This is a genomic window from Cryobacterium glaciale (genome assembly GCF_004402535.1).
Classification (GTDB): Bacteria; Actinomycetota; Actinomycetes; order Actinomycetales; family Microbacteriaceae; genus Cryobacterium; species Cryobacterium glaciale.
In genome coordinates this window covers 1-112,720 of sequence record NZ_SOEY01000029.1, presented here as the reverse complement: position 1 = coordinate 112,720, position 112,720 = coordinate 1, and the positions used below count along the sequence as shown (strand labels likewise).

Below are 112,720 nucleotides of genomic sequence, written 5' to 3'. Positions count from 1 at the left end.
GTTGCATGCGGTCGTAGTCGCTCGTGCCGTGCCTCGAGCGGGCAAACCAGAGGGCGTGGTAGCCGTCCATGTGCTGCATGCCCGGCTCAAACCAGAACAACACTTCGCTGAATGTCTCGTCGGTGTGCACCGGAACCCGGTTCTGCACGTCGATGTCGACTCCGCCGAGCGCGTCGATGAGGTCGGAGAAGCCCTGCATGTCGATGAGCACGAAATACTGAATCGTCAGTCCGGTGATGCCCTGCGCCGCCTCGAGCGTGGCCTGAATACCCGGGGAGCTGCCCTCGGCCACCGCGTTGGGATAGTACTCGGGGCGTTTCAACTCGGCCTCGGTGAAGATGGAGTTGAGCATGCAGGCCGAGACGTCGCATCCGTCGATGGAGCCGTAGCCCTCGGGGTAGAGCGCTCCGAGCGAGGAGCCGGCCGAGAACGGCGCGTCCTCCAGGTTGCGCGGCAGGCTGATGGTCGTGGCCTGGCCGGTCGTGGCGTCGATGCTGACCACCGAGAGGCTGTCGGGGCGCAGGCCGTCACGGTCGGCGCCGGCGTCTCCGCCGAGCAGCAAAATGTTGTAGCGGCCGTCGACCGGCGGTTCGCTCGGTCCGGCGACAAAGACAGAGGAGAGGAATCCGCTCGCCGAGGTGGCGACGAAGGCACCGTAGCCGGCGGTGCCGCAGACCACGACCATGAGCGCTGCGGAGAACGCTGCGATGATCGGGCGGGCGCCGGGCGCGGCCTTCACCAGGTTGATCAGGCTGAGGGTGTTGACGGTGAGTACGAGCCAGGTGAGCGCATAGAACGCGAGTACCGCGGCGGCGGCCCACAGGCCGATGGTGCTCGTGAAGACGGTGAGCAGCACTTCGGGCCAGAGCAGGTAGACGGCACCGGCGATGATCGCGATGGTAACCAGGGTGAGTGTGGCGCGCAGGCCGAACCGGCCGAGCCGACGGTTGCCGGCGAGCACCTGCGCCGACCCGGGAAGCATGAAATTGAGTACGACAAGCCACCACGCACGCGTCGTCATGATGCGCGTGGAGCCGGAATTCGGGAAGCGGATCGGGTCCGAAACACTACTCGGTGTCGTCAAACTACTCATAATCGCGTTTGGAGGTCCCTGTTCTTCTGCTCGACCATTTCTGCGAGCTGAACGGAATAGTCTTCGAGCTTCAGGCGCAGGCCGTCATCACTCGTGGCGAGAATCTTGATGGCGATGAGCGCGGCGTTCTTCGCCCCGCCGATCGACACGGTCGCCACGGGCACGCCGGCCGGCATCTGCACGATGGACAGCAGCGAGTCGAGTCCGTCGAGCAGCCCGAGCGGAACGGGCACCCCCACCACGGGCAGTGTCGTCATCGCGGCGAGCATGCCGGGCAGGTGCGCGGCTCCCCCGGCTCCGGCGATGATCACCTTGAGGCCGCGGGCCTGCGCGCTGCGGCCGTAATCGAGCATCTTCTCGGGGGTGCGGTGCGCCGAAACGACCTGCACCTCGTGCGCCACCCCGAAATCCTTCAGGGTTTGCGCGGCGGCGCTCATGACGGTGAAGTCGGAGTCGCTGCCCATGACCAGGCCGACGAGCGGCGCGCTGGGCACAGTGGATGTCTCGATGTTCTCTGGCACGCAGATGATCCTATTACGCTTCTATTGGTGCAGTGTCCTGAAAGATTTGTGCAGTGGCACGCGCCTGGTAGGCAACTTCGTCGAGATCGTCACCGCCCGCGGTGACGTGGCCCACCTTGCGGCCGGGCCGTGAGGCCTTGCCATAGTTGTGCACCTTCACGAGCGGATGCTGCGCCAGCGCCGCCTGATACCGGTCACCGAGCGAGCCTGACGCCGGTCCGCCGAAGATGTTTACCATGACCGTCCACGGGTCCCTGGCACCGGTCGCACCGAGCGGCAGGTCAAGCACCGCCCGCAGGTGCTGCTCGAACTGGCTGGTCGTGGACCCGTCGATGGACCAGTGACCGCTGTTGTGCGGGCGCATCGCCAACTCGTTGATGAGGAGGCGCTCATCCGTTGTCTGAAACAGTTCGACGGCGAGCACCCCGGTGACGCCGATGCCCTCGGCCACGGCCACGGCGATGTCGGTGGCGACATCCGCGAGACGCCCCATGGACTGGGGGGCCGGAGCGATGACCTCGGCGCAGACGCCGCCCTTCTGCACGGTCTCCACGACCGGCCAGACGGCGATTTCACCGCTCGGACGGCGGGCGACCACTTGGGCCAGCTCGCGGCTGAAGTGCACGAGCTCCTCGACCAGCAGGGCGCCGTCGTTGCCGTCTTCGGCGAGCGCCTGAAACCAGTCGTCGACGTCGTGTTCGTGGCTGACCACCCGCACACCCTTGCCGTCGTAACCGCCGCGGGCAGTCTTCACGACCGCGTGGCCGCCGTGCTGCTGCAGGAATTCGGCGAGGCCAGTGGCATCCGTTATGCGCGCCCAGTCGGGTACCGGCAGGCCGAGTTCGGCGAGTTTCTCGCGCATGAGCAACTTGTCTTGCGCGTAGAGCAGGGCGTCGGGGCCGGGATGCACGGTGACGCCCTCGCGCACGAGCTCGCGCAGAATCTCCTGCGGCACGTGTTCGTGGTCGAAGGTGATCACGTCGACGGTCTTCGCGAAGGCGAGCACCGTGGGCAGGTCGCGGTAATCGCCGACACTGACGGCGGCAAGCTCGGCGGACATACCGTCGGCTTCAGCGAGAACCTTCAGTTCGATGCCGAGGTTCACGGCCGCGGGAATCATCATGCGGGCCAGCTGGCCTGCGCCAATCACACCGACGGTCAAAGCCATCTGTTCACCATTTTCTATGCCAGCGTTCAGCTAAACGCGCGTGGATACCCAGCCCGGCGGTTTTGAACCGCCGTAGACTGCGAGACTTCAGTGCTTTTCTACTTTACCGAACCTCCGGACGGACGCATGTCGATCACCCTGAAGCAGCGCCTGCTCAGCTTTTTGAGCCAGGGCCTCAAGTTCGGCGCCGTCGGTGCGCTCGGCTTCGTGGTGGACTTCACCGTCTTCAACCTGCTGCGCACGACCGTGCTGGATTCGGACCTAGTGCACGCCGGCCCGATCTACGCCAAGGTCATCTCGACCGTGCTGGCCATCCTGGTGAACTGGCTCGGCAACCGTTACTGGACTTTCAGCAAGAACCGGCAGAACCACACCATGCGCGAGGGCCTGGAGTTTCTCGCCGTGAGCCTGGTGGGGATGGGCATCGGCATCGCCTGCCTCTGGTTCAGCCACTACGTGCTCGGCTACACGAGCGTTCTCGCCGACAACATCGCCGGCAACGTCGTTGGACTGCTGCTCGGCGCGGTGTTCCGCTTCACGCTCTACCGCTACTGGGTGTTTGCGCCGAGCCGGAGCGGCGCGCCGGCTCGGGGCGCGGCATCCGCTGGTATCGCATCTGTCAGCACGCGCACCGGGGCGATTCGCCTAACGGCGACCCCAGAACGCTGACTCGGCGGCGAGGGCCGACTGCTCTTGCCGGCGGGATCCCATGACGGTGCTCGCCTGTTCCATGAGGTCGTGCAGGGTGCTCTGCACGAGGTCGACGTTGGGAACGTCTTTCAGAATAAGCGGATGCTCCAACCCCGAATTGATCAGCACAGTACCCGAGTGGAACCCGGCCTGCACCCAGTTCTGCCGCACGCTCACGTCGTAGCCGCGGCTGTGCAGCAGTTCTTGCCGGGTGCGCACGAAGAATCCGTGCCGAAAGATGATGCGGCGGGTGGTGATCGTGTAGCGCTTGGTGAGCCAGGCGGCGAGCGGCAGCAGCCAGCCGAGAACGGCGAGCACGATGGCGCCGGCGAGCAGCGCCGCGTTCTGCCAGGGCTCGGGCAGGTTGCCGAAGTAGTAGCCGGTGGCGCCGGCCAGAGCGAACAAAAGCAGGGTGGGCCAGGCGAGCACCCGGGCGTGCGGGCGCAGGCGGGCGACGACCTTCTCAGGCCGGCTTTCGCGGGCGTAGCCGGAGGGTTCGGTCTCGTTCGTCTCTTCGAGCGCCTTCTTTTTCATTACCTCTATTAATACCTCAGGTGGGTGACATCGCCGGCGGCGACAGACCGTTCTTCGCCGTCGTCCTGGTTCACGACGTTCAGTCGCCCCTGCGCGTCGATGCTCGTGGCGGTGCCGACCAGATCGGTGCCGCCGGGCAGTTCCACCCGCACGACGCTGCCGAGGGTGCCGCAGAGTGCGGTGACGTCGGCGTGCAGGCTTTGAAGTGCGTCACCTTCGGCCTGCAGGAACGCCCGGTAGAGCGTGACAAGTTCGTGCAGGTAGGCGGCGAGCACCGCATCGGGGTCGGGCGCCGTGCGGGTGACCAGCAGCAGCGACGTGGAGGTGAGGGTGGGCAGGTCGTGTTCGTCGAGCGAGAGGTTGAGGCCGGCGCCGATGATGATGCCTTTGCCGTCGGGCAGCAGCTCGCACAGGATGCCGCACACCTTGTAGCCGTCGATGAGCACGTCGTTGGGCCATTTCAGGGTCACGTCGTGGCGGGGATCCTCGGCCTCATTCACGCCTTCGACCGGCTGCATACTTTGTGCGACCACTGTTGTGACGGCCCGGGTCATCGCGGCGCCGGCCAGCAGGGGGAACCAGCCGAGAGCGTGCGGCGGTAACTGCGGGCGCACGAGCACGGAGATGGCCAGGGCTTTGCCGGTCGGGGCCAGCCAGACGCGACCGAGCCGGCCACGCCCCTGGGTCTGGTTGTCGGTGACGACCACCGAGAGGTCGGGCCAGGCGGCGGCATCCGCTGTGGCAAGTTCTTTGAGCACATCGTTGGTCGAGGCGGCCTCGGACCGGTACTCGAACCGGGTCACCTCGGTGCGGCTGAGCGAAAACTCCATGGTGGCGACCCTCTCGTGTGCATAACTCCTGCAATTCTCCCGAATAAGGCCTCAAAACACCTATTTTTGGCGATTTCTGAGCAAATTGCAGGAGTTATGAACGGGGACGCTTGGATTCGGCCGGCTGATGGAGGCCGGAAGGGGGAAACGTGCAGGTTTGGCCGCAAAAGTTGTGGAACATCGTCAACGGGGCGCGGTCGGGGGGTGCCGGTAGAGTGAAACGGTGACTGACAAGACGCCCGCCGCGGCACCCGACCTGTATACGACGGCGGGAAAACTCGCCGACCTCAAGCTGCGTTATCACGAGGCCGTGACCGCCAGCGGGGCTACCGCAACCTCGAAGCAGCACGCCAAGGGCAAGATGACCGCCCGCGAGCGCGTCGACCTGCTGCTCGACCAGGGTTCCTTCGTGGAGCTGGACGAGTTCGTGCGGCACCGCACCGTGGCGTTCGGCATGGAGAAGAAGCGGCCGTACGGCGACGCTGTCGTCACCGGCACCGGCACCATCCACGGCCGCCAGGTGGCCGTGTACTCGCAGGACTTCACCATCTTCGGCGGTTCGCTCGGTGAGGTCGCCGGCGAGAAGATCATCAAGGTGATGGATCTGGCGCTGAAGACCGGCGTTCCGATCATCGGCATTCTCGACTCCGGCGGAGCGCGCATTCAGGAGGGCGTCGTAGCCCTCGGCAAGTACGGCGAGATCTTTCGCCGCAACACGGCCGCATCCGGCGTCATCCCGCAGATCTCGATCATCTGCGGCCCGGCCGCCGGCGGCGCGGTCTACTCCCCCGCACTGACCGACTTCGTGATCATGGTCGACAAGACCAGCCAGATGTTCGTCACCGGCCCCGACGTGATCAAGACCGTCACCGGCGAAGACGTCGGCATGGAAGAGCTCGGCGGTGCCCTCACCCACAACAAGATCTCCGGTGTCTCGCACTACCTCGCGAGCGATGAACCCGACGCGCTCGACTTCGCCCGCGCCCTGCTCAGCTACCTGCCCGACAACAACCTGGCCGAACTGCCGGTGTTCGACAGCGAGGTAGAACTCGAAACAACGGATGCCGACCGTCGCCTCAACACGATCATCCCCGATTCGCCCAACCAGCCCTATGACGTGAAAACGGTCATCGAGCACATCGTCGATCACGGCGAGTTCCTCGAGACGCAGCCGTTGTACGCGCCGAACATCGTCGTCGGGTTCGCCCGGGTCGAGGGTCGCTCGATCGGGATCGTCGCCAACCAGCCCAACGCCATGGCCGGCACGCTCAACATCGAGGCCGGCGAGAAGGCCTCACGGTTCGTGCGGTTCTGCGACGCGTTCTCCATTCCTATTCTCACCCTGGTCGACGTGCCCGGCTTTCTGCCCGGCACCGACCAGGAATGGACCGGCATCATCCGTCGTGGCGCCAAGCTGCTCTACGCCTACGCCGAAGCGACCGTGCCGCTCGTCACGGTCATTCTGCGCAAGGCCTACGGCGGCGCGTACATCGTGATGGGATCCAAGCAGCTCGGCGCCGACACCAACCTGGCCTGGCCGACCGCGGAGATCGCCGTCATGGGCGGCCAGGGCGCCGTGAACATTCTCTACCGCGCCGAGATCAAGGCGGCCGAGCTGGCCGGCGAAGACGTCGCCGCCGTGCGCACCCGCCTCGCCAACGAGTACACCTACAACGTGGCGAGCCCCTTTCTCGCTGCGGAACGCGGGGAGCTCGACGGCATCATCGAACCGGCAGCCACGCGGGTGTCGGTTGTCAAGGCGCTGCGGGCGCTGCGCACCAAGCGGGCTTCGCTGCCCGCCAAGAAGCACGGGAACATCCCGCTCTAATGTCGAAGAGCTCAGAATTCGATCCGTCCGAGCTGGTTTTCGTGACCACTCAGGTGAGTGACACCGAAGTGTCGGCGGTGAGCGCTGTCATCCGTGGTCTGTTGCGGGAGGAATCCGACGAGCGTCGGGCCGCGCCGGAACTGGGCCAGAGCGCCTGGCAGCAGAACCAGCGCCCGATTCGGAGGCCGGTGCACCCCGGCGCCGGCCGCTGGCGCGGCTTCACCGGCTAGCGCCCCCCTGCTTTTTGAACCGGGCCCGGGCCCGGAAACTGGGCCCATGATCTATCGTGGTCCCAGTTCTCCAAGGTGGGCCCGGAACAGACGAAGACGACGTAAGGTGGGCCCAGGTTCATAAGGTGGACCTGCTTTCCGGGCCCGGGCCCGGTCAAGTATGAACGGGCGCAACCACCGGCATGTCTGTCCTCCTAAATGCCGACTGTGCGGGCCATTGCGGTGGTACAGACTTGAAGTGCTCGGTGACGCTCCTTGAGTTTCACCACCAATCATTCGCTGACTAGGGTAAGCGAGCGAATGTGTTGGGGGCGAGAACGGATGGCATTCGGGTTGTCGTCCTTTCTCGAATAGTCGTTAGGGGATCAGCTTCGGCTGGTCCCCTTTCGCGTTGGTCCCGGCGCGTCACGCAAACCTCGAGGGGCACGCAACTTTAGGCACGCATCGTTGGCCACGCGCATCGCAGTGCACGCGCACCCCTAGACGGAGACGGCGGGCACGACCTGCCGGGGAATTTCCATCCACAGGTCGACTTCTTCCTCGCCGGAGGAGTCCGGCCCCAGAGCGCTCACCGCCGGGTCGGGACTGCTCAGGCCCACCACGGTCACCGCGATGGTCGCGCTATCGGCCGACGTGCGGGCGATGATCTTGTCGGCGCTCGTGCGACCGATGGCGGTCGCGAGGGCGTTCAGTACGATCTCCAGGTCGGAGCCGCTGAGGTCGTCGATGCCGCCTTCGTCGAGCAGGGTGACACTGGCACCGCGCCGTCTGGCGGCCATGACCTGCTCACGCACCGCGTGGTTGAGCAGTCGCCGCCCGCGAATCTCATCGCGGATGGCCGCTTCGAGCAACCGGCACTCCTGGCGGTCCAGCGCACTGAGATCGCCGTTGCTGTCACTGATCCGTCGCAGCATGGGCATGGCCAGGCGCATGGTCTGGGTCAGCCGCACCTGGCGCTCGTAGAGGTGGGCTTCCTGGGCGGCGTGCCATCCGCTCGCCTCACGCTCGGCCTGCGCAAACTGGCGGGCATCCCGGCTGGCCTTCACGAGCGCCCGCGACAGCAGCGCGGCGGCCACCACCCAGACAACGCTGCCGATCACGCCCATGTGCCCGAGCTCGCCGACCCCGGCCCAGATCACGCTGTGCGCCACGAGGGCCCCGACTCCCAGCAGAGCCAACTGCGGGCGCTTGCGGGTGGCCGTGATCGTCATGAGCGTGCCGACGGCGGCGACGTACCAGGTGGCGTAGCCGAGATCGCCGGATGAGCCGTCGAGCTGGCTGCCCACGATCAGCGGAATCGCCACCGAGACCGCCACGTTGAACAGGGCCAGCGGCAGCGACATGCGCATTGGGCCGTCGGGCCACAGGCTCGCGACCGTCGCCACCACGTACAGCCCCATGGCTACCAGGATCGGCATCGAAGAGGCCGTTTCGTTGATGGAATACAGGCCGAGCAGCACGTGGTAGCCCGAGAAGCAGGCCGCCACGATGAGAGTCAGGGTACGGGAGACGACCACGACACCGGTCATGATCGGGCACCCCCGTCGAGGTGGGCGAGCGCAGCCGCCTCGTCATCGCTCTCGGGCCGCGGCCAGGAGAGGGTGATGGTCGTGCCGTGGCCGGGGCTCGTGCGCAGCTCGGCCACGCCGCCAGCGGTGGCGACCCGGTCCTGAATGGAGACCCGCAAGCCCAGACGGGCACTGGCGACGCTGGAAACGTCGAAGCCGCGGCCGCTGTCGCTGACGCAGATGGTGCATCCGTTCTGGTCGTTGCCGTCGATGGTGACGCGGCGCGATGGGGCTGGGCCGGCGTGCTGCACGCTGTTGACCATGGCCTGCACGCTGGCCGAGTACAGCGCCTCGGCGGCGTGCTCCGGGATGCTGAGGCCGTCGATGTTCAGCTCCGTCACGGTGAACAGGCCGGTCTCGGTCGCCGCGGCGCGCAGGCGCGCGGCGAGCTTGCTGACGGCGACCGATGCATCGTCGAGGCTGCGTTCCCCGCTGGCCTCCTGCAAGCGGATGATGGCGCTGCGAGCCATCGCCGCCGCCAGTTCCGCGCCCTTGGCGCTGTGCACGCCCGCGGCGGAGAGGAGCGTCGCGAGCACACTGTCGTGCACGATGGAGTCGACTTCGACCCGTTCCACTTCCGTGGCGTGGTGCCGCACCGCCACGGAGTATTTGGCGAGCGCGTTGGACTGGGCGGTGTCGACCGTGGCCGTGGCCGCGCGCAGCACGTAGATGATGATGAGCACGACACCGCCGAGCAGCATGGCGTAGCAGGTGTCGAGTACGGCGAGCAGGTTCTCGGCCTCACCGCCGGAGGGCAGCACCCGCACCAGCCCGAAGGCGATCGGCGCGACCACGGTGTAGGCGGCCGCCCAGAACAGGGGCAGGGCGATAGCAGCACAGGAGGTGGCGACCGTGCACAGGTACCACAGCCACGGCTTGCTCGAGAGCACGAGGGTGGGATCGATCATGACCAGCGGCCAGATCAGGAGTGCGATCAGGTAGATGACGCTCACCACGGCGGCTGAGCTGCGAATGCCGCGGCGCAGGAAAGTCGCGACGACGAACACCAGGATCGACAGGCCGAGCAGCCCGGCGAGAGGGATGGCCGCCTCGGTCTTGCGGCTGGAGAGCTGTTCGAGCATGAGCGGCAGGGTCTGCACGGCGAAGATCACCGCGACGCCGGCCACCGATCGGGACAGCACGATTTCGATCTGTGCGTGGCTGATCGGGTTGCGCGGCTGCCGGGCGCGACCGAACAGGCTGCTCTGAACGTCGAGGTCCTCGGTGACCACGGCGTTGAACGGCTGCGTTCGGGTCGAGACCAGGGTGCTCGTGGAGTGTCGGTCGCCCACCCGGGCGGCCCGTTTAGACACCGCGGTCGGCTTCGGTGGCGTCGAGCCCTGGCAGGATTCCGTCTTCGACGGCACGACGCAGCAGGTCTACCTTGGTCGGCGCCGGGCGCCCGACCTCGACGTACTTCACCCGAATACGATCAAGGTATTCCCGGGCAGTGGAGTGCGCGATACCGAGCTGCATGGCGACCATCTTCAGCGGCAAGCCCGAGGCGTAGAGGTGCAGCACGTCGCGTTCGCGGCGGCCGAGCTGCGCCTTGGCGAAGTCCCGGTCGGCGTCGATAGCGGTGGCCCACTCGAGATTGTTGAGCACGTCGCCGCGGGCGACCGAGGCGACGGCGGCCATCACCGTGGTGGTCGGTGACGATTTGGGGATGACGCCGGCCGCTCCGGCGGCAAGCGCCTCACGCACCGAGGCGACCCGGTCGGCGATGCTGTGCACGAGCACGGCGGAACCGGTGCTCGCCACCAGGTGCACGTTGTCGGTCACGAGTGACCCGTCACCGAGCGACAGGTCGAGCACGATCACGTCGCACTGGCGCCCGGCGAGGCCGTCGACCAGGGCCTGCGCGGTGGCCGCCGCGAACAGCACCTCGTAGCCGGCGTTCTCGCAGGCGGCCTGCAAGCCCAGCCGCACCGACTCGTGGTCGTCGACGATGCCGACGCGAACAGGAATCCGGTTGGCGGTGGATGGTGCGGGATCGGTTAGTTCGTGACTCACGGTATGGCTGCCTTCGGTTGTCTAATCTCAACGATAGCTATTTGCAGAGCAGTGCGACGGCTTCGACGTGGTGCGTATTGGGGAACAGGTCGAAGGCGCGCAGGGTCTTCAGCTCGTAGCCCTGCTTCGCAAACAACGCGACATCGCGGGCGAGCGCCACCGGGTCGCAGGCCACGTAGACGATTTGCTTCGGTGCGAGGGCGACCAGCTGGTCGACGACGGCTTTGCCGGCGCCGGAGCGCGGCGGGTCGAGCACGACGGTCGCTGCGGCGAGGCGGGCGCGCTCCGCGGCATCCGCTTCGCGCAGCAGACGCTGCAGAAAGCGGTCGACGCGGTCGGCTTCGGCGGTGGCGCCGGCCCATTCCTTGAGGTTGCGGGCGGCGAAGGCGACCGCTTCCGGGTCGCTCTCCACCGAGGTGATGCGGGTGGACTGGCCGAATTTGTCGCCGACGGCCGCCGCGAGCAGACCGACGCCGCCGTAGAGGTCGAGGTTGGAGGCGCGCGGGTCGAAGGTGGCCGGATCGATGATGTTCTGCACGGCGTGGTACAGCGTGTCGGCGGCCATCGAGTGCACCTGCCAGAATCCGGAGCGGTCGAGTTCGAACTCGCGGTCGGCGACGATCTCGTGGATCAGGCCGTGCGGCACCCGTTTGGGCTTGCCGTTGGCATCCTTGGCCGAGACGAGCACCTGCACGTCGCCCTTGCTCGGCGCGACCAGATCGATTTTCGCCGCATTGTGAAACAGGGTATCGAGAGGGGCGCGCAGTTCGAGCTCGTGCTCGGCGAGCGGCAGGTCGTCGACGGGAATGACCCGGTGGCTGCGCGCGGCGTACGGGCCGATGGTTCCGTCAGCTGCCACGTGCAGGCTCACCCTGGTGCGCCATCCGGTGCCGTCCATCGCGTCGCCGGGGCTGGCCTTGGCGCTGACCGCGACCGGCTCCACCACGACATCACTGTCGATCCCGGCCATGCGTGCCAGCGCGTCGGCGAGAACCTGGCGCTTGAGTTCGCGCTGGAAGCCGAGCTCGATGTGGCCGAATTCGGCACCGCCGGCGCGGTCTTCGGGGGCGCGTTCAACGGATGCCGCGCTCCAGATATGCGGCTGGCGTTCGGTTGCGGCGTCGAGCACGGCGACGGTTTCGGCGCGCCAGAAGCTCTTGTGGTTGGCCTCGGTGAGGCGGGCACGCACTCGCTCACCCGGCAGGGTGTCGCTGACGAAGATGACGCGGCCCTCGTGGCGGGCGACGAAGATTCCGCCGTGGGCGACGTTGGTGATGTCCAGCTCAAGCTCGTCGCCGACCGTCGCAGACGAGGTCGGGGCGGGGGTAGCGGGCTGGTGACTCGTGTTGCTCATCTAACGATGATCCCACACCCCCTCGCCGGTCGTTGTTACGCACCCGAATGGCCCAGTCGGCCTGCTTGAATGGATGCTCCCCCTCAACTTGAAAGGACCGCATGCGTCTCTATCTGGCTTCCACGTCTCCGGCCCGCCTCGCCCTGCTGCGCGCAGCCGGCATCGAGCCGGTGCTGATCAACCCCGACGTCGACGAGGCGCGGGTCGTCACCGAGACCGAGACGGCCCGCGGCGCTGCACTCGAGCCGCGGGTTCTCGTGGAGCTGCTGGCGCGTGCGAAAGCGGAGGCGGCGGCATCCGCTCGGCTGGACGCGCCTGTGAACGGTCTGCTGCTCGGCGGCGACTCGGTGTTCGTGCTGGACGGCGTGATCTACGGCAAGCCGCACACAGCGGATGCCGCGCGCGAGCGCTGGGAGCGCCAACGTGGGCGCACCGGCACGCTGTACTCGGGGCACTGGCTGATCGAGATCGCCGACGGCGTGCCCGGGCGGTCGATCGGCGCGGTCGCGGTGGCCGAGGTGACCTTTGCCGACGACCTCGACGACGCCGAACTCGACGCCTATATAGCAACCGGTGAGCCGCTGTTCGTGGCGGGCGCCTTCACGATCGACAGCCTCGGCGCTCCCTTTATCACGAGCATCGTCGGTGACCCCTCGACCGTGGTGGGGCTGTCGCTGCCGACGCTGCGGCGGCTGGTGCGCACCCTCGGACACGAGTGGCCGACCCTGTGGAATCGCCCGGGAGCGCTGTAATTGTAGGCATCCGCAAGAATCTGCCGGGTCTTTTTGTCGGAGAGAACCAAAAGGGATGTGGCGGTGGGCAATAGGCTAAGTGATTGTGTCACTCATAACGAAGGTCCTCATCGCCAACCGAGGCGAGATCGCCGTTCGGGTCATCCGTGCCGCGAAAGACAGTGGAATTCTCTCTGTCGCCGTCTACGCCGACCAGGATCGCGACTCTCTGCACGCCCGTCTCGCTGACGAGGCGTACGGCCTCGACGGCACCAGCGGCGCCGAAACCTACCTCGTCATCGACAAGATCCTGTCGATCGCCAGGCGAAGCGGCGCTGACGCCGTGCACCCCGGCTACGGCTTTCTGGCCGAGAACGCCGACTTCGCCCGCGCCGTGATCGACGCAGGCCTCATCTGGATCGGGCCGTCGCCCGAAGCGATCGAGCAGCTCGGCGACAAGGTCTCCGCCCGTAAAATCGCCGAAAAGGTCAACGCCCCGATGGCGCCGGGCACCCTGAACCCCTGCACCGACGCAGCCGAGGTGCTCGCCTTCGTCGACGTGCACGGCCTGCCCGTGGCCATCAAAGCCGCCTTCGGTGGCGGCGGACGCGGCCTCAAGGTTGCTCGCACCCGCGACGAGGTCGCCGAGATGTTCGATTCCGCCACTCGCGAGGCCATCACCGCCTTCGGTCGCGGCGAATGCTTCGTCGAAAAATACCTCGACTCCCCCCGCCACGTCGAAACCCAGTGCCTCGCCGACAAGTTCGGCAACGTCGTCGTCGTGTCGACCCGCGACTGTTCGCTGCAGCGCCGACACCAGAAGCTCGTCGAAGAAGCACCGGCTCCCTTTCTCACCGAAGCGCAGACGACCGAGATGTATCGCGCCTCCAAGGCCATTCTGAAAGAGGTCGGCTACCTCGGCGCCGGCACCTGCGAATTTCTCATCGGCCAGGACGGAACCGTCTCGTTCCTCGAGGTCAACACCCGCCTGCAGGTCGAGCACACCGTCTCCGAAGAGGTCACCGGCATCGACCTGGTGCGCGAACAGTTCCGCCTCGCCGAGGGTGGCGAGCTGACCTACGGTGACCCCGTCGCATCCGCTCACTCCTTTGAATTTCGCATCAACGGAGAGGATGCCGGCCGTGGCTTCCTGCCCGCGCCCGGCCCGGTACACGTGTTCAAGCCCGCGGGCGGCCCCGGCGTGCGCGTCGACACCGGTGTGCAGTCCGGCGATGTGATCAGCGGATCGTTCGACTCGCTCATCGCCAAGCTCATCGTCACCGGCGCGACCCGCGAAGAGGCCCTCGAGCGTTCGCGCCGCGCCCTCGACGAATTCGAGGTCGCTGGCCTGCCGACCGTGCTGCCCTTCCACCGCAAGGTCGTGCGCGACCCCGCCTTCGCACCGACCGACGGCAAGCCCTTCACCGTCTTCACCCGCTGGATCGAGACCGAGTTCGAGAACGACATCGAACCGTGGAGCGGCAGCATGGAAGACGCCGCCGGCCCGCAGAAACGCCACAGCATCGTCGTCGAGGTAGAAGGACGTCGCATCGAAGTGACCCTGCCCACCCGGCTGCTGCCCGGCGGCGCGAGCGCCCGCTCGGTCGGCCCGGCCCCCAAGCGTCGCGGCGGGCTGCACGCCGTCGACACTGCCACCGGAGACGCCATCAAGGCGCCCATGCAGGCGACCATCGTGAAGCTGCTCGTCGCCGAGGGGGACACGGTTGTCAAGGGTGATCTGCTGCTCGTGCTCGAGGCCATGAAGATGGAGCAGCCGCTCGTCGCTCACCGCGACGGCACGGTCGGCAACGTAGCGGCCGTCGTCGGCGAGACGGTCTCCTCCGGCAGCGTGCTGTTGACGGTCTCCGACGCCGCCTAGCTCTCCGGTAGGCCGCTGGCTTTCGAGGTAGGCCCGGGAACTGGAAGCGGGAATTACGGGACTAGAGGACGACGTGCATGGCGCGCGCGGCATCCGTTATGGAGCCGGTGAGCGAGGGGTAGACCGGGAAGGTACGGGCGACCTCGTCGACCGTGAGCCGGTGTTCGACCGCCAGGGCGAGCGGGAAGATGAGCTCGCTGGCCTTCGGGGCCACGATGACGCCGCCGATGACCGTGCCGCTGCCGGTGCGGGCGAACAGCTTGACGAAGCCGTCCTTGATTCCCATCATCTTGGCCCGCGGGTTTTGCGACAGGGGCAGCTTGTAGATCTCGCCCTGGGCGAGTCCGTCTTCGATCTGCTTCTGGGTGTACCCGACGGTCGCGATCTCGGGCTGAGTGAAAATGTTCGCGGCCACGTTGCGAATCTCGATCGGGTTGACGGTGTCGCCCATCGCGTGGAAGACCGCGGTGCGTCCCATCATGGAGGCCACGGATGCCAGCGGAATCTCGGTCGTGCAGTCGCCGGCCGCGTAGATGTTCGGAATCGAGGTGCGGGCGACCCGGTTGACCTGGATGTGTCCGGAGTCGGTGATCTGCACGCCGGCCTGCTCGAGCCCGATGTTGGCGGTGTTCGGAATGGAACCGACGGCGATGAGGCAGTGGCTGCCCTCGACCGTGCGTCCGTCTGCGAGGGTTGCCACCACGCCGGTCTTGGTGCGTTCGACCGAGGAGGCCCGCGATTTGGAGAGCACGGTCATGCCGTTGCGCTTGAAGACGTTCTCGATCACGTTGGCGGCGTCGGCGTCTTCACCGGGCAGAACCTGGTCCCGGCTGGAGATGAGGGTGACCTTCGCGCCGAGGGCGCGGTAGGCCGAGGCGAACTCGGCGCCGGTGACACCAGAACCGACCACGATGAGGTGCTCGGGAATAGCCTTGAGGTTGTAGAGCTGGGTCCAGGTGAGGATGCGCTCGCCGTCGGGCATCGCCGACGCCAGCACGCGCGGGCTGGCTCCCACCGAGACGACGAGGGTGTCGGCGTCGATGCGGTCGAAGTCGGTGGCCGTCGCGTCGCCCGAGGTCGCAACGATGATGCCGGTGGTGCCGTCGAGACGTCCGTGGCCCTGCACGAAGCGCACACCGGCGCGAATGAGAGTGGCCTTCATATCTTCGGACTGCTGGCGGGCGAGAGCGAGCAGGCGCTTGTTCACGGCGGCCAGGTTGATGGCGACCTCCGGGCGCAGCGGCTTACCGGTCTCGCCGCGCACGAAGAACTGCACACCCAGATCGGTGGCCTCGCCGATCGAGTTCGAGGCTTCGGCCGTGGCGATGAGGGATTTGGAGGGGACGACATCCGTTATCACGGCGGAACCGCCGACCCCGACGCTTTCGATGAGGGTGACATCGGCACCCTGTTGTGCTCCGGCGATGGCCGCTTCGTATCCGCCAGGCCCACCGCCTAATACTGCAATGCGCTGCTTGCGTTCGAACTCATAGGCCATGTAGTCCATTCTCGTGGCCCGCGCAGCTCCCGCAAAACCGCGCGAGTTCCCGTTCGGCCCGTGTTGGGCGTCGAAAAGGGCGAAAACGCACCGAATGGGCGTCCCGGCGCCCGTTCGGCGCGCCGATGAGCAGAATGCGCGCAGAATCTCCATGCCCTCGGCCGGGGTTCTAGAGTAGTGAAATGTTCACGAACGAGATCAACCCGTTAGACGTGCCCGAAACTGATCCGTTCGAGGCGGCACGGTCGGCCGCCGCGGAGATCGCCGGCATCACGGGCGTGCCCCGGCACGACGTCGCCCTCACGCTCGGCAGCGGCTGGGCCAAGGCCGCGGACCTGATCGGCGAGACCACCCACACCGTGAACGCCGCGGACATCACCGGGTTCAGCGCCCCGGCGCTGGCCGGTCACGCGGGCACGCTGCGCTCCATCCTGCTGCCGGGCGGCAAGCGCGCGCTCGTGATCGGCGCCCGCACGCACTACTACGAAGGCCACGGCGTACGCCGGGTCGTGCACAGTGTGCGCACGGCGGCGGCGACCGGAGCGACGACGATGATCCTGACCAACGGGGCCGGCGGCATCCGGGAATCGTGGTCGCCGGGAACCCCGGTGCTGATCAGTGACCACATCAACCTGACTTTTGATTCACCGCTCGAGGGCGCAACCTTCGTCGACCTGACCGACCTGTACTCGCAGCGGCTGCGCGACCTGGCACGCGGCATCGACCCAACCCTCGACGAGGGTGTGTACTGCCAGTTTCGCGGGCCGCAGTACGAGACGCCCGCCGAGGTGCAGATGGCCAAGGCCATCGGCGGCCACATCGTGGGCATGTCGACCGCGCTCGAGGCCATCGCGGCGCGGCAGGCCGGCATGGAGGTGCTGGGCCTGTCGCTCATCACCAACCTCGCCGCCGGCATCCAGAAAACTCCGCTCAGCCACGGCGAAGTCATCGAGGCCGGCGCGCTCGCCGAACCGGTGATCAGCGCCCTCCTCGCCCGGATCGTGGCCGCACTGTGACCGGCCGGGGCGAGCCCGGTTCGGAAGGCGAGCGTCCGGCCGAACGCACCGGCGGCCGCCACTCCGGCCCGCCGGCTTCAGCGCCCGACAGCACAGCGGATGCCGTACCGCGCGTCACCGAATCCGAGGACGCCGACGAGGCCCAGACGCCGACCCGCGCCCTGCCGATCGTTCCGGACAACGCCTCCGACCCCGGTCAGCCCCTCGCACAGAACAACGATGACGACTTCGAACCGACCGTCGCCATTCAGACGATCACGCCCGACAGCGCCGGGGATGACGACCTCGCCACCGCTCCGGTCGCCCAGGAGACCCCGCTCGTTTCGACCGACCGCACCACGACGCTGTTACAGGCAGCCAGGGCCTGGCTCAACCAGGATCCCGACCCGGAGACTCAGGCGCAGCTGCGCACTCTCATCAATGCCGTCGAGGACGGCGACACCGTGGCCCTGTCGAACCTGCACTCGCGCTTCGACACCCGGCTAGCCTTCGGCACGGCCGGGCTGCGCGGCGAAATCTCCGCCGGACCGAACCGCATGAACCGGGTGCTCGTCTCGCAGGCGGCGGCCGGCCTCGCCACCTACCTGCGGCGACGCGCCGCCCCCGGGGTGACACCGTCGGTCGTGATCGGCTACGACGGACGCAAGAATTCCCACGTTTTCGCGACCGACACGGCGGCGATCATGGCGGGCGCGGGGGTGCGCGCCATCCTCTTGCCGCGGTTGCTGCCGACGCCGGTGCTGGCCTTCGCGGTGCGACACCTCGACGCGAGCTGCGGTGTGATGGTGACCGCCTCGCACAACCCGCCGAACGACAACGGCTACAAGGTTTATCTGGGCGGCGTGAATAGCGGAGCCCAGATCGTCTCCCCCGACGACAAGGCCATCTCGGACGAGATTCTGCGCGTCGCCGCCGACGAACACGTGCCGCACCTGCCGCGCGGCAGTTACGAGACCGCCGAGGAGGACGTCGTGCTCGCGTATATCGCTGCGACCGCCAGCCTCGCGCACACGCCGCGGGCGCAGGTGAACGCGGTGTACACCGCCATGCACGGCGTCGGCTGGGACACCACCCGCCGGGTGCTCGAGAAGGCCGGATTCGACCTGCCGACCCTGGTCGACGCGCAGATCGCACCCGACGCTGCTTTCCCCACGGTGGCGTTTCCGAACCCGGAAGAGCCCGGCGCCATGGACCTGGCCTACGAGACCGCGCGTGAGGTGGGCGCTGAGCTCATCATCGCCAATGATCCGGATGCCGACCGCCTCGCCGTGGCCATCCCCGACCTGTCCAGCGCGACCGGTTACCGCCGCCTCAGCGGCAACGAGGTCGGCGCTATTCTCGGCTGGCGGGCCGCCGCGCTGGCCGCTTCGCCCGATCTCGACGCCGTTCCCACCGCTGACACCGGCGCGCTCGCGTGTTCGATCGTGTCGTCGCCGGCGCTGCACGCGGTAGCGGATGCCTACGGCCTGCGTTTCACAGAGACCCTCACCGGCTTCAAATGGGTGTCGCGGGTACCCAACCTGATCTACGGCTTCGAAGAGGCGCTGGGCTACCTGGTGAACCCGGAAACCGTGCGCGACAAGGACGGCATCTCGGCCGCCGTCGCGCTGCTCTCGCTCGTGAGCGACCTCAAGTCGGAGGGCACGACCCTCGCCGGCTATCTCGACCGCTTCAGTGAGAAATTCGGACACTACGCCTCGGGCCAGATCTCGGTGCGGGTCAGCGAGCTGTCGACCATTGCGCTCGTGATGACGCGGCTGCGGGAGTCCCCGCCGACCCACGTCGGCCGCATTCGCGTCGACGAGATCGATGACTTTCGCTGGGGGTTCGGCGACCTGCCGCCGAGTGACGTGCTGCGCATCCGCTTGACGGACGGGTCACGCGTCATGGTGCGCCCAAGCGGGACCGAGCCGAAGCTCAAGGTCTACATCGACACCCGCAGCAAGGTCGGCACCCTGGTGGAACGTCGGGCGGCTGCCCAGGCCGCGCTCGACGAGCTCGATCGAGGGATGCGGGCGCTGATCGCGTAGACGGCTGCAGCCGCTTGCTCAGTTCTGGGGGCAACTGTGGACGGGGCCCGGGCCCCGTCCACAGGCCCAGGTTATAAACCGGGCCCACGGCTCGGGCCCGGGCCCCGTCCGCGTCAGTGGCTGCCGCCCGGCTAACCGAGCAGGGAAACCGCCCGGGCGATGACGAGGGCCAGCAGTACGAAACCGCCGAAGGATTCGAGCGCCATGAGTGCCTTGGCCCGCAGCGAGAGCGGCATCGTGTCGGTCGGACTGAACGCCATGGAGTTCGACAGCGAGAAATACACGTAGTCGAAGAACGAGGCGACCCAGCCGATGCGCAGGGAGGAGCGGGCGGCGACCTCCTCGATGGCATCGTGGTCTTCGTCCTGCGGAAAGCGAAAATCAGCCGGGGGAAAGTCCTTGCGGTCGGCATGCCGGCGCGAGACCGGTCCGCCGCGGTCGAGTTCCCAGTAGACGAGGGCGAAGGCGATGACGTTGGTCACCCAGACCTGCAGGGCCGCGAGCAGCAGGGTCGGTCCGTCATCCTTGCCGCCCGAGGTGAGCTGGATCACCAGCTGCACGAGCGCGACCTCGTTGGCCACGACCAGCAGCAGGGCCTGGCCCGTGGCGAGGTACTTCGACCAGCGGGTCTCGCGGTGCAGCCGGTGCGGATTCAGGGCGATGAGTGGAATCAGCAGGGCCAGTCCGATGGCGACGACCGTGTAGCGAAGGCCGGGCAGGAACGTGCTCGGCAGCGTCGCATACAGCGCGAGGGCCACCAGCAGCCCGAGCACGGCCGGCCAGCGATGTTCGGCCCGGGCGCCCTGCTTGACGGTGTCGTTGGGGTCGGCTCTGTCGCTCATGCGCTGAGCATAGGCCCGTGGCGCCGGCGTTCCTGGCTCCCGCGCGCATTGGCGGAGAGTGTGGCGAGCGGATACGGCGACCTACCGATCGCGGCGAGACGCGGCGCAGCGGCCCACCAGGGGAGGCTGCTACCGATCGAGGTGGGGCACGACCACAGCGCGGCCGGTGAGCTCGCCGGCTTCGAGCTTGCGGTACGCCTCGAGGGCGTCTTCCATGGCGAAGAGCTCCACGTCGGGCGTGATCTGCCCGGCTTTGTACATGGCTACGACCTCGTACAGATCCTCGATGGTGCCCCAGTAGGTATTCGTCAGGGTCGACTCGTACGGCGTGGTAAAGAAGGACCACTCGTACTTCCCCCCGGCGATTCCGACGACGGTCAGGCGTGACTTCGTGGCCATGACAGCTGAGGCGAGGGCGATGGTCGGCGCGATCCCCACGAAATCGAAGGCGGCGTCGACGCCGCGGCCGCCGGTGATTTCCCGGATCTGCGCGGCCTGGTCAGGGCCGCTCGGCACCGTAATGGCACCGTTGGCCTGCGCGCGGGTCATGGCATCCGCTTTGGAATCGGTGGCGATGACGGTGGCACCGGTGAGCGCAGTGAGGATCTGCACGGCAATCTGGCCGAGCCCGCCGAGCCCTACGACGAGGGCGAACTTTCCGCCGCCAGTGAGGTTGGGCAGGGAATTCTTGATCGCGTGATAGGGCGTGAGGCCGGCGTCTGACAGGGGCGCGGCCTTGATTGGGTCGGCATCGCCGAGCGGCACCAGATTGCGGGCCGGCACCACAATGTACTCGGCCATGCCGCCATCGCGACCCAGCCCAGACGCCATGTACGGCATCGTGGCAGCATTCGTGCAGTACGTGTCTTCGCCCCGGGAACAGGCCACGCAATGGCCGCAGCCGATCGGCCCGTACACGAGGAAGGCGTCGCCGAGCGCGATGCCCTCGACTCCCGCTCCGAGCTCTTCAGCCCAGCCGGAGTTTTCGTGACCGAGCACATAGCTGGGCGCGAGTTGTGGGGGCGCCGTGGCCGCTTCGAAATCCTTGTACACGGCAACATCTGAGTGGCAAGCGCCCGCACCGGCCACTTTCAGGAGCACTTCACCCGGGCCGGGAGTCGGCTTCTCAATGTCCTTCAGGGTTGGGAAGGTCTTCCAGGCTTCAAATACGACGGCGCGCATGCTCTCTTCTCTCCAGTACCTCAGCCACACGAGTCAGTACGGGTGTGTGCATTTAACCGTACCTCCCGGCGGCTGGACGTCGGCGCTGCGCGCACGGGGCCGCATCCGCTTGCCGGGCCCACCTTATGAACGTGGGCCCATGATCTAGCATGGGCCCGGTTTCCGGGCCCGGGCCCGGAAAGGGTAGGAGCTAGGAACCCAGCGCGATCTCGAGCTTGGCGACGAGTTCGTCGACGTCGAAGTAGTTGTTGATGACGATGACGTCGGCGTTGGTCTGGCCGATCGCCTCAACGAGCTCGGATGAGGTCAGGATGATCTGGGCGTCGGCCGCGGCGGCCCGCACGCCGGCGACATCCGTGGCCTGCACGCTCGCCTCGATGTCGAGGCGGTCCAGGGCGCGCTCGGCGTTGACCTTGAGGATGGCCGAGGTGCCGAGCCCGATGCCGCACATCACGACGATCTTCATGCGCGTACCATCAGCACGGTCATGACAGCTCTTCGGTCTGCCCGAACACGCGCTGCACGAATTCGGCGGTGCTCGCGCCGGCGAGGGCCGGAATCACCGTCGGGTCGTTGAACACGTTGGCGAGTTCGGCGACGAACTGCAGGTGATCGTCGGCGCCGCTTACGGCCAGGCCCACGATCACGCTGACCGGGTCGTTGTGCGGGTGTCCGAAGACGACCGGCTCGGCGAGGGTGACGACGCAGAGTCCGTCGGTGAGAACATCCGCTCCCGGGCGGGCATGCGCGAGCGCCAGGCCGGGAGCGATCACGATGTAGGCGCCGAATTCACGAATCACCTCGATCATACGGTCGGTGTAAGCGGATGTCGCGGCACCGGAACGCACGAGGGCGTCACCGGCCGCCGTGATGGCGGCCGGCCAGTCGGCAGCGTGCGCGCCGATCGTGATGGCGTCGAGCGGAAGATGCGGGAGAGGCATTTTTTCTTTCGGTTGAGCGGGTGGTGCGGGCGATCCGGTCGCGCTCAGGCGTCGCCGAAGCCGGATTCGATGGCTTCGACGAGTTCTTCACGGTCTTCGAGCGGCAGGAACGCGGCGTGGGCGGCGTTGAGCTGGAAGGTCTCGAGGTCGCCGAGGTCGTAGCCGAACGCGTCGGAGAGCAGGGCGAGTTCCTGGGTCAGGGTAGTGTCGCTCATCAGGCGGTTGTCGGTGTTGACGGTGACCTTGAAACCGAGCTGGTAGAGCAGGTCGAACGGGTGGTCGAACAGTTCCTCGCCCCAGGCGGCGACCGCTCCGGTCTGCAGGTTCGAGGACGGGCTCAGTTCGAGCGTGATCTCGCGGTCGCGCACCCACTGGGCGACCGGGCCGAGGGTGACGAAGGTGTTGTCGTCGTCCTGGCGTTCGATGGTGACGTCCTCGGCGAGGCGCACGCCGTGGCCGAGGCGCAGCGCGCGGCCGTCGAACAGGGCGCCGCGAATGCTGTCGAGCCCGTCGGCCTCGCCGGCGTGCACGGTGACCGGCATGAATTCGCGGGCCAGCAGGTCAAAGGCGCCGCGGTGGTTGCCAGCCGGGAAGCCGGCCTCGGCGCCGGCGATGTCGAAGCCGACGACGCCGTCGAAACGGTAGCGCACGGCGAGTTCGGCGATCTCAAGGCTGCGGTTCGCGTGGCGCATCGCGGTGATGAGCTGGCCGATGCGGATGCTGCGGCCGGACTCCTCGACGTTTTCAATGCCGGCTTCGATGCCGTCCTGCACGGCTTCGACGACCTCGTTGAGGGTGAGCCCGCGGGCGAGGTGCTGTTCGGGAGCCCAGCGAATCTCACCGTAGATGACGCCGTCGGCGGCGAGGTCCTCGACGAATTCACGGGCGACCCGGCTGAGGCCCTCGCGGGTCTGCATGACGGCGGTTGTGACGTCAAAGGTCTTGAGATATTCCACGAGCGAACCCGCATTGGACTGGTCGGAGAACCATTCGCCGAGCGCGTCGGCATCCGTTGTGGGAAGCACGAATCCGATGGAGTCGGCCAGTTCGATGATGGACTGCGGGCGCAGGCCGCCGTCGAGGTGGTCGTGCAGCGAAATCTTGGGCAGGGTGTTGATGCTCGTGCCGCCGCCGGGCATGAGGAATTCCTCGATCAAAGTCATACGAACAAGCTCCTCGGTACGGGGGCGGATGTGAACTACAACCGCGCGCCCAGCCTATCGGAGCGGCTCTGGACGGACCATGAGAAACCGCAGGAAGCGGATGCCGCTGCCTCGCGCGCTGCTGCTGCCCGCCCGCGCGCCGGGCCCACCTTCGGCAACGGGGCCCATGATCTATCATGGGCCCGGTTTCCGGGCCCGGGCCCGGAAAGGGGAAGACCACGTACCCTGAACTGTGCCCACCAAAATCATTCTCGACTGTGACCCCGGCCACGACGATGCGATCGCGCTGCTGCTCGCCCATGGCAACCCGAACATCGACCTCGTGGCGGTGACCACCGTGGTGGGCAACCAGACCCTCGCCAAGGTCACCCGCAACGCACTGTCCGTCGCCCGGGTGGCCGGCATCACCGGGGTTCCGTTCGCAGCGGGATGCGCGCGCCCGCTGGTGAGGCCGATCGAGACGGCGCCGTCGATCCACGGCGAGTCCGGGCTCGACGGCCCGGTATTGCCCGAACCGACGCTTCAGCTCGACGAACGGCACGCCGTCGACCTCATCATCGACACGATCATGGCGCACGAGCCGGGCCAGATCACGCTGGTACCGACCGGAGCCCTGACCAACATCGCCCTCGCCGCCCGCAAGGAGCCGCGCATCGTCGATCGGGTCAAGCAGGTCGTGCTGATGGGCGGCGGCTACCACGTGGGAAACTGGTCGGCCACGGCCGAGTTCAACATCGTGATCGACCCCGAAGCGGCGCACATCGTGTTCAACGAGAAGTGGCCGCTGACCATGATCGGCTTGGATCTGACCCACCAGGCCCTCGCCACCCCCGACATTGCCCGGCGCATCGCGGCCGTCGGCACGGCGCCGGCCCGGTTCGTCGGCGAGCTGCTGGCGTTCTTCACCGAGACCTACAAGGATGCCCAGGGGTTCGACTATCCGCCGGTGCACGACCCGTGCGCGGTCGCCTACGTGATCGATCCGAGCGTGATCACCGTGCGCAAGGCGCCGCTCGACGTGGAACTGGCCGGAACCCTCACCCTCGGCATGACCGTCGCCGACTTTCGCGCGCCCGCCCCGGCCGACTGCACCACCCAGGTGGCCGTCGACCTCGACCACGAGAAATTCTGGGCGCTCATCGTCGACGCCCTCGAACGCATCGGCGACCCGCCGCCGGACTAGACGTCCAGGCCAGCACCGGATGCCCACCGCCTCTTCCCGAGATGGCCGGGGCCCCGGCCGCGGGCCCAGTTATAACCTGGGCCCGGGTTCCGGGCCCGGGCCCCGTCCACGGTGGTGGGCGCGCGGGTGCTCCACCGTCAGGCCAGCAGCGGAGCCAGCTCCTCGGCGCCCCGGCGCAACACGGCGACCAGATCGTCGGGGTGTTCGATGCGCTCACGCGGTGCGCACAGGCACAGTCCGGCCACAAGCTGCCCGGCCCGGTCGCGAATCGGTATGGCGATGCAGCCGTAGCCGGCAGTGATTTCGTCGACCTGGCTGGCGTATCCGCTCGCGTGAATCTGCCCGAGCACAGCGGATGCCGCCCCGCGGCTCCGCTCGTTGACCAGCAGCCGTCCCATAGCTGAGGCATCCAGCCGGGCGAGGATCACGGCCCGGTCGCTCGGCGGAAAATCCGGGTCGGGGTCGATCACGCGGAGCCCGTCGTGCTCGTACCGCACCAGATGGATCCCGCCGCGGATCCCGCCTCGCAACCGATCGAGAATGGCCCGCACGGCCTCGGGCGGGCGTGCTGTCGGTGGTGTGACGAGGTTGGCCAACTCGACGACCTTGCGCCCGAGCGCGAAGCCGGAGAGGTCGGGGGTGCGCACGAGATATTCGTCCTGCACGAGCACGTTGAGCAGGCGGTACGCCGTCGCCCGCGGCAGCCCGAGGTTGTCGGAGATCTGCCGGGCGGTGATTCCGGCACCGCACCTGGCGACCTCTTCGAGCACGGTGAGGGCGCTGTGGATCGCCTTGGGCTGCCGGGCATGCAGGCCGGCCGCAGACCCGGCCGCGCTCACGACTCGGCCGCCGGCCGCCCGAGGCGAGGCGGAACATCCGCTTGACGCGACGGGGCGGTGTCGAAGGCATCGACCGCGCCGAGCACGTCCGCGCCGACCGGCACGTCGTAGATGCCCACCATGTGCCGCAGCCACGGGCGTCGCAGGTGCCGCACGAGGTACAGCGTGATTCCCAGGAGCATCACCGCGAGGAATACCCAGACTCCCGGATACCGGTCGGTCGTGCTCTCCGAGACCAGGTAGACCACGAGCACGACGCTCAGCAGCACGGCCGCTGCCCCGGCGCGCATGAGAGGCCAGACGGTGAGTTCGCCGATCCGCTGCAGAAAGACCGGCGCCGCGAGGCAGGCCAGCATGTAGGCGGTGAGGTAGCCGCCGGCGGCGCCGACGATGAGAATTTCCATCGCCCGCCACACACCGCCGCTGATGGCGATCGTGACGATGAGCGCCGCGGTGAGCACGGGAACGGCCACGACCACGGCCACGAACGGCGTGCGGTACCGGGCGTGGGTGCGGCCGAACGCGCTCGGCAGCAGCCCTTCGCGGCCCATCGAGAACAGCACGCGCACGAGCGCGGTGATCGACGCGATGGCGCAGGCCAGAAAGGATGCCGCGATGCTCACGTCGAGCAGGTGGCCGAGCCCACCGATGCCGTAAGCGGCGGCGAGGTCGTTGACCGGCGAGGTGCTCGATGAGATGCCCCGGCCGAGCCCGGCGAATCCGACGACCTGGCTGAACGACGCCACGAGGTAGAGCAGCCCGGCCATGATGACCGTGCGAAAGATCGCCCGCGGGATGGTCGCGAAGGGGCGGCGGGCCTCGACGCCGAGGGTGGACGCGCTTTCAAAACCCACGTAGGCCGTGAGCGCGAGCGCGGCCCCGACCGCGAACGTTGCCGGCGTCGATCCCGCGAGCGACAGCACCGACCAGTCGACGGTCGAGCCGTTCTGATAGAGCAGAGTGCCCACGAGCACCAGGATGATCAGCACCGACACGGATTCGACGAGCAGGGTCACCCGCGTCGACACCCGGATGCCGCGGGCCAGCACGAGCACGCACAGCACCGCCATCGCCACGATCAGCACGCCGGCAGCCAGCGGAGTGCTCAGCGCCGGCCAGCGGTCACCGAGCAGAATCTGCAGGTAGTAGCCGGCCCCGGCGAGCGCGAACATGGAAATGAAGCCGTATCCGACCAGCAGGGCGACGCCCGTGACGAAGGATGCCGTGCGACCGAGTCCCCGAGAGACAAAGGTATACAGCGAGCCGGTCGCGGCGATGCGCTTGGTGAACTGGTTCACGGTCGACGCGACGAGCAGGGCGATCAGCATGCCGCTCGCGAGCGCCCAGACCGGGGCTCCCCCGGCCGAGGCGATCAGCAGCGGAATCGTGGTCGCCGCCGCCGACGGGGCCACCGCCGACACGGATTGCGCGAGCACGTCCAGAAACCCGAGGCTGCGCCGGTCGAGGCCGTCGACCGGCGAACGGTCGGCGAATCCCCACACCGGTTCCGGATGCCGAATCGCTCGCTGCAGTGCGGTCATGCGGCCTCCAGGTAAACGCAGTTAAACGCGCGGCGTCTGCGTTTGCCGAGGCTACCGAGCGTTCGTTGCCGTCCTGATTCGGCAATGTTTCCGGCTCGTGCCGCGCAAATGAGACGAACACGCCACCTGTCTCAGTTGGGCGCGCGCGGCCTTTACCGCACAGAGACGCTCCCGCAACAGGGCCTCGGCAGGATGAGCACACCAGCACCACCTCGACCTACCACCCTGGAGATGCCATGACCGTTACAGAACAACCCGCGACCCGCGCGGGGACCGTCCCGACCGCCCGGTCGTTGACCGGCACTCTCGGCACCACCGCGATCGTGATGATGGTCGTCGCCGCGGCCGCACCGCTCACCGTCGTCGGCGGCGCCGCACCGCTCGGCATCCTTCTCGGCGACGGGGTCGGCTTTCCGGCCATGTACGCCATCTCCGGACTCGTGCTCTTCCTGTTCGCCGTCGGCCTGTCGGCCATGACCCGGCACGTTCCGAAGCCGGGCGCTTTCTTCACCTTCGTCGGCTACGGCCTCGGCAAACCGGCCGGCCTCGCGACCGCCTTTCTGGCCCTGCTCACCTACACGGCCATCCAGGTATCGGTGCACGGCTACGTCGGCTACATCCTCAGCGTCACCGTGGCCGGACTCGGCGGGCCCGACCTACCCTGGTTTCTCTACTCCCTGCTGACCATCGCGCTCGTCGGTTTTCTCGGCTACCGCCACATCGACCTCAGCTCCAAGGTGCTCGGAGTGTTGCTGGTCGCCGAGGTAGCGATCGTGCTCGCGCTCGTCGCGGCCGTCGTGATCAGCGGAGGCCCGGAGGGTCTCTCGCTCGCGCCCTTCGAACCGAACAATGTGCTCTCCGGCTCCCCCGGCATCGGCCTCATGTTCGCCATCGCCGCCTTCATCGGCTTCGAAGCGACCGCGATCTTCCGCGACGAAGCCAAGGACCCGAGCCGCACCATTCCGCGGGCCACCTACATCGCGGTCATCGGCATCGGCGTGTTCTACACCCTGGCCTCCTGGGCGCTCGTCATGGCCTGGGGCCCCGGCGGCGTCCTCGCGCAGGCCGCCAAGGATCCCGGCGCGATGATCCTCATCACCACCCTGACGTACCTCGGACCAATCGGCGAGGTCATCATGAACGTGCTGCTGATCACGAGCATGTTCGCCTGCGTGCTCTCCTTCCACAACGTCATCACCCGGTACCAGCACTCCATGAGCAACGCGAAGGTGCTGCCGAACGTGCTCGGCTCTGTGCACCACAAGCACTTCGCCCCGCACGTCTCCTCGGTCGTGCAGACCGCGACGGCGGCCGTGCTCATCGTGATCTTCGCCGTGCTCGGCCTCGACCCGGTACTCGAAGTCTTCACCTGGTTCGCCGGCGTCGCGACCCTCGCCATCGCCGTTCTGATGGCCATCACGAGCGTGGCGGTCATCGTGTTCTTCGCCCGCACCGGCGCCGACCGCCGCCTCTGGCACACCAAAATCGCCCCCGGACTCGGCCTGATCGGGCTCGCCGGTTCGGCCATCGTCATCGCCGCGAACTTTCCCATGCTCGTCGGCGACGTCAACGAGCAGGGCCTGCCGGTCTTCGGCACGGTCAGCGCCGTGCTGCTCGGCCTCATCGTGCTCTTTCCGGTGGGCGGACTCGTGCAGGCCGCCGTACTCAAGCGCACGGACCGCGCCGCCTACGACAACATGACGGATGCCATCAGCGGCTGACCTTGCTCACTCACCCCCGACAGACCCCCCGTTCACAGATTTCAGGAGACACCATGACCATCATCGACCTCGACCTGCTGACCGCCGCGCCCACACCGGGCGAGCCGGCGCATCCGCTGTCAAGTTTGAACGCCGCTGAATTCAACGCGGTGCGGGACATAGTCACGGCGTCGTCGACCTTCACCGACACCACCCGATTCGTCTACGTCGGGCTCGAGGAACCGCACAAGCGCGGCGTGCTGGCCTGGCAGGCCGGCACCGGCCCGCTGCCTGAGCGCCGGGTTCGGGTGATGCTGCTCGACATGAGCACCGGGCTCTCGACCGATAATGTCGTGTCACTCGTGACTGGCGAGATCGTGAAGACGGTCGTGCTCGACGGGTCGACCGGCCAGCTGCCCGTGCTGCTCGCCGAATTCGACGCCATCGCCGGCATCGTCGCTGAGGACCCGCGCTGGGTCGCCGCCCTCGAAGCCCGCGGCACGAGCGTCGATGAGGTCGTCGTCGTGCCGCTCTCGGCCGGCTTCTACGACTATCCCGAAGAGGTCGGCCGCCGCATCGTGCGGGTGCTCGCCTTTCGCCAGGGCTACCCGGAAGACCACCCGTGGGCGCACCCGGTCGACGGCCTGAGCGCCTACGTCGACACGGCCAGCCGCACCATCACGCGCCTGATCGACTCGGCCGTGCTCGCCATTCCGGCCGAGAGCGGCAACTTCGACGACCCCGCCGTGCAGGGCGCACCGCTGACGACGCTCAAGCCGATCGTGATCAGCCAGCCGGAAGGCCCGAGCTTCGCGGTCGACGGCGAATGGGTCACCTGGGCGAACTGGAAGTTCCAGGTGGGCTTCGACACCCGGGAGGGCCTGGTGCTGCGCCAGTTGTCGTTCTCGGACGACGGCGAGGAACGCCCGATCATCTACCGCGCCTCGATCAACGAAATGCTCGTGCCCTACGGCGACCCCTCGCCGGTACGGTTCTGGCAGAACTACTTCGACACCGGCGAATACCTCTACGGCCGGTTCACCAACTCCCTCGCCCTCGGCTGCGACTGCGTCGGCGAGATCAAGTACTTCGACGCGGTGCTGGCCGATGAGCTGGGCAATCCGTTCACCATCAAGAACGGCATCTGCATGCACGAGGAAGACGTGGGCACCCTGTGGAAGCACGGCGACATGTTCACCGGCAGCAACGAGGTGCGCCGCCAGCGCCGCCTGGTGATCAGCTTCTTCACCACCGTCGGCAACTACGACTACGGCTTCTACTGGTACCTCTCCCTCGACGGCACCATCGAGTGCGAGGCGAAACTCACCGGAATTCTGTTCACCTCGGCCTATCCGGGTGTCGCGAGCCCCACCGCGATCGAAACGGATGCTGCCGGCGCCGACTACCCATACGCCAGCGAAGTCGCCCCGGGCCTCGGCGCCCCGTACCACCAGCACCTGTTCAGCGCGCGGCTGGACATGATGGTCGACGGGGTGTCGAACGCGGTCGACGAGGTCGAAGCACAGCGACTGCCGATGGGGCCGGGTAACGAGCACGGCAACGCGTTCACCAAGAAATCGACCCGGCTGACCACCGAGCTGTCGTCGGGGCGGCTCGCCGACGCATCCGTTGCCCGGGCCTGGCACATCGTCAACACCGAGAAGACCAACCGCATGGGTCGGCCGACCGGCTATGTGCTGCTGCCGGAGGCGAACCCGACGCTCATGGCCGACGCCGGCTCTGGCATCGCGAAGCGGGCCGAATTCGCCACCAAGCACCTGTTCGTCACGCAGTACGACCCGGCGGAGCAGTATGCCGCCGGCGACTTCGTGCACCAGAATCCGGGTGGAGACGGCGTGACAAAGTACATCGCCGGAGACCGTTCCATCGACGGTGAGGACATCGTGCTCTGGCACACCTTCGGGCCGACGCACTTCCCGCGGGTGGAGGACTGGCCGGTCATGCCCGTGGACTACGCCAAGTTCACGCTCAAGCCCTACGGCTTCTTTGGTAAGAACCCGGCGATGAACGTGCCGGCGAACGAGCCGACCGCGCACTGCTCCCACGGCGGCGCAGCGCACACGGCGGCGGCCGGTGCTGCTTCGCCGGCCGATCACTGCGCCTGCTGAGCGACTGGTCATGACGATCGAGCTGCTGCACGGAGTGATGCTCGCCGGAGTGGGCGTGAACGCCTGCTGCGTCGTCGGCAGCCGGCGCTCGCGCAGCGCGGTGACGATCGTTTCGACCCTGCTGATGGCGGTGGCCATGCTCGATGCCAGCTTCGGCTGGCTCGGCGTGGCCCCGCTGGCCTGGACCGCTCTGCTGCTGGCCTGGGCGATGGTGAGCGCGGTGTTGCTGCGGCCGAGGCCTGGCGGCGCTGTCGCTCGCGGCGCTGTGCGGGGCGGCACGGTGCTGGGCGGCACGGTGCTGGCTTCTGCGGCGAGCACCTCGACGCTGCACGGGGCGGTGCTCGGAGCGGCGGTGGGCCGGATCGTGCCGGGGAACGCCCTGCACCTGTTCCACACGCTCGGGCTGGTGGTGCTCGCCGCGCAGCTCACGGCCCACAGTATGGCCGGGCGAGCGGATGCGGCGGGTACGGCAACGGCATCCGCTCATGATCACGCGCTGTCGCTGTTGCCGGTGGTCGTGGCCGGCGCCGGCCTGCTCTTCGTCGGGTATGCCCTCGTACTGCTGCTGGCTACCCGCTGCAGCAGCGTCGAGCGCGGAACCCTGGCCAGCATGGGCGCCATGACCCTGGCGATGGGTCTGATGCCCCTGCTTTGACCCCGTGTTGGGTTCTGCACTGTGCCGCGGCGCGCGGGGGCTGCGCCAGTACGCAGGAGTTGCGCCAGTACGCGGGAGTGCCGACGGCAGCCAGCCGTGCGGCCGTGACACGCTGCGCGGGACTTGCGCCAGTAAGCGGGAGTTCGGGCATCGGGGCGGTGCTGGGTGAGCACGCTGCGCGGGGGTTGCGCCAGTGCGCGGGGGTTCGGGCCTGGCCAGTACTCCCGCGCTGCGCGTGGGGCTAGACCTGCGCCAGTGCGCGGGAGTTGCGCCTCCCGCGCACTGGCGGAGGTCCCGCGCAAAGTGAAATCGCAGCTCTCGCCAGCGTCGGGCCAGCCGTGAATCCGCCCGGCGCCGGAGCCCGCACGTGACTTCCCCCGGCCGAACCGGTTGGATGAAGAACCACGACAAAACGGGAGCCCCATGACCACGAGCAAACTCCTCCCCGATATCGATGTTCCCGACCTGCACGGCACGCTCGCCGTTGTTACCGGCGCCAACAGCGGCCTCGGCTTCGGCCTCACCGGCCGCCTCGCCCAGGCCGGCGCCGAGGTCATCCTCGCCGTGCGCAACGAACAGAAGGGTGCCGCCGCCGTCAAACTCCTGAAGGAGCAGGCCCCGGAAGCGACCCTCAGTATCCGTCATCTCGATCTGGCCTCGCTCTCGAGCATTGCCGGATTCGGTGAGGAGCTCACGAAAGAAGGGCGACCGATCGACATTCTGCTCAACAACGCCGGTCTGATGATGCCGCCGGTGCGCGACGAGACCGAAGACGGCTTCGAGCTGCAGTTCGGCACCAACCACCTCGGCCACTTCGCGCTCACCGCGCACCTGCTGCCGCTGCTGCGCGCCGCAACGACGAGCCGGGTCGTGAGCCTCTCGAGCCTCATCGCCCGCACCGGGCGCCTCGATTTCGACGACCTGCAAAGTCTGCGCTACCGGCCGCACCGCGCCTACGCCCTCTCCAAACTGGCCACGCTCATGTTCGCGCGCGAACTCAACCGGCGGAGCGTCGTCGGCGGCTGGGAGGTGCGCAGCGTCGCCGCGCACCCGGGCGCGACCGTCACGAACCTGCAGATCACCGGCCCCACCCACAAGGGAGCGTCGGCGCGGGCCTTCCTCGCCGTGAACGAGGCCTCGCACCGCATCGGCTGGATGTGGCAGCAGATCGACCAGGGCATCCTGCCCGCGCTGTACGCGGCGACGAGCCCCTCGGCGGCCGGCGGCGGCTACTACGGCCCCGGCGGGTTCGGCGAACTCACCGGCGCCCCCGCGCCAGCCAAGCTGCCCCCGCGCTCACTCAACGAAGCGGATGCCCGCCGCCTCTGGTCGCTGTCCGAGGAGCTCACCGGGGTCACCTTCCCCAACGCCTAGCTGTCGATGACCTTCACGAGCACCCGCGCCAGGCGCTTCCGAATGATGTGATCGTTGGCCTCGACGCGGTGCATCGTGACGTGGCGCATCCGCTCGATGATGGTCAGGCTGCCCTGCGCGATGAACGCGTCGAGCGCGCCGTAGATCACGTCGACCGGCACTGTGAGGCTCGCCACGTCGCTCACCACGGTCTGCGATTCGATGCAGTGTTCCATCGACTTGATGAACGGCGTCCAGGTCTTCTCGGTCAGCTCAAAAATGCCCTTGGGCAGCAGCCGCGACATGAGGGCGGCATTCGCGAGCGTGAAATCCTTGTTCGCGCGCAGAAAATCGTAGGCCCGCAGGTAGGCGCTCACCCGCGCCTTGACCCGGGGGTCACCGATATCGCTCGGCGAGACGTAGACCGGCGGACCCACGAGCACCATGCGCGACACCGTGCCGCGACCGGTCAGCCGGCGCCAGGCGGCCCAGACCCGGCCGTGCCGTTCCATCGCGGCGTAGCGCGTGCTGATCAGGCTGCCGAGCGAATGCCCGACCAGAACGAACGGCTCCCGCAGCTTTAACGAGCGGATGGTCGCGGCCAAGGCCCCGACGTGATCCTCCAGCCGGTATTCACATCCGTCCGGCGCCGGCGACTGCCCGAACCCGAGGATGTCGACGGCGATCACCCGGTGGTTCGGGGTCAGCAGGGGGATCACTTCGTAGAAGGTGACCGAGGACGACGCGATGCCGTGCACGAGGATCACGACCGGGCCGGTGCCGGCATCCGTTGCCACGTGCAACAGCGGTGGGCGAGGCCGACGCATGATGCGCATCCGCCTCGCCCACCAGGTCATACCCTAATTATCGTCGCGCAGGGTGGCCTTGAAGTCATTCTTGGCCTCGGTGGCATTGCGCTCGGCTTCGGCATGCTTGACCTCGCCCTCGGCCTTCTTCACCTTGGCGTCGGCCTTGGCCTCGTCGACCCGGTCTTCGACGCGGTCCTTGGCGTCATCTACCGCCCGGCCGATCTTCTTGCCGGTGGCGTTGAGTGCATCCTTGGCATCGTCTACGAATCCCATGTTGTCCTCCTGATCGTTTGCAGTCGGGTTGAACCGCCGACTCCCTGACCTTACTTCGGGGGGTAGTCGCCGAGTCCCAATTGTGATCCGACTCCCAGACTGCCTCCAGACAGTGGCCCCACCCGGCTCGGTACGGTGAGTCATGCGACGAACCTGGGGTGTGATCGCGGTGCTGCTGACGGCCGTGCTGCTGGCTGGCTGTACGGCGAACAGCGGCGGCTCGGTGAGCACGGACCCGTCCGGAAGCGTGTCCGACGGCGTCCCCGAGGGAAGCTTCAACAGCGGGGCCGGCGACAAGGCGGCCGATGGCGACCTCGTCACCGGCACCACCGGCGACGTCAACACGTCCAACCGCGATGTCATCACCACCGGATCCATGTCGATCACCGCCACCGACCCGGTCGAGGCGAGCGAATCGGCAGTCACCATCACCGAACAGGCCGGCGGCCGGGTCGACAGCCGCAGCGAAAACCCGGCGACCGATATCCAGCCGGCGAGCGCGACCCTCACCCTGCGCATTCCGTCCGACGAACTCGACCGCACCCTCGCCGAACTCAAGAAACTCGGCCGGCTCAACTTCGTCTCACTCAACGCCCAGGACGTCACACAGCAGAGCCAGGACCTCGACGCTCGCATCACCGCGCTGACCACCTCGGTCGACCGGTTGCTGGCCCTGATGGCCTCGGCCACGAGCACGACCGACCTGATCAGCATCGAAAGTGCCCTGTCGAGCCGGCAGGGCGAGCTGGAAAGCCTGAAGTCCCAGCGCGACTTTCTCGCCGACCAGATCGACTACTCCACCGTGCAGCTCGAACTGGTCTCGGAGGGCACCGTCGCCGCCGGTGGCCCCGACAACTTCTGGACCGGCATCATCGCCGGTTGGACCGCCCTCGTCGCCGCCTTCGGCGGCTTGCTGATCGGCCTCGGAGTGGCCCTGCCGTGGCTGGTCGTCCTGGCGATTTTCGGGGCAATTGTGCTTCTGATCGTGCGGCTGTTCGCGCGGCGTCGTAAGGCTGCATAGGCTTGTCTGTGTGACCGAGTTCCTCCCTGCTCTAGCCCTGCCCGAAACAAGTCCGGCAGCGCCCGATTTCGTACCCGCCACCGACCGAAACGAGCCGCTGCTTTCTGCGCAGCTGCTGGCCGGCATCCGCTCCAGAGCGGCCGAATATGACCGGGCCAACGCGTTCTTCACCGAAGATTTGGCCGAGCTCGTCACGGCCGGCTACCTGCGGGCCCTCGTGCCGACCCGGTTCGGCGGACTCGGCCGCACGCTGGCGCAGACCGTTGGCGACCAGACCCGACTCGCCGCGCACGCCCCGGCCACCGCGCTCGCCGTGAACATGCACCTGATCTGGACCGCCGTCGCCGCAAGCCTGCACGCGCAGGGCGACCACTCGCTCGATTTTCTGCTCGAGGAGGCCGGCCGCGGCGAAATCTTCGCCTTCGGTGTGAGCGAACCCGGCAACGACCTGGTGCTGTTCGGCTCGCAAACGGATGCCCACCCCCAGCCCGATGGCGGCTACCGGTTCACCGGCACCAAGGTTTTCACCTCGCTCTCCCCCGCCTGGACCCGGCTCGGCACCCTGGGCCTTGATTCGTCGAACCCGGACGACCCGGCGATCGTCTGGGCGTTCCTCGAGAAAGCGGATGCCGGCATCCGCTCCACAGACGACTGGAACACCCTCGGCATGCGCGCCAGCCAGAGCCAGAGCACCGTGCTCGAGCGCGCGCTGGCCCGCCCCGACCGGGTGGTGCGGCGCCTGCCGGTCGGCCCGAACGGCGACCCGCTCGTGGCCGGCGTCTTCGCCAACTTTGAGATTCTGCTCAGCGCCGTGTACACCGGCATCGGAGCGCGCGCGCTCGAACTCGCCGTGGAGGGCGCGCAGCGGCGCACCTCGCTCAAGAACGACGGGCGAACGCACGCGCAGGATCCGGTGGCGCGTTGGCGGGTCGGCGACCTCGTTATCGCGATGGACGGCATCTACCCGCAGATCGACGCCCTCGCCCGCGCGGTCGACGAGCGTTCATTCCTGCTCGGACCGGCCTGGTTCGCCCAGCTGTCCGGGCTCAAATACCGGGCCACGCAGAACGCCAAGTTCGTCGTCGACACCGCCGTGCAGGTCGCCGGCGGTTCCGCGTACAGCGCGACGTCCGAACTCGCGCGGCTCTACCGCGATGTGCTCGCGGGTTTCTTCCACCCCTCCGACGCGGATTCCGCTCACGCGACCGCCGCAGCATCCGTTTTGGGCCCCCTGGATGTGCCCACCTCATGAGTTTCAGCAAGACCACCGCCATCACCCTCGACCACTCCGGCTACACCCGCGCCGTGCTCGACCTCACCATGCGCCTCGCCGAGGTCATCTTCACCGCCGGCGCCGGCGCCGAAGACGCGACCGCCGCGATGATCGCGCTCACCCGCGCCTACGGGCTCAAGGGCACCGACGCGAACATCACCCACACGATCATCACGCTCACGCAGGAAGACCCGTCGACGCACGAGTCGATCACCCGCAGCCGCAACGTGAAGTACCGCACCCTGGACTACTCCAAGCTCACCGCCACCTCGGAGCTGATCGCGGACATCATCGAGAAGCCGATCGACGTGGCCGAGGCCCGCAAGATCCTCGCGACCATCGTCAGCTCCAAGCCGCAGGTGCCCAAGCAGTGGCGGCGCGTCGGCTGGAGCCTGGTCGGAACGGGCGCCGCCGTGTTGATCGGTGCCGGACCGACGGTGATCATCGCCGCGTTCATCGCGACCTGGATCATCGACTGGATCACCTCGGTGCTCGACCACCGTCAGGTTCCGCTGTTCTACCAGACCGTCGTCGGCGGCGCGATCGGCCCGATCGTCGCCGCGATCGTCGGGGTGATCGACCCCACAGCGAGCCCCTCGCTCGTGGTCGTCGCGACCATCATCATGCTCCTGGCCGGTGTCACCACCTTTGGCGCGGTGCATGACACCCTGTCGGGGTTCTACCTCACCGGCACCGCCCGACTGGTAGAGGCGCTGCTGATCACGGCCGGCCTGGTCACCGGAGTGTCCGGCTCCGCACTGTTCCTGGCCCGGTTCGGCTTGCTGCTCGAGATCGATGCGAGCCCGATCGTGACGCTGGCCGTTCTGCCGGTGCTGCTCGTGGCCGCCGTGGTGATCGTGGTCGGTTTCGCCCTGGCCGTGCAGGTTCCGTGGCGGGCGATCTGGGTGGTCTGCGTGCTCGGCGCCCTCGCCGAGTTTCTGTTCGTCGCCGCCATGGCCGGCGGTTTCGGCCTGGTCTGGGCGTCGGCGGCGAGCGCCCTCGGCGTTGGGCTGCTCGCGGCGGTCGCGGCGCGCATGGTGCGCACCCCGCCGCTCGTGATCATGGTCACAGCCCTGGTGCCGCTCGTTCCCGGGCTCACCCTGTTTCGCGGGCTGCTCAAACTCTCGGAGGGCGACATCAACGGCCTGCTCTCCCTGCTCACCGCGGCGGGCATCGCCATGGCCCTCGCGGCCGGCGCGCTGCTGTCGCAGTACGTCGTGCAGATCGTCTGGGGCCCGGCCCGCCGCCTGCAGCGCCGCTTCGTCGGGCCGCTCATGGCGCTGCCGGTTCGGTTGGGCCGCGACGCCACCAAGCGAATTTGACGCTGCGGGCATTTCACCTGCGGCGCGGCGGCATCCGCTGATAAAACGGATGCCGCCCGCGCGTCAGTTGGGAACGTCAGCCTCGCCCTCGACCTCGGCCACGTCTTCTTCGACGAACCGGTATGGGATGGGCTCCTCGGTCTCGCGGCCGCGCTGGTAGGTGCGACTGATCGTTTCGGTGTCTTCGACCGCCGCGAGCACGATCACATCCTGGTATTCGCCGTCGATGTATTCCAGCTCCACCTCGGTTCCGGCGGCGATCGGGTTCGGTCCAAAGAGTACTGCCCGGTAGGTGGCGCTATGACTCATGACGGTGACCTTTCGACGGGGTGACGACAACGTGGAGGGGTTCAATGCAGCGACAGCATACGACACACCGGCAGTCGTGCACAGGGCTCCTCGAGCCGAGTTGGCCGGGTTGACCGGTTGAGGCGCCCCGGTCAGCCGCGCAAGATGACGTTTGCGGCAAACCCGCGTATTCTCAAGGGGACGGGGCCCCACGGCTCGGCGCGAAGGAGTACACAATGGCTGACAAATCACCGAAAAAGGATGCAACCAAGAAGGTTGCCGACAAGTCCCTCAAGGAAAAGAGGGCCGACAAGAAGGCGAAGTCTGAAGAGACCGCTTCTCGGGCCCGCAAGAGCTAGGTTCCAACCAGCGCACGGGGTGCCGCCACGATCGTGGCGGCACCCCTTTTTTTCTCGCACCTGTGGCCGGTGGATACGCTGGGACGGTGCGCGGCGCAACCGCCGGGCCGTCAGCATCCGCTTCACGCACCGCCCGGCAGCATCGAAAGGACCAGCCATGACCCTGCCCACCGAAGACACCCGCGTGCTCTACCCGAGCGGCGCCGTCGACACGCAGGCGACCGTGGTGCACACCGAGCCGCTGGGCGACGGACGCTCGGCCGTGCTGCTCGACGCGACCTGCGTGCATCCGGTCGATGCGGGCTGGCCCGACCAGGGGCCCGACCTGGCGTTGCTGCACCACGGCGCCGCCTTCTGGCCGGTCGAGGACTGCATCGTGGGAGCCACCGACGGGTCGGCGCTGTACATCGGCGACGACATTCCGGTGGCCAAGGGAACGCCCGGCTGGGCCTTCGTCGTGGTGCACGTGGTCGACGCGGCCGGGCTGTCGGCCGGCGACACCGTCACCGTCGAGGTGGACGAGGGTTTGCGCGATGCCACGAGCGCCGGACATACCAGCTGCCACCTCGCCTCCCTCGCTCTCAACGCAGCCCTCGCCGACCGCTGGAAGAAGGAGGTACGCCCCGACACCCTCGGCCACCCCGACTTCGACGGCCTCGCCATCGACGAATCGCTGATCGGGCCGAACGCTTCCGTCGACACCTACCGGCTCGGCAAGTCGCTGCGCAAGAAGGGTTTCTCGGTCGACGGATTCGCCGAGGCCCTCGCCGCGATCGAAGCGACCGTCAACGCGACCCTCGCCGAGTGGACAGCAACGGATGCCGCGGTGCGCGTCGACCAGGGCGGCGACCGCCTGACCGATCGCCGCTACTGGGTCTGCGAACTGCCGGGCACGAGCGTGGGCATCCCCTGCGGCGGTACCCACGTTGAGTCGCTCGGCACGCTCGGCGCCGTGACCGTGACGCTCGGCCTGCACGACCTGGAGGGCACCGACGTGCTGACCATGAACACCTCCGCCACCCGCTGAGCCCTCGCCGAGGTCTGAGTTTGCACGCGTTGAATCGTTCAAATCCAGCTGAAACTCACACCTCAGTGAACGGGTCCACACTGCGCCCACCCCGTGGGCAGACAATCTAGAGGCCGGTCCGTCGCGCAGAGAGGGCAATCTGGCGAGCTTCCCGCCTCACGGCCTTCGCATTATGCACGGTCTCACGGCGAGAGATTGCGCAATTTCACTGATTGGCGCACAATTTAGGGGTATCAGGTCAGAGAGGACCAGCCATGAGCATTGTCAGTGTCAGCACCGAAAATGACGTCACCAGCGGCATGAATGATGCACCGCCCCCGGGGCAGGCCAACCCCCAAGCGGATGCGCCCAGCCCCGAGTTCTACACCGGCCCCACCGCCGATTTCTTCTCCTATCAGGACCTGCTCACCCCCGAGGAACAGCAGCTCGTGGCCCGGGCCCGTGCGGTGTTCGAGCGCGACGTGCGCCCCGTCGTGGCCGAGCACTGGAACAACGCGACGTTCCCGTTCGAGATCATCCCCGCGCTCACCGCCCTCAACCTTGTCGATCTCTGCGCGCGCGGCGACAACTTTCTGCTGCACGGGTTCATGACCCTCGAGCTCTCCCGAGTGGATGCCTCCATCTCCACCTTCGTCGGCGTGCACAGCGGCCTGTTCGCTGCGGCCATCGCCCAGCTGGGCACCGACGATCAGCGCGAACGCTACCTGGCCGACGCCGTCTCCCTGCGCAAGATCGGCGCGTTCGCCCTCACCGAACCGGAGCACGGCTCCGACGTCTCCCGCAACATGGAGACGACCGCGACCCGCTCCGGCGACTCGTGGACCCTTAACGGCGTCAAACGTTGGATCGGCAGCGGAACCTTCGCTGCCAACGTGTTGGTCTGGGCGCGCGATACCGCCGACGACCAGATCAAGGGTTTCATCGTCAGCGCGGCCCTACGCGGATTCACGGCCGACAAGATCGAGAATAAGATCGCCCTGCGAATCGTGCAGAACGCCACGATCACCCTCGACAACGTCGTGGTCGCCGAACGCGACCGCCTCCCCGGAGCCACGAGCTTTCGCGACACCAACCGACTGCTCACCAACTCCCGGGTCTGGGTGGGCTGGCAGACCGTCGGGCTGCAGTTCGCCGCCTACGACTGCGCGCTGCGTTACGCCCTCGAACGCCAGCAGTTCAGCAAGCCGATCGCGTCGTTCCAGCTGGTGCAGGAGAAGCTCGTGCGCATCCTGGAGAACGCGACGACCTCGCTCGGCACGATGGTGCGCATCGCCCAGTTGCAGCAGGCCGGCACGCTGCGACCCGAGCACGCCGCGATGGCCAAGGCCTCGGCGAGCGCGCGCATGCGCGATTCCGTGGCGCTCGGCCGTTCGGTGCTCGGCGGCAATGGAATCTCCACCGACTTCGGCATGGCTCGCATCTTCGCCGACGCCGAAGCGCTTTACACCTACGAGGGCAGCTACGAGATCAACACCCTCGTGGTCGGCCGCGCCATCACCGGCATCTCGGCGTTCCAATAGCCCGTCGCGTCAGACGGATGCCGCGGGTCGTTTTCAGAGGCGACCCCCCGCATTCGCTCGCCGCACCGTGAGATTGCGCTCACGGCAGTCGCCGAGCCGTGAGTTTCGACGCATTCTGGCCGGCGACTTTCGGTCCGAGACTCACGGCTCGGTGAATGACGCTCACGGCTCGCCAGACATCCATGGCTCCATCCAGCGGATGCGGCGGGGAGCCTCGCGAGGCGACCCGCCGGCATCCGCTTGTGGAGGGTTTAGTACTGGATGACGACGCGGCCGTCGATCTTGCCGTGGCGCATTTCGTCGAGCACTGTGTTGACCTCGCCGATCATGTATTCGCCGAAGGATCCATCGACGCTGTAGCCGCTGCTGACCTGGGCCTCGCACAGGGTTTCCCAGCCGGTGTGGATGCGAAGCGGCAGCAAACGGTCACACACAGCAATCGTGCGGCACTTCCTCCCGCGCCGCAACCAGGGGATCGGCGAGCACGAACGGGATGCATCTGGGTCAGACGATGCCCCACAATCCTTTAAAAGGTTAACCCTCCGGTCAATTCATCACCGACACGCATAGGAGACCGATAGCAGCCGCCTCGCCGTCAGCCGACACCGCGCAATCTGGAGCCTCGTTCGCCGAGGTGTGAGTCTTAGCCCGAATTTGGCCGAAAATGGGTGAAAACTCACACCTCGGTGACGAATGAGGGGCTGCCTGTGTATATCAAATATGCGCGATCCCGATTCGCTGCATGATCCCTGCATGTCGACATCTCATGATCGTGCCACCCTGTCCTATCGCCGCCTGCGCGCTGACGGAACGCGGCCGGCATCCGTTATCGAGCTGGCGAAGGCCTATTCAGAGCGGATGCCCGCGGCTCACGCTTTCAGCCACGCGACCGCGGGCATCGTTCAGGGTCTGTGGTTGCCTCATCGGCTCGAAGCAGACCGGCACCTGCACGTCAGCGTGCCGGCGGGCGCCCGGGCTCCGCAGATGCTGGGAATCGTCGGGCATAAGCGCGACGTGCTCGACATCCGCCGGGTCGGGGGCCTTCGTGTGACGTCGCCGCTGCACACCTGGATCGATGTCGCCCCGATGCTCACACGAGTCGAACTCGTCGCGGCTGCGGATTATCTCTGCGGGGGTCGAGATCCGATGCACACGCCCGACGAGTTGTGCGCGGTCACGGCGGAACTCACCGGACGACGCGGATGCCGCGCCCTGCGGGAAGCCGCGAGTCTCGCGCGCGCCGCGGTCGATTCGCCGCAGGAAACCAGGACACGCCTGTTTATCGTGGATGACGGCATTCCAGAACCCGTCGTCAATTTTGTTATTCGGGACTCCGACGGCTATTTTGTGGCCCGCGTCGACCTGGCCTGGCCGCGCTTTCGGGTCTGCGTCGAGTATGAGGGCGACGGTCACCGCACTGACCAAAAGCAATTCCGTAAAGACATCACCCGACGCGAGCGGGTCGAAGACCAGAACTGGCGCATGGTGCGCATTACCGACGACGACCTCACATACGGCGGGCAGGAGCTCCTGCGCCGAGTGCGCGCTGCGCTGGCTAACCGCGGCGCACGCTCGTAGCCATCCGTTCGCCGAGGTGTGAGTCTGGCGCCGTTTCGAGCAAATTTCGGGCTCAAACTCACACCTCGGCGAAGCGGATGCTGCTAGGCGCGCTCGAAGATGGCGGCCAGTCCCTGCCCGCCTCCGATGCACATGGTTTCGAGGAGGTAGCGGCCTTCGGTGCGCTGCAGGTGGCGGCTGGCGGTGGCGAGGATACGGGCGCCGGTCGCGCCGACCGGGTGGCCGAGGCTGATGCCGGAGCCGTTGACGTTGGTGCGGGCCCAGTCTTCCGGGGTGAAGTTCCACTCGCGGGTGACGGCGAGTACCTGCGCGGCAAAGGCCTCGTTGAGTTCGATCAGGTCGATGTCGGCGAGGGTGAGGCCGGCGCGCTCGAGCGCGAGCTTGGTGGCGGGCACCGGTCCGAGGCCCATCCGTGAGGGCTCAACGCCGGCGCGCGCCCAAGAGACCAGCCGCACGATCGGGGTCAGGCCGAGCTCGGCGGCGCGTTCCGGGGTGGTCACGATGCACGCGGCGGCGGCATCGTTCTGGCCGCTGGCGTTGCCGGCGGTGACGGTCGCGGCGGCATCCGCTTTGCCCATGATCGGTTTCAGGCCAGCGAGGGCCTCCAGGGTAGTTTCGCGCGGAGTCTCGTCGACGGAGACGACGACGGGGCCCTTGCGGCCGGGCACGGTGACCGGCACGATCTCCTCGAGAAAACGGCCGTCGGCGACGGCGGCGAGGGCGCGGCGCTGGGACTCCACGGCGAGTTCGTCTTGTTCGACCCGGTCGAGAGTGTAGTCGCGGCGTAGGTTCTCGGCGGTTTCGAGCATGCCGCCCGGAACCGGATAGCGGCGTCCACCGGCGGTTTCACGGCCGCGGCCGAGGGCGTCACGCAGCAGCACTCCGGCGGTTCCGGTCAGGCCCCAGCGGGAATCGACCGTGTACAACGGGGCCTGACTCATGACGTCAACACCGCCGGCGATCAGCAGCTCGCTGACCCCGGTCTGCACCTGCATCGCAGCATCGAGGATGGCCTGCAGCCCACTACCGCAGCGACGGTCGACCTGCACACCGCCGACCGTGACGGGCAGCCCCGCATTGAGAGCGGCGACGCGGGCGACCGGCGCTGCCTCAGCCGTGGGATAGGCCTGACCGAAGATGACATCATCGACCACGGCGCCGTCCAGGCCGGTGCGTTCCATCAGCGCGACGATGACCGCCGCGGCGAGGTCGGCCGGCGCGACGGTTTTGAACGCGCCGCCGAACCGACCGATCGGGGTGCGCAGCGGTTCACAGATGACGACCTGGCGCAGCTCACTCATTCGGCGGCTCCAATCAAGGTCGTGATGATGGTCGGTGGCGAGGGCACGAGCAGGGTCGCCTCGGTCGCCGCCTGCACCGCATCGACGGTGACACCGGGCGCAACCTCACGCAGCACCAGGCCCTCGGGGGTGACGTCGATCACGGCGAGGTCGGTGATGATCCGCGTCACAACGGCCTTGCCGGTGAGCGGCAGGTCGCAGACCTTCTTGATCTTGAACTCCCCCGTCTTGGTGACGTGTTCCATCACCACGATCACGGTGTCGGCGCCGTGCACGAGGTCCATCGCACCGCCCATGCCCTTGATCATCTTGCCCGGCACGGCCCAGTTGGCGATGTCACCGACCACGGAGACCTGCATGGCGCCGAGAACGGCCACGTCGATCAGGCCCCCGCGGATCATGCCGAAGCTCTGCGCCGAGTCGAAGTACGCCGCTCCCGGGTTGACGGTGACGGTCTCCTTGCCGGCGTTGATGAGCTTGGGGTCGGCTTCGCCCTCCCACGGGTACGGGCCGACGCCGAGCACACCGTTCTCCGAGTGCAGCACGACGTGCACGCCCTCGGGCAGAAAGTTCGGGATGAGCGTCGGCAGGCCGATTCCCAGGTTGACGTAGGAGTCGGGGGCGAGTTCCTGGGCGGCACGGGCCGCCATCTCGTTACGGGTCAGGGCCATCAGTTCACTCCAACTTCACTAGCGGATGCGACCGGCCGCGGCCGCGTCGTCGTCTTCTCGATCGGCAAATCGGCAGCGTCCGCCGCGCCGAGCTGCACGATGCGATTCACATAAATACCGGCGAGGTGCACCTCGTCCGGGTCGATCTGACCCGGCTCGACCAGCTCGTCGACCTCGGCAATCGTGATGCGGCCGGCCATCCCGGCCACCGGGTTGAAGTTGCGGGCTGACTTCTCAAACACCAGGTTGCCGTGCCGGTCACCCTTCTTCGCGCGCACCAGGGCGTAGTCGGTGACGATGGCCTCTTCGAGCACGTACTCCTTCTCACCGCCGAGCGACGAGAACAGCCGGGTCTCCTTCGGCGGGCTCGACACCGTCACCTCGCCGTCGGGGCCGTAGCGCCACGGCAGGCCGCCGTCGGCGACCATCGTGCCCACGCCACTTGCCGTGAAGAACGCCGGAATTCCGGTGCCACCGGCGCGCAGCCGCTCGGCCAGGGTGCCCTGCGGCGTCAGCTCGACCTCGAGCTCACCGCCAAGGTAGCGGCGGGCGAAGTCCTTGTTCTCACCGATATACGAGGCGATGACCCGGCTAATCCGGCCCTCCCGCAGCAACTCGCCCAGCCCCCACCCATCAACACCACAGTTATTCGACGCGACGTGCAGGTCGGTACTGCCGAGCGCGAGCAACGCACGAATCAGCACGATCGGCACACCGACCAGGCCAAACCCGCCCACGGCGAGCGAAGCACCATCGGGAATATCGGCGACGGCCGCCGCAGCGGAGGGGTAGGTCTTGTCCATGGTGCTTAGTCCTTTAGCTCGGCCGAATGGTGTGGTCTGAAGAGGCTGCGTCGAGCGCGGCGAAGGTCTCGCGGGCCACGGCGAACGCGGCGTTGGCAGCGGGCACGCCCGCGTAGATGGCGGTGTGCAGAATGGCCTCGCTGATCTCGGCGCGGGTCAGCCCGTTGGTCAGGGCGGCGCGCACGTGCATCGCGAGTTCGCCCTCGTGCCCGCCGGTGACGAGCGCGGCGATGGTCAGAAAGCTGCGCGTGCGACGATCAAGGCCCGGCCGGGTCCAGATCTCACCCCAGGCATAGCGGGTGATGAAGTCCTGGAACACGGCGGTGTCGGGCGTGATCGCGGCGTTGGCCGCGTCGACGTGGATGTCGCCGAGAACGGCCCGGCGCACCACCATGCCGTCGGCATAAGCGGAGGCCGCGGTGCGGCCTCCCGGAAGCGGCTCGGCCGCGTCGGCCGGTTGCCCTCCGGTGGCACCCCGCGTCGCAGCACCAGCCACCCATTCCCCTAGCAGCGCGCCGACCTCGAGCGGCTGCTCGAGGGACGGCAGGTGCGCGACCCCGGCTAGCTCTACGGCACGGGCCCCCGGGATGCCCGCGGCCAGCGCCTGCAGCTGGCTGCTCGGCGTCACCGAGTCGAACTGACCCGAGACGCACAGAACCGGCGTGCGAATGCCGCCGAGGGCATCCGTTTGGTCGAAGACGGCGAGCGCCTCGCAGGCGAGCGCATACGATTCGTCGTCGATGTCGAGCAGCTGGTTGAGCGCGTGGGCGCCGGCCTTGGGATCGCGGCTGAGAAAGTCGGGGGCGAACCAGCGCGCGGCGCTGCCGGCCACGAGCGATGGGGTACCGCTCGCGCGCACCCCGGCGGCCCGGTCGGTCCACGCGTTAACCGTGCCGATTTTCGCGCCGGAGCAGAGCACGGCGAGGCTGGCGAGGCGCCCGGGGTGGTTCACGGCAAGGGCGAGGCCGATGGCGCCGCCGAGGGAGATGCCCGCGTAATGAAAAGTGTCGACGGAGATCGAGTCGACCAGGCCGACCACGGCGTCGGCGACCTCCTCAATCGTGAACGCTGCCGACGTCTTCGGGCTGAAACCGTGCCCGGGCAGATCGAAGCGGAGCACCCGATAGGTGGAGGCGAGCGCGGGCACGACGCTCCCCCAGAGGTCGGTGGTGGTGCCGAGCGAGGGTCCCAAAACGATGAGCGGTGCGGTGGCATCGCCGTTGCGCGCCGGTTCGACGGTGCAGAGAATGACGGGCTGGCTCATACGATCCTCACGTCGTTGGTGGATGGGGTGCCTGCTTCGACGATAGCGCCTCGTTCCGACACGGCCGCTCGCTGCCGAAAGCTGCGCACGACGCGATCGATGCCGGCCGCGGACTGCCCGGGCTCGCCCTCGTAGCTGAAGGCCGCCCAGATCTGCGCGCGCAGCGCGTCGGTGCAGCCCTCGGCGATGAGGATGCTCGCGAGCACCACCTGCAGCGGCCGGTTGGTGACGAAGGCTTCCTGCGAGGCGCGTTCAACCAGCGCGAAGGCAGTGGTCTTGCCGACAGCGCCGGCCAGAATCGTGGTGACCCGCTCGCTGAACACGAGTCCGTCGGTGAGGTCGAGGTTGGCCCGCATGCGATCCGAATCGATATCGAGGCGGGCGGCGAGCGACGCGGCACCGGTCACGGCCGAGATCGTGAGCCGTTCGAGCACCCGCAGCGACTGCCATTCGGCGTGCCAGGCCCCGCTCGGACGCTGGTCTTCGGCCAGCATGCTGCCGTAGAGAGTGGATGCGAGACCCGGCGTCTGCAACGCCGCCGCCGTGATCAGCACGGCCGACACGGGGTTGCGCTTGTGCGGCATGGCGCTGGAGCCGCCCTGGCCGGGGGCGAGGCGTTCGCTGACTTCGGCGATTTCGGTGCGGGACAGCACCGACACATCGAGGGCGAAGGTGCCGGCGACCCCCGTCGCGGCGGCGAGTACGGAGGCGAGTTCCGAGATGACGACCCGGTTGGTGTGCCAGCTGAGGCGCGGCACGACCAAGCCCACATGGTGGGCGAACCGCTGTAGAACGATGTCGAGAACGTCGTCGGCGAGCGCATCGCTGCGCCACGCCCGGGCTATCTCGGTGAGCACGGCGAGGTTGCCGACCGCTCCGCCGAGCTGCACCGGGAGGGTGTCGCGAATGCCCTCCAGGCGGGTGACGATCAGCAGCACGGCGTCGAGCCAGCCGGCCGCGACAAAGCCGAAGCTCGTCGGCGAGGCCTGCTGGCCGAGGGTGCGGCCGCTCATCACCGTACCGCGGTGCCGGTCGGCGAGGTCGGCGAGCGTTCCGCCGAGGGAATCGAGCTGGTGGATGAGCTCGCAGGCCACCCGACGCGCCACGATCATCGCGGCCGTGTCGAGAATGTCCTGGCTGGTCGCGCCGACGTGAATATGGTCGGACGCCCCCGCCTTGACCTTCTCGGCCGCGCGACCGAGGTGCTTCACAAACGGAATCACCGGGTTGCCGCCGCCGCGCGCCTCGAGCGCGATCGCGCCGAGGTCGAACTGGCTCGCGTCGGCGAGCGCGTCGCAGACCGCGAGCATCCACTCGGGAACGAGGCCGGCGTCGACGAGCGCGCGGGTGAGCGCGAGCTCGGCGTCGACCATGGCCTGCAACCAGGCCTGGTCGCTCGTGAGCTCGGACTCACGGGTGCCGTGGCTCAGCGGGTTGAGCAGCCCCGCATCGAAACTGTAGTTAGGCATCGAAATCCAGAAAGACGGTCTCGTTCTCACCCTGCACGCGGATGTCGAAACGATACGATTCAGCTCCCCCGACGACTCCCTCTGACACGCAGATGAGCGTGTCGCGGCGTTCGGCGGGCACGGCGCTGAGCACCGCGTCGGTAGCGTGCAGCGCGGAATCCTCGGGGAAGTAGGCCCGGGTGAACAGGTGGTGGGTCACGCCGCGGGCGAACACGGTCACCAGGATGTACGGCGCAGCCTTGCCGGCCACCCCCGGTTTAAGCGTCGTGAAGGTGTACCGGCCGGCGATCGTGGTGGCGCAGCGGCCGAAGCCGGTGAAGGTGAAACCGTCCCGGTCGAGGCTGCCGAGTTCGCGGCTGAGCACGCCGCTCTCGTCGGCCTGCCAGATCTCGAGCAGGGCGTCGAGAATCGGCTCGCCGACGCCGTCGGTGACGGTGCCGTGAAAGCGGATGGCGCGGGGATGGTACCCGGGAACCAATTCCGGTCCGCCGACATACGGCAGGGCATAGCCGTAGAACGGGCCGACGGTCTGCGACGGGGTCTGCAGGGCTGGTGTGGGCTCACTCATCGGCGTCTTCGCTTTCCATCCAGGTTGATTTGGGTCCGGTGAGCACGATGTCCCATCGATACCCGAGCGAGAACTCGGGCACGCTCAAGCTGTGGTCGTACTGCCCGATCAGACGGGCGCGAGCGTCGGCATCCGCTATCGACTGGTAGATCGGGTCGAGCGCGAACAGCGGGTCGCCCGGAAAATACATCTGGGTGATCAGGCGCTGCGTGAAGGCGGTGCCGAACAGCGAAAAGTGGATGTGCGCCGGCCGCCACGCATTCATGTGGTTCTTCCACGGGTAGGGTCCGGGCTTGATCGTGGTGAACGAGTACTCGCCGTTGTCTCCGGTAATGGCGCGGCCGACCCCGGTGAAGTTCGGATCGAGCGGAGCCGGGTGCTGGTCGCGTTTGTGCACGTAGCGGCCGCCGGCGTTGGCCTGCCACAGTTCGATCAGCTGGTGCCGCACCGGGCGGCCCTCGCCGTCGAGCACGCGGCCGCTCACGGTCATGCGTTCGCCGATCGGTTCGCCGGCGTGCTGAATGGTGAGGTCGCTTTCGAGCACGTTGACGTCGGTGTGGCCGAAGGCGGGTGAGACCCGTTCGACCTCTTCCGGGTCGACGCGCACGAGTTCGTGGGTGGGGTGGCGCAGCAGGGAGCTGCGGTACGGGGCATAGTCGCGGCGCGGCTGCAGCTCGGGCGAGCCGCCGGCGGCGACGCGGGCTGCGGCATCCGCTTCGATCGCTTCGATCTCAGCGGTGATCTCGTTCTGGCTGGCCGGGACGGTGCCGGGGCGGGGTGCTGGTGTGGTCATGGTGTCCTCAGATCGGTTAGAGCAGGAGGCCGGTGTACTGCTCAGCGAGCATGCGCTGGGCGAGTGGGGAATGGGTGACGTAGTCGAGCTGACCGAGCTGGCTGCGGTAGTCGAAGGCGCCGGTCTGCAGATCGCCGGGGCTGGTGTGCAGCATCTCGGTCATCCAGCGGGAGAACTGCTGCACCCGCCACTGCCGGGCCAGCGCGGTCTCGCTATACCGGCCGAGCAGGGTCTCATCGTTGGCGTAGAAGGCGGTGAGGGCGGCGGCGAGCTGGGTGACGTCGGAGATGGCCGAGTTCAGTCCCTTCGCGCCGGTCGGCGGCACGATATGGCCGGCGTCGCCGACCAGAAACAGGTTGCCGTAGGCGAGGCGGGAGGCGACGAAGCTGCGCATCGGTGTGATTGATTTGTCGGTGATCTGGCCTTCCTTCAAGGTCCAGCCGGGGGTGCCGAGCCGGGTCTGCAGCGCCTCCCAGATGCGCTCGTCTGACCAGTTCTTGATATCGTCGGCCGGGTCGACTTGCAGGTACAGGCGGGAGACGACCGGTGAACGCATCGAGAGCATCGCGAAGCCGTCTTCGTGCAGGGCGTAGACGAGCTCGTCGGAGGAAGGTGCGACGTCGGCCAGGATGCCGAGCCAGGCGTAGGGGTAGCTGCGGTCGAACAGGGTGATCTCGGCGCTCGGAATTGAGGCGCGGCAGATGCCGTGAAACCCGTCGGCGCCCACGACGAAGTCGGCGTCGATGGTGTGCTGCTCGCCATCGTGCACGAAGGTGACGCTCGGGTGCTTGGTTGTGAGGCCGTCGACGGCCACGTCGGAGGCTTCGTAGTAGATGATCGACCCGGCCTGTTCGTGCGCGATCACGAGGTCTTTCACGACCTGCTGCTGGCCGTACACGGTGACGGTGCGGCCGATCAGCTCGTTGAAGTTCACGTTGTGGCGCTCGCCGGCGTACTGCAGAAAGATTCCGTCGTGCTGCAGCCCCTCGGATGCGAGGCGGTCCCCCAGCCCGAGACGGGTCAGGGTTTCGACCGAGCCCTGTTCCAAAACGCCGGCGCGGATGCGGCCCAGAACGTACTCCTGCGAGCGGTTTTCGACGACGATCGAGTCGATGCCGGCGTCGCGCAGGGCCCAGCTGAGGAGAAGACCGGCGGGACCGGCGCCGATGATGGCGACGCGGGTGGTTTCGTGGGGCACAGTTTTCTCCTAGCAACGATGACAGGGGGTGTTGTGATCAGTGTGCTGCGCCTGCCCGCGCTCCGGTCAACTTCTTCCACTCAGTGAAAGTGTTGACAATCGATCAATTTTGATCATTGTTGGGCGCGGCGATAGCCGAGCGCCCGACTCACACCCTGAGCTGCCACCCGCACGGCCCGCTCCTGCTCGGGGTCGATGGTATCGGTGGTGCGGGTCACGATCGAGACCGCCGCCACGACCTGGCCGGTACGGTCCCTGATGGGAGCGGCGATCGAGCTCGAGCCCGCGGTCATCTCCTCCGACATGCGGGCCAGGCCGAGCAATCGAATCTCGGCGAGCCGTTTGCGTACGGCTTCGGGTTCGGTGACCGTGCGCGGCAGAAAGCGCTGCAGGTTGGTCGCGAGGTACTGCTGCACCACGTCGGACGGAGCGTAGGCCAGCAGCACCAGGCCGACCCCGGTGGAGTGCAGCGGCAGGCGCGCGCCGACCCGCGAGATCAGGCGCACCGCGTGGTGGCCAGACAGCTTCTCCAGGTAGAGGGCGTCGCGGCCGTCGAGAATAGCGAGGTGCACGTGCTCGCGCGTCGTCTCATAGAGGTCCTCGAGGTACGGCAGCGCGATGGTGCGCAGGTTGCGGGCGGTCGGGGTCTGCACGCCGAGTTCCCACAATTTCATGCCGAGCGAATACTGGCCGTTCTCGTGCTTGCTCAGGCCACCCCAGCTGACCCACTCGGCGACGAGCCGGTGCGTGGTTGACAGCGGCAGGTTGGCCCGCTGGGCGATGGCCGTGAGAGTCAGGGTGAGCGAGGTCGCCCCGGCGGGAGCCGCGAAGGCGTCGAGAATGGCGAAGAGTCGGGCCGCGACGGAACGATCGTCCACGGCTACTTCGTCGCCGCTCGACCTTTTCTGTGCCGGTTTTCCACTCATTACACGTCACGCTACCGCGATCCGCCGAGAACTTCCACTGAATGGAAGCGTAGGTTTGAGCGGCGAAATCCGTGGCTAGTCTCCAATCAGAGCCGATCAGCAGGCTCGCAGCGCCCCGCACACCCACAGCAGCACGACCCGCACCACCACACAATGGAGTGAACATGAAGAAACTGCACCTGATCGGACTTGCCGCGGCATCCGTTCTCGCCCTCAGCGCCTGCTCGGCCGGCGCCGACACCACTGCCCCCGCCGGCAGCGACGCATTGACCCCTGTTACGGTGGGTGTCATCCCGATCGCCGATACCGCTCCCCTCTACCTGGGCCTCGACCAGGGCTTCTTCGAAGACGAAGGCCTCGACCTCACGATTGAAACCGCCACCGGCGGCGCCGCGATCGTGCCGGCCGTCGTCAGCGGTGACTACCAATTCGGCTTCAGCAACCTGGTCTCGCTCATGGTCGCCAACGACAAGGGCCTGCCGCTGAAGGTCGTCAACTCGGCCGTCGCCTCGACCGGCGATGTTACGAGCGACTTCGGCGCCGTCATCGTCAAGGGCGACTCTCCCGTCGAAACGCTCGCCGACCTCGACGGCAAAACCGTCTCGGGCAACAGCCTGAACAACATCGTCGACACGGTCATGCGAGCCTCAATCGACCGCCTCGGCGGCGACTCCTCGTCGATCTCCTTCGTCGAGGTGCCGTTCCCTGATGCCAGCGCGGCCGTGGAAAACGGCCAGGTCGATGCGGCCTTCGTCGTTGAACCGTTCGTCACCGCCGCCATTGAAAGCGGCCAACGCGTCATCTCCTACGGCTACGCCGACTTCGATGTGAACCTCGACGTCGCCGCCTACTTCTCCTCCGCCGCAACCGTTGACGGCGACCCGGAGCTCGTGACCAAGTTTCAGGCCGCGATGAAGAAGTCGCTTGAATACGCCCAGGCCAACCCCGACGCCGTGCGCGCGATCATCGCGACCTACACCAAGACCCCGCCCGAAGTGCTCGCGAAAATCGTGCTGCCGAAGTTCCCGACCGAATTCAACGTGGATGCCGTCACTGCGCTCGGCGAAGCTGCCCTCAAATACGGTGTGGTCGAGACCGCTCCCGACGTGAGCACGTTCCTGCCGTAATTCGCAGCATCCGTTTGAATCGCACCGACCACGAGGAAGTGGCTTGCCAGAATGAGAAAACAACGTAGCGCTGCTGCCGGTCCGAAAGCGAAAGCTTTGGGTCTGGGCATCGGCGGAATTATCCTGTTCTTCCTGATCTGGGAAGCCGCTCCCCGCCTCGGCCTGGTCAGCGACCGCTACCTGCCACCGGCCAGTGAGGTGCTCGCGCGCCTCGGCCAGTACCTGACCGAGGCCGCGTTCTGGAAAGACGTCGCCGACACCATGACGAGCTGGGCCCTTGGCCTTTTCATTGCCACGGTCGCCGCGATCGTCGTCGGCCTCATCATCGGCTCCAGTCGGTTCCTCCGCCGGGCCACCCACACCACGATCGAGTTTTTGCGCCCGATCCCCTCGGTCGCACTCATTCCGCTCGCCGTGCTGATCTTCGGCACCAGCATCGAGTCGACCCTGCTGCTGGTGGTCTATGCCTCGTTCTGGCAGGTGTTGCTGCAGCTGCTCTACGGCATCGCCGATGTGGATGCCGTGGCCAACGACACCGCGAAAAGTTACGGCCTCGGCCGGCTCGCCCGGGTACGCTACGTAATCTGGCCCACCGCCCTGCCGTATCTGATGACCGGTCTGCGCCTGGCCGCAGCGGTGGCATTGATTTTGGCGATCACCGCCGAACTCATCATCGGCACCCCCGGCCTCGGTAAGCAGATCGCGCTCACCCAGTCCGGCGGCGCCATCTCGTCGATGTATGCCCTCGTGCTGGCCACCGGCATGATCGGCGTACTGATCAACCTCGGCGCCCGCATCATTGAAAAACGGGTGCTGAGCTGGCATCCCTCCGTGAGAGGAGAAGTCGTCCTGTGAGTCCCCTCAAACGCATCGCCTACTTCGTCGGCCTTCCCATTGTGCTCATCGTGCTCTGGTACGCGCTGTCCTTCGGCTCCACGAACTTCTTCGTGCCCAAGCCCATCGAACTCGCCCAGACCCTGTGGACAACGTGGATCGGGGACCGCTTCTTCGAGGACGTGCTGCCGAGCCTCGGCCGCCTCGCGGTCGGCCTGTTCTTCGCCATCGGCCTCGGCATCGTGCTCGGCCTGCTCATCGGCTCCACCCGCTGGCTGCGCAATCTGCTCGAACCGCTGCTCGAATTCTTTCGCGCCATCCCACCGCCGGTGCTGGTGCCGCTGCTCATGCTGCTCATCGGCGTCAACGACAGTATGAAGGTTGCCGTCATCATCTCCGGCGCCATCTGGCCGGTGCTGCTCAACACCGTCGAGGGTGTTCGCGCCGTCGACTCCGTACTCAACGACAGCTGCCGCAGCTACGGTATTGCCGGCTTCGCACGCATCCGCTATTTCGTGCTCCCCGCAGTGACGCCACAGATCATGGCCGGAGTGCGCCAGTCACTGTCGATCGGCCTGATTCTGATGGTGATCAGCGAGATGTTCGCCTCGTCGTCGGGCCTCGGCTTCACGATCGTTCAGTTCCAACGCAACTTCGCCATCCCCGAAATGTGGAGCGGCATCGTCGTACTCGGCCTGATCGGCCTGGGCCTGGCTATCATCTTCCAATTCGTCGAACGACGGGTACTGCACTGGTACCACGGTCTGAAGGAAATCACTCATGACAGTTAGCGAGACCACCATGAACCAGCCCGTCAAGACCGTGCCGATGCTCTCGGTGCGCGGCCTGCAGAAGATCTACAAGGTGCCAGGCGGCGAAGTCGAGGCCGTGCGCGACCTCACCTTCGACCTCGCCGAGGGCGAACTGGTCTGCCTCGTCGGGCCCTCCGGCTCGGGCAAGACCACCCTGCTCAAGTGCATCTCCGGCCTCATGGAACAGACCAGCGGCACCGTCGAACTGAACGGAAGCAAAGTCACCGGCCCGCCCAAATCGATGGCCGTCGTCTTTCAGGAATACGGCCGCAGCCTCTTTCCCTGGATGACCGTGCGCGCCAACGTCGAACTGCCCCTGAAAAACCAGAAGGTGCCCAAAGCCGAACGCGCCGCGCTCGTGGATGCCGCCCTGAAGTCGGTCGGACTGGACCACGTGCCCAAGAGCTATCCCTGGCAGCTGTCCGGCGGCATGCAGCAGCGAGTGGCCATCGCCCGCGCCGTCGCTTACCGCCCTCAGGTGCTGCTGATGGATGAGCCCTTCGCGGCCGTCGACGCGCAGACCCGCGCCGACCTTGAGGACCTCATCCGCACCATCTGGAAGCAGCTCGGCGTGACCATTCTGTTCGTCACCCACGACATCGACGAGTCGGTCTACCTCGGGGAGCGCGTCATCGTGCTCTCCAGCTCCCCGACCGTCGTGCAGGAAGACCTCAAAATCGACCTGCCCGAAGAACGCGACCAACTCAACACCCGCGCACTCCCCCGCTTCATGGAACTGCGCTCACACGTCTACGCCGAGATTCAGCGTGCCAAGCTCGGCCCGGTCACCGAGCAGATCACCGCGCAGCGACGGGCGTCGCTCAAATAGGAGCACTCACACAGCGGATGCCCCGGCGTAACTCGCCGGGGCATCCGCTGTGTTGTGGAGCGGGCTAGGAGACGGCGATCGTGACGATCGCGGGGCCGCGCGCGGCATCCGCTTGCAGGCCGGTGGGCGAGGTGACGGCGCGGGAGACGCAGCAGCACATTTTCGCGGCGGCGTGCTGCTGGCGTTCGCTGTAGAACACGTCGCGGTGGTCGATGGCACCCTCGAGCGCGAGTACCTTGACCTCGCACAGGCCACATTCGCCCTTGCGGCAGTCGAACATCATCTCGACGCCGGCATCTTCGAGGGCTTCGAGCATCGAGCGGCCGGCCGGCACGCGCGCTTCGACGCCGAGGCGCGGTACCCGCACGATGAACTCCTCCGGGTCGTACCAGCCGCTGTTGCCGAAGGTTTCGAACCGCAGGTTGGGGTAGTTGAGCTCGCGTTCGCGCCAGGCGCGGCGCACCGCATCCATCAGGCGGATCGGCCCGCACATGTAGAGCTCGGCGTGCGGGTCGACGCTGCCGACCAACTCGGCCACCGACAATTGCGTGCCCTCGTCGTCAATGTGCACCCGCAGCCTGTCGCCGTGCAGCGCGAGCAGCTCGGGCAGGTAGGCCATGCGCTCGCGACTGCGCGCCGCGTAGACGAGCGTGTAATTCGCCCCGAGATTCTTCAGCACCCGCGCCATATTGACGATCGCGGTCACGCCGATACCGCCGGCCAACAGCACGTAGCTGGGCGCGCCGACCCGCAGCGGAAAGTTCTGCAGCGGCTGGGTGATCTCAAGTGTGTCGCCCGGCTGCACAGCGTGCATGAAGATCGAGCCGCCGCGGGACGTCGGCGCTTGCAGCACGCTGATCGCGACCCGCGAGCCGTCCGCGGTGGAGTCGACGACGGAGTATGAGCGTTTGTGCCGCTCGCCGTCGATAGTCACGAACAGGTCGAGGTGCGAACCCGGTTCGGCCCGTTTGGGTGAGGTTGGCGCCAGCACGATGCGCTGGATGTTGGTGGCGACGGCCACGGTCTCCACGACCGTCGCCTGCTGCCAGACCTCAATATTGGTGGCTGCCATGGTCGTGCCCGCCTAGTCGGCGTCGCGAACGCGGCCAGTGCGGCCGGCGGAGACCGTGCGGCCTTCGGCCTCGAGCATCCGCTCAATGAGTCGGCGCACCCACAGACCGCCGGCGTCAATGTTGAGGTTGTAGAACTCGTAGTCGGGGTTGGCGTCGATGGCGGTCTGCTGCGCGAGGAGCATGTCCTCATCTTCCTTGAACACGCCGGAGACCCCGGCGCGTAGCTGCGAGGTGATCAGCTGGCTTTCCAGTCGGTAGTTGCGCATGAAGGCCCAAAAGTAGTGCGCGCTGCGGGCCGTTTCGGGGGTGATCGTGTTCATGACGTAGCCGTTGACGCCCTGGCTGCGATCGCCTTCGGGCGCGCCGGTGCCGGCCTTGGCGACTCCGACATCGATATTGATGGTCGAGGGCGCTTCGAAGTGGATGATCTGCCACCGGTCGACCTTGCCGGTGAAACCCGGAAACTTGTCACGCATGTTCTTCAGCCAGAACGGCGGGGCGTCGATATTGTGCATCCAGCGCGAGACGGTGACGGTGGTGTCATCGTGGGTGACCTCGAAATCGGATTCGCTCAGCTCGGCCTGGCCGATGCTCGAGCCGTGCACGAATTCTTCGTGGGTGAGGTCCATCAGGTTGTCGAGCACGAGCTGGTAGTTGCAGGTGACCGGAATGGTGAGGCCGTCGCCGGCCCACTCTGGGTGGTCCATCTGGTGCATGTCGGGGATGGTGTCGGGGTTGGCGAGGGTCGCATCGCCGAGCCAGACCCAGAGAAAACGGTGGCGTTCGACAACCGGGTACGAGGGCACGGTCGCGCTCGGGTTGATGGTCTCCTGGGCGGGCATCGACACGCAGCGGCCGGCCGAGTTGTAGACGATGCCGTGATACGGGCACTGGATTTCGTCCTTGGCGAGCAGCTTGCCCTGGGACAGCGGGGCGAGGCGGTGCCAGCAGGCATCGGCGAGCGCCACCGGTCGGCCGTCTTCGGCACGGTAGATGGCGAGCGGCTTGTCGGCGACCGTGCGGGAGATCAGCTTGCGGGTGACTTCGTGGTCCCAGGCGGCGACGTACCAGGCGTTCAGGGGGTAGTTGAGCACCTTGTTCGTGGTCGAACTCTTGGTCTGGATGATCGTCATTGATAGCCTCCGGTCAGCTACCTATCCCCATAGATAGTTAGCTTAGGTTCAGACTATCTATGCTGGTAGGTACTGACAAGACCGAAAGGGGAAATCGTGAGCCTTCGACATGCACTGCTGGCGCTCCTCACCGTGGAACCAATGACCGGTTACGACCTGTCGAAAGCGTTCCAGGCATCCGTTTCGCATGTCTGGCATGCCCCCGACTCGCAGATCTATCCGGAGCTGCGCCGCATGGAGGCCGACGGGCTGCTCGTCGGCACCGAGGTTCCGTGGGGGCCGCGCGGCAAGAAACGCGAGTACCACGTGACCGAGGCAGGCCTGGATGCCTTTCGCGCCTGGATGAACGAGCCGCTCAGCTACACCCGGGAGCGCGACCCGGCCCACCTCAAGGCTGCCTACCTCGAGTGGGCCGAGCCGGACGCGGCCCGCGCGCAACTGCGCGCGCATATCGCGAACTTCGACGAACAGCGGGTCGAGTGGCTCGAGAAGGTGCGCGAGATCGACACCGGAACGAGCGCCATGCTCGAAAAACGCCTCGGCCACGCTCCGGCGAGCGAGCACGCGAGCATCCGCGCCTATAAGCGTTACACCTATGTGGGGTTGATCGCGCGGGCCGAGCACGAGATCGAGTGGGCCGAGCGGGGTTTGGTGCTCATTGACGAGCTGAATGGAACGGATGCCGCGCCGCCGGCGGATTGACCCTGAACGCGCGTGCTCCGGCACAAACCCTGTTTCGCGTGATTGTGGCACTATGAGACATTTGACTGCCCCCGCCGCACTGCCACTGCAATTCGCTTCGCGGCCGGCTTCAACAGGTCCAGCAGACCGTCCAGCCTTCCCCCGTAGGAATCGCCCGTCGACACAACGAAGGCAAGAGCGGCCAAGGGAACATCCAGGGAATCGAAGATCGGCACGGCTACGGCAGCCGCCTCAGGGCGAATAAGCCCACGGGTTACGGCAAATCCTTGACGACGAGCCAAATCAATAGAGGCGCTGAGGTCGCCGACGATGGATCCTCGCGCTAAAGGCGGACGGTGGCCGGTGGTTGTGGACAGTGCGCGGTCCCGCACATCAGGCGGACTAAAAGCGAGAAGCACGATTCCACTTGACGTTGCGTAAAACGGCAATCGTCCACCGACTTCCGTGAGATTGACGGCTATGGCCGCTCTGCTCGACGAAAATCCGCTAGTCCGGACACGCGCCACCGCCGAGCCTGGGCTCTGGGACCGGATCTTCGACGAGAGTGTGCGCTACTACTCGCCAATCGGCATGATCACGCGCCAGACCACCCAGTCCAGCGTTGTCGACGGCTTCAAGATCGCCGCCAACACGGAGATCGGTCTAGTCCTGGCGGCCGGCAACCGAGACGACGCCGTTGTCCCGTCACCCAATGTCTTCAACATTGATCGACCTAGCCGGCGACAGCTCGGATTCGGAAGCGGCGATCACATGTGCGCCGGACGGTGGGCGGCCGAAGAATCCATTGGCCGGATCGCGGTCCCGAGCTATACCGCCGATTCCCCACACTTCGCCTTGCAGACGACCGCCAGTCAAAAATGGGCGGCTGGGTCTTCCGCGGCTACACCGATCTTCCGATCATGTGGAGTTGACATGCCAATCATAAACTTCGCCTATCCCGACGGCTCCTCAACGGAGATCGTCTGCGACTCGGGCCGAACGCTGATGCGAGCCGCGCTGGAGAATTCCGTTCCCGGCATCATCGGTGAATGCGGCGGCCAGGCCATGTGTGCCACGTGCCACGTGTACGTCACCGAAAGCGACCGACACAATCTTCCCGCGATGTCTGAGGACGAAGAGGAGATGCTCGAGTCGACCGAGTCGCCGCGGACTCTGGGGTCCCGACTCGGCTGCCAAATCATCATGGGTGGACAGCTCGAGTCTCTCGATGTAACAGTTCCTCCCGCGTACTTGTGAACACTGAATTCGGAACCATAGTGATCGGGGCAAGCCACTCCGGTGTCCAGCTCGTCGACAGCCTCCGGTCAGGGGGCTACGCGGGATCCATCCTGCTCGTAAGTGAGGACGACCAGCAGCCGGACCAGCGACCGCCACTGTCGAAGGACGTGCTGGTCGAAGAATCGGGCGCTCGGAGACTGCGCTCGTTTCCCCGGTCCCTGGGCAGAGGCACTGGTTCGGCTGGAATCAGTGCAGAACGCCACCGATCAGGCCCGCCAGGCCGCCCGACCAATTCTGGGATACACGGAACCCTACACAGCGACGCCTTGGTTCTGGTCATCCCAAGACAAAGTAAAAATTCAGATTGCCGGCCTAACCACCGCGCACGATTCGGTTGAGCTCCTGCCGGGAACGCACGAGGACCGCTTTTCTGCCCTCTGCTTCAGGAACGACGCCCTCGTCGCCCTGAAAGAGGCATCGGCTGTTGACAGTCACCAAGAAGTGGGACTCAGGTAGCGTGGTTTGAGCGAGGTGGGCGTGGCCGCTGGTTCGCGGCGCGGTCGTATTCGATCAGCCGGATCCTGGCGACCTTGGCATTACCACTCGCTCCTCAAGCACCCGACAACTGCGACCCTCTAACTGGCGTGTTCCTGGCGCAGGTCGGCCTTGCGAATCTTGCCGCTCGCGGTGCGCGGCATCTCGGCGACGATCACGACACGCTTGGGAATCTTGTAGCGGGCGAGCCGGTCGCCCAGGTGCGCCTGGATATCGTCAGCTTCGAGGTTGAAGCCATCGCGCACGGTGACGACGGCGCAGGGCACCTCGCCCCATTTCTCGTCGGGTACCCCGATCACGGCGACGCTCGCGACCGCTTCCAGTTCGGAGATGGCCAGCTCGATCTCGGCCGGGTAGATGTTCTCGCCGCCGGAGATGATCATGTCTTTCAGCCGGTCAGAGATGAAGAGGTAGCCGTGTTCGTCGGTGTAGCCCATGTCGCCGGATCGAAACCAGACGTTGCCGGCGTAGCTGTCGGCGGTGGCCTCTGCCCGGTTCCAGTATTCGCGAATCACATTCGGCCCCGAGATCTGAATCTCACCCACCTCACCGTCGGGTACTTCGGTGCCGGTCTCGTCGACGATGCGCACATCGGTGAAGAAGTGCGGCAGCCCGGCCGACCCTGCCTTCTCGCGCGATTTGTGCGGGGCGAGACTCGTGGCTCCTGGCGCCGTCTCAGTGAGGCCGTAGCCGCCCGAAAACGCCAACCCGCGCTTTTCATAGGCTTCGAGCACCCGCACCGGCACCGCCGAACCACCGCAGGTGAGCTTGTGCAGCGAGCTGATATCGGTGCTGTCCCAGTCGGGGTGCTCGCAGAGCAGCTGGTACGTGGTGGGCACGCCGCTGATCACGGTGGCGTGGTGCTGCTCGATCAGGTGCAGGGTGCGGCCGGGCTCGAATCGGGGTTCGAGCACGACCGAGCCGCCCTTGAGCAGGGTCGGCAGCACCCCCATGCCGAGCGAGGCGACGTGGAACATCGGTGCGATCATGAGGGCCACGTCGCTGCTGACGAAGTCGTAGTCGACGAGCACGTTGAAACTGTTCCAGGTCATATTGCCGTGGGTGAGCAGGGCCCCCTTGGGCTGGCCGGTCGTGCCGGAGGTGTACAGAATGAGTGCGGGGTCGTCGAGGCTGACGTTCTCGTCGCGGTGCGTGGCGGGGGCGCCGAGAATCACCGCGTCGAGGTCTTCCACGAGCAGACCGGTCGGGCCGGTGTCAGCGGTGGGCACCGCGGCATCCGCTACCCGCATGCGCTGCACGACCTGCGTGCCGGCCGATCCGCGCACGGCCAGGTCGGTCAGGCTTGCCGCGTGCACGAGGATGCGGCTGCCCGAATCGGTGAGGGCGAAGGCGATCTCGGGGGCGGCCAGGCGGGTGTTGAGCGGTACGAAGATGGCGCCGAGCACCCCGCAGGCGAACAGCGTCTCCAGAAAGGCCGGATGATTTTCGCCCAGATAGGCGACCCGATCACCCGAACGGATGCCGCGCGCATCGAAGGCGTTCGCCAAGCGGTCAACCCGCTCGGCGAATTCGCCGTAACTGAGGCGATCGTCGCCGCTGATCAGCGCCGTCTGGTCGGCCGACTTGATGCGTCGGCGGTGGATCCAGGAACCGAGACCTTGGTTATGCATCGTTGCATGTACCTTTCGCACGTCTCCGCAGGCGGAGACACTGACACGGGGTGGGTCAGGGGTGTGCTCACCGTACTACCGAGCACACCCCCGGATGGCTAGCTTGCGATCATGGCAGAGACGTTGGGCGCCTTCGTCACGATCTCGTACTTCTGCATGAGGTCGCCGAGGTCGGCGAGCACGTCGGCGGGCACGTCACCGTTGAAGGTCTCCATCTTCATGTTCTCGGCGACTCCCGCGTCCATTCCCATGAAGGCGGGCAGGGTGGCGCGCACGTCGTCGGGGTTGGCTTCGGCGGCGGCGAGCGTCTCGTCGACGGCCTCCCGGAACTTCGCGAGGGTGTCAGCGTTGGCGGTGGCGTATTTGGCGCTCGTGAAGGTGACCATGGTGGGCAGGCCGGGGAGGGCTTGCTGGTTCGGGTAGCCGATGAGTTTGAAGTCGCTGCTGGCCAGCGCCTTGCTCAGGAACGGCTCGGGCAGCCAGATGGCGTCGGTGTTGCCGGCGGCGAGCTGGGCCTCCATGTCGGGAAACGGCATCTCGTTGAAGTTGATCAGCGACGGGTCTGCGCCGTCGATCTCGGCGCTCTCCTTGATGGTGAGGTCGCCCTGGGTGCTGACCGCGTTGACCGAGACGGTCTGGTCTTCGAGGTCGGCGAAGCTGTCGATGCCCGAGTCGGTGCGCACGACGACACCGTTGATGTCGTCGCCCTCGGCCTTGGAGTTGCTGTACCCGGTGACGATCTGCATCTCGAGGCCCTTGTCGACGGCGACCATGACCGAGAGCGGGTTGCCGATGGCGAAGTCCATGCTGCCGGCGTACACGGCCGGCAGCATCGCGGCGCCGCCCTGGCCGGTCTGCAGCTGCACGTCGAGGCCGTGCTTTTCAAAGATGCCTTCGTCGATGCCGTACTGCATCGCCACGGAGGGGGCGATGGCGAGCACGCCCACCGTCACGGTGGTCAGCTCGCCCGTGGCGGTGTCAGCCGTCGTGTCGGCGGCGGGGGCCGCAGCGGCGCAGCCGGAGAGGGCCAGGGCGACGATGGCCAGGCCGGCCAGGCCGGAGACGGTGCGAACGCGGGTCAGGTTGCTGTGAAACATGGTTCCTCTTCCTTGAGGGTTGGGTGTTGCGCAGAACAGCGGAGGTACGGTCACACGTAAAAGCGGTACAGCGAGTGCGCGACGACGGCTGGTTTGGTGCCGCCCTCGATCTCGATGGTCTGGTCGACGCCGAGCTGCACGCCGCCGGCGATCTCGGTGACCGTCGCGATGGTGGCGTGCATGCGAATCTTCGAGCCGACGGTGACGGGTGCCGGAAAGCGCACCTTGTCGAGGCCGTAGTTGACCTTGGTGGTCACGTCGGTCACGTCGAGCAGTTCGGTCCAGAACGGGATGGCGAGCGACAGGGTGAGAAAGCCGTGCGCAACGGTCGTGCCGAATGGGCCGTCCTTGGCCTTGACCGGGTCAACGTGCAGCCACTGGTGGTCGTCGGTGGCCTCGGCGAAGGTGTCGATCTGGGTCTGGTCGACCTCGATGTAGTCGGTGTAGCCGAGGTCTGTGCCGACCAGGCCGGGCAGGTCGGCGAAGGTGGTGACGGTGGTAGTCATGGTGCTCCTTATACGGGTGTCAGAAAACGCAGGGGTGGGTTAGATGAACGCGCTGTGCCCGGTGACGGCGCGGCCGACGATGAGGCTGTTGATCTCGTGGGTGCCCTCGTAGGAGTACACGGCTTCGGCATCGGCATGAAAGCGGGCGACATCGGTGTCGAGGGTGATGCCGTTGCCGCCGACGACTTCGCGGGCCAACGCGACGGTGTGGCGCATCCGCTCACAACAGAACATCTTGGCCAGCGCCGAGTTCTCTTCGGTGAACACGCCGGCTTCCTGCTGCTGGGTGAGGCGCACGACCAGGCCGAGCGAGGCGGTGACGTTGCCGAGCATGGTGGCGAGCTTCTGCTGGGTGAGCGCGAACGCGGCGAGCGGCTTGCCGAACTGCTCACGGGTTGTCACGTAGCGCAGGGCGGCTTCGTAGGCTCCCGCCTGCAGGCCGGTTGCGATCCAGGCCACGTCGGATCGCATCGACCGCAGCAGGGCGGCGACGTCCTTGAACGAGTTGATGCGCTGCAGCCGATCTGCCTCGCTCACCTGCACGTTCACGAGGTCGATGTCGGCGTTCTGCATGATGCGCAGGCTGGTCTTGCGGTGGATCTTCGCCAGGGTGACGCCGGGGGCATCCGTCGGCACCAGAAAGGCTTTGACCTGCCCGTCGGCCTCATCGCGGGCGAACACGGCGAGCACGTCGGCGCTCGAAGCGCCGCCGATCCAGCGCTTCTGCCCGTTGAGCACCCAGCTATCACCGGTGCGGCGGGCGGTGGTGGCGAGACCGCCGGCGATGTCGGAGCCGTGCTCGGGTTCGGTCAGCGCGAACACCCCGGTGTACTCGAAGCTCCTGATTTTCGCATCGAGCGCGGCAGCCTGGTCCGGGCTGCCGCCCAGGTTGACCGTGGTGCGAAACAGTCCCGATTGCGCGTTGTAGAACGTGGCAACGGATGCGTCGGTGCGGGCCAGTTCGAAATTGCGAAAGCCCCCGGAGAGCGCGCTGGTTTGCTGATTCATGAGATCGAGGTCGACGAGCTTCGGCACGATCTCGAACGGAAACTCGCCCGCCTCCCAGTGGTCGGCGAGGAGCGGTTGCACGTCGGTGTCAAGCACCGCGCGAAGTCCGGCGAGCACTTCGAGCTCAGTGTCGGTGAGCAGGGTCGAATAGCCGAACTGGTCGCTCGGGTAGAAGTCGGTCATGCCGCGAGTCCGAGCAGGCGCACCGCGTTATCCTTGAGAATTTTCGGCCGCACGCTGTCTTTGAGGTTGAGCTCGGCGAAGTCCTTGAGCCAGCGGTCGGGGCTGATCAGGGGAAAGTCGCTGCCGAACAGCACCTTGTCCTGCAGAACGGAGTTGGCCTGGCGCACCAGGTTCTCGGGAAAGTACTTGGGCGACCAGCCCGAGAGGTCGATGTAGACGTTCTGTTTGTGGGTGGCCACGGCGAGGGCTTCGTCCTGCCAGGGCACGCTCGGGTGCGCCATGATGATCTTCAGTTCGGAAAAGTCGGCGGCCACGTTGTCGAGCAGCATGGGGTTCGACAGCCCGAGTTTGAGGCCGAAACCGCCGGGCAGGCCCGAGCCGATTCCGGTCTGTCCGGTGTGGAACAGGGCCGGCAGTCCGAGGTTTTGCAGCGCGGCCCAGAGCGGGTAGTACTGCTCGTCGCTCGGGTTGAAGTTCTGCACTGTCGGGTGGAATTTGAAGCCGCGCACCCCGAAATCGTTGGCCAGGCGGAGGGCTTGGGTGACGGCATCCGCTCCCCGGGTGGGGTCGACCGAGCCGAACGGAATGAGCACGTCATTGTTGCGGGCGGCGCCGATCGCAATCTCTTCGCTGCTGTTCGGCGGGTGGTTCAGGTTGCGGGAGGCGTCGACGGTGAACACGACCGCGGCCATGCTGCGTTCGCGGTACAGGGCGGCGATTTCGTCGAGGCCGGGGCGGGGGGCATCCGTTTTGAAGTATTTGCTGGCGGCATCGACGAGCGGCTGCGGCAGGGCGTTGTGCCCGTCGTCGCCGACCTCGATGTGCACGTGGGTGTCGATGGCCGTGAGCGCGTCAACGTTCAGGCCGAGTTCGTAGACCATGGTTATTTCGCCGTGGCGGGCTGCAGTTCGGCGGGCAGCTCTGGCAGTTTCTCGCCGACGCTCTGCAGTTTGTCGCCGAACAGTGAGGAGAAGTCTTCGCTAAGGGTCTCCACGGTCCAGCCTCCGGTTTCGAACGCGGTCGCGACGACTTCGGGGTGCGACCACAGCTGCACGCGGTCACCGCCGGAGCCGATGACCTGCCCGGTGATGGCGGCCGCAGCGTCGGAGGCGAGAAAACCGACGACGCCGGCGACGTCCTGCGCGGTGCCATAGCCGAGCACGCGGCGGGCGAAGGGCGGCATGGTCTCGCCGCGGGCGGCCGCGTCGTTGAAGGCCTTGAAGAAGGGCACGGTGTCGGTCATCGCGGTTGCGGCGACGGGAACGACGACGTTGACGGTGACGTTGGCGCGGGCCAGTTCCATCGACCAGGTGCGCACCATGCCGACGATGCCGGCCTTCGCGGCGGCATAGTTGGTCTGGCCGAAGTTGCCGCGCTGGCCGGTGGGCGAGCCGATGCAGATGATGCGGCCACCCTCGCCCTGTTCACGAAAGCGGATGGCCGCCTCGCGCACGCAGGTGAACGTGCCGCGCAGGTGCACGTTGATGACGGTGTCGAAGTCGTCGTCGGTCATCTTCCAAACCACGGTGTCGCGCAGCACGCCGGCGTTGGTGACGAGAATATCGAGACGGCCGAAGCTCTCGACGGCCTGGGCCACGAGCTGCTGCGCGGTGGCGGTCGACCCCACCGGGGCGACGACGGCGACGGCCCGGCCGCCTTCAGTGACGATGCTCGCGACGGCGTCGTCGGCGATTAGCTGGTCGACATCGTTGATCACAACGGATGCCCCCTGCCGCGCCAATTCCTGCGCATAGGCCAGTCCGAGTCCGCGGCCACTGCCGGTCACGATTGCTACTTTGCCGGTCAACGTCTTGCTGGTCAACGTCATTGTGACTCCTCGCTGGTGTGGCTTCAGTGCCACGGGGTTGGTCTCGGTAAAACCAATGAAAACCCATACCGTTGAAAAAGTCAACTAATTTGATAGGGTTTATTCTATGGAAATGACAGAGTCCGTTCCGGCTGCGGCAGTGCCCTCGGTTTCTCACTCCGACGCGTCGGAAGGCGGGCCCGCCGACCCTGCCACGGATACCCCTGCGGGAACTGGCGGGGGCGCTGCCATCCTGCGCGACCCCGACCGACTTCGAGACACCGACCTGGCTAATGAGATCGAGTTCATGACCGCGCGTGCTCGCTCGGTCGGTTCGCGTCGTGCGAATACGATGCTTGCCGAGCTCGATCTGCGCGTGCGATCGTATTCCGTGTTGTCCCTCGCCTGCAGCGGGCAGAACCCCTCCCAGCGTGAACTCGCCGGTTTTCTGAGCCTCGACCCGAGCCAGATCGTGGCCTTGGTAGACCACTTGGAGGATCTCGGCGCGGTCACCCGCGAGCAGGATCCGCGCGATCGCCGTTCCAAGGTAATCGTGGCCACCTTGGCCGGTCGGGTCCTCTTTCGGCAGGCTGCCACGGTAATTCAGCAGGCCGAGGACCGTTCGTTGCAAGCCCTGAACGCCGCCGAGCGCGAGCAGCTGCGCTCCCTGCTGCGCCGCATCGCCTTTGAACCGGCCCCCTGAGTAGTCCACCGCTCCTAGCTCGGTGCGAATCTAAGAGAATTCTCACGCAGATCGTACTCGGGGCTCACGCGTGGGGCCCACACTAAGAGCACGGATTGTCGATCGGGAGGCATCATGAACGCGCGCAGGAGCTGGAGACGACCGTTGCTCGGGAGCGTTTCCGCCGGAGTGGGGGCGGTTCTGCTCGTCGCCCTTGCCGTGGCGCTGGCCGATTCGCTCGCCATCGCCGAACAGCCGGGGCGATCCATTGGGGTACCGGCCGTGTCGGTGCAGCCGACCGAGGCGGCATCCACTGGATCATCCACGGGGGCGGCGACACCGGCACCAGCGCCGAGCGCCGAACCGACCACCCCGAGCAGCAGTCCGGAGGTCGTTCCCGCCCAGGATCCCGTCGTCGTCGACGATCATGGCGGAGACAACCCGGGTCACGATGACGATTCCGGCCCTGACGATTCGGGCGGCAGCACGGGATCAGGCAGTAGCGGGTCAGGCAGCAGTGGGTCAGGCAGCAGCGACGGCTGATCCCCGTGAGAGTGTTCTCATGCACCTCTCGTGCCGGTCTTACCGGCGTGCGGTTGATTGATCTTGTGGCGATAGACACCACGGAATCCATCCGCCGCTTGCTCGGCGCAGACGAAAGGTCACCCCATGTTTCAGATGACGAAGAAGCGCACCCTCACCCTCGCAACCCTCGGCCTCGCCGGCCTGATGTCGGTCGGCGTGATTGCCGCCCAGGCGAACACCGCTCCGACCCTGCTGACTCCGACCAGCACGTCGAGCAGCACCCCCGCCGCCACCGACTCGCCCGATGCCCCCGACGACAGCGACGGCCGTCTCGGTTCGGGTAACGGGATCGATGACCTGGTCGATGACTCGATCAGCAACGACGTGAACGACGCGCCCGATGACAGCGACGGCCGTGTCGACAGCAATTCCGGCCCCGGCAACGCGGCCACCGTCGACGACTCCAGCAACTCGGGCCGCGGAAGCAACTCCGGACACGACGACGCAGACAACAGCATCTCGGGCAGTGACGACGACAGTGACAACGACAGTGACAACGACAGTGACAACTCCGGCAGTGATGACGGCAGTGGTGACAGCACTGACGACTCGGGCCACGGCAGCGATCACGAGTAGTCCGCCTGCCACGACGAATGGGCTATCGCCTCAGGTGAGTCGGTAGCCCATTCCGCGTACCGTTTCAATGCGTTCCGCACCGAACTTGGCGCGCAGGTACCCCACGTAGACGTCGACGATGTTCGACCCGGGGTCCCAGGAGTAGCCCCAGACCCGGCTGAGCAGTTGCTCCCGGCTCAATACCTGGTCGGGGTGGCGCAGGAATTCCTCGGCGAGCGCGAATTCTCGGGCCGAGAGGTCGACCTGCCGGCTCCCCAGCGTCGCCCGGCGGGTGCGCAGGTCGAGTTGCAGCCCGTCGACGCTCAGCACGGTCGTGGTCGCCCGCGGGGCCTCCGTTATGCGCAGTCGCACCCGCGCCAACAGCTCGTCGAATCGAAACGGCTTCGACATGTAATCGTTGGCACCGCCCTCGAGGCTCGCGAGGGTGTCTTCCGCCGAGTCCCTGGCCGTCAGCACGATCACCGGCAGCGCCGACCCGTCGGCCCGCAGCTGCCGTAACACCTCGTAGCCGTCGAGCCCGGGCAAGCCGATATCGAGAACCAGCAGATCGAACCCGCCGGTGATGGCGTAGTCGAGGGCATCCGTTCCGGTGCGCACCACGACGGTGGCGAACCCGGCGGCGGCGAGCCCCTTCTCGACGAAACTGGCGATGCGGTCTTCGTCCTCGGCGATCAGAATGCGACTCACGAGCGGATGTCCTTCGGGTCGGGTGACGCAGACGCCTCGTCAGCAGGGAGGTCGATGGTGAAAGTGGCGCCGCCACCGGGGGTCGTCGCGACCCGAGCCGCGCCGCCGTGGGCCTCGGCGATGGCCGCCACGATGGCCAGGCCGAGGCCGGAACCGGCTGGCCCTCGGCCGCGGGTTCCCCGCTGGAACCGGTCGAACACCCGCGGCAGTAGTTCGTCGCTGATGCCCGGCCCGTGATCGCTCACCCGGAGCTGCAGGCGGGGTCGGCCGGCGGCATCCGTTGTGAGGGCGCTGCCCAGCTCGATCACTCCGGTCGGGGCGCCGTGACTGACCGCGTTGGCGGCGAGTTGCAACAGCGCCTGGGTCAGTTTGTCGGCGTCAACAGCCACGACCACATCGGCCGTCGCCGACACGACCCAGCTGTGCCCCGACAGCGCCGCCGCCTTGAGGCGGACGCGCTCCACGAGGGCGGCAATGTCGGTGGGACGACGGTTCACGAGGCCGGACCGTTCGACCTGGGCGAGCGCTGAGATGTCACGCACGAGCCCGCCCATGCGGTCGAGTTCATCGATCGCGAGGTCGCGGGTGGCCACCACATCGGCCGCGCTGGCGGGGTTCATCAGCTCGAGGTGCCCCCGCACGATTGTCATCGGCGTCTTCAACTCGTGCCCGACATCGTCGAGCAGCCGGCGCTGCCCGGTGAGCGCGCCCTGCAGGCGGTCGAGCATATCGTTCACGGTCGAGGTCAACGCCGACACGTCGTCATGACCGACGACCGGGATGCGTTCGCTCACATCCGACGCGGTGATGCGCGCGGCGGCCTCGCGCAGGCCGCGAATCGGGCGCAGCAGGCGACCGGCCACGACCCAGCCGACCAGCCCGACGACGATCAGGGTCACCAGGCCCACGAGCAGATAGGTGCGGGAGGCATCGGAGACCGGCTTCAGTTCGGCGTCGAGGTCAAAGGCGGCGATGAACGTGCCCTGCGCCGGGTCGCCGTCGACGGAGACCGGGACGAAAACGTAACGCAGCAGGCGCCCCGATGCCATTACCGTGCCGAGCACGACCTCGCCCGAGGCGGTTTCGGCCTCGCTGCGCTGCACGAGCACGTCATCGACCAGCCGAAAGTCGACCGCACGCGGTTCCAGCGCCGCCGCACCGTCAATGACGGCGAGGGTACTCTCGTTGGTTGCCGGGCGTACCCCGGCGATGACGGCGCGCATCACGCCGCGCAGGTCGGCCGTGCTGGTGGAAGCTGGGCCGGCGGAGGCTGTGCCGGCAAGGGCTGCGGCGGAGTCGGCGGCGACGATGCGCACGTCGTCGACGGTGTCGGTGAGCACCGCATCGATGTCGCTCAGGGTGCGTTCGCGCTGCACTACATAGGCGGTGGTTCCCGCGATCGCCAGCCCGGCCGCGGTCACGAGCAGGATCGCCGCCAGGATGCGCACGCGCACCGACAGCGCCGGGCTTCGCCGCCACGCGCGCACACCGATCGGGTCGGACATGCACCCAGTATGGCGGGTGCCGCCGACAGGCCCGAACACTCGCCCCAGCGGATGCCGCGTCGTGCACGGTCAGGGGTCGCAAATCGACCGTCCGAGACCGATTTTGGGTCGATTTGCGACCCCTCAGTGGCCGGGTCGCGGCATCCGCTTGCCTGGGTCGCCAACCGTGCCGCGCACGGAGCTACCTGGCGGGTGCAGTCTCCGCGACCGTGAACGCGGCCTCGGTGGTGTCCTCCACGTCTTGCACGCTCACGCCGGGGGCGCGCTGGCGCAGCACGAGGCCGGTCGGCGTCACGTCGAAGACGGCCACGTCACTGATGATGCGGTCGACGACGCGCACGCCGGTCAGCGGCAGGGTGCACTCGGTGACGATCTTCGGCGTGCCGTCTTTCGCGACGTGCTCGGTGAGCACGACCACGCGCGGGGTGCCGGCCACGAGGTCCATCGCGCCGCCCATGCCCTTGACCATTTTTCCGGGGATGGTCCAGTTGGCGAGGTCGCCGAGGCCGGAGACCTGCATGGCGCCGAGGATGGCGACCTTCACGTGTCCACCGCGGATCATGCCGAACGAGGTGGCCGAGTCGAAGATCGACGCCCCCGGCAACACCGTGACGGTCTGCTTGCCGGCGTTAATGAGGTCGGCGTCTTCCTCACCCTCCCACGGGAACGGCCCCATGCCGAGCAGCCCGTTCTCGCTCTGCAACGTCACCTGGATGCCGCCCGGCAGGTTGTTGGCCACGAGCGTCGGAATGCCGATGCCGAGGTTCACGTAGTCGCCGTCGCTGAGTTCCTGCGCGGCGATCGCGGCCATTTCGTCTCTGGTCCAAGCCATGGTGCTACTCCCCTGCCTCTACGCCGACCAGCACTGGCCGGCTGCGCACGGTGCGCTGTTCAATGTCTTTAACCCGCGCCGTGGCCTGGATCAGGCGCTGCACGTAAACCCCCGGGGTGATGACGTGGTTCGGATCGATGTCACCGGGCTGCACGATCACCTCGGCCTCGGCGATGGTCATGCGTCCCGCGGTCGCCACGACCGGGTTGAAGTTGCGGGCGGTGAAGCGGTACTCGAGGTTGCCGAGGGTGTCGGCGCGCCAGGCCTTGACCAGCGCGACGTCGGCGACGATGCCGCGTTCCTGCAGGTAGGTTTCACCGTCGAAGTCGGCGAGCGGCTTGCCCTCGGCGATCAGCGTGCCGACGCCGGTCTTGGTATAGAAGGCGGGAATGCCAGCGCCGCCGGCCCGCAGCCGCTCGGCGAGGGTGCCCTGGGGGCTGAACTCGACCTCGAGCACGCCGGCCAGAAACTGCTCGGCGAACAGCTTGTTCTCGCCCACGTACGAGGCGATCACCTTGCGCACCTGCCCGGCTTCGAGCAGCACACCCAGGCCCTTGCCGTCAACGCCCATGTTGTTCGAGACGACGGTGAGATCCTTCACACCGGATGCCCGCACCGCGTCAATGAGATCGGCCGGGATTCCGCTCAGCCCGAATCCGCCGACCGCGAGCACCATCCCGTCGCACAGAACGTCGTGCAGCGCCTCGCTCGCGCTGGCCTGAACCTTGGACATGCTGTCTCCTCGTTGAGTGGGGGTCGTCAGCCCTGTCCACCTTGTGGACATTGACTCGTTACGTCATGGTATTCAGGCCCGCCAAGCCCTGTCAATCGCCACTTTCTTGAAAATCCATCCCGTGAACACTAGGCTCTGAATCATCCACATTATGGACAGAAGGTGCGAAATGAACGATCGCCCAGCCATCGCGAGGGCCCAGAAAACACGCGGGGCCCAGCCGGTGCCACCGGCACGGCCCGTGCAGGGCGCCCAGGTCGTCGCCCGCATCGCCCTGCTCCTGCGCTTGGTCGGCCGCAATCCGGCCGGCACACCGCTGGCCGAGATCGTGCGGGACTCCGGACTGACCCGGCCTACCGTGCACCGGCTGCTCACCTCGCTAGCCGCCGAGGGCCTGCTCGACCACGATGCCGTGCGCCGCACCTGGAACTACGGCCCCGAGGTCTTCGTCATGGGAACCGTCGCCGCCGCCCGCTATCCGATCGAAGAGCTCGCCCGGCCGAGCCTCGTGCGCCTCGCGGAAGAGACCGGCGAGAGCGCATTCCTCTCCATCCGGCGCGGCGCCGAAACCGTGTGCCTGCTCCGCGAGGAGGGCAGCTTCCCCATCCGCTCCTTCGTGCTGCACGAGGGGGTGCGTTTTCCGTTGGGGGTCGCGTCCGCTGGACTGGCCATTCTGGCCTACCTGCCCGAAGCTGAAACGGATGCCCTCCTCGCCGAAAACGCTGCGTTCTCGGCTCGCTGGGGCCCCCAGCACTCACCCGCGAGCATCCGCGCTAATCTCGAGCGCACCCGGGAAACCGGCTACGCCGTGAACCCCGGGCTTATCCTGGAGGGCAGCTGGGGCATGGGCGCCGCGATTTTCGACCGCAGCGGCCGCCCGGGCTGGGCGCTCTCACTCACCGGCATCGAGCCGCGGTTCAAACCCGAGCGCCAGAAGTTGCTCGGCCAGCTGCTGCTCGACGAAGCCAGCCGCATCACCCAGACCCTGCAGCGCCCGCCGATCGCGTAGCCGCCGGAACGGGAATGAGAAAAGTCCCGACCGAGGCCGGGACTTTTTCTAACAGTGTGGTGGAGCTAAGGAGATTCGAACTCCTGACCTTCTCATTGCGAACGAGACGCGCTACCAACTGCGCCATAGCCCCAAACTGCCTTTGAAGAATATCACGCGCCGGCCGACTGTTTCACCGCTTCGAGCGCCGCGCACTAATTAGGCGGCGCGAATTAGACCGCGCGTCGACGAGCCAGCACGGCGTCGAGGTCGGTCATGCCCGGGCTGGTCTCGCCGACGATACCCATCGATGCGAATCGGCTGGGCACAGCAGCGACGGCGGGCCGTGCGATCGGCGTGACCGCACGATTCGCCTCCTCGGCGAGTGCGGCGGCGCGTCGGGTGACCTCCGCCTCCGCGGCGGCCTTGCGCAGTTGGTTGGCCGCTTCGACGGATGCCATGGCCGTTTGCGCAATGGACCCGCGTGACAGGTACAGCGCCCGCGGCACCGGCTGCGGCGTCCAGGTCGCCGGGGCGACGGGAGTCTCTTCCAGTTGCACGGGTTCGAAGGGCTGCCCAATGAGCACAGGCAACTCCACCGGGGCTTCTACCCGAACGATGCGGGCCGAACGGGCGACCGTGGCCAGTCGTCCGAGGATGCCGAAGGCGGCGACCATGACGACCCCGCCGCCGACCAGCGCAGTGAAGGCGCCAGCGAGGGCGGGGGCGATCCCGGCGACGGTCAGAACGACGCCTGCCAGCAGGATCAGCGACACCAGGCCACGGAACCGACGCAGACGCCGAAGCTTCGTCACCGGCGACTCCGGCACGCGCGGCGCGGCTGCCGCGGCCACCGCAGCGGCCGCGCGGCGCACCGATGTGGCGGCATCCGCTACCGCCTGGGCTTCTGCCCGGGCATCGTGTTCGGCTCGCGCCAGAACGCGCTGCTGCTCGGCGACGGTGCGGGCGGTCGCTTCGAGACGCACCTGCTGCGGAACCTCTGCGGTTTCCGCCAGGATGCGCAGTGTCTGCTGCAATCGAACCGCATTTCTTTCGGTTGCCTGGTACTGCTTGCGGCGCGACCAGGTGGGCATCAGATAGGCGACCCAGAGCACAGCAGCCACCGCCACCATGACCCCGCCACCCAATGCCTCACTACTCATGTTGACAACGGTAGGAGGCGCTGGTGCATCCGACGCTGATTACTCTCGGTGTGTCACCCAAGTTAATACACTGATTCCGTCCCCGAACAGGGGAAAGCTCGTCGGTCATCGGGTGATGACACGCACCGGATGCGCGGCCGACTCGAGGTCTGCCGCGGTGACGGTCGCGGCATCCGCTGGAACCAGACCGTCCTGCCAGCGCCGCAAAACGCCCTGGGTGAGTTCTTCGGCCACGAGGCCGAAGCAGAAGTGGTCGCGCCAGTCACCGTTGATGTGGATGTAGCGGCGGCGCAGTCCCTCGTAGCGAAAGCCGAGTTTTTCTACGACGCGCAGGCTCGCCTTGTTCTCGGGGCGGATGCAGATCTCCATGCGGTGCAGGCCGAGCTGGTAGAAGCAGTAATCGGTCGCGAGCGCCACGGCCGTGGGCGTGACCGACTGGCCGGCGAACTTCTCGCTCACCCAGTAGCCGATGGTGGCCGATGACAGCGATCCCCAGGTGATCGACGACACGTTCAGCTGGCCGGCCAGCTCACCGTTCTGTTCCACGATGAACGGCAGGCCGTTGCCCGACCGTGAATGCGTCAACAGACTGCGGATGCTCGCGCGCGTGTCGAAGGACATCGGCGCGTAGGGGTTGGTCGCCTCCCATTTGCGCAACCACGAGCGGTTCGCCAGCAGTTCGCCCTCGAGCGCGCGCGAATCGCGCAGTCGAATGGGACGCAGGGTGACTGCCCCCTCGCGGAGGGTCGGAATTGCGATCGGCACGGTTCGCCTGTCTGTCGTGGGCTGTAAGCCGGGTGGGGCTGGGTAGAGCGTTAGTCGAGTGTGGCGACGAATTCGTGCAGCCACGGCTTGAGATCGGCACCGAGATCTTCACGATCGACGGCGAGCTGCACGATGGCCTTGATGTAGTCGAGCCGGTCGCCGGTGTCGTAGCGACGCCCCCGAAAGATGAGGCCGTACACGCCGCCGGTGGACTCCGGGTTGACGGCCATCTCCTGCAGGGCATCGGTGAGCTGGATCTCGTTGCCCTTGCCGGGCGCTGTGTGTTCCAGAATATCGAAAACTTCGGGGCGCAAGACGTAGCGGCCGATGATGGCGAGGTTGGAGGGAGCATCCTCCCGGCTGGGCTTTTCGACCAGACCGGTGATGCGCACGACGTCGGGGTCGTCGGTAGCTTCGACCGCGGCCGCCCCATACATATGAATCTGCGAGGGGTCAACCTCGAGCAGCGCAACTATGCTGGCGCCGCGCTTGACCTGCTCCTCGAGCATGCGGGTCAGTAGCGGGTCGCGGGCGTCGATGATGTCATCACCGAGCAGCACAGCGAACGGTTCGTTGCCCACGTGCATGCGCGCGCGCAGCACGGCATGGCCGAGTCCGCGCGGGTCGCCCTGCCGAACATAGTGGATGTCGGCGAGCTCGTTGGATTCGCGCACCTTGGCGAGCCGGGTCTGGTCGCCCTTGCGTTCCAGCATCGCCTCGAGCTCGGTCATGCGGTCGAAGTGGTTCTCCAGCGCATTCTTGTTGCGCCCAGTCACCATCAGTACGTCGCTGAGCCCGGCCGCGACGGCTTCCTCGACGACGTATTGAATGGCCGGCTTGTCAACGACGGGCAACATCTCCTTCGGCATGGCCTTGGTCGCCGGAAGGAAGCGTGTTCCGAGCCCAGCTGCGGGAATGACGGCTTTAGTTATCGGGGTACCCATGGGCACTAGGTTAGTGGCAAGTAGGATGCCTTATATGGACTCCGACATAGCTCATCGAAAGCGTGCGCTGAGAGCGGAATTACGCGAACGCCGTCAGAACCTGACCTCCTCGGAACGCGAGTCGGCCACGGCTGGCTTCACCGAAAACCTGCAAAGCCTCGTTCTCGACCTGTCAGCGCGGTCGATCTCCTGCTACCTGTCGGCTCGCAGCGAACCCGATACCCGACCTTTTCTTAACTGGGCTACGGCAGAAGGCATCCGTATTCTGTTTCCGATTTCGCGCGAAGACGGACTGCTCGATTGGACCGTCGGTGACGGTGACGAGGAATTCACCGGAATTTCCGGGGTACCGGAGGCCGTGGGAACCCTGCTCGGGCCAATCGCCATCAATGATGTCGACCTCATCATTGTTCCGGCTGCGGCCGTCGACGAATCGGGCCTGCGCCTGGGGTGGGGTCGCGGCTATTTCGACAAGACCCTCGGCTCGATGGAGAAATGCCCGCCGGTGTACGCCGTCGTCTACGACAGCGAATACCTCGAGGAAGTTCCCCGCGAGGTGCACGACCAACCGGTCAACGGCCTCGTGACGCCGACGCGAATCATTGCTTTCTGACCGTATTTACCGCCTGTGACCCCGGTTCTGAACCTGCGGGGCTCTGCGCGCGCATAACCTTAGTTCTGGCAGGCGTTTGCCTGTCGGCTCAACCAGCTGGAGATGCAGTGCCTACCTACTCTTACCGTTGCACCGAGTGCGACACCGCCTTCGATATCCAGCAGGCCTTCACCGACCACTCGCTCACGGTGTGCCCCACCTGCCAGGGAAAGCTGCGCAAGGTCTTCTCCTCGATCGGCGTGACCTTCAGCGGCTCCGGTTTCTACAGCAACGACTCCAAGTCGGAGTCGAAGCGTTCCAACCCCAACCTCGACCGCAAGTCGAGCGAGAAGTCCGGCGACTCATCGTCGAGCTCACCCACCGAGACCAAGTCCGAGACCAAGTCGGAGAAGAAGAGCGACAGCTCTCCCGCCAAGAAGGAGACCTCGTCGCCGTCATCCGCCGCCACTCCCGCCGCGAAGGCGTCGTAGAGTCATGGCGTTGACCAAAACGGTCTCCCAAGTCATCCGTTTGGAGCACCCAGTGATCAACGGTTTCAAAGAATTCATCATGCGCGGCAACGTCATCGACCTCGCCGTCGCCGTCGTCATCGGTACGGCGTTCACCGCCCTCGTCACCGCCATCGTCACGAGTATCTTCAACCCGCTCATCGCCGCGATTTTCAGCGCCGACTCGCTGGCCGGGGCCCTCGTGGTCACCTTGCCGAACAAGAGCGAGATTCTGTTTGGCGCCGTCATCGGCGCGCTCATCAACTTTCTGCTGATCGCTGCCGTCGTCTACTTGGTGATCGTGCTGCCGCTCAACAAGCTCAAGGAAGCCCAGGACCGTCGCCGCAGCGCCGGCGTTCCCGCAGCCGTGGTGCCCGACCCGACCACCGAACTCGATCTCCTCACCGAGATCCGCGACCTGCTGGCCAGGAACGCCGCGGCGGCGCCCGAGCAGGGGCCTAAACACTAGTTACTACCAGTGCGGCGGGCGATCCTGCCGTAACTGTGCCTCGTTCGCGCTGGGCGCGCTGCCGGTATGGGCGACGCCCCCGTCTTCGCGCAGCACCGGCGGGTGCGGGTTCGGATCGGTGTCCGGCGCCGGCAGCAGCCGGGCACGCCGCGCCTTTCCAGGGGCCTTCACGATCGGCTGTCGAACCGTTCCCAGCGGCGGCACGCCGTCCTGGGTGCTCACGCGCCGGGTCGTTTCGGGGCGATCGTGGGAGCGTCACCGCTGGCGAAGGCACGCGGTGCGGCATCCGCTTGGGGAACACCGGCGATCGCTGCCACGCGTGCCGCGACGGCATCGGGGTTGCTGAACAGTTCGAAGCTGTGCACGCGCAGGTAGTGCCAGCCGAGGCGGCGCAGCACTTCGGGCCGCAGCCGCAGCGACTCGCGCAGGCTCGCACGATTGACGACGGCATCCGTTTCGACGACGATGGCGCGAGTGCCGTAGGACGCGGCGAGGGCGAGCTTGCCGCGGTGGCCGAGGCGCACGGTGAGGCCGAGCTTTTCGAGGCGACCACCGAGGTCGACCAGCATGGCCTCGCTCGCGTCGGGAACCTGCACTTCGTCCCGGCGGGCTTCGGTTTCGCTCAGCACCTGCGACAGCGCGAGGATACCGTGGCGCTGGCGGTCCTCATCGATGTCGGCGGGGCGGAAACAGGAGACGATGTCGAGCGCGCGACGGGCGCGGGTCATGCCGATCGCGAGCAGGCGTTCACCGCCGGGTTCGCCGAGGGAACCGAAGTTCGACAGGAGGCGCCCGTGCGGGGTTCGGCCGTAGCCGATCGAGAAGATGACGCGGTCGCGGCTCTGCGCCACGGCCTGTTCGAGGGTGAGCACGGTGAACGGTTCGCTGCGGTCCTTCAGAATGAAATCCGAGAGGTCGGTGCGCTTGGCGAACGCGGCGAGCACGGCCTGCTGCACCCGCACGGCGTGCCGGGTGCTCGCGGTGATCACCATGAGCGATTCGCGCGGGCGCTTGGAAGCGTGGTCGAGCACGAGGTCGACGACCTTCACGACCTCCGCGTCGACACTTTCGATGGCGCCGCTGTCGGCGTCGGGCATGCCGCGGCCACCGGCCACATAGTTGATGGTGAGGCTGCCGTGGCCGAGAAAACTGCCGGCCCAGGGCAGGGAGTCGATGCGTCCGCCGTAGAAGCGGTGGTTGACGAGTTCGGCGAGGTCTTCCCCGCCAGCCCGGTAGCTGCGAGTGAGCGTGAGGGTCGGCAGCAGTTCACCGAGCCGGGCCAGGGCGGAGTCGGCGTGCAGTGCGTCGACCGATACCTCGGGCGCGGCGGTCTCCCCCGAGCCGAGAATGCCGGTCTCGAATGATGACGGGGTCTGGGTGACCGGGTCGCCGAACGCCACGATCTGGCGGCCGCGGCGAATCGCGCCGACGTTTTCGGCGAGGGTCGTGGCACCGGCGTCGACGAGCAGCACGGTGTCGAAGGTGATCTGGTCGCTGATGCCGGCGATTTCGTAGGGCGAGGCCAGCCAGACCGGCGCGAGCACCCGGCCGAGGTGCGGGGCGACCTCGTTGAGCCGGGCCGGAGTGGCCCGGTCAGCGCGCAGCAGGCGGCGCAGCTGGTCGGCTTCCTCGGGAAAGTCGACGACACCGATCTTCCAGGTTTCGGCGAGCAGCCAGGCCAGTAACTTGCCCGTAGCGGATGCGTGTGCCTCGTCGACGAGTTTGAAATCGGCCTCGAGGCGGTCCAGCACCTGGGTGTTGGCGTTCAGCAATGCCCGGTCGCTCGCGAGCATGATCTCGAGCACGGACTGCCACCACGCCAGTTCCAGCTCGGCGGCCACGTTCTCCTCCGAAACATGGCGCTGGGACAGGTCGGTCATCAACGGGTCGAGGTTGTGCTCGCGCAGCGTCGCCAGCAGCGCGGTGCGCTCGTGCAGGTTGGCGAGCACCTCGCTCTCGGCGGCGAGGCCGGAGATCATCGACACAAGCTCGCCGATCTGTCGCCCGGCCAGGGCGCGCGGCGTTCCGATGGTGCCGAGCGGAACGTCGAGCAGGCCGAGGTCTTCCGAGACGCGCTGGAAGGCGACGTGAACATCGTTGATGCCGACCGGCACCTCGGGGGTGACGCCGGCCGCCGCGTAGCGCTGCCACAGCGTGCGCTGGCTTTGAATGCGGCGCAGGCTCTCGTTCATGTCGGTGACGCGCACGCCGGGCCGCTGGTATTCCTCGGCGAGCTTCCGCAGCCTGCGCCGGCTGGCCGAACTCATCTCGGACGATTCGCGGCGCGACGAGGTGGCAGCGATCAGTTCGGTGAGCGACCGGTCGTAGACGCCGGGCTGAAATTTGTCGAGGGTTTCGCGAATGTCCAGCAGCAGGCGCAGGTAGATGCCGAGTTCGTTGATGGTCTCGAACGGGCGCAGCCGGGTCTGCCCGATCAGGCCGTTAGCTCGTTCGAGCAGCCGCGGCAATTCAATCTGGTTGATACGTTTGGCGAGCTGGTGCGAGTTGGAGGCATCTGCTGTGGAGGTGAACGAGGCGCCGTACCACGGCGAATCACCGGGGCCGTAGCGAAATTCGCCGAGAATGGCGGCCTTGATCAGGGTATTGGCTGCGGTCGAACGGGAGTGGGCGAGCAGTTCGAGGGCGTGCCGGTCGAGGCGGGCGGTCGTCGACGGCGGCTCGGGCAGCTGGGCGAGGCGGGCGAGTTCGCCGAGCGCGTCGAGAACCGAGACTCCGAGGGCTGAATCGCGGCGGGTGAGGGCTGAACGGTAGTCGAGCAGCACCTTGCGCAAGCGCACGAGGGCATCATCGACGTCGCCGACCCGCGGCTGGGCCGCTTTCTCGTTGCGGGTGATGGACTGGATCAGGTCACGGCGCAGAGTGCGCGGGGTCACGGCGATGCCCGGCAGGCCCACCTGCACGAGCCGGCCGTGGATGCCGTCGAGGCTCGACCGGCGAGCGCTCACCACGAGCACCCGCTTGTGCTGGGCCACGAGCGAGCCGATCGCGTTGACGATGGTCTGGGTGCCGCCAGTGCCGGGCAGGGTCTTCACGACGAGCGAGTTGCCGGCCGCGATCTGCGCGACGACGTTCTCCTGTTCGGGGTCGGCGTCGCCGAGCAGCGTGTCGGTGGCCGGCGGGCGGGCATCCTGCCCGATCGGAACCACCGGGTTGTAGGCGGTCTCGATGTTGCGCTTCGCGGTCATGTTGCCGGCGACGGCGTCGAGCAGCGGATGGTCGAGGTTCGACGCGTCGGCGGCGAGCGCCTGGCCGCAGGAGGCGAATGACGACACCACGAGGCGGGGAACGACGTTGAACCAGGGCAGGTGCGAGGTGAGACCGCGCAGGCGGTCGATGACGGGCTGCGGTTTGAACGCGCCGTTGGTCACGGCGAGCGCCACGAAGGCATCGGCGTCGAGCACGATCTGAAACTGGTCTTTCAGGGCTCTGGCGAGCTCGGGATTGAGAAAGGGCTGGCCCTTGAGCTTGAGTTCGTAGTCGCGGCCGTAGCGACGGATAGCGAGCGGGCGCAGCAGCACCGGGGCGCTGTAATCGACGTCCTGGTAGCGCCACTCGGCGAGGCCGATTGCGAGGTTGACCGATTCGATGCCGCGCATGGAGCGCAGTTCGATGCCCTTCTGGGTGATCTCGTTCGCCGCCAGGCGGGCGTTGCGCAGCGCGAGTTCGTCGCGGATGAGGTTGGACAGCAGGGTGGTCTTGCCGATGATGAACTGCGGCAGGCCACCGGGATGCGTGGCGCTGAGCTCGATCCGGGTGCGTGCTTCGTCGGTGAAGTGCAGCAGCGGAGAGCGACCGCCGAGCGCGGCGAGTTCGTCGCGCCAGCGCTGCCAGACCGGCTCGGCGATGTTGCCGGCGGTGAAGGCCGGGTCGCCCAGACTGAGGTTGTGTGGACTGGTCACGTTTTGAGGGTCGACGGGGGAGACGTCCAGGTACTTGGAAAGCACGTCGTCGTCGTCTTGTTTTCTATCGAGGTGCCACACAGGGATACCCTAATTGGCAAAACACCGGTTTGGCCTGAGGCGGCCGGGGTTTCGCGCGTTTGCGGCCCAATCTGACCGTTCACAGCCAGTCTCTTCGTTTGAACACGGCGTACAGCGTGAACCCCATGCCGAGCATGAGCGCGAGCGCGAAGGGATACCCGAGGGTCCAGTGCAGCTCGGGCATGTGATCGAAGTTCATGCCGTAGATCGTGCCGACCAGCGTCGGTGCGAACAAGATGGCGGCCCAGCTGGAGATCTTCTTCACTTCTTCGCTCTGGGCCAGGCTCGTCTCCGACAGGTGGCGCATCTCGTCGTTCTGAGCCTGACCCACCAGGGTGCTGTGCACGGTGAGGGCGTTCTGCAGCAGCTGCCGAAACGCGTCTCCGCGCTCGACGACCCGCAGGGTATGGTCGAGCACGTCGCGCAGGTGGCGATGCAGTTCCAGGTCGACGTTGTACTTATCGAAGCCGCGCTGCATAGCCTCGAACATGTTCACGAGCGGCTGCGTGGCTCGCTGAAACTCGATCACTTCACGCGACAGGGCGTAGATGCGCCGGCTGACCTCTGGGTCGCCATCGAACAGCTGGTCTTCAATCTCGTCGATGTCGTTCTCGAGGCCGGCGACAACCGGTCCGTACTCGTCGACGACCTGGTCGAGAATCGCGTAGAGCACGGCTTCCGGGCCGAGGGCGAGCAGGTGCGGCGTCTGTTCCATGCGCTCACGCACGCGGGCGAGGTTCGGCGACTCGGCGTGCCGAATGGTCACGACGAAGTCGGGGCCGACGAACACGTGCAGCTCGCCGAATTCGACGCGCTCATCGTCGTCGATATACCGCGCCGGCCGCAGCACGATGAACAGCGTGTCGGCGTAGCGCTCGAGCTTTGACCGTTGGTGGCCGGCGAGCGCATCGTCGACGGCGAGGTGATGCAGGCTGAATTCGGTGGCGACGGCCCGCACTTCCTCCTCGCTCGGTCGGTAGAGTCCGATCCAGCCGAACCCCTTCTGCTGCTTCATCACCTCGAAGGTCTCGTCGAGGCTCGGAGGCGTTGCAACCCGGTGCCCGTCCACGTAGACCGCATTGTCCACCAGCGCCATGGCTCTCCTTGCTCGATATTCCAGTGTGCCACCCGCGCGGGGTGCCCGGTAACGTTCAAGGGTGACGCAAACGGATGTCTCCCTCTTTCTGGCACCGCGCGCGCCGCTCCCCCAGACCGACCGGCTACGACTCGCCGCCGCTGTCGCCCTGGTCTGTCCGGAGCGGGGCCCGGTCGCCATCGAGCAGCACTGCGAGCACTGCGGCGGTTGTCACGGCCGCCCGCGAGTGCTCTCGCCGCACGGAGTGCACCTGAGCCTGAGCAGGGCCGGCACGGCCGTGGTCGTGGCGGTGTCGCTGGTCGGGCCGATCGGCGTCGACATTGAGAGTGTCAGCGCGGTCGCCCAGGCCGGGTTCGACGATGTCGCGTTCAACGCTGCCGAGCGGACGGCGCTGCACGCGCTCCCCGTCGACGAGCAGGACCGGGCGCGTGCGACCCACTGGACGGCCAAGGAAGCGGTGCTCAAGCTCTCGGGCGAGGGGTTGCGCGTGGATCCGCGGGCGGTGACCGTGGGGTTCGGCGCGGGGGGAGCATCCGTTCTGCTGGGCTGGCCGACCGCGACCCTTGACCTAAGCGAGGTGCACCTGGCGAACTTCGATGCGGGCCCCGGCCTGGTCGGCACGGTGGCCGTGCTCAGCGCGACAGCGCCCAGCACCGAACTGCGCCCCGAACCATAAAGCGGGGCGGCGGTCATCCCCTTCACGCTGCCGCGGGAGTTGTGCCGCTGCGCGGGAGGCGCAACTCCCGCGCACTGGCGCAGGTCCAGCGCCACGAGTAGCGCGGGAGTACTGGCCAAACCGGAACTCCCGCGCACTGGCGCAGGTCCAGCGCCACGAGTAGCGCGGGAGTACTGGCCAAACCGGAACTCCCGCGCACTGGCGCAAGTCCAGCGCGACCTGCTTCCCCGCTGCCACCGAGCCGTCGGAACTCAGCCCAGCGCGGCTTTCGTCTTATCGGGGCCGGCGCGCCCAGCAGACGACGCAGGCAACCCGCCCAAGGCGCTGAGTAGGCCGCGCACCCACCCCGGCTATGATTTTGGGTGTTCGAGGCCGCGCAAGACGCGCTGGGGGCCGGGCGTCAATCCGAGCTCGAGTAGTCGCCGACGCAGGGGATACTGGCTCATCCCGACCGAGGCCGGCCAGCGGGTGAAACCGTGCACTTGGCGCCGAATACCGTCTTCCCGAAGCTTCTCGTCGTAGTGCAGCTGTTCGGGGGAACGGCCGGCCAGATAGTCCGGGGTGAAGTATTTGTCCTTTCCGTCGCACTCCCCCACGCCGTCGATCTCGAGCCAGTAGAAGTCACTTTCACGCTCCTTGCCGTCGACGACAAACAGATGCTGCAATTCCGGCTCCGGAAATCCGCTCAGGGCCATGTTCACCCGGCTGGACGACTCTGCTGGCGAACCGGAGAGATGCGTCGCGAACTGGATGATCGCGCGGGCGCGTCGCGAACCGCGGAAGGGCAGCATCCGTTCGACAGTGGCGAGGAGCGCGGCCTTCGTGGTGAGCGTGGGGGTGCGTCCGAATCGGTCCTGATAGAGCGCGCGGTCGACCAATGCCACGGCGGACTTTAAATCGAGGGTTGCGGCCAGATCGACCACCGTCCGCTCGATCGTCGTCACGGATAGTCCGTCGATGGTCGTGACGTCGCGGGCATCCACGCCGAGGGCATGGCGGCGAATGCCCGGATCCGAGCGTCCACCCGTGGCCCGTTCAATGAGCAGGTGCACGTCGCTCGGCCAGCCGACGAGCATCGGCAACCCCCAGAGCACGGCGGCCGACTGGTGGCAGAGCACCACCTGACCGCGGCGAGTGAGGGCTGCGCCGCGCACCCGGATCAGGTAGCGCTGGTCGTCGCGCAATTGTTCCCAGCGGGCGCTGGGGTAGTACAGGCCACGGCTCACCCGCTGAAGTCGACCGCGCGACGATTCGCGGCGCAGACGAAAATCGACACCGAAAGCGTTGCCGAGGTCAGATGCGAGGATGATCGCGTCGCTGGGATCGGAAGGCGTGCCTATTCGGGAGAGGTTACTGCCGCTGGGATCGGAGCCGGAGCGAGTCATGGAGCCAGATTGTCCGAACGGCGCGGGCCGCGCGCGATCGTTCGCCTTTCTCGTGTACAAACCAGCCTTACGGCTCGCGGTGGAGGAGGATTACGGGTGCGCCACGCAGGCGCGCTTCACACGACGGATGCCTGCCCCCAACCGGTTTCGCTGCCGCTCGCCGCCATCCGTTTCACGCCGCGCGGGAGTTTCGCCGCTGCGTGCGAGGCGGAACTCCCGCGCACTGGCGCAGGTCCAGCCCGTCGCGTCGCGCTGGAGTTATGGCCGCGCCCGAACCCCCGCGGTATCGGCGCAACTCCCGCGTGGCCCGCCCCCGTGAGGCCAGCCCTCCGGTGGAATTCCCGCGTACCGGCGCACCACACGCGCAGCCCACCGATCAGGCCGAAGCAGCCCGACGTCGAACTCCCGCACACCGGCTCAACTCCCGCGTACCGGCGCACCACCCGCGTACCGGCGCACCACCCGCGCAACCCACCTCTCGTACCGACCGCTTAGAGGCTCGGCAGCGCGCTCTGCTGCACCCAGCGGGCGACGAAACCGCCGATCGCCCGGCTGCCGGTGTGTTCGGCGAAGAACTCCACGAAGTCGTCGGTCGACACGTGCCCGTGCCGCCGGGCCGCGGTGTAGGCGCGCAGGGCCGGAAAGAAGGCCTCATCGCCGAGCGATTTGCGAATGGCGTGCAGGGCGAGCGCGCCGCGTTTGTAGACGCGGTCGTCGAACATGTCGTGCGGGCCGGGGTCGCCGACCACGATGTCGCGGGGCAGCGCCTGAACCTTGCCGCGATGCAGGGCGGCCAGCTGGTCGACCGTGCGCCCACCGCGCTGCTCCTCCCACAGCCATTCGGCGTAGCAGGCGAAGCCCTCCTGCAGCCAGATATCCTGCCAACGGGCCACGGTAAGGCTGTTGCCGTACCACTGGTGTGCCAGTTCGTGGGCGATCAGCCGGTCGCTGCCGTGATTTCCGTCGACGTGGTTGCTGCCGAACACGGCCAGGCCGTGCGCCTCGAGCGGAATCTCCAGCTCGTCGTCGGTGACCACGACCGAATACGACGCGAACGGATATGGCCCGAACCGGTCGGCGAAGAACGCGATCATCTCGGTCAGGCGGGCGAAGTCGGTGCCGACGCGGGTCGCCAACCGGGCCGGAAAGTACAGGCTGTGGGCGACCGGAGCGGCGGCCAGGTCGCGGCGGCGGTAGCGGCCGATCAGCACTGTGGCGAGGTAGGTCGCCATCGGCTCGCGCACGTCGAAGGTCCAGCTGGTGCGGCCCGACCGGCTCGATCGGTTCGACAAAACCCCGTTCGACACCACGGTGTAGCCCGATTCGCAGGCGATCGTGATGCGATAACTGGCCTTGTTGCTCGGGTGGTCGTTGCAGGGAAACCAGGACGCTGCCCCGCACGGCTGTCCAGAGACGAGCACGCCGTCATCGAGTTCTTCCCAGCCGACATCACCCCAGTTACTGCGCACCGGATGCGGCGCCCCGCGATAGCGCACCACCACCTCGAACTCCGCCCCGGCTTCAATCGTCGTGGCGAGCGAAATCACGAGTTTGCGGGCGCTGTGCGTGACCTTGCCGGGTCGCGCTCCGTTCACCGTGACCTTCTCCATGCTCAGCCCGGCGAAATCGAGACTGATCCGGTCGAGGCGCATGAGGGCCCGCGCGGTGATGGTCGCGGTCGCGTTCAACCGGTTGGTGGCCACCCGGTAGTCCAGGTTCAGGTCGTAGTGTTCAGCGAGGTAGCCGCCGTTGCCGCCGGTGGGGATATAGGGGTCGCCGGCGCTGGCCGAACCGAAGGTCGTCTGCACAGTCTGGGCCATCGCTTTACTATTCCACGCTCAACGGATCCACGGCGGCTGGTGCCACGGCGTGATCGGGTTGCCCGACCAAAGCGAACCGGTCGGTACCCGTTCGCCGCGCATCACGAGCGACCCGGGGCCCACGGTCGCTCCCGCATCGATGGACGCCGCCGGCAGGATGACGCCGTTCGGCCCGAGCGTTGCGCCGTCGGCGAGCACGACCGCGTCGAGCTGCATGATCCGATCGTGGAACAGGTGCGTCTGCACAACGCAGCCCCGGTTCACGGTGCTGCCGGAACCGAGCCGCACGAGGTCGGCTTCGGGCAGCCAGTACGTTTCGCACCAGACTCCCTTTCCCACCGTGGCACCGAGCGTGCGCAGCCAGACGGCGAGCGCCGGCGTGCCCGAGGCTTTCTCAGCGAACCAGGGTCGGGCGACCATTTCGACGAAGCTGTCCGACACCTCGTTGCGCCAGATGAACGACGACCAGAGCGGATGCTCCGACGCATCGATGCGCCCGACCAACGCCCACTTGACCACGGTCGTGACCCCGGCGGCGACCGCGCCGGCTGCGAGCATGACCACGCCGGACAGGGCGATCGCCGCGCCGAGACCGAGCTGCAGCCAGAGCAGGTTCAGCACCGCGAGCACGAGCAGCGCGATCCAGGCGGTGGTGAAGCCGGCCACGATGCGCAGCAGCTCCCACAACGACCGCGCTATTTTCAGGCGGACGGGCGGGTGGAAGGTGCGGGAGTCATCGGCATCCGTTTGTTTGCGGCGTAGTCGGGCCGGCGGGTTGCCGAGCCAGCTCGACCCGCGCTTGGCTTTGCGCGGCGTCGACGAGAGCACCGCGACGAGCCCGTTGCGCGGAACCGTGCGGCCCGGGCCGGCCATGCCGCTGTTGCCGAGAAAAGCCCGGCGGCCCACCTTGGCGGGGCCGATGTGCATCCAGCCGCCGCCGAGTTCGTAGCAGGCGACCATGGTGTCGTCGGCGAGGAATGCGGCGGGCGCGATGGTCGTGAGCGAGGGCAGCAGCAGCACGGTCGACGCCTCGACGTCGGCACCGACCTTGGCTCCCAATAACCGCAGCCAGGTGGGTGTGAACAGGCTCGCGTACACCGGGAACAGCACGGTGCGGGCGCCGTCGAGGATGCGTTCGGTCATCCAAACTTGCCAGCCGATGCGGCTGCGCACGGGGTAGTAGCCCTCGCGGAGGCCGACGCCGAGAATGCGCACGAATCCGATCACGAGCAGCGCGTAGGCGAGGCCGCCGGCGATGACGGCGACCGGCATGATCAGGGCGGCACGCAGCACGGCGACACTGAGGGTGTCAGCGTCGCCGACGAGCCCGCCGACGATCACCGCGCCGAGCACGAGGGCGATCGTGGGAATGGCGGTCATCGCGACCGAGCCGGCGGCGAAGGCGCCGAGCCAGCGACTGGCCCTTGCAGGCCGTTCGGCCGGCCACGGGCGGCGAGCCGAGCCGACACGGCGAGCCGGGGAACCGGCCCAGCGCTCCCCCGCCGGCACGCGGGACGAGACGGCGGCGCCGGGTTCGATCTCGGCGCCGTTGCCCACGTGGGCCCCGCCGAGCAGGGTGCTGCGGGAACCGATGCGGGCGTCGGCTCCGACGTGCAGGTGGCCGATGCGCAGCACGTCACCGTCGATCCAGTGCCCGGCCAGGTCGACCTCCGGTTCGATCGAGGCTTGGGCGCCGATGGTGAGCAGGCCGGTCACCGGCGGCAGCGAATGCAGGTCGACGTCGGGGCCGATCTCCGCGCCGAGGGCCCTGGCGTAATAGCTGATCCAGGGGGCGCCGGCGAGGCTCGCGGCGTCGACGAGCAGCGCGATCTGCTCGGCCAGCCACAACCGCAGGTGCACCGAGCCGCCGCGGGGGTAGTTGCCGGGCAGCACGTCGTGCAGCAGCAGTCGGGCTGCGACGACGGCGATGAGCATTTTCCCGGGCGGGGTCACGAACAGAACGAAGCCGAGTGCCACCCACCACCACGACAGGGTGGGGGCGAAGGTCACGCCGGCCAGGCTCAGCAGATTGTTGGCGATGGCCAGGTAGACCAGCCAGCGCGCGCCGCTCAGCACGTGCAGCGGAATGCCGAGCACCGTCTGCGCGAACTGGCTGCGAGCCGGTGTCGGCAGCACTTGTCGCACCACGGGCGGCGTCACGGGGGTGCGGGCGTCGAGTTCCTCGGCGAGCGACCCGATGCGCGGGTGGTCGTAGAGGTCGGCGACGGTCGTTTCGGGGTGGCGGGCACGCACGGCCGACACGAATTGCGCCGCCGAGAGTGACCCGCCGCCCTGGGCGAAGAAATCATCATCCGGTCCGGTGACCGGCACCCCCAAAATGGATGCCCACGCCTCGGCCAGCCACGCCGCCGTCGGAGACAGCGCCTCGGTTTCCTCGGCCGATTGGGGCAGTGGCCACGGCAGCGCCGCCCGGTCGACCTTGCCCGAGGTGCGGGTCGGCAGGGCGTCGACGACGGCGAGCAGCGGCACGAGCGCGGCCGGCAGCTCCTCGCGCAGCCTCACGATGGCGGCCTGTCGGTCGAACGGCGCGCCCGCGCTGGTGAGGGCGATATAACCGACCAAAATATGGTTGCCCGCGGGGGTGGACTGCACCACGGCGGCGCCGCCGGCCACCCCGGGAAGAGTGTTGAGGGCGGCATCCACTTCACCGAGTTCGATGCGCCGGCCGCCGAGCTTCACCTGGTCGTCGGCACGGCCGGCGAAGACCAGGCCGACCCGGTCGAACCGCACGAGGTCGCCGCTGCGATAGGCCCGGTCCCAGCCGAGCTGCGGATGCGGCGCGTACTTCTCGGCGTCCTTCGCGGCGTCGAGGTAGCGGGCCAAGCCGACGCCGCCGATGATGAGCTCTCCGGTCGCTCCCTCCGCGACCCGCTCGCCGTGTGCATCGACAACGGCGAGGTCCCAGCCGTCGAGCGGCAGGCCGATGCGCATCTCGCCCACGCCATCGACGAGGGCACCGCAAGCCACGACGGTGGCTTCGGTCGGCCCGTAGGTGTTCCACACTTCCCGGCCGCGGGTCGCGATGCGCGCGACCAGTTCGGGCGGGCAGGCCTCGCCGCCGAAGATCAGCAGGCGCACGGCCTCGAGCGATTCCTCCGGCCAGAGGGCGGCGAGGGTCGGCACTGTCGAGACCACGGTGATGCCGTGCGCGATCAGCCAGGGGCCGAGGTCGGCGCCGCTGCGCACGAGGGAGCGCGGGGCAGGCACCAGGCAGGCGCCGTTGCGCCAGGCCAGCCACATTTCCTCGCAGCTCGCATCGAAGGCCACCGAGAGCCCGGCCAGCACGCGGTCTCCGGTTCCGATCGGTTCGGCGCGCAGAAACAGGCCGGCTTCGGCGTCGACGAACGCGGCCGCCGAGCGGTGGGTGACGGCGACCCCCTTGGGCACGCCGGTCGATCCGGAGGTGAAAATGACCCAGGCGTCGTCGTCGGGCGTGGGAATGTTGTCGAGCGGATAGACCAGCGCCGGGTCGTCGTGCGGCGGCACCGGCCGACCCTGCAAGGCCTGCAGGTCGAGGGCCTCGCGTGGCGCGAACACGCTATTCTCGCCGATGATGCCGACCACGTGCGCCTCGGAGAAGACCAGCCGGGCGCGTTCCTCCGGGTCGTCGGCGTCGACCGGAACGTAAGCGGCGCCCACGAACAGGGTGGCCAGAATCGACACATACAGATCGCGGGTGCCAGAGGGAATGCGAATGCCCACGGTGTCGCCGCGGCGTACTCCGGCCAGGCTCAGCCCGGTCGCCTGCGCCTGCACGCGCCGCAGCAAGCCGCGGTAGCTGATCGTGCCCGCCGCATCTTCCATGGCCAGTGCATCCGGATGCTGCGCCGCGGTTTCCGCAAGGATGTCGGCGAGGGTGCGGGCCGGCCTGGCCAGGTGTCCTGCAGCGAGCACGGACTGCGGGTGCACGCTGTCGCCGGCTGGACTGTGCTGGTGCTCGCTCACACGACTCCTCGTTCAGGTCGTGGCCGCCTGGCACGCCGCGAAAACCCCAGTCTAGATCTCGCGGGTAGCGCGCAGGTGAACTGCCGCGCCCGGCGGCGCACCGCTCTCAGCCGCTGACCGCGCCCAACCGATGGCCTATTCCGCCACGACTGTGCGCTCGCGGTCGACGATAGGCTGTGCACAGGCCCGCGGGGGGACGGACGGAGTGCCAGACAGTGAAGTACGTATCAAACGCCACGTGGGGACGCTTGAAACAAGAGTCAGCCCTGCACCTCTATGGGGAGCTGCGCCACGTCACGCACGACTCCAACGCGGCAGTCTCCGATCCGGAGACCGCTCCGATCGCGGTGCAATTACCCGTGGATTCTTGAACCGTCACAAATTGGGCAGCGAACATGGCATTCCCGATGAAGTAGAAAACCGACAGCCCACGGTCTACCAGATTTGCAGGACTGTACACACGTGTGCCCCTGGAGGGATTCGAACCCCCGGCCATTTCCTTAGGACGGAATTGCTCTTCCACTGAGCTACAGAGGCTGGTCCGGCAAGTTTAGCCGGTCGCGTCGGTCACCCCAGCCGCAGGCATCCGCTGAGTTAGGCGGCCGGAGCCAGGTAGGCGTCCCATTCCTGCTCTGGCCGCTCGACTCCGCGCACGACCCAGGTCGTGCCCTGCGGCATCCGTGGGGTGAAACGCAACTCCCAACCCATCTCGGCCGGGGTGTGATCGCTCTTGAGGTTGTTACAGCGCAGGCAGCAGGCAGCGAGATTGTCCCAGGTGTCGCGGCCACCGCGCGAACGCGGCAGCACGTGGTCGATCGTGGCTGCCGATTTGCCGCAGTAGCAGCAGCGGTGGTCGTCGCGGCGCAGCACCCCGCGGCGGCTCACCGGAACGAGGCGCGACATGGGGATGCGGACATACCGTGACAGCAGGATGACGCTCGGGCGATCCCACGAACCGGACGCCGCGAAAACGGGGTGGTTCTGGTCGGACTGCACGATCGTCGCTTTCTGGTTCATCACCAGAATGAGCGCTCGTTTGAACGAGACGACGGCGAGGGGCTCATAGCCCGCGTTGAGTACCAGNCGCATGCGCTCCCTTTCGAAGGAGGCTGGACGGCTTCCAGCCATTCGAACTACATCCGATGCGTAAAGAACAGGAGCTGGCGTAAGCGAAAAAGAGTACAAAAAAAGGCGCCGTCACAATGACAACGCCTTCTGGCTGCTCACACAGCTCTGCTCGCTCAGACAACTATGCCGAAAGCACTCGCGACCGCGCACATCCATGGTGTGGATAGTGCGTCGCTCATGCATGGGCTCTCCTCAGGACCTACAACTACATCAGGGCACTAGGTTAACCCACAAATGGCGCAACAGGTGAATCTGTATGCGCCATTTGTGCGAGCTGTTACCCAGTGTTCACCGGAGGCGGTGAATCAGATACCGATCCGCACGATGTAGTAATCGCTGGTCCAGATCGGCTGGATCCGCACGGATTGGCCGGTATACGGCGCGTGCAGGATGTTTCCGTTGCCGGCGTAGAAGCCGTCGTGGCCGTCCATGATCACGAGGTCGCCTGGTACGGCATCCTCGATCGCGATCTTGGTTCCGGCCGCGCCCTGACCCACTGAGGAGTGCGGCAGGCTGATGCCGAACTGCGCGTAGACGTACATGATGAAGCCGGAGCAGTCGAAGCCGGCCGGGGTGGCACCGCCATAGACATACGGTACGCCCTGATACTGCGAGGCCACATTGAAAACGGATGCGAGATCGAAATTCGGGTAGGCCGGGTTGGCCAGATAGTCGGCCACGCTCGGTCCGGAGTAGCTCGCGGCGTAGGAGGTCATCTGCGCGGCAACCTCGACGCGGCGGGTTTCCGCAGCGGCGGCCTGAGCGGCAGCGGCTAGTTCTTCGGGAGTGGTAGCGGTGAATCCTTCGCGAGCGACGCTGACGGTTGCCGATTGCGCATCAACTTCAACGGCCTGCGCCTGGGCCTTGGACATCTCCGTGGACTCGCTGGCCTTGAATGCTGCTTCCTTCGAACCGGGAGCGAACGCATAGGCGGGGAGGGCCATGGTGGCCACCAGTCCGGTAGCGAGGGTCATGACGACGATGTTGGCGATGCCGCCACGGCGCTTCTTCGGGGCCGCGCGCGGCAGGGCTCGGTGGGCGTGTGCCGACGATTCCACTTTTTCCAGGGAATCACTTGTTCGGCTCAGCCCGCGTCCGGACCTTCTCGTTCCTAATGCAGCCAAAGTTTTAACCTCCGGCGCCTCGACAACACTCGGTCGTTGTCCCGTCCACTTCGCTAATCGCGGGTGTGTTCCGAATCAAGAGACGGGGTAAGAAGGCGTCTTGACTAGAGTCCTTCGACCGTTTCTGGTCTGTGGGACATCCCCGAGGCTACAAGAAGCCTGCCCATTTGTCACCCTGAAAGGGCACTTTTCTAACGGATTGGTAACGGTCGCCTCAAAAGGTCGAGACAATCGGCCAAATCCACCGCACGGCGAACTGTTCGAGATGTCAGTGAGCGACCGGGATGTAGCCGGTGGGCGTGGTGACGAAAATGTGGCTCGCAACCTCATTCGGCAATTCCAGACCAGCGCCGAAACCCTCGACCTGTACTAGAACGTACGAACCCGCGGCCGAGAACGCACCGGTCGCGCCCGGCATGACACCACTCTGCTTGAGTTGCAGCAGCAGCTCCGGGTCGAACTGAACCGGTTCGCCGAGACGACGGATGACCGCCGTCACCGGCACTGTCGAGCTCGCCACGACCGACAACACGTTGGTCACTCCGGCCATGAACGCGACCGCCGGCGAATCGCCGAACTCGTCGAGGCCCGGGATCGGATTGCCGTAAGGAGATTCGGTCGGGTGTCCGAGCATTTCCAGGATCTTGCGTTCGACCTGCTCGCTCATGACGTGTTCCCAGCGACAGGCTTCGTCGTGCACGAACTCCCACTCGAGGCCGATCACGTCGCTGAGCAGGCGTTCGGCCAGACGGTGCTTGCGCATCACGTGCACGGCCTTGCTGCGGCCGGCCGGGGTCAGCTCCAGGTGTCGGTCGCCGGAGACGACGACGAGGCCGTCACGTTCCATGCGTGCGACGGTCTGCGAGACTGTCGGGCCGGAGTGCCCCAGACGTTCGGAGATGCGCGCCCGCAGCGGCACGATCTGTTCTTCCTCCAGGTCGAGGATCGTGCGGAGATACATTTCGGTGGTGTCGATCAGATCGCTCATCCGCAGCCCTTCATTTGGCTCGTGCGCGCACCGTTCATCGAGTGACAAAAAGGTGCTTCGTCGGCGGCCTCGGCAATGGCCCGCACAGCGTCACAAGCCTACCCGCCTGCAGCTGGGCAACTAGAATCGCCTTATGGCCGACCTACTGATACCCACCGATCTGCTCCCCCTCGACGGACGATTCGGCTGCGGCCCATCGAAAATCCGGCGTGAACAGCTCGACCACCTGCTCGGATTCGGCACCGGAGTGCTCGGCACTTCGCACCGCCAGGCACCCGTGAAGGACCTCGTCGGCCGCGTGCGCGCTGGCCTGGGCGAGCTGTTCCGCATTCCCGACGGCTACGAAGTCGTGCTCGGCAACGGCGGCTCGACCGCCTTCTGGGATGCCGCCGCCTTCTCCCTCATCGAGAAGCGCGCCCAGAACCTGGTCTTCGGCGAGTTCGGCGGCAAGTTCGCCAAAGCGGCCGCCGCCCCGTGGCTCGAAGCCCCCGACGTGATCAAGGCCGACACCGGTTCACGCAGCGACTTCGTCGTGCAGGGCGGCATCGACGTCTACGCCTGGCCTCAGAACGAGACCTCGACCGGCGTCATGGCCCCGGTCACCCGGGTCGCCGGCGATCCGGGCGCCCTCACCGTCATTGACGCGACGAGCGCGGCCGCCGGCATCGACTTCGACGCGACCCAGGCGGATGTCTACTACTTCGCCCCGCAGAAAAACCTCGCCTCCGACGGTGGCCTGTGGATCGCTCTGTTCTCCCCGGCCGCCATCGAGCGGGTTGAACGCATCGCTGCGAGTGGCCGGTACATTCCGGAATTCCTCAGTCTCAAGAACGCCGTCGACAACTCGCGCCTGAACCAGACGCTGAACACGCCGGCCCTCAGCACGCTGCTGCTGATGGAGAACCAGATCGACTGGATCAACCAGAGCGGCGGGCTGGCGTGGGCGTCGGCGCGAACGCAGGCCTCGTCATCCGTTCTCTATGACTGGGCGGCCGGCGTCGACTATGCGACTCCCTTCGTGGCCGACCCGACGCACCGCTCGCAGGTTGTCGTGACGATCGACTTCGATGACGCCATCGACGCCTCCGCGATCAGCAAGACCCTGCGCGCCAACGGCATCGTCGATACCGAGCCGTACCGCAAGCTCGGCCGCAACCAGCTGCGCATCGCGACCTTCACCGCGATCGACCCCGAAGACGTCAAGAAGCTCGTGGCATCCATCGAGCACGTCGTCGGTCACCTCGGAAACTAGCGGACAGAACGGGTAAAGGATCGGGTCATGCGTCTCTGGTTGAAAGACAGCGAACGTCGACCCGATCCGCTGCCCGCGAGAACGGATGCCCGCAAAGCCCTGCTCGTCGGCACCCTGCTCTGGCTGGTCGCTCTCGGCACCGCCCTCATCACCCAGTGGACGGCGCCCGAGGGATCAGGGGCGGCGAGCGCGTCGGGAACGGGTTGGTGGCTGTGGTGCACCGTGATCGGCGTCGGCCTCGGCCTCGGTGGTCTCGCCTGGGTTCAGCTCCGCCGCCGCTAACGCCTCATCAAAGTCGATGCCGTCGAGGGCATCCAGGGCGTCGAGCGAGTCATCCGCGTCGTCCTCGACGGATTCCGGGTCGTCGTCTGAGTCGTCGTCTGGATCGTCGTCTATCTCGTCATCGTCTGACTCGTCGTAGTCGGACTCGTCGGCATCCGCTGCAATGTCGTCGTCAACGAGACGATCCGACCACGGTACCCATTCCGGCGCGAGCAGCGAGTCGTCGCCGGGCGTGAGCTCGGTTTCGAGAACCTTCGGCTCGGAGTTCTCGTCAACCCGAGAGAGGCTGACGGTCCACCGCCAGCCCGGGTAACCGGTCATCAGGCAGTCGAACAGCAGCGACACGACGAGGTCACCCTCGTCGATGTGGCCGATGACCTCACCGATCGTGTCGTCGGAAGTGATCTCCAGCAGCGCTGTGCGGGCCAGGTCAACGGCCGCGAGCAAGGTGGCGTCGGTGGGTTTGGCGGGCTGCGAGTCGGTCGGTTGCGCGTCCGTCAGCTCAGGCATCCAGTTCCTCGGCGACCTTGCGCAGCATCGCCGCGATCTTCTTGCTGTGACTCGACTCGGGGTAGCGACCGCGCTTGAGGTTGGTGCCGATCCCGTCGAGCAGCTTCACGAGATCTTCCACAATGATGGCCATGTCGTCGGCCGGCTTGCGGTTGAACTTGCTCAGGCTCGGCGGCGCCTCGATCACGCGTACCGACAGCGCCTGGGCGCCGCGTTTGCCGTCGGCGATACCGAACTCGAGCTTCGCGCCGGCCTTGACGGTTACGCCGGAGGGCAGGGCGGAAGCGTGGAGGAAGACCTCTTGACCGTCATCGGACGTGATGAAGCCAAAGCCTTTCTCCTCGTCGTAAAACTTGACCTTGCCGGTGGGCATCTGAACCTCACTGAGTTTTGGGCGCACAGAAGAGCGCGGGGTGTGAACCCAGCATATTCGGTTGCGGCACCGGCGTGCCCGTATCCTTAGGCTGTGACCAATCAAACTCCACAACCCGTCAGTCGGCTGGAACGCGTTCTCGCATACATGGTGGCGAGCGTGGTGGGGCTCTCGATCCTCGCGTTCCTCGCGGTGATCATCGCTACGGCCATGGGCGTCGGCGACAATGACGGGTTCAGCCGTGGCATCTGGCCGCCGATCTTCATTCTGCCGCTCTACGGACTGCCCATCGGTTTCGTGCTCATCGTCGGGCTCATGATCTCTGTGGGAGTTCGCCGCAGTCGCGAAGCTCGTCGAGACCGCGAGTAATGCTCGGCCTCGCATCGAGACTTCGGGCCCTGCCCGATGCCGAGCTGCGGCACGTCATCGCGGTGCGCGGCGTGACGGCGAGCGGCATTCACGACTTCTTCGATCTCGCCGAGGCGTTGCTTGATGCGAGCAGTGTGCAACTGGCCCTGAGCCATCTGGACCGCTCCACGCTCGCCGTCCTGGCCGTGGCCGGGCAGCTCACGAGCACTAATTCCGTTCCGACCCTGAACGCTGTGACCGGCCGACTGTCCGAGTTGGGGTCGGTCGAGGTCTCGCTCACCGAGGTAGCCCTCCGGGTCGACACCCTGCATGCTCTGCTGCTCGCTGACCACACCGACGGATGCTGCATCCCCTACGACGCCGTCTCGGCCCACCTGGCGACATGGCCGACCCAGGGCCTGCCGGGTGCCGCCGACCTCGCGACAGCCCTCCCCCCGGCCACCCTGGCCGCCGTGCCCGACACCGAGATCGCCTTTATCGACCAGCTGGCCGCCGAGCGCGCCTTCGCGGTCGTGTCGTCGATCGCCGAGCTGGTCAACGAACTGAGCCGGGAGCCCGCCCGGCAGCTCAGCCGCGGCGGACTCGGCCTGCCCGACACCAAACGCCTGGCCGCCGTCATGTCGGTCGAGCCGGACCTCGTCGCCCCGATCGTCGCCCTCGCCGCACGGGCCGACCTGCTCGCCCGCTCCGACGGGTATTGGATGGAAACCGAGGCCGGTGAAGCCTGGCTACTCGAGCGCACAACCATCCGCTGGGAAGCGCTGGCCGCTGCCTGGCAGACGGCACTGCCGCCGATCGTCGCCGACATTCTGCCGCGGCAGGCCGGTCTGCACTGGGGCGACGGCCTCACCGCGTTCATCGCCTGGCTATACCCGGCCGGCGGCGAGTGGATGCTGTCCCAACTGACCGAGTTCGCCCACGACGCCGAATTGCTCGGCATCACGGCCCACGAGACCACGAGCACGGCCGGCGCCAGTGTGCTGCGCGGCGACCCGGAGACGGCCGTCGCGACCATGGCGACCGCCCTGCCGGCCGAAGTCGGTGCCGTTTACCTGCAGCACGACCTGTCGATCGTCGCGCCCGGTCCGCTCGCGCCGTCGATCGACTCCCGGCTGCGCGGCCTCGCCGACGTGGAAAGTCGGGAGCTGGCGACGAGTTATCGCATCACCGCGGCATCCGTCAATCGCGCACTCGCCGCGGGCGAGAACGCCGCGACGCTGCTCGCCTTCCTCGCGTCGATCTCGCTCACCGGCATTCCGCAGCCGGTTGATTACCTCATCAACGAATCAGCGTCGCGATACGGTCGGGTGCGGGTCGGCAGCCTTGCGGGCGGGCCGAACGCACCGGTCGGCCCGCCCGAAGACGACACCGTTTTTCTGAGTTATGTGTCCTCATCCGACGCCGCACTGCTGGGCACCATCGCCGTCGACCAGACGCTCGCGCCGATCGGGCTCGTGCGTGCCGGTGACGGCGAGCACCTGCTCAGCCGTTTCGCGGGGGACGCCGTGTTCTGGGCACTCAGCGACGCGCGCTATCCGGTCGCTGCCGAAGACGACCTCGGCGAAATCGTGCACCTGCGCCGACACCAGATCGCCAGGGTCGTCGCCACGCCAACGGTCGACACCGCCCTCAACCTGGTCGCGAAGTTACGACTCGGCGCCGAAAGTGGCGTTTCGGTAGCGGATGCCTGGCTCGCCCGCCAGCTTGACACCGCTATCAAAGCCAAGCAGGCCATTCTGGTCAGCATCGCCATGCCCGGTGGTGCGGTGGTGGACTACCTGCTCGAACCGGCCAGCGTCAGCAACGGACGTTTTCGAGCCCGCGACCGGCGCGCGGATATCGAGCGCACCCTCCCGCTCAAGAGCATCCTCAGCATCACCCCGGTGCCCTAGACGAACCCCGCACAACCCGCCGCGTGCCGGGAGCGCCGCCGGACGGGCGTCATGACGGAGTGCGCGCCAACCTGGCCGCGTGCCGGGACGGCCGCCGGACGGGCGTCATGTCGGAGTGCGCGCCAACCGGCCGCGTGCCGGGACGGCCGCTGGACGGGCGTAGGATTGGGCGCTATGTCTGATGGCCCCCTGATTGTCCAAAGTGACCGCACGGTGTTGCTCGAAGTCGCCCACCCTCTTGCCGAGGATGCTCGCCACGACCTCGCCGTCTTCGCCGAGCTCGAGCGCGCCCCCGAACACATCCACACCTACCGCATCACGCGGCTGGGGTTGTGGAATGCCCGGGCGGCCGGGCACGACGCATCCAACATGCTCGCGACGCTCGAGAAGTATTCCAAATTCGCCATACCGCAGACGGTCAGCGTGGACATCACGGAAACGGTCGGTCGTTATGGCCGGCTCGTCATCGAACGCGACGCCGACGGCGCCCTCGTGCTGCACAGCAGCGACCAGGCCGTCCTCACCGAAATAGCCGGCGCCAAGCGCATCGCGCCACTGCTGATCGGGCATCCGTCGCCGGAGTCCTATCTGGTGGAGCCGTGGGCACGCGGCCAGCTCAAGCAGGAGCTCGTGAAGCTCGGCTGGCCTGCCGAAGACCTCGCCGGGTACACGCCCGGCACCCCGCACGACATCGCCCTCAAAGAAGACGGCTGGGCGCTGCGCGATTATCAGAACAAAGCTGTCGCGAGCTTCTTCGACGGCGGCAGCGGCGTGGTCGTGCTGCCCTGTGGCGCCGGCAAGACCCTCGTCGGCGCCGGGGCGATGGCCACCGCGAAGACCAACACGCTCATTTTGGTGACCAACACCGTCTCTGCCCGGCAGTGGCGGGACGAACTGCTCAAGCGCACCACACTGACGCCGGAGGAGATCGGCGAGTACTCCGGCCAGGTGAAGGAGGTCAAGCCGGTCACCATCGCGACCTACCAAATTCTCACCGCGAAGCGCAAGGGCGAGTACGCGCACCTCGAACTGCTCGACGCCATGGACTGGGGCCTGGTGATCTACGACGAGGTGCACCTGCTGCCCGCGCCCGTGTTCAAGCTCACCGCCGAACTGCAGGCCCGCCGCCGCCTCGGCCTCACCGCCACCCTCGTGCGCGAGGACGGCCGGGAGGGCGACGTGTTCAGCCTGATCGGCCCGAAGCGCTTCGATGCCCCGTGGAAGGAGATCGAGGCCCAGGGCTTCATCTCCCCCGCCAACTGCTACGAGGTACGCATCGACCTGCCGCAGTCCGAGCGGCTCAGCTACGCCGCCGCGGCAGACGACGAGCGCTACCGCATGGCGGCAACCGCACCGGCCAAGCTCGGCGTGGTGCAGGCCCTGATCAAAAAGCACGAGGGCGAACGCATCCTCGTGATTGGCCAGTACCTCGACCAGATCGACGAGCTCGCCGAGGTGTTGAACGCCCCACAGCTCACCGGTGCCACGCCGATCGACGAACGCGAACGGCTGTACCAGGCCTTCCGGGTAGGCGAAGTGAAGGTGCTCGTCGTATCGAAGGTCGCGAACTTCTCGGTGGACCTGCCCGAGGCAACCGTGGCTATCCAGGTGTCGGGTTCGTTCGGCTCCCGCCAGGAGGAGGCCCAGCGCCTTGGCCGCCTGCTGCGCCCGAAGGAGTCCGGCCTCTCAGCGAACTTCTACACCCTCGTCGCCCGCGACACCGTCGACCAGGACTTCGCGCAGAACCGGCAGCGTTTTCTCGCCGAACAGGGCTACAGCTACACGATCCTCGACTCGCAGAGCCTCGAAGCGGCATCTGTCGTGTAGTTGAACCGCCGGTCGAGGCGCGAGGCACGAGCGATCGAGACCACGTGACCCGGGTCTCGATCGCGCCTTCGTCGTACCTCGACCAACGAAACATGCTTCCTAGTGGGAGCGGGCGTAGCGCAGGAACAGCATGTCGCCGGCGCGCAGCACATGCAGCAGCTCCATGGCGCGGGTCGCAGCGGTCGCCCCGACGGCGATGCGCCCGGCGGCGCCGCCCTCGATCAGGGGGCTGAGGCTCAGACAGAGCTCGTCGACCCGGTCAGCCGCGACGAGGTCGCCGAACAGGTGCGGTCCGCCCTCACACAGGATCTGGGGCAAGCCGCGGGCCGCGAGCGCCGCCACGAGCAGTCGCGGGTCGATCGCGTCCTCGCCGCAGACGATCACGTCGGCTACCGCTGAGAGCGCGACCCGCCGGTCGGCCGGTGCCGCGGCATGGGTAAGCACGATCGGTCGGGTCGCGGCTTCGGTGAAAACCGGATGCCCCAGGTCGAGATCCAGGCGCCCCGACACGATCGCCACTGGCAGCTGGGCGGAGAGTCCATGGGCGACTCGCCAGGCAGCATCCTCCGCGGTCATCCGAATGCCGCCGTAGCCCTCGGCGCGCACCGTTCCGGCGCCGACGAGGATCACGTCGGTGAGCAGTCGCAGGGTGTCGAAGACGATCTTGTCGTCGGCATTGTTAAGGCCGCCGCTGAGCCCCTCGTGCGTTGCCGCACCGTCGAGGCTCGCGATGAAGTTGACGCGCACCCGAGGCGTGAGGCGATCGGGCACCCGGTAGCGCTCGATCAGTTGGGCCCGGTGGGGCAGCTGGGCGCGCATCAGGCGAGGTTGTGACGCTCGTAGGCAGGCTCGCGAAACCCGAGGATGGCCTCGGTCATGCGCACGGCGTCGACGGCGGCCCGCACGTTGTGCATGCGCACGATGCGGGCGCCCTGCAGGATGCAGACCGTCATGGCCGCCAGGGAGCCCTCGACCCGCTCGCCGCGCGGCCGGTCGAGGCTCTCCCCCACGAAGTCCTTGTTGGAGACGGCCACGAGGGTGGGCAGGCCGAGCCCGGTGATCTCACCAAGCCGCCGGGTCAGTTCGAGGGAGTGTCGGGTGGTTTTGTTGAGGTCGTGTCCCGGATCGATGATGATCCGCTCCCGCGGCACCCCGCGCCCGACGGCTCGTTCCACCCGAGCCAGCAGAAAAGTTCTGACCTCGGCGACGACATCGTCGTAGTGCGGCGCCGGGTAGGGCATCCGTGGGGCAGCCAGGCTGTGCGTGATCACGAGTGTGGCGTCGCTGTCGGCAACGACGTCGGCCATGGCCGGGTCGTGCACGCCCGTGGTGTCGTTGATCACGTGGGCGCCAGCGGCGATACTCGCGGCGGCTACCGCCGGGTGGAAGGTGTCGACCGAGATGACCACGCCCGAGCCTCGCAGCGCCTCGACCACCGGCACCACCCGCTCGATCTCCTGCTCGATCGGCACGGCCGGCCCCGGCGCGAACTTAGCCCCGCCGATGTCGATCCAGTCGGCCCCATCGGCAATGGCCTGATGCGCCGCCACAACGGATGCGTCGAGCGCGAACGTTGCGCCCTGGTCATAGAACGAGTCCGGCGTGCGATTGATGATAGCCATCACGGCCACCTCGCGATCGAAATCGAAGGTGCGGCCGCCGATCAGCCGGCGCGGGGCATCCATTTGGGGCCGTGTCAGTGCAGTGCCGGTTCTCGTGCGGGTCATAGCGGTCCTCACCTGTGAAACAAGACGATCGTGCTCTTCCATCATGTCGGTAATCTTGGCCGCACCACGGTTATCGGCCGCCGATCGCAGCACGCACCGTTCACTCTCAGCAAAGCTCCAGCTAACGCGCAGATACTGGGGGCATGACTGACGGCCCCCGCATCCTTATCGTCGACGACGAACCCAATATCCGCGACCTCCTCACCACCAGCCTCCGATTCGCCGGCTTCGCCGTGCGCGCGGTGGGCAACGGTGCTCAGGCCATCTCCGCCGTACTCGAGGAGGAACCCGACCTCATCATCCTCGACGTCATGCTGCCGGATATGAACGGTTTCGGCGTCACCAAGCGCCTGCGTTCGGCCGGTTACACCGCGCCCATCCTCTTTCTCACCGCCAAAGACGACACCGAAGACAAGATCACCGGCCTCACCGTCGGCGGCGACGACTACGTGACCAAGCCGTTCAGCCTCGATGAGATCGTCGCCCGCATCAAGGCCATTCTGCGTCGCACCATGCACGCCGACGAAGACGCAGTGATCCGCGCCGGCGAGCTCACCATGGACCAGGACACCCACGAGGTTCTCGTAGGCACAGAGGCTATCGAACTGAGCCCCACCGAATTCAAACTGCTGCGTTACCTCATGCTCAACCCCAACCGGGTGCTCTCGAAGGCGCAGATCCTCGATCATGTCTGGGAATACGACTTCAACGGTGACGCCGGAATCGTGGAGAGCTACATCTCCTACCTGCGCCGTAAGGTCGATGTGCACTCGAGCGAACCACTCATCCAGACCAAGCGTGGCTTCGGCTACATGCTCAAGGCTGCCAAGGCCTAGTCACAGCGCACGTTATACACAGCGAGCTTTCGTAGACTAAGCCAAATGCACGAAACCCTGTCGAGACGGTGGAGCAGCATCTCCCTCCGTTCCAAGATCACCGGTGTCACGGTGCTGATGCTCACGCTCGGCCTGCTCGTTTCGGGCATCGGCACCATGGCCATGCTCAAGCAGTACGTGGTGACCCAGGTCGACACGCAGCTGCAGGTCGACACGCAGACCGCGCTCAGCGGCTACTCGTCGAGCGTGTTCTCGCAGGGTGACACCGAGGGCGTCGCCTCGGACTACTTTGTGGCCCTGTACGACCAGGACGGCGCCCTGATCACCCGCACCTGGCAGGAACGCGACCATGCGGAACTGCCGGTTGTCGGCATGCCGCTCGACCTGAAACGGGTGTCGCAGCTCGACGGGCAGATTCAAACCCTGTGGGATGCCGCCCACGACACCGAGTTCCACGCGATCATGGTTCCCGTGGTGATCAGCCCCACGGGAACCTACGGCACCCTGGTCATGGCCGTGTCCCTGCGCCCGACCGAGAACACCATGGCCACCTACCTCACGATCTTTCTCGGCTTCGGCGCCGGGGTCGTGCTCATTGGGGCCATGCTCACCCGGGTGCTCGTCACGACCACCTTCGTGCCACTGCGTGAGGCCGAGCAGACCGCCGCCGCCATCGCCGACGGTGACTTCAGCCAGCGGCTCGGCGGCGCCACCCCGAACACCGAGGTCGGTCGTCTCAACCGTTCGCTCAACATCATGCTCAGCCGCATCGACCGGGCCTTCAAAGACCGCGCCCGCACCATCGACCAGATGCGCCGCTTCGTCGGCGACGCGAGCCACGAATTGCGCACCCCCCTCGTCTCGGTTCGCGGCTACGCCGAGCTGTACCGCATGGGCGCGCTGCAGACGCCCGAAGACGTCGCGCAGGCGATGGAACGCATTGAGAAGGAAGCCATTCGCATGGGCGGGCTGGTCGAAGACCTGCTCGAACTGGCCCGGCTCGACGAGACCAAGCCACTCGCCCTCACCCCGGTCGACCTGGTGCCGCTCGCTCGCGACGCCGCTCTCGATGCCATGGCGAGTTCCCCGGGCCGCCAGGTCACCGTGCTCACTCCCTCACCGGTGATCGGACCGCTCGAAACAGATCTCGACGCCGATCACGACCACCACGACGACTCCGCCGAGATCGCGGCCTTCGACCACGACGCGTCGGAGAGCCTGCCCACCGGTGCGATCACCAGGCCGTCGGGATCGGGAACCCCGACCGGGGCCATCGCCTTCGCCGGCGCCACCCTGGCCCGCCTGCGCACCCGGAAGCCGCGTCGGGGCACCGCCGTACTGCCCGACGCCGACCTGACCGTGCTGCCGGTCGAGCCGCAGCTGCCACCGATCGTGATGGCGGAAGAGAACAAGATTCGCCAGGTCATCACCAACCTCATGGGCAATGCGATGCGCTTCACGGCCTCCGACAGCCCGATCGAGCTGGAAGTCATGGTGGACCCGCGCACCGAGCGCGCATCCATCGCCGTGATCGACCACGGCGAGGGCATCCCGCCGCAGATTCGGGAAAAGATCTTTCAGCGGTTCTGGCGGGCTGACTCCTCTCGCGCCCGCGAAACCGGCGGCAGCGGCCTCGGACTTGCCATCGTCGCCGCCATCGTCGCGAGCCACCACGGCACCGTCGACGTCGTCGAGACCCCGGGCGGCGGCGCCACCTTCCGCGTCTCGCTCCCCCTCGCCGGCACGCCGAGCGCACCGCAACACTCCCAGCCGGTCATCCCGTAGGGACTCCTCCCCACGCCGGGGCGGGCGGCATCCGCTCACAGAAGTGTGTTCATCAAACGGATGCCCCCGCTCGCCTTCTACGCTGACAGTCACCAACCACTGTCAAGTAGGAGAAGGGCACACCATGACGAGCTTCCAGGTCGACAGCGAGGCGGTGCAGAGCACCGCGAGCACCGCCCGCGGCACCATCGCACGAGTACAAGCGGATGTCGGCGATCTCAACGCGCAGCTGACCAGCCTGGAAGGGTTCTGGACCGGCCAGGCGTCCTCGGCTTTTCAGGGGGCGTTCGCCGAGTGGCGCGGCATGCACCAGCAGCTGGAAGAGAGTCTGACCCTGCTCAACCAGGCGTTGAGCGTGGCCGGGCAGCAGTACGCCGAGACCGAGCAGGCCAACATCCGGCTGTTTGCGCGGTAGCCGCCGCAGCATCCGCTGAGCTGCCGCGAATCTGGCCGCGCGGGTAGGCGCCTCGGCGCACCGGGTCTGGAGACGCGGGCATAAAGCGCGCCCGCTCCCGCCGGATTGAGCCTGTCGAAATTTCGACCAGCGAGAACAGCGAGACCGGCGAGGCCAGACCGCTGGTCGAGGAGCGAGCTCTGCGAGTGTCTCGAGACCACGCGCGAACCGACACCAAAAAAAAGCGGGCGCCTCCCGAAGGAGACGCCCACTCTGCTGGTGCTGGTGCTGACTGGCGGGACTTAGAAGTCCATGCCACCCGAGGGGTCGCCGGCCGGAGCCGAGTTCTTCTCGGGCTTGTCGGCAACGACGGCCTCGGTGGTGAGGAACAGTCCGGCAATCGACGCGGCGTTGAGCAGCGCGGAGCGGGTGACCTTCACCGGGTCATTGATGCCGGCAGCGATCATGTCGACGTACTCGCCGGTGGCGGCGTTGAGGCCCCATCCGACGGGCAGGTTACGCACCTTGTCGGCGACAACGCCCGGCTCCATGCCGGCGTTGAGCGCGATCTGCTTGAGCGGAGCGTCGATGGCGACGCGCACGATGTTCGCGCCCGTTGCCTCGTCGCCGACGAGGTCAAGGACTGCCTTGCTCTCGAACGCGGTCTTGCCGGCCTGGATCAGTGCAACGCCACCACCGGCGACGATGCCCTCTTCGACGGCAGCCTTGGCGTTACGCACTGCATCTTCGATGCGGTGCTTGCGCTCCTTGAGCTCAACCTCCGTTGCGGCTCCGGCCTTGATGACAGCAACGCCGCCAGCAAGCTTGGCGAGGCGCTCCTGGAGCTTCTCGCGGTCGTAGTCGCTGTCGGTGTTCTCGATCTCGGCACGGATCTGCGAAACGCGACCGGCGATGGCTTCGACGTCGCCGGCACCCTCAACGATCGTGGTCTCATCCTTGGTGATGACGACCTTGCGGGCGTTACCAAGAAGGTCGAGCGTGACGTTCTCGAGCTTGAGGCCGACCTCTTCCGAGATGACCTGTCCACCGGTGAGGATGGCGATGTCCTGCAGCTGAGCCTTGCGACGGTCTCCGAAGCCCGGTGCCTTGACGGCGACGGACTTGAAGATGCCACGGATCTTGTTCACAACGAGCGTGGCCAAGGCCTCACCGTCGACGTCTTCCGCAATGATGAGGAGCTGCTTGCCGGTCTGGATGACCTTGTCCACGATGGGGAGCAGGTCCTTGATGTTGGAGACCTTGGAGTTGACGATCAGGATGTAGGGGTCTTCGAAGACCGCTTCCTGACGGTCGGGATCGGTGACGAAGTACGCCGACAGGAAGCCCTTGTCGAAGCGCATGCCCTCGGTGAGCTCGAGCTCGGTGCCGAAGGTGTTCGACTCCTCAACGGTGACAACACCTTCCTTGCCGACCTTGTCGATGGCCTCGGCGATGATCGCGCCGATTTCGGTGTCGCCGGCCGAGATGGAGGCGGTTGCCGCGATCTCTTCCTTGGTTTCGATCTCCTTGGCGCTGGCGATGAGCTCGGCGATGACAGCTGCCGTAGCCTTCTCGATGCCGCGCTTCAGGCTGATCGGATCGGCGCCGGCTGCGACGTTACGCAGGCCTTCGCGAACCAGAGCCTGGGCGAGGACGGTTGCGGTGGTCGTGCCGTCGCCGGCTACGTCATCCGTCTTCTTGGCGACCTCTTTGACGAGTTCCGCACCGATCTTCTCGTACGGGTCGTCGAGCTCGATCTCCTTGGCGATGGACACACCGTCGTTGGTGATCGTGGGGGCGCCCCACTTCTTCTCCAGGACGACGTTGCGGCCGCGCGGGCCGAGGGTGACCTTGACGGTGTCGGCGAGAATGTTCAGGCCGCGCTCAAGCCCACGACGGGCCTCTTCATTGAATGCAATGATTTTTGCCATATGTGTAACTCGTCCCTCCCGGACGTTCCAAACGATGATGGGGTTAGCACTCAGATGACGAGAGTGCTAAAACGATTCTGGCACTCTGGGGTCGAGAGTGCAAGCGAGCATCGGGGGGTGGTTGGCGGCTCCCGGGCGACGGTCAGGGAACGAGGTCGACCGAGCCCGTGCCGTTGGGCACGAGCTGAAACCAGGTATTGCCCGGTGCCAGCCGAATTGTCACTCCATTGCCGTCGACGAGGCGGATCGGCGCGGTCTGGGAGTCTTTGCTCCAGGTGGCCGCGATGGTCTTTCCGCCGGAGGAGATCGATGCGTCACCCGAGGCGATGAGCTCGGTCTTGGGGATGCTCTGGTCGACGGTGACATTCACCCGCAGCACGACGACGTTCGTGGCTTTGAGCTGGGCGCCTTCCGGAGTCAGGTCCGGTGCGCCGTCCTGCGTGCGCAGGTAGGCGCCGGCATCCGCGTTCCAGGTCCAGCTGCGGGCACTCGAGTTCGAGAAGCGGGTGTTGATCACCGAGATCGGGGCGCCGTCCACCACAGCGGATGCCCCGGCGATCGTGGCCGCGTAGGCATACTGCTGCGCGGGCGGCGCGACGGAGGCATTGCGGTTGACGAATTCTGTGGCGGCGAGGATGACGTTGTGCGGGGCGGCCGTCGCCTTGGAGCGGGAGAACAGGCCGGTCGTGTCATAGTCGAAGATGGCGCTGATCTGGCCGGTCGCATTCATCCCGTCGACGAAGCGTTGCTGGCCGCCCGAGTAGGCCACGAGGCCACCGAAGGGGGCGATGATGTCGGGGTCCATCGGCCGGATCGACCGCAGCGGGCCGACCTGGTCTGGAATGCCGGACTGCCACACCGCGACGTAGCGGGTGATGCCGCCCTCGACCAGTTCTTCGAACACGAGGTCGGTGCGGTCGATCGCAACCTGCGGGCGAGCCGCGACGTGGTTGTCGACCTTGGCCGCGAGGGAGGGGTGCGCCGATGAGCCGGCTGCCACGGTGAGTCCCGTCAGCGGGGCGGTCTCGGTGGCCGCGGCGGCGACGAAGCCCGAGGTCCAGGCTTCGCCGCTCGGCGAAGCGGAGGGAGCGGGAGCGTTGCCGGTGCATCCGCTCAACAGCAGTGCCGGTACGATCAGGGCGAGCAGTCCAGCGGCCCTGCGCGGCCCGTTTCTGCGGGCAGTCATTATCTTGGTCACCGTTAAACACTAACGCCGCCCGTTGCTGCGGGCGGCGTCAGGCGGGGGATAGACCCCCTTGTGGGGCGGGTCAGGCCGGTCGAACCGATTCAGCCTGGGGGCCTTTCGCTCCGGCACCGACCTCGAAGACGACCTGCTGGCCTTCTTCGAGCACCTTGTACCCGCTCATGTCAATGGCGGAGTAGTGAACGAAGACGTCCTGCCCTCCCCCATCAACAGTGATGAAGCCGAAACCCTTTTCAGCGTTAAACCATTTAACGGTTCCGTTCGCCATGTGTTACTCCTTGCTCAATTTCGACGGCACGGCCCATTGGCAGTTCCGGGCCCTGCCGCAGAGACTGCGTCATTTCGTGCAAGCAGCAAATCCCCGAGAGCAAGTCTTCTGTTGCAAGTTACCTTGGGCGAGCGTTCCTGATCCGGGCGGGTATTGCCCGAACAAAATGTGTGACCAAAACCAGATAATACTGAAGTCGCAGCAGAAGAAAAGGGGCTTGACGGATCAGAAAATGCCCGGTAAGTCTGAAGATTCGACTGCAGATCAGCCCACGGGCAGAACGTAGTCGTTGCCGACGACGACGGTCAGGGCGGCGCCCGAATCGACGAAGACGGCCGAGACGACGATCTTCGAGCCCGGCAGTGAGGCGGCGAGGCCGCGAGCGGCGCCCTCCTGGCTCGCATCGGCGTAGTAGATCACCGTGCTTGGTTCGGTGTCGGTACTGGCGTTGCCGGTTCCGCTGACCGCCCAGCCGGCAGCGGTGAGCGTGTCACTGACGGATGCCGCGACCCCGTCATTCGCGGAGCCGTTCAGCACGTTCACGGTCAGCGCCGGGTCGACGGTCGGTTCGGCGGTGGGGATGACGGTCTCGGTGGGGATCGGGGTCGAACTGGCCGAGGACAGCCCCGGAATGTTGGAGAAGTCGAGGCGATTATTGATCGCGAAAATGCCGACGACGCCCGCGGCGATCAGCAGCACGGTGGCGCCGAGCGCCCACCAGAACCCGACCCAGCCGCGGCCCCTCTTGCCGGGCGCGCGGTGGGCACCGACTCGGTCGAGGGCGTGCGTGTGGGTGTCGAAACGGTCTTTCGCAAATTTTCGCGCCATGTTGGTTGAATCCTTGGTTGGCCGGCCGGGCCGGAATCGGACGATCCCGAAGGCCCCGCGCTGGCGGAAAGCGGTCAGGTGCTAGTCGTCGGCGGGAAGCGAACGACTGGCGCGTGCCTCGGATCGCGCGGAACGCATCCGCTGCAGCCGTTTTACGAGCATCGGGTCGAAGGCCAGTGCGAGCGGTGAATCGACCAGAGCCCCCAATAGTTGATAGTACCGGGCGGCCGAGAGGCCGAAGGTGGCGCGAATGGCCTCCTCTTTGGCGCCGACGTGCCGCCACCACTGCCGTTCGAAGGCCAGAACGGCCTGGTCGCGTTCGCCCAGCTGAGCCGGTGCGGGCGGCGTCATGCCGGCGGGCGCGGAGGTGGTGGCGGGTGTAGTTGTGGCGGGTGGCTCCGTCGTCGGTATTCTCTCGCTCATTGATATATCTCTCCCCCAGGACAGTTTCGACGGGTTATCCGCCGGGCTCATCCTATTTGGGGGCGGCTGGATGTTGCCTCCGGCACGCCCGGAACGGCGCAGCGGGCGCGGGCGCCCGGGCGTGCCGGGCCGGCGGGCGAGACTCGCGGGCAGCCGCGTGGCCGTGCAAACACTGCGAAACGGCCGGGCCCGGAATGCGCGGGCGGCCGCACGAGTTTAGGCTGGGTAGACGCTGTTCGTGCCAACGGACAGCCGGATCGAAGGGATATCCACCATGGACTACGCAATCAAGAAGTCAAGCGACGAGTGGCGCTCCGAACTCGGGCCGGAGAAGTTCGCGGTGTTGCGTGAAGCCGGTACCGAACGCCCAGGAACCGGCGAGCTGCTCGACGAAGAGCGTGCCGGAACCTACACCTGTGGCGCGTGTAACGCGGAATTATTCAAGAGCGGCACCAAGTTCGATTCCGGCTGCGGCTGGCCGAGCTTCTACGAGTCGGTGCGGCCCGAAGCCGTCGAATTGCTCGAAGACCGCTCGCTCGGCAGTGTGCGCACCGAAGTGCGCTGCGCCAACTGCGGCTCGCACCTGGGACACGTTTTTCCCGACGGATTCGGCACCCCGACCGGCGATCGGTACTGCATGAACTCGATCTCGCTCAACTTCACGCCCGCAGAGTAAAGCGGTGCACTCCTCGGCGGTCTTCCAGGCCGTCAACTCCCGGCGCAGCTACTCCAAAGTGACGGCGCTCGCGCCCACCCGGGCCGAGGTGCTGCCGCTCGTGGCGGCAGCAGCTCGGGTGGCCGATCACGGCGCGCTGCGCCCGTGGCGCCTGCTCGAGCTGCGCGGCGACGCCCGCGACCGGCTGGGAGCGGCGTTTGTGGCGGCATCCGTTTGTGAGGGTGTGGAAGCTCTGAAGCTGGCCGGCAAGCCGTTGCGGGCACCGCTGCTGCTGGCGGTCATCGCCTCCCGGCGGGTGAGTTTCAAGGTGGCCGATTGGGAGCAGGATGCGGTCGCGGCGGGCGTCGCGCACGTGCTCACGTTGTTGCTCGAAGATGCTGGCTGGGGCGCGATGTGGCGCACCGGTCCGCTCGTGCGCTCGGCGCCGGTGCGGGAGTTGCACGGCCTCGGCGACGACGAGGAGCTGCTCGGGTGGCTCTATGTCGGCGGCGTTCCGGCTGACTGCAAGCCGGGCGTGCGGTTGTCGATCGAGCCGGAGGAGTTCCTGGGGGTTCTGTGACTTTTCAGGAATGCGCGCGACCGGGACGGCGCCAACGCACGGCGGCGATGACGACGGCCACGAGGGCGAGGGCCGTGCCGGCGATGGTCGTCACGCCGAGCGGATGTCCCTGGGTGGGCGCGAGCAGGTCAAGCGCGAGGGCGCAGACCAGCTGTCCGGCCACGATGCACAGGCCGAGCATGAGCACCCCGGTGGTGCGCACGACGAGCGCGGCGCCGGCAATGAAGATGCAGCCGATCAGTCCGCCGGTGTAGAGCCAGGGGTTGCCGGGAAGTTCCAATGCGAAGCCGACCACCAGGCCATGCACGAGGGCGGCGAGCACGAGGGCGATGCTGCCGGTGAGAAAGTTCAGGAAGGTCGCCGTGAGCGCGCTCTGCGCGGTGACTCGTACCTGACCGTTGACGGCCTGCTGCCAGCCCTGGCCGATGCCGGCGATCAGGGGCAGCGCGAGCAGCCAGAGCGCGTCGCTGCCGCGCAGTTCGCCGCTCACCGTGAAGCCGACGGCGACCAGGGCGAGCAGCGCGCCGACGATTTTGGAGGCGTGCAGGGTTCGACGGCCGCCCGGTCCGATGCCGAACCGGTCCATGAGTACGCCACTCACGGTCTGGCCGGCCACGACGGCGACGGTGAACAGGGCGATACCCAGCGGCGCGGCAACGAGGCCCTGGGAAAGCACGAACAGGGCGCCGGCCAGGCCGCCGAGCAGGTGCCACCAGGACAGGTATTTCGCTTTCACGGCGCGGGCAACGAGTTGGAGGCCGCGGCGTCCGCGTTGGGAGACGATGAGGCCGAGGCTGAGGATGACCAGGCCGGAGCCAAACGAGATGACGGCGGCGGTGAATCCGTCACCGATCTGGTGCCCGAGTTCGCCGTTCACGCGGGATTGTACGGCGTACAGGGCGCCGATCAGCACCGAGAAGACGAGGGCCAGCCAGACCGGCACAGCGGATGCTGCGGGCGCGGCCGTCGCATCCGTTCGAGTCTCTGCGCGGGCCGGGGTCACATGGCAATACTACGAGACGGGTTGGGACGCTGCCCGGCGTGACTGCAATCTGCCCGCGGGCCCACCTTCGGGAACCGGGCCCATGATCTGTCGTGGGCCCGGTTTCCGGGCCCGGGCCCGGAAACTGTAGACAGGAGCGGGTCAGGCGGCGCGCACCTCGATCTCGCCGGGGGCGGCTCCGTCGCTTCCGAAGACGAGGCGGCGGTTGGCGATCTTGTCGGTGAAGAACCGGTCGTGGCTGACGACCACGACGGCGCCGGGAAAGTGCACGAGGGCGCGTTCCATCACCTGGGTGCTCGACATGTCGAGGTGGTTGGTCGGTTCGTCGAGCAGCAGCACCGAGGCGCCGGAGAGCAGGCACTGGGCCATGGCCACTCGCGCCCGCTGGCCGCCCGAGAGGTTGCCGATCTTCTGTTTGAGGTCGGCCTCACTGAACTGGAACATGGTCAGAAAGCGGTTGACCGACTTCTTGGTCGCGGTGAGGGCGAGGCTGCCGGGCATGGCGTTGACGGCGTGACTGACGGTGTCGCTCTCGTCGAGTTCGGCGAGGATCTGGTTGTACGAGACAACGCCGGCGCCGCTGGCCCAGGCTACGTCGCCGCGGTCGGCCGTCTCTTCGCCGGTGAGAACCCGCAGCAGGGTGGTCTTGCCGCTGCCGTTACTGCCGAGCACGACGATGCGGTTGCCGCGGCGCACCTCGAAGCTGAGGTTCTCGAACAGGAGCTTGTCACCGTAGCTCTTGGCCAGACCGTCGACCCGGCAGAGCACGTCCTTGACGTGCAGGTTGCCGTAGATCTCGGTGATGATCTGGTCGACCGGGCGCGGCGTGCGCGACTTCTTGATGTGCGCGAGCTGGTTACCGAGCTGGCGGCTCTCGGCCTTCGCTGCTTCGCGGCGGTCGGCGATGCCCTCGGCTTCGAAGGCGAGCAGCTCGGATTCATGCACGAACTGGGCCTCGAGGGTCTTGAGCCGGAACTGCTTCTGCACGATGTACTCGCCGAAGTTTCCGGGGTACTCGTGCAGGTGAAAGTTCTCGACCTCGATGATGCGAGTGACGACGGCGTCCAGAAATTTGCGGTCGTGCGAGACCACGATGGCGGCGCCTTTGAAGCTCTTGAACCAGGCTTCGAGCCACTCGACGCCGGCCACGTCGAGGTAGTTGGTGGGCTCGTCGAGCAGCAGCACGTCGGGGGCTTCGAGCACGATCTTGGCCAGGGCCGCGCGGTTGCGCCAGCCGCCGGAGAGCTCGTCGATCGCGCAGACGCGGTGGGCCTCGTTGAAGCCGAGGGTGGTCAGGGCGGTGTCGATGTGGCGTTTGTAGTCCCAGCCGTCCAGCCGGTCCATCTCCTCGAACAGGTCGCCCTGGCGGCCGATCAGCCGGTCGAGTTCGGCACTGGCCGAGGAATCGAGGGCGATCGCCGCGTCGATCGCGGCGAGTTCGGCCTCGACGGCCTTCACGGCCACGAACAGCTCATCGAGCACCTCGGTGATGGTCTGCGCGCCGTTGAGCTCGGAGAACTGCGAGAAGTAGCCCACCCGGATACCGTCCTCGAGGGTGACCTCGCCGGTATCGGGCGAAACCTGCTCGAGGATGAGCTTGAGAATGGTGGACTTGCCGGAGCCGTTCTTGCCGATCAGGCCGACCCGGTCACCGGGTTCGAGGCGAAAGAACGCTTCGCGCAGAATCTGCGTGTTCTCGAAGCGGATGCTGACGTCGTTCAGCCGGATCAGGCTCATGCGTGTGTCCTTTCGGGGCGCGGGCATCCGCTCGTGAAAAACCCCAGCCATCAGTGTACGTGGCGGCCCTGAACGGCCAGGCGGCGCCGACGCGTGCTCGCGCGGCCGGCCGGGTCGCCGCGCGAGCCGCCGCAGCGCGCC

Annotated in this window: 109 protein-coding genes and 2 tRNA genes (1 of these 111 cut by a window edge); 43 read left to right on the top strand and 68 right to left on the bottom strand. The window is 66.9% G+C overall.

What is annotated here, in order from left to right; all coding sequences use genetic code 11:
- From E3O06_RS14480 to E3O06_RS14470, 3 genes are all read right to left on the bottom strand, one after another.
- Positions 1-1,021 carry the 5' portion of an LCP family protein gene (locus E3O06_RS14480; protein WP_134504084.1) on the bottom strand. The gene continues 290 nt to the left of window position 1, outside the view, so the window shows 1,021 of its 1,311 coding nt (coding positions 1-1,021); the start codon lies at positions 1,019-1,021; its stop codon lies beyond the left edge, outside the window.
- 68 nt (positions 1,022-1,089) lie between these two features.
- On the bottom strand, positions 1,090-1,557 hold the full coding sequence (gene purE / locus E3O06_RS14475; protein ID WP_134504098.1) for a 5-(carboxyamino)imidazole ribonucleotide mutase: 468 nt from the start codon (positions 1,555-1,557) through the stop codon (positions 1,090-1,092).
- Between the two features lie 70 nt (positions 1,558-1,627).
- Positions 1,628-2,782, bottom strand: a complete 1,155-nt coding sequence (locus E3O06_RS14470) for a 5-(carboxyamino)imidazole ribonucleotide synthase (protein ID WP_134504083.1) — start codon at positions 2,780-2,782, stop codon at positions 1,628-1,630.
- 126 nt (positions 2,783-2,908) lie between these two features.
- Here E3O06_RS14470 and E3O06_RS14465 point away from each other — a divergent pair, with 126 nt between their 5' ends.
- The gene (locus tag E3O06_RS14465) at positions 2,909-3,451 is read left to right on the top strand and encodes a GtrA family protein (protein WP_134504082.1); all 543 of its coding nucleotides are present in this window, start codon (positions 2,909-2,911) and stop codon (positions 3,449-3,451) included.
- On the opposite strand, the gene E3O06_RS14460 is transcribed toward E3O06_RS14465, so the two are convergent.
- Positions 3,428-4,006: a PH domain-containing protein gene (locus tag E3O06_RS14460; protein ID WP_134504081.1), complete on the bottom strand. Its 579-nt coding sequence runs from the start codon at positions 4,004-4,006 to the stop codon at positions 3,428-3,430. The two genes, E3O06_RS14465 and E3O06_RS14460, sit on opposite strands and share 24 nt — an antisense overlap.
- Before the next feature lie 8 nt (positions 4,007-4,014).
- Positions 4,015-4,836, bottom strand: coding sequence for a biotin--[acetyl-CoA-carboxylase] ligase (locus E3O06_RS14455; protein ID WP_134504080.1), 822 nt, complete (start codon positions 4,834-4,836; stop codon positions 4,015-4,017).
- Positions 4,837-5,059: 223 nt separating this feature from the next.
- On the opposite strand from E3O06_RS14455, the gene E3O06_RS14450 reads away from it, so the two are divergent.
- Positions 5,060-6,664 (top strand): acyl-CoA carboxylase subunit beta, encoded by a 1,605-nt coding sequence (locus E3O06_RS14450; RefSeq protein ID WP_134504079.1) that lies wholly within the window; start codon positions 5,060-5,062, stop codon positions 6,662-6,664.
- Positions 6,664-6,894, top strand: a complete 231-nt coding sequence (locus E3O06_RS14445) for an acyl-CoA carboxylase subunit epsilon (protein ID WP_134504078.1) — start codon at positions 6,664-6,666, stop codon at positions 6,892-6,894. Before E3O06_RS14450 ends, E3O06_RS14445 begins: the two co-directional genes overlap by 1 nt.
- 479 nt (positions 6,895-7,373) lie before the next feature.
- Here the strand turns inward: E3O06_RS14445 and E3O06_RS14440 are convergent, their stop codons facing one another.
- The 4 genes from E3O06_RS14440 to E3O06_RS14425 are packed head-to-tail and all read right to left on the bottom strand — an operon-like array spanning position 7,374 to position 11,829.
- Positions 7,374-8,423, bottom strand: a complete 1,050-nt coding sequence (locus tag E3O06_RS14440; RefSeq protein WP_134504077.1) for a hypothetical protein — start codon at positions 8,421-8,423, stop codon at positions 7,374-7,376.
- Positions 8,420-9,775, bottom strand: coding sequence for a sensor histidine kinase (locus E3O06_RS14435; RefSeq protein WP_134504076.1), 1,356 nt, complete (start codon positions 9,773-9,775; stop codon positions 8,420-8,422). The genes E3O06_RS14440 and E3O06_RS14435 overlap by 4 nt, the downstream gene beginning before the upstream one ends.
- The gene (locus E3O06_RS14430; protein ID WP_134504075.1) at positions 9,768-10,475 is read right to left on the bottom strand and encodes a response regulator transcription factor; all 708 of its coding nucleotides are present in this window, start codon (positions 10,473-10,475) and stop codon (positions 9,768-9,770) included. Before E3O06_RS14430 ends, E3O06_RS14435 begins: the two co-directional genes overlap by 8 nt.
- 37 nt (positions 10,476-10,512) lie before the next feature.
- Entirely contained in the window at positions 10,513-11,829 is a 1,317-nt protein-coding gene (locus E3O06_RS14425; protein ID WP_134504074.1) for a class I SAM-dependent RNA methyltransferase, read from the bottom strand.
- Positions 11,830-11,930: 101 nt separating this feature from the next.
- Here E3O06_RS14425 and E3O06_RS14420 point away from each other — a divergent pair, with 101 nt between their 5' ends.
- Complete coding sequence (locus tag E3O06_RS14420) at positions 11,931-12,581, top strand: Maf family protein (RefSeq protein ID WP_134504073.1); 651 nt, start codon at positions 11,931-11,933, stop codon at positions 12,579-12,581.
- 85 nt (positions 12,582-12,666) lie between these two features.
- Entirely contained in the window at positions 12,667-14,439 is a 1,773-nt protein-coding gene (locus E3O06_RS14415) for an acetyl/propionyl/methylcrotonyl-CoA carboxylase subunit alpha (RefSeq protein ID WP_134504072.1), read from the top strand.
- 61 nt (positions 14,440-14,500) lie between these two features.
- Here the strand turns inward: E3O06_RS14415 and E3O06_RS14410 are convergent, their stop codons facing one another.
- Positions 14,501-15,937: an NAD(P)H-quinone dehydrogenase gene (locus E3O06_RS14410; RefSeq protein WP_134504071.1), complete on the bottom strand. Its 1,437-nt coding sequence runs from the start codon at positions 15,935-15,937 to the stop codon at positions 14,501-14,503.
- Positions 15,938-16,119: 182 nt separating this feature from the next.
- On the opposite strand from E3O06_RS14410, the gene E3O06_RS14405 reads away from it, so the two are divergent.
- A complete protein-coding gene (locus E3O06_RS14405) occupies positions 16,120-16,953 on the top strand; it encodes a purine-nucleoside phosphorylase (RefSeq protein ID WP_134504070.1) in 834 nt (277 codons plus the stop codon).
- A gap of 344 nt (positions 16,954-17,297) precedes the next feature.
- Positions 17,298-18,983, top strand: a complete 1,686-nt coding sequence (locus E3O06_RS14400; protein WP_134504097.1) for a phospho-sugar mutase — start codon at positions 17,298-17,300, stop codon at positions 18,981-18,983.
- Positions 18,984-19,114: 131 nt separating this feature from the next.
- Here the strand turns inward: E3O06_RS14400 and E3O06_RS14395 are convergent, their stop codons facing one another.
- The 5 genes from E3O06_RS14395 to E3O06_RS14375 form a co-directional block, all read right to left on the bottom strand.
- Positions 19,115-19,825 (bottom strand): DUF1345 domain-containing protein, encoded by a 711-nt coding sequence (locus tag E3O06_RS14395; protein WP_134504069.1) that lies wholly within the window; start codon positions 19,823-19,825, stop codon positions 19,115-19,117.
- A 129-nt stretch (positions 19,826-19,954) separates the two neighbouring features.
- On the bottom strand, positions 19,955-21,007 hold the full coding sequence (locus E3O06_RS14390; protein WP_134504068.1) for an NAD(P)-dependent alcohol dehydrogenase: 1,053 nt from the start codon (positions 21,005-21,007) through the stop codon (positions 19,955-19,957).
- Between the two features lie 190 nt (positions 21,008-21,197).
- Complete coding sequence (locus E3O06_RS14385) at positions 21,198-21,473, bottom strand: PTS sugar transporter subunit IIB (protein ID WP_134504067.1); 276 nt, start codon at positions 21,471-21,473, stop codon at positions 21,198-21,200.
- A gap of 19 nt (positions 21,474-21,492) precedes the next feature.
- Positions 21,493-21,948 carry a PTS sugar transporter subunit IIA gene (locus E3O06_RS14380; protein WP_134504066.1) on the bottom strand — a complete coding sequence of 152 codons (456 nt, stop codon included), beginning with the start codon at positions 21,946-21,948 and terminating at the stop codon, positions 21,493-21,495.
- A gap of 44 nt (positions 21,949-21,992) precedes the next feature.
- On the bottom strand, positions 21,993-23,111 hold the full coding sequence (locus E3O06_RS14375) for an adenosine deaminase (protein ID WP_134504065.1): 1,119 nt from the start codon (positions 23,109-23,111) through the stop codon (positions 21,993-21,995).
- Between the two features lie 232 nt (positions 23,112-23,343).
- On the opposite strand from E3O06_RS14375, the gene uriH reads away from it, so the two are divergent.
- The gene (uriH, locus tag E3O06_RS14370) at positions 23,344-24,294 is read left to right on the top strand and encodes a uridine-preferring nucleoside hydrolase UriH (RefSeq protein WP_134504064.1); all 951 of its coding nucleotides are present in this window, start codon (positions 23,344-23,346) and stop codon (positions 24,292-24,294) included.
- A gap of 137 nt (positions 24,295-24,431) precedes the next feature.
- On the opposite strand, the gene E3O06_RS14365 is transcribed toward uriH, so the two are convergent.
- Both E3O06_RS14365 and E3O06_RS14360 read right to left on the bottom strand, forming a co-directional pair.
- Positions 24,432-25,133, bottom strand: a complete 702-nt coding sequence (locus tag E3O06_RS14365; protein WP_174843238.1) for an IclR family transcriptional regulator — start codon at positions 25,131-25,133, stop codon at positions 24,432-24,434.
- Complete coding sequence (locus E3O06_RS14360; RefSeq protein WP_134504063.1) at positions 25,130-26,674, bottom strand: APC family permease; 1,545 nt, start codon at positions 26,672-26,674, stop codon at positions 25,130-25,132. Before E3O06_RS14360 ends, E3O06_RS14365 begins: the two co-directional genes overlap by 4 nt.
- Before the next feature lie 236 nt (positions 26,675-26,910).
- Between E3O06_RS14360 and E3O06_RS14355 the strand changes: the two genes are divergently transcribed.
- The 4 genes from E3O06_RS14355 (at position 26,911) to E3O06_RS14340 (ending at position 32,532) form a co-directional block, all read left to right on the top strand.
- Positions 26,911-28,395: an APC family permease gene (locus E3O06_RS14355; RefSeq protein WP_134504062.1), complete on the top strand. Its 1,485-nt coding sequence runs from the start codon at positions 26,911-26,913 to the stop codon at positions 28,393-28,395.
- 53 nt (positions 28,396-28,448) lie between these two features.
- Positions 28,449-30,503 carry a primary-amine oxidase gene (locus E3O06_RS14350; RefSeq protein ID WP_134504061.1) on the top strand — a complete coding sequence of 685 codons (2,055 nt, stop codon included), beginning with the start codon at positions 28,449-28,451 and terminating at the stop codon, positions 30,501-30,503.
- A gap of 10 nt (positions 30,504-30,513) precedes the next feature.
- Positions 30,514-31,158: a hypothetical protein gene (locus tag E3O06_RS14345; protein ID WP_134504060.1), complete on the top strand. Its 645-nt coding sequence runs from the start codon at positions 30,514-30,516 to the stop codon at positions 31,156-31,158.
- A 423-nt stretch (positions 31,159-31,581) separates the two neighbouring features.
- Complete coding sequence (locus E3O06_RS14340) at positions 31,582-32,532, top strand: SDR family oxidoreductase (RefSeq protein ID WP_134504059.1); 951 nt, start codon at positions 31,582-31,584, stop codon at positions 32,530-32,532.
- On the opposite strand, the gene E3O06_RS14335 is transcribed toward E3O06_RS14340, so the two are convergent.
- Both E3O06_RS14335 and E3O06_RS14330 read right to left on the bottom strand, forming a co-directional pair.
- A complete protein-coding gene (locus E3O06_RS14335) occupies positions 32,529-33,368 on the bottom strand; it encodes an alpha/beta fold hydrolase (RefSeq protein ID WP_134504058.1) in 840 nt (279 codons plus the stop codon). The genes E3O06_RS14340 and E3O06_RS14335 overlap by 4 nt on opposite strands.
- A gap of 3 nt (positions 33,369-33,371) precedes the next feature.
- The gene (locus tag E3O06_RS14330) at positions 33,372-33,593 is read right to left on the bottom strand and encodes a hypothetical protein (protein WP_134504057.1); all 222 of its coding nucleotides are present in this window, start codon (positions 33,591-33,593) and stop codon (positions 33,372-33,374) included.
- A gap of 142 nt (positions 33,594-33,735) precedes the next feature.
- On the opposite strand from E3O06_RS14330, the gene E3O06_RS14325 reads away from it, so the two are divergent.
- Genes E3O06_RS14325 through E3O06_RS14315 form a run of 3 tightly spaced genes read left to right on the top strand, consistent with a single transcriptional unit; the run spans position 33,736 to position 37,209 of the window.
- A complete protein-coding gene (locus tag E3O06_RS14325; protein ID WP_134504056.1) occupies positions 33,736-34,614 on the top strand; it encodes a DUF4349 domain-containing protein in 879 nt (292 codons plus the stop codon).
- A gap of 37 nt (positions 34,615-34,651) precedes the next feature.
- A complete protein-coding gene (locus E3O06_RS14320; RefSeq protein ID WP_420898888.1) occupies positions 34,652-35,866 on the top strand; it encodes an acyl-CoA dehydrogenase family protein in 1,215 nt (404 codons plus the stop codon).
- Positions 35,863-37,209 (top strand): threonine/serine exporter family protein, encoded by a 1,347-nt coding sequence (locus E3O06_RS14315; RefSeq protein ID WP_134504055.1) that lies wholly within the window; start codon positions 35,863-35,865, stop codon positions 37,207-37,209. Before E3O06_RS14320 ends, E3O06_RS14315 begins: the two co-directional genes overlap by 4 nt.
- Positions 37,210-37,272: 63 nt before the next feature.
- On the opposite strand, the gene E3O06_RS14310 is transcribed toward E3O06_RS14315, so the two are convergent.
- On the bottom strand, positions 37,273-37,518 hold the full coding sequence (locus E3O06_RS14310) for a hypothetical protein (RefSeq protein ID WP_134504054.1): 246 nt from the start codon (positions 37,516-37,518) through the stop codon (positions 37,273-37,275).
- A 215-nt stretch (positions 37,519-37,733) separates the two neighbouring features.
- On the opposite strand from E3O06_RS14310, the gene E3O06_RS18200 reads away from it, so the two are divergent.
- The 3 genes from E3O06_RS18200 to E3O06_RS14300 all read left to right on the top strand — a co-directional run bounded on the left by E3O06_RS18200 (position 37,734) and on the right by E3O06_RS14300 (position 40,403).
- Positions 37,734-37,856: a hypothetical protein gene (locus tag E3O06_RS18200; protein ID WP_255408738.1), complete on the top strand. Its 123-nt coding sequence runs from the start codon at positions 37,734-37,736 to the stop codon at positions 37,854-37,856.
- A 157-nt stretch (positions 37,857-38,013) separates the two neighbouring features.
- Positions 38,014-38,883, top strand: coding sequence for an alanyl-tRNA editing protein (locus E3O06_RS14305; RefSeq protein WP_134504053.1), 870 nt, complete (start codon positions 38,014-38,016; stop codon positions 38,881-38,883).
- A gap of 299 nt (positions 38,884-39,182) precedes the next feature.
- A complete protein-coding gene (locus E3O06_RS14300) occupies positions 39,183-40,403 on the top strand; it encodes an acyl-CoA dehydrogenase family protein (protein WP_134504094.1) in 1,221 nt (406 codons plus the stop codon).
- Between the two features lie 251 nt (positions 40,404-40,654).
- Here the strand turns inward: E3O06_RS14300 and E3O06_RS14295 are convergent, their stop codons facing one another.
- Complete coding sequence (locus tag E3O06_RS14295; protein WP_134504052.1) at positions 40,655-40,837, bottom strand: hypothetical protein; 183 nt, start codon at positions 40,835-40,837, stop codon at positions 40,655-40,657.
- 319 nt (positions 40,838-41,156) lie between these two features.
- On the opposite strand from E3O06_RS14295, the gene E3O06_RS14290 reads away from it, so the two are divergent.
- Complete coding sequence (locus E3O06_RS14290) at positions 41,157-41,981, top strand: hypothetical protein (RefSeq protein WP_134504051.1); 825 nt, start codon at positions 41,157-41,159, stop codon at positions 41,979-41,981.
- Between the two features lie 83 nt (positions 41,982-42,064).
- Here E3O06_RS14290 and E3O06_RS14285 read toward each other — a convergent pair whose 3' ends face one another.
- The 9 genes from E3O06_RS14285 to E3O06_RS14245 form a co-directional block, all read right to left on the bottom strand.
- Positions 42,065-43,282 carry an acetyl-CoA C-acetyltransferase gene (locus E3O06_RS14285; protein WP_174843237.1) on the bottom strand — a complete coding sequence of 406 codons (1,218 nt, stop codon included), beginning with the start codon at positions 43,280-43,282 and terminating at the stop codon, positions 42,065-42,067.
- Positions 43,279-43,953, bottom strand: coding sequence for a 3-oxoacid CoA-transferase subunit B (locus tag E3O06_RS14280; RefSeq protein WP_134504050.1), 675 nt, complete (start codon positions 43,951-43,953; stop codon positions 43,279-43,281). Before E3O06_RS14280 ends, E3O06_RS14285 begins: the two co-directional genes overlap by 4 nt.
- Entirely contained in the window at positions 43,953-44,756 is an 804-nt protein-coding gene (locus tag E3O06_RS14275) for a CoA transferase subunit A (protein ID WP_134504049.1), read from the bottom strand. Before E3O06_RS14275 ends, E3O06_RS14280 begins: the two co-directional genes overlap by 1 nt.
- A gap of 13 nt (positions 44,757-44,769) precedes the next feature.
- Positions 44,770-46,020 carry a bifunctional 3-oxoadipate enol-lactonase/4-carboxymuconolactone decarboxylase PcaDC gene (pcaDC, locus tag E3O06_RS18315; RefSeq protein WP_134504048.1) on the bottom strand — a complete coding sequence of 417 codons (1,251 nt, stop codon included), beginning with the start codon at positions 46,018-46,020 and terminating at the stop codon, positions 44,770-44,772.
- A complete protein-coding gene (locus tag E3O06_RS14265) occupies positions 46,017-47,489 on the bottom strand; it encodes a lyase family protein (protein ID WP_134504047.1) in 1,473 nt (490 codons plus the stop codon). The genes pcaDC and E3O06_RS14265 overlap by 4 nt, the downstream gene beginning before the upstream one ends.
- Positions 47,482-48,057 carry a protocatechuate 3,4-dioxygenase subunit alpha gene (gene pcaG / locus E3O06_RS14260; protein WP_134504046.1) on the bottom strand — a complete coding sequence of 192 codons (576 nt, stop codon included), beginning with the start codon at positions 48,055-48,057 and terminating at the stop codon, positions 47,482-47,484. The genes E3O06_RS14265 and pcaG overlap by 8 nt, the downstream gene beginning before the upstream one ends.
- The gene (pcaH, locus tag E3O06_RS14255) at positions 48,050-48,850 is read right to left on the bottom strand and encodes a protocatechuate 3,4-dioxygenase subunit beta (protein ID WP_134504045.1); all 801 of its coding nucleotides are present in this window, start codon (positions 48,848-48,850) and stop codon (positions 48,050-48,052) included. Before pcaH ends, pcaG begins: the two co-directional genes overlap by 8 nt.
- Positions 48,851-48,866: 16 nt before the next feature.
- Positions 48,867-50,048, bottom strand: a complete 1,182-nt coding sequence (locus tag E3O06_RS14250) for a 4-hydroxybenzoate 3-monooxygenase (RefSeq protein ID WP_134504044.1) — start codon at positions 50,046-50,048, stop codon at positions 48,867-48,869.
- Positions 50,049-50,161: 113 nt separating this feature from the next.
- Positions 50,162-50,974 (bottom strand): IclR family transcriptional regulator, encoded by an 813-nt coding sequence (locus E3O06_RS14245; RefSeq protein WP_134504043.1) that lies wholly within the window; start codon positions 50,972-50,974, stop codon positions 50,162-50,164.
- A 164-nt stretch (positions 50,975-51,138) separates the two neighbouring features.
- Here E3O06_RS14245 and E3O06_RS14240 point away from each other — a divergent pair, with 164 nt between their 5' ends.
- The 4 genes from E3O06_RS14240 to E3O06_RS14225 are packed head-to-tail and all read left to right on the top strand — an operon-like array spanning position 51,139 to position 54,576.
- Positions 51,139-52,101 (top strand): ABC transporter substrate-binding protein, encoded by a 963-nt coding sequence (locus E3O06_RS14240; RefSeq protein WP_134504042.1) that lies wholly within the window; start codon positions 51,139-51,141, stop codon positions 52,099-52,101.
- A gap of 51 nt (positions 52,102-52,152) precedes the next feature.
- Entirely contained in the window at positions 52,153-52,956 is an 804-nt protein-coding gene (locus tag E3O06_RS14235; protein ID WP_134504041.1) for an ABC transporter permease, read from the top strand.
- A complete protein-coding gene (locus E3O06_RS14230; protein WP_134504040.1) occupies positions 52,953-53,726 on the top strand; it encodes an ABC transporter permease in 774 nt (257 codons plus the stop codon). The genes E3O06_RS14235 and E3O06_RS14230 overlap by 4 nt, the downstream gene beginning before the upstream one ends.
- Positions 53,716-54,576 carry an ABC transporter ATP-binding protein gene (locus E3O06_RS14225; RefSeq protein ID WP_241980227.1) on the top strand — a complete coding sequence of 287 codons (861 nt, stop codon included), beginning with the start codon at positions 53,716-53,718 and terminating at the stop codon, positions 54,574-54,576. The genes E3O06_RS14230 and E3O06_RS14225 overlap by 11 nt, the downstream gene beginning before the upstream one ends.
- Before the next feature lie 64 nt (positions 54,577-54,640).
- Here E3O06_RS14225 and E3O06_RS14220 read toward each other — a convergent pair whose 3' ends face one another.
- The gene (locus E3O06_RS14220; RefSeq protein ID WP_134504039.1) at positions 54,641-55,648 is read right to left on the bottom strand and encodes a PDR/VanB family oxidoreductase; all 1,008 of its coding nucleotides are present in this window, start codon (positions 55,646-55,648) and stop codon (positions 54,641-54,643) included.
- 12 nt (positions 55,649-55,660) lie between these two features.
- Positions 55,661-56,782 (bottom strand): aromatic ring-hydroxylating dioxygenase subunit alpha, encoded by a 1,122-nt coding sequence (locus E3O06_RS14215; protein WP_134504038.1) that lies wholly within the window; start codon positions 56,780-56,782, stop codon positions 55,661-55,663.
- A 96-nt stretch (positions 56,783-56,878) separates the two neighbouring features.
- Between E3O06_RS14215 and E3O06_RS14210 the strand changes: the two genes are divergently transcribed.
- The gene (locus E3O06_RS14210) at positions 56,879-57,484 is read left to right on the top strand and encodes a PadR family transcriptional regulator (protein WP_134504037.1); all 606 of its coding nucleotides are present in this window, start codon (positions 56,879-56,881) and stop codon (positions 57,482-57,484) included.
- Positions 57,485-57,534: 50 nt separating this feature from the next.
- Here the strand turns inward: E3O06_RS14210 and E3O06_RS18460 are convergent, their stop codons facing one another.
- On the bottom strand, positions 57,535-57,990 hold the full coding sequence (locus E3O06_RS18460; RefSeq protein ID WP_420898887.1) for an IclR family transcriptional regulator domain-containing protein: 456 nt from the start codon (positions 57,988-57,990) through the stop codon (positions 57,535-57,537).
- On the opposite strand from E3O06_RS18460, the gene E3O06_RS14200 reads away from it, so the two are divergent.
- Positions 57,944-58,720 carry a cytochrome P450 gene (locus E3O06_RS14200; protein WP_134504036.1) on the top strand — a complete coding sequence of 259 codons (777 nt, stop codon included), beginning with the start codon at positions 57,944-57,946 and terminating at the stop codon, positions 58,718-58,720. The two genes, E3O06_RS18460 and E3O06_RS14200, sit on opposite strands and share 47 nt — an antisense overlap.
- 231 nt (positions 58,721-58,951) lie before the next feature.
- The gene (locus E3O06_RS14195) at positions 58,952-59,218 is read left to right on the top strand and encodes an oxidoreductase C-terminal domain-containing protein (RefSeq protein ID WP_166788220.1); all 267 of its coding nucleotides are present in this window, start codon (positions 58,952-58,954) and stop codon (positions 59,216-59,218) included.
- A 119-nt stretch (positions 59,219-59,337) separates the two neighbouring features.
- Here the strand turns inward: E3O06_RS14195 and E3O06_RS14190 are convergent, their stop codons facing one another.
- The 6 genes from E3O06_RS14190 to E3O06_RS14165 all read right to left on the bottom strand — a co-directional run bounded on the left by E3O06_RS14190 (position 59,338) and on the right by E3O06_RS14165 (position 65,510).
- A complete protein-coding gene (locus E3O06_RS14190; protein WP_134504034.1) occupies positions 59,338-60,888 on the bottom strand; it encodes an acyl-CoA synthetase in 1,551 nt (516 codons plus the stop codon).
- A gap of 98 nt (positions 60,889-60,986) precedes the next feature.
- Positions 60,987-61,985, bottom strand: coding sequence for an ABC transporter substrate-binding protein (locus E3O06_RS14185; RefSeq protein WP_134504033.1), 999 nt, complete (start codon positions 61,983-61,985; stop codon positions 60,987-60,989).
- A gap of 50 nt (positions 61,986-62,035) precedes the next feature.
- A complete protein-coding gene (locus E3O06_RS14180; protein WP_134504032.1) occupies positions 62,036-62,491 on the bottom strand; it encodes a MaoC family dehydratase in 456 nt (151 codons plus the stop codon).
- Positions 62,492-62,530: 39 nt separating this feature from the next.
- Positions 62,531-63,682, bottom strand: coding sequence for an acyl-CoA dehydrogenase family protein (locus tag E3O06_RS14175; RefSeq protein WP_134504031.1), 1,152 nt, complete (start codon positions 63,680-63,682; stop codon positions 62,531-62,533).
- Entirely contained in the window at positions 63,679-64,563 is an 885-nt protein-coding gene (locus tag E3O06_RS14170) for an amidohydrolase family protein (RefSeq protein WP_134504030.1), read from the bottom strand. The genes E3O06_RS14175 and E3O06_RS14170 overlap by 4 nt, the downstream gene beginning before the upstream one ends.
- 2 nt (positions 64,564-64,565) lie before the next feature.
- Entirely contained in the window at positions 64,566-65,510 is a 945-nt protein-coding gene (locus E3O06_RS14165; RefSeq protein WP_134504029.1) for an SDR family NAD(P)-dependent oxidoreductase, read from the bottom strand.
- 112 nt (positions 65,511-65,622) lie between these two features.
- On the opposite strand from E3O06_RS14165, the gene E3O06_RS14160 reads away from it, so the two are divergent.
- The 3 genes from E3O06_RS14160 to E3O06_RS14150 all read left to right on the top strand — a co-directional run bounded on the left by E3O06_RS14160 (position 65,623) and on the right by E3O06_RS14150 (position 67,332).
- Positions 65,623-66,192, top strand: coding sequence for a MarR family winged helix-turn-helix transcriptional regulator (locus tag E3O06_RS14160; RefSeq protein WP_134504028.1), 570 nt, complete (start codon positions 65,623-65,625; stop codon positions 66,190-66,192).
- A 114-nt stretch (positions 66,193-66,306) separates the two neighbouring features.
- Complete coding sequence (locus E3O06_RS14155) at positions 66,307-66,714, top strand: hypothetical protein (RefSeq protein WP_134504027.1); 408 nt, start codon at positions 66,307-66,309, stop codon at positions 66,712-66,714.
- Positions 66,715-66,840: 126 nt separating this feature from the next.
- Positions 66,841-67,332 (top strand): hypothetical protein, encoded by a 492-nt coding sequence (locus E3O06_RS14150; protein WP_134504026.1) that lies wholly within the window; start codon positions 66,841-66,843, stop codon positions 67,330-67,332.
- A gap of 30 nt (positions 67,333-67,362) precedes the next feature.
- Here E3O06_RS14150 and E3O06_RS14145 read toward each other — a convergent pair whose 3' ends face one another.
- The 4 genes from E3O06_RS14145 to E3O06_RS14130 form a co-directional block, all read right to left on the bottom strand.
- Positions 67,363-68,019, bottom strand: a complete 657-nt coding sequence (locus E3O06_RS14145) for a response regulator transcription factor (RefSeq protein ID WP_134504025.1) — start codon at positions 68,017-68,019, stop codon at positions 67,363-67,365.
- Positions 68,016-69,524: a sensor histidine kinase gene (locus E3O06_RS14140; protein WP_134504024.1), complete on the bottom strand. Its 1,509-nt coding sequence runs from the start codon at positions 69,522-69,524 to the stop codon at positions 68,016-68,018. The genes E3O06_RS14145 and E3O06_RS14140 overlap by 4 nt, the downstream gene beginning before the upstream one ends.
- Before the next feature lie 181 nt (positions 69,525-69,705).
- Positions 69,706-70,356 (bottom strand): CoA transferase subunit B, encoded by a 651-nt coding sequence (locus E3O06_RS14135; protein ID WP_134504023.1) that lies wholly within the window; start codon positions 70,354-70,356, stop codon positions 69,706-69,708.
- Between the two features lie 4 nt (positions 70,357-70,360).
- Positions 70,361-71,089 carry a CoA transferase subunit A gene (locus E3O06_RS14130; protein WP_134504022.1) on the bottom strand — a complete coding sequence of 243 codons (729 nt, stop codon included), beginning with the start codon at positions 71,087-71,089 and terminating at the stop codon, positions 70,361-70,363.
- A 169-nt stretch (positions 71,090-71,258) separates the two neighbouring features.
- Here E3O06_RS14130 and E3O06_RS14125 point away from each other — a divergent pair, with 169 nt between their 5' ends.
- Entirely contained in the window at positions 71,259-72,098 is an 840-nt protein-coding gene (locus E3O06_RS14125) for an IclR family transcriptional regulator (RefSeq protein WP_134504021.1), read from the top strand.
- Between the two features lie 57 nt (positions 72,099-72,155).
- Here E3O06_RS14125 and E3O06_RS14120 read toward each other — a convergent pair.
- The 4 genes from E3O06_RS14120 to galU all read right to left on the bottom strand — a co-directional run bounded on the left by E3O06_RS14120 (position 72,156) and on the right by galU (position 74,949).
- Positions 72,156-72,231: transfer RNA gene (locus E3O06_RS14120), tRNA-Ala, on the bottom strand.
- A 79-nt stretch (positions 72,232-72,310) separates the two neighbouring features.
- Positions 72,311-73,240, bottom strand: coding sequence for a hypothetical protein (locus E3O06_RS14115; protein ID WP_134504020.1), 930 nt, complete (start codon positions 73,238-73,240; stop codon positions 72,311-72,313).
- Between the two features lie 105 nt (positions 73,241-73,345).
- Positions 73,346-74,005, bottom strand: a complete 660-nt coding sequence (locus E3O06_RS14110) for a GNAT family N-acetyltransferase (RefSeq protein ID WP_134504019.1) — start codon at positions 74,003-74,005, stop codon at positions 73,346-73,348.
- Between the two features lie 50 nt (positions 74,006-74,055).
- A complete protein-coding gene (galU, locus tag E3O06_RS14105) occupies positions 74,056-74,949 on the bottom strand; it encodes a UTP--glucose-1-phosphate uridylyltransferase GalU (RefSeq protein ID WP_134504018.1) in 894 nt (297 codons plus the stop codon).
- 34 nt (positions 74,950-74,983) lie between these two features.
- Between galU and E3O06_RS14100 the strand changes: the two genes are divergently transcribed.
- The 3 genes from E3O06_RS14100 to mscL all read left to right on the top strand — a co-directional run bounded on the left by E3O06_RS14100 (position 74,984) and on the right by mscL (position 76,519).
- Complete coding sequence (locus E3O06_RS14100) at positions 74,984-75,562, top strand: 5-formyltetrahydrofolate cyclo-ligase (protein WP_134504017.1); 579 nt, start codon at positions 74,984-74,986, stop codon at positions 75,560-75,562.
- 107 nt (positions 75,563-75,669) lie between these two features.
- A complete protein-coding gene (locus tag E3O06_RS14095; protein ID WP_134504016.1) occupies positions 75,670-76,032 on the top strand; it encodes an FmdB family zinc ribbon protein in 363 nt (120 codons plus the stop codon).
- Positions 76,033-76,036: 4 nt separating this feature from the next.
- Positions 76,037-76,519, top strand: a complete 483-nt coding sequence (gene mscL / locus E3O06_RS14090; protein WP_338144867.1) for a large conductance mechanosensitive channel protein MscL — start codon at positions 76,037-76,039, stop codon at positions 76,517-76,519.
- Positions 76,520-76,522: 3 nt separating this feature from the next.
- Here the strand turns inward: mscL and E3O06_RS14085 are convergent, their stop codons facing one another.
- The 3 genes from E3O06_RS14085 to E3O06_RS14075 all read right to left on the bottom strand — a co-directional run bounded on the left by E3O06_RS14085 (position 76,523) and on the right by E3O06_RS14075 (position 81,616).
- Entirely contained in the window at positions 76,523-76,741 is a 219-nt protein-coding gene (locus E3O06_RS14085) for a hypothetical protein (protein WP_134504015.1), read from the bottom strand.
- Positions 76,738-80,520 (bottom strand): ATP-binding protein, encoded by a 3,783-nt coding sequence (locus E3O06_RS14080; protein WP_134504014.1) that lies wholly within the window; start codon positions 80,518-80,520, stop codon positions 76,738-76,740. Before E3O06_RS14080 ends, E3O06_RS14085 begins: the two co-directional genes overlap by 4 nt.
- A gap of 79 nt (positions 80,521-80,599) precedes the next feature.
- On the bottom strand, positions 80,600-81,616 hold the full coding sequence (locus tag E3O06_RS14075; protein WP_134504013.1) for a magnesium and cobalt transport protein CorA: 1,017 nt from the start codon (positions 81,614-81,616) through the stop codon (positions 80,600-80,602).
- 61 nt (positions 81,617-81,677) lie between these two features.
- Here E3O06_RS14075 and E3O06_RS14070 point away from each other — a divergent pair, with 61 nt between their 5' ends.
- Complete coding sequence (locus E3O06_RS14070) at positions 81,678-82,292, top strand: 4'-phosphopantetheinyl transferase family protein (protein WP_134504012.1); 615 nt, start codon at positions 81,678-81,680, stop codon at positions 82,290-82,292.
- A 350-nt stretch (positions 82,293-82,642) separates the two neighbouring features.
- Here the strand turns inward: E3O06_RS14070 and E3O06_RS14065 are convergent, their stop codons facing one another.
- From E3O06_RS14065 to E3O06_RS14035, 7 genes are all read right to left on the bottom strand, one after another.
- The gene (locus E3O06_RS14065; RefSeq protein ID WP_134504011.1) at positions 82,643-83,677 is read right to left on the bottom strand and encodes a hypothetical protein; all 1,035 of its coding nucleotides are present in this window, start codon (positions 83,675-83,677) and stop codon (positions 82,643-82,645) included.
- 491 nt (positions 83,678-84,168) lie between these two features.
- The gene (locus E3O06_RS14060) at positions 84,169-85,497 is read right to left on the bottom strand and encodes a M1 family metallopeptidase (RefSeq protein WP_134504010.1); all 1,329 of its coding nucleotides are present in this window, start codon (positions 85,495-85,497) and stop codon (positions 84,169-84,171) included.
- A gap of 18 nt (positions 85,498-85,515) precedes the next feature.
- Positions 85,516-89,463 carry a Pls/PosA family non-ribosomal peptide synthetase gene (locus E3O06_RS14055; protein WP_198415825.1) on the bottom strand — a complete coding sequence of 1,316 codons (3,948 nt, stop codon included), beginning with the start codon at positions 89,461-89,463 and terminating at the stop codon, positions 85,516-85,518.
- A gap of 465 nt (positions 89,464-89,928) precedes the next feature.
- Positions 89,929-90,000 (bottom strand) — tRNA-Arg (locus tag E3O06_RS14050).
- Positions 90,001-90,057: 57 nt separating this feature from the next.
- Positions 90,058-90,552: an HNH endonuclease gene (locus tag E3O06_RS14045; protein WP_134504009.1), complete on the bottom strand. Its 495-nt coding sequence runs from the start codon at positions 90,550-90,552 to the stop codon at positions 90,058-90,060.
- A gap of 344 nt (positions 90,553-90,896) precedes the next feature.
- On the bottom strand, positions 90,897-91,649 hold the full coding sequence (locus E3O06_RS14040; protein ID WP_241980226.1) for a C40 family peptidase: 753 nt from the start codon (positions 91,647-91,649) through the stop codon (positions 90,897-90,899).
- A gap of 334 nt (positions 91,650-91,983) precedes the next feature.
- Positions 91,984-92,703 carry an iron-dependent transcriptional repressor DtxR gene (locus E3O06_RS14035; RefSeq protein ID WP_134504008.1) on the bottom strand — a complete coding sequence of 240 codons (720 nt, stop codon included), beginning with the start codon at positions 92,701-92,703 and terminating at the stop codon, positions 91,984-91,986.
- A 133-nt stretch (positions 92,704-92,836) separates the two neighbouring features.
- On the opposite strand from E3O06_RS14035, the gene serC reads away from it, so the two are divergent.
- Positions 92,837-93,955, top strand: coding sequence for a phosphoserine transaminase (serC, locus tag E3O06_RS14030; RefSeq protein ID WP_134504007.1), 1,119 nt, complete (start codon positions 92,837-92,839; stop codon positions 93,953-93,955).
- 174 nt (positions 93,956-94,129) lie between these two features.
- On the opposite strand, the gene E3O06_RS14020 is transcribed toward serC, so the two are convergent.
- The gene (locus tag E3O06_RS14020) at positions 94,130-94,747 is read right to left on the bottom strand and encodes a DUF3027 domain-containing protein (protein WP_134504005.1); all 618 of its coding nucleotides are present in this window, start codon (positions 94,745-94,747) and stop codon (positions 94,130-94,132) included.
- Positions 94,740-95,120, bottom strand: a complete 381-nt coding sequence (locus tag E3O06_RS14015; protein WP_092112494.1) for a cold-shock protein — start codon at positions 95,118-95,120, stop codon at positions 94,740-94,742. Before E3O06_RS14015 ends, E3O06_RS14020 begins: the two co-directional genes overlap by 8 nt.
- Positions 95,121-95,213: 93 nt before the next feature.
- On the opposite strand from E3O06_RS14015, the gene E3O06_RS14010 reads away from it, so the two are divergent.
- From E3O06_RS14010 to E3O06_RS14000, 3 genes are all read left to right on the top strand, one after another.
- Complete coding sequence (locus tag E3O06_RS14010; protein ID WP_134504004.1) at positions 95,214-95,489, top strand: hypothetical protein; 276 nt, start codon at positions 95,214-95,216, stop codon at positions 95,487-95,489.
- Positions 95,489-97,381 carry a helicase-associated domain-containing protein gene (locus tag E3O06_RS14005; protein ID WP_134504003.1) on the top strand — a complete coding sequence of 631 codons (1,893 nt, stop codon included), beginning with the start codon at positions 95,489-95,491 and terminating at the stop codon, positions 97,379-97,381. Before E3O06_RS14010 ends, E3O06_RS14005 begins: the two co-directional genes overlap by 1 nt.
- 174 nt (positions 97,382-97,555) lie before the next feature.
- Positions 97,556-99,208, top strand: coding sequence for a DNA repair helicase XPB (locus E3O06_RS14000; protein ID WP_134504002.1), 1,653 nt, complete (start codon positions 97,556-97,558; stop codon positions 99,206-99,208).
- A gap of 99 nt (positions 99,209-99,307) precedes the next feature.
- Here E3O06_RS14000 and E3O06_RS13995 read toward each other — a convergent pair whose 3' ends face one another.
- Positions 99,308-100,027, bottom strand: coding sequence for a pyrimidine reductase family protein (locus E3O06_RS13995; RefSeq protein WP_134504001.1), 720 nt, complete (start codon positions 100,025-100,027; stop codon positions 99,308-99,310).
- Positions 100,027-100,935, bottom strand: coding sequence for a dihydropteroate synthase (folP, locus tag E3O06_RS13990; protein WP_134504000.1), 909 nt, complete (start codon positions 100,933-100,935; stop codon positions 100,027-100,029). Before folP ends, E3O06_RS13995 begins: the two co-directional genes overlap by 1 nt.
- A gap of 143 nt (positions 100,936-101,078) precedes the next feature.
- Between folP and E3O06_RS13985 the strand changes: the two genes are divergently transcribed.
- From E3O06_RS13985 to E3O06_RS13975, 3 genes are all read left to right on the top strand, one after another.
- Entirely contained in the window at positions 101,079-101,771 is a 693-nt protein-coding gene (locus E3O06_RS13985; protein WP_092112483.1) for a response regulator transcription factor, read from the top strand.
- Between the two features lie 45 nt (positions 101,772-101,816).
- Positions 101,817-103,556, top strand: a complete 1,740-nt coding sequence (locus E3O06_RS13980) for a sensor histidine kinase (protein WP_134503999.1) — start codon at positions 101,817-101,819, stop codon at positions 103,554-103,556.
- Positions 103,557-103,680: 124 nt separating this feature from the next.
- Positions 103,681-103,971: a WXG100 family type VII secretion target gene (locus E3O06_RS13975; RefSeq protein ID WP_134503998.1), complete on the top strand. Its 291-nt coding sequence runs from the start codon at positions 103,681-103,683 to the stop codon at positions 103,969-103,971.
- A gap of 281 nt (positions 103,972-104,252) precedes the next feature.
- On the opposite strand, the gene groL is transcribed toward E3O06_RS13975, so the two are convergent.
- From groL to E3O06_RS13950, 5 genes are all read right to left on the bottom strand, one after another.
- Entirely contained in the window at positions 104,253-105,881 is a 1,629-nt protein-coding gene (gene groL / locus E3O06_RS13970) for a chaperonin GroEL (protein WP_092112469.1), read from the bottom strand.
- Between the two features lie 142 nt (positions 105,882-106,023).
- On the bottom strand, positions 106,024-107,079 hold the full coding sequence (locus E3O06_RS13965) for a DUF3048 domain-containing protein (protein ID WP_134503997.1): 1,056 nt from the start codon (positions 107,077-107,079) through the stop codon (positions 106,024-106,026).
- A 70-nt stretch (positions 107,080-107,149) separates the two neighbouring features.
- Entirely contained in the window at positions 107,150-107,353 is a 204-nt protein-coding gene (locus E3O06_RS13960; protein ID WP_035834941.1) for a cold-shock protein, read from the bottom strand.
- A gap of 264 nt (positions 107,354-107,617) precedes the next feature.
- Entirely contained in the window at positions 107,618-108,181 is a 564-nt protein-coding gene (locus tag E3O06_RS13955) for a LytR C-terminal domain-containing protein (protein WP_134503996.1), read from the bottom strand.
- A gap of 81 nt (positions 108,182-108,262) precedes the next feature.
- Entirely contained in the window at positions 108,263-108,532 is a 270-nt protein-coding gene (locus E3O06_RS13950) for a DUF3263 domain-containing protein (RefSeq protein WP_198415826.1), read from the bottom strand.
- Positions 108,533-108,878: 346 nt separating this feature from the next.
- Between E3O06_RS13950 and msrB the strand changes: the two genes are divergently transcribed.
- Both msrB and E3O06_RS13940 read left to right on the top strand, forming a co-directional pair.
- Positions 108,879-109,280 (top strand): peptide-methionine (R)-S-oxide reductase MsrB, encoded by a 402-nt coding sequence (gene msrB / locus E3O06_RS13945; protein WP_134503994.1) that lies wholly within the window; start codon positions 108,879-108,881, stop codon positions 109,278-109,280.
- Positions 109,281-109,284: 4 nt separating this feature from the next.
- Complete coding sequence (locus tag E3O06_RS13940) at positions 109,285-109,839, top strand: nitroreductase family protein (protein WP_134503993.1); 555 nt, start codon at positions 109,285-109,287, stop codon at positions 109,837-109,839.
- A 4-nt stretch (positions 109,840-109,843) separates the two neighbouring features.
- On the opposite strand, the gene E3O06_RS13935 is transcribed toward E3O06_RS13940, so the two are convergent.
- Both E3O06_RS13935 and E3O06_RS13930 read right to left on the bottom strand, forming a co-directional pair.
- Positions 109,844-110,842 (bottom strand): DMT family transporter, encoded by a 999-nt coding sequence (locus E3O06_RS13935; protein ID WP_241980224.1) that lies wholly within the window; start codon positions 110,840-110,842, stop codon positions 109,844-109,846.
- A gap of 141 nt (positions 110,843-110,983) precedes the next feature.
- The gene (locus E3O06_RS13930) at positions 110,984-112,579 is read right to left on the bottom strand and encodes an ABC-F family ATP-binding cassette domain-containing protein (protein ID WP_134503992.1); all 1,596 of its coding nucleotides are present in this window, start codon (positions 112,577-112,579) and stop codon (positions 110,984-110,986) included.
- Positions 112,580-112,720: the final 141 nt, after the last annotated feature.

Bases quoted from the DNA above. Each gene is read 5' to 3' on its own strand.
- purE (WP_134504098.1), bottom strand. From the start codon at position 1,557: ATGGGCAGCGACTCCGACTTCACCGTCATGAGCGCCGCCGCGCAAACC.
- E3O06_RS14470 (WP_134504083.1), bottom strand. From the start codon at position 2,782: ATGGCTTTGACCGTCGGTGTGATTGGCGCAGGCCAGCTGGCCCGCATG.
- E3O06_RS14465 (WP_134504082.1), top strand. From the start codon at position 2,909: ATGTCGATCACCCTGAAGCAGCGCCTGCTCAGCTTTTTGAGCCAGGGC.
- E3O06_RS14460 (WP_134504081.1), bottom strand. From the start codon at position 4,006: ATGAAAAAGAAGGCGCTCGAAGAGACGAACGAGACCGAACCCTCCGGC.
- E3O06_RS14455 (WP_134504080.1), bottom strand. From the start codon at position 4,836: ATGGAGTTTTCGCTCAGCCGCACCGAGGTGACCCGGTTCGAGTACCGG.
- E3O06_RS14445 (WP_134504078.1), top strand. From the start codon at position 6,664: ATGTCGAAGAGCTCAGAATTCGATCCGTCCGAGCTGGTTTTCGTGACC.
- E3O06_RS14440 (WP_134504077.1), bottom strand. From the start codon at position 8,423: ATGACCGGTGTCGTGGTCGTCTCCCGTACCCTGACTCTCATCGTGGCG.
- E3O06_RS14425 (WP_134504074.1), bottom strand. From the start codon at position 11,829: ATGAGCAACACGAGTCACCAGCCCGCTACCCCCGCCCCGACCTCGTCT.
- E3O06_RS14420 (WP_134504073.1), top strand. From the start codon at position 11,931: ATGCGTCTCTATCTGGCTTCCACGTCTCCGGCCCGCCTCGCCCTGCTG.
- E3O06_RS14410 (WP_134504071.1), bottom strand. From the start codon at position 15,937: ATGGCCTATGAGTTCGAACGCAAGCAGCGCATTGCAGTATTAGGCGGT.
- E3O06_RS14405 (WP_134504070.1), top strand. From the start codon at position 16,120: ATGTTCACGAACGAGATCAACCCGTTAGACGTGCCCGAAACTGATCCG.
- E3O06_RS14395 (WP_134504069.1), bottom strand. From the start codon at position 19,825: ATGAGCGACAGAGCCGACCCCAACGACACCGTCAAGCAGGGCGCCCGG.
- E3O06_RS14390 (WP_134504068.1), bottom strand. From the start codon at position 21,007: ATGCGCGCCGTCGTATTTGAAGCCTGGAAGACCTTCCCAACCCTGAAG.
- E3O06_RS14385 (WP_134504067.1), bottom strand. From the start codon at position 21,473: ATGAAGATCGTCGTGATGTGCGGCATCGGGCTCGGCACCTCGGCCATC.
- E3O06_RS14380 (WP_134504066.1), bottom strand. From the start codon at position 21,948: ATGCCTCTCCCGCATCTTCCGCTCGACGCCATCACGATCGGCGCGCAC.
- E3O06_RS14375 (WP_134504065.1), bottom strand. From the start codon at position 23,111: ATGACTTTGATCGAGGAATTCCTCATGCCCGGCGGCGGCACGAGCATC.
- E3O06_RS14360 (WP_134504063.1), bottom strand. From the start codon at position 26,674: ATGACCGCACTGCAGCGAGCGATTCGGCATCCGGAACCGGTGTGGGGA.
- E3O06_RS14355 (WP_134504062.1), top strand. From the start codon at position 26,911: ATGACCGTTACAGAACAACCCGCGACCCGCGCGGGGACCGTCCCGACC.
- E3O06_RS14350 (WP_134504061.1), top strand. From the start codon at position 28,449: ATGACCATCATCGACCTCGACCTGCTGACCGCCGCGCCCACACCGGGC.
- E3O06_RS14345 (WP_134504060.1), top strand. From the start codon at position 30,514: ATGACGATCGAGCTGCTGCACGGAGTGATGCTCGCCGGAGTGGGCGTG.
- E3O06_RS14340 (WP_134504059.1), top strand. From the start codon at position 31,582: ATGACCACGAGCAAACTCCTCCCCGATATCGATGTTCCCGACCTGCAC.
- E3O06_RS14335 (WP_134504058.1), bottom strand. From the start codon at position 33,368: ATGACCTGGTGGGCGAGGCGGATGCGCATCATGCGTCGGCCTCGCCCA.
- E3O06_RS14330 (WP_134504057.1), bottom strand. From the start codon at position 33,593: ATGGGATTCGTAGACGATGCCAAGGATGCACTCAACGCCACCGGCAAG.
- E3O06_RS14325 (WP_134504056.1), top strand. From the start codon at position 33,736: ATGCGACGAACCTGGGGTGTGATCGCGGTGCTGCTGACGGCCGTGCTG.
- E3O06_RS14315 (WP_134504055.1), top strand. From the start codon at position 35,863: ATGAGTTTCAGCAAGACCACCGCCATCACCCTCGACCACTCCGGCTAC.
- E3O06_RS14310 (WP_134504054.1), bottom strand. From the start codon at position 37,518: ATGAGTCATAGCGCCACCTACCGGGCAGTACTCTTTGGACCGAACCCG.
- E3O06_RS18200 (WP_255408738.1), top strand. From the start codon at position 37,734: ATGGCTGACAAATCACCGAAAAAGGATGCAACCAAGAAGGTTGCCGAC.
- E3O06_RS14305 (WP_134504053.1), top strand. From the start codon at position 38,014: ATGACCCTGCCCACCGAAGACACCCGCGTGCTCTACCCGAGCGGCGCC.
- E3O06_RS14300 (WP_134504094.1), top strand. From the start codon at position 39,183: ATGAATGATGCACCGCCCCCGGGGCAGGCCAACCCCCAAGCGGATGCG.
- E3O06_RS14290 (WP_134504051.1), top strand. From the start codon at position 41,157: ATGTCGACATCTCATGATCGTGCCACCCTGTCCTATCGCCGCCTGCGC.
- E3O06_RS14285 (WP_174843237.1), bottom strand. From the start codon at position 43,282: ATGAGTGAGCTGCGCCAGGTCGTCATCTGTGAACCGCTGCGCACCCCG.
- E3O06_RS14280 (WP_134504050.1), bottom strand. From the start codon at position 43,953: ATGGCCCTGACCCGTAACGAGATGGCGGCCCGTGCCGCCCAGGAACTC.
- E3O06_RS14275 (WP_134504049.1), bottom strand. From the start codon at position 44,756: ATGGACAAGACCTACCCCTCCGCTGCGGCGGCCGTCGCCGATATTCCC.
- pcaDC (WP_134504048.1), bottom strand. From the start codon at position 46,020: ATGAGCCAGCCCGTCATTCTCTGCACCGTCGAACCGGCGCGCAACGGC.
- E3O06_RS14265 (WP_134504047.1), bottom strand. From the start codon at position 47,489: ATGCCTAACTACAGTTTCGATGCGGGGCTGCTCAACCCGCTGAGCCAC.
- pcaG (WP_134504046.1), bottom strand. From the start codon at position 48,057: ATGAGTGAGCCCACACCAGCCCTGCAGACCCCGTCGCAGACCGTCGGC.
- pcaH (WP_134504045.1), bottom strand. From the start codon at position 48,850: ATGACCACACCAGCACCCCGCCCCGGCACCGTCCCGGCCAGCCAGAAC.
- E3O06_RS14245 (WP_134504043.1), bottom strand. From the start codon at position 50,974: ATGAGTGGAAAACCGGCACAGAAAAGGTCGAGCGGCGACGAAGTAGCC.
- E3O06_RS14240 (WP_134504042.1), top strand. From the start codon at position 51,139: ATGAAGAAACTGCACCTGATCGGACTTGCCGCGGCATCCGTTCTCGCC.
- E3O06_RS14235 (WP_134504041.1), top strand. From the start codon at position 52,153: ATGAGAAAACAACGTAGCGCTGCTGCCGGTCCGAAAGCGAAAGCTTTG.
- E3O06_RS14225 (WP_241980227.1), top strand. From the start codon at position 53,716: ATGACAGTTAGCGAGACCACCATGAACCAGCCCGTCAAGACCGTGCCG.
- E3O06_RS14220 (WP_134504039.1), bottom strand. From the start codon at position 55,648: ATGGCAGCCACCAATATTGAGGTCTGGCAGCAGGCGACGGTCGTGGAG.
- E3O06_RS14215 (WP_134504038.1), bottom strand. From the start codon at position 56,782: ATGACGATCATCCAGACCAAGAGTTCGACCACGAACAAGGTGCTCAAC.
- E3O06_RS14200 (WP_134504036.1), top strand. From the start codon at position 57,944: ATGGCCGCTCTGCTCGACGAAAATCCGCTAGTCCGGACACGCGCCACC.
- E3O06_RS14190 (WP_134504034.1), bottom strand. From the start codon at position 60,888: ATGCATAACCAAGGTCTCGGTTCCTGGATCCACCGCCGACGCATCAAG.
- E3O06_RS14185 (WP_134504033.1), bottom strand. From the start codon at position 61,985: ATGTTTCACAGCAACCTGACCCGCGTTCGCACCGTCTCCGGCCTGGCC.
- E3O06_RS14180 (WP_134504032.1), bottom strand. From the start codon at position 62,491: ATGACTACCACCGTCACCACCTTCGCCGACCTGCCCGGCCTGGTCGGC.
- E3O06_RS14175 (WP_134504031.1), bottom strand. From the start codon at position 63,682: ATGACCGACTTCTACCCGAGCGACCAGTTCGGCTATTCGACCCTGCTC.
- E3O06_RS14170 (WP_134504030.1), bottom strand. From the start codon at position 64,563: ATGGTCTACGAACTCGGCCTGAACGTTGACGCGCTCACGGCCATCGAC.
- E3O06_RS14165 (WP_134504029.1), bottom strand. From the start codon at position 65,510: ATGACGTTGACCAGCAAGACGTTGACCGGCAAAGTAGCAATCGTGACC.
- E3O06_RS14160 (WP_134504028.1), top strand. From the start codon at position 65,623: ATGACAGAGTCCGTTCCGGCTGCGGCAGTGCCCTCGGTTTCTCACTCC.
- E3O06_RS14155 (WP_134504027.1), top strand. From the start codon at position 66,307: ATGAACGCGCGCAGGAGCTGGAGACGACCGTTGCTCGGGAGCGTTTCC.
- E3O06_RS14150 (WP_134504026.1), top strand. From the start codon at position 66,841: ATGTTTCAGATGACGAAGAAGCGCACCCTCACCCTCGCAACCCTCGGC.
- E3O06_RS14140 (WP_134504024.1), bottom strand. From the start codon at position 69,524: ATGTCCGACCCGATCGGTGTGCGCGCGTGGCGGCGAAGCCCGGCGCTG.
- E3O06_RS14135 (WP_134504023.1), bottom strand. From the start codon at position 70,356: ATGGCTTGGACCAGAGACGAAATGGCCGCGATCGCCGCGCAGGAACTC.
- E3O06_RS14130 (WP_134504022.1), bottom strand. From the start codon at position 71,089: ATGTCCAAGGTTCAGGCCAGCGCGAGCGAGGCGCTGCACGACGTTCTG.
- E3O06_RS14125 (WP_134504021.1), top strand. From the start codon at position 71,259: ATGAACGATCGCCCAGCCATCGCGAGGGCCCAGAAAACACGCGGGGCC.
- E3O06_RS14115 (WP_134504020.1), bottom strand. From the start codon at position 73,240: ATGAGTAGTGAGGCATTGGGTGGCGGGGTCATGGTGGCGGTGGCTGCT.
- galU (WP_134504018.1), bottom strand. From the start codon at position 74,949: ATGGGTACCCCGATAACTAAAGCCGTCATTCCCGCAGCTGGGCTCGGA.
- E3O06_RS14100 (WP_134504017.1), top strand. From the start codon at position 74,984: ATGGACTCCGACATAGCTCATCGAAAGCGTGCGCTGAGAGCGGAATTA.
- mscL (WP_338144867.1), top strand. From the start codon at position 76,037: ATGGCGTTGACCAAAACGGTCTCCCAAGTCATCCGTTTGGAGCACCCA.
- E3O06_RS14075 (WP_134504013.1), bottom strand. From the start codon at position 81,616: ATGGCGCTGGTGGACAATGCGGTCTACGTGGACGGGCACCGGGTTGCA.
- E3O06_RS14065 (WP_134504011.1), bottom strand. From the start codon at position 83,677: ATGACTCGCTCCGGCTCCGATCCCAGCGGCAGTAACCTCTCCCGAATA.
- E3O06_RS14060 (WP_134504010.1), bottom strand. From the start codon at position 85,497: ATGGCCCAGACTGTGCAGACGACCTTCGGTTCGGCCAGCGCCGGCGAC.
- E3O06_RS14035 (WP_134504008.1), bottom strand. From the start codon at position 92,703: ATGAGCGATCTGATCGACACCACCGAAATGTATCTCCGCACGATCCTC.
- serC (WP_134504007.1), top strand. From the start codon at position 92,837: ATGGCCGACCTACTGATACCCACCGATCTGCTCCCCCTCGACGGACGA.
- E3O06_RS14020 (WP_134504005.1), bottom strand. From the start codon at position 94,747: ATGCCTGAGCTGACGGACGCGCAACCGACCGACTCGCAGCCCGCCAAA.
- E3O06_RS14015 (WP_092112494.1), bottom strand. From the start codon at position 95,120: ATGCCCACCGGCAAGGTCAAGTTTTACGACGAGGAGAAAGGCTTTGGC.
- E3O06_RS14005 (WP_134504003.1), top strand. From the start codon at position 95,489: ATGCTCGGCCTCGCATCGAGACTTCGGGCCCTGCCCGATGCCGAGCTG.
- E3O06_RS14000 (WP_134504002.1), top strand. From the start codon at position 97,556: ATGTCTGATGGCCCCCTGATTGTCCAAAGTGACCGCACGGTGTTGCTC.
- E3O06_RS13995 (WP_134504001.1), bottom strand. From the start codon at position 100,027: ATGCGCGCCCAGCTGCCCCACCGGGCCCAACTGATCGAGCGCTACCGG.
- folP (WP_134504000.1), bottom strand. From the start codon at position 100,935: ATGACCCGCACGAGAACCGGCACTGCACTGACACGGCCCCAAATGGAT.
- E3O06_RS13985 (WP_092112483.1), top strand. From the start codon at position 101,079: ATGACTGACGGCCCCCGCATCCTTATCGTCGACGACGAACCCAATATC.
- E3O06_RS13980 (WP_134503999.1), top strand. From the start codon at position 101,817: ATGCACGAAACCCTGTCGAGACGGTGGAGCAGCATCTCCCTCCGTTCC.
- E3O06_RS13975 (WP_134503998.1), top strand. From the start codon at position 103,681: ATGACGAGCTTCCAGGTCGACAGCGAGGCGGTGCAGAGCACCGCGAGC.
- groL (WP_092112469.1), bottom strand. From the start codon at position 105,881: ATGGCAAAAATCATTGCATTCAATGAAGAGGCCCGTCGTGGGCTTGAG.
- E3O06_RS13960 (WP_035834941.1), bottom strand. From the start codon at position 107,353: ATGGCGAACGGAACCGTTAAATGGTTTAACGCTGAAAAGGGTTTCGGC.
- E3O06_RS13955 (WP_134503996.1), bottom strand. From the start codon at position 108,181: ATGGCGCGAAAATTTGCGAAAGACCGTTTCGACACCCACACGCACGCC.
- E3O06_RS13950 (WP_198415826.1), bottom strand. From the start codon at position 108,532: ATGACGCCGCCCGCACCGGCTCAGCTGGGCGAACGCGACCAGGCCGTT.
- msrB (WP_134503994.1), top strand. From the start codon at position 108,879: ATGGACTACGCAATCAAGAAGTCAAGCGACGAGTGGCGCTCCGAACTC.
- E3O06_RS13930 (WP_134503992.1), bottom strand. From the start codon at position 112,579: ATGAGCCTGATCCGGCTGAACGACGTCAGCATCCGCTTCGAGAACACG.